101 protein-coding genes and 1 riboswitch (1 of these 102 cut by a window edge) are annotated in these 111,110 nt (G+C 72.0%); of the genes, 51 read left to right on the top strand and 50 right to left on the bottom strand.

What is annotated here, in order from left to right; all coding sequences use genetic code 11:
* Nucleotides 1-176: 176 nt before the first annotated feature.
* Nucleotides 177-914, bottom strand: a complete 738-nt coding sequence (locus ACH4U8_RS40690; RefSeq protein ID WP_395783217.1) for an SDR family oxidoreductase — start codon at nt 912-914, stop codon at nt 177-179.
* 95 nt (nt 915-1,009) lie between these two features.
* Between ACH4U8_RS40690 and ACH4U8_RS40685 the strand changes: the two genes are divergently transcribed.
* Entirely contained in the window at nt 1,010-1,873 is an 864-nt protein-coding gene (locus tag ACH4U8_RS40685) for a LysR family transcriptional regulator (protein WP_395783215.1), read from the top strand.
* A 16-nt stretch (nt 1,874-1,889) separates the two neighbouring features.
* Here the strand turns inward: ACH4U8_RS40685 and ACH4U8_RS40680 are convergent, their stop codons facing one another.
* Nucleotides 1,890-3,491, bottom strand: a complete 1,602-nt coding sequence (locus ACH4U8_RS40680) for a flavin monoamine oxidase family protein (protein WP_395783213.1) — start codon at nt 3,489-3,491, stop codon at nt 1,890-1,892.
* Nucleotides 3,492-3,751: 260 nt separating this feature from the next.
* Here ACH4U8_RS40680 and ACH4U8_RS40675 point away from each other — a divergent pair, with 260 nt between their 5' ends.
* A complete protein-coding gene (locus ACH4U8_RS40675) occupies nt 3,752-4,372 on the top strand; it encodes a GrpB family protein (RefSeq protein WP_395783211.1) in 621 nt (206 codons plus the stop codon).
* A gap of 157 nt (nt 4,373-4,529) precedes the next feature.
* Here ACH4U8_RS40675 and ACH4U8_RS40670 read toward each other — a convergent pair whose 3' ends face one another.
* The 3 genes from ACH4U8_RS40670 to ACH4U8_RS40660 all read right to left on the bottom strand — a co-directional run bounded on the left by ACH4U8_RS40670 (nt 4,530) and on the right by ACH4U8_RS40660 (nt 6,547).
* Nucleotides 4,530-4,730 carry a hypothetical protein gene (locus ACH4U8_RS40670; protein WP_395783209.1) on the bottom strand — a complete coding sequence of 67 codons (201 nt, stop codon included), beginning with the start codon at nt 4,728-4,730 and terminating at the stop codon, nt 4,530-4,532.
* 623 nt (nt 4,731-5,353) lie between these two features.
* Nucleotides 5,354-5,890, bottom strand: coding sequence for a hypothetical protein (locus tag ACH4U8_RS40665; protein ID WP_379991629.1), 537 nt, complete (start codon nt 5,888-5,890; stop codon nt 5,354-5,356).
* A 243-nt stretch (nt 5,891-6,133) separates the two neighbouring features.
* Entirely contained in the window at nt 6,134-6,547 is a 414-nt protein-coding gene (locus ACH4U8_RS40660; RefSeq protein WP_395783207.1) for an SSI family serine proteinase inhibitor, read from the bottom strand.
* A 413-nt stretch (nt 6,548-6,960) separates the two neighbouring features.
* Here ACH4U8_RS40660 and ACH4U8_RS40655 point away from each other — a divergent pair, with 413 nt between their 5' ends.
* The 6 genes from ACH4U8_RS40655 to ACH4U8_RS40630 all read left to right on the top strand — a co-directional run bounded on the left by ACH4U8_RS40655 (nt 6,961) and on the right by ACH4U8_RS40630 (nt 13,898).
* Nucleotides 6,961-8,580, top strand: coding sequence for an ABC transporter substrate-binding protein (locus ACH4U8_RS40655; protein ID WP_395783205.1), 1,620 nt, complete (start codon nt 6,961-6,963; stop codon nt 8,578-8,580).
* A complete protein-coding gene (locus ACH4U8_RS40650) occupies nt 8,580-9,539 on the top strand; it encodes an ABC transporter permease (RefSeq protein WP_360324592.1) in 960 nt (319 codons plus the stop codon). The genes ACH4U8_RS40655 and ACH4U8_RS40650 overlap by 1 nt, the downstream gene beginning before the upstream one ends.
* Nucleotides 9,536-10,435 carry an ABC transporter permease gene (locus tag ACH4U8_RS40645; protein ID WP_395783203.1) on the top strand — a complete coding sequence of 300 codons (900 nt, stop codon included), beginning with the start codon at nt 9,536-9,538 and terminating at the stop codon, nt 10,433-10,435. Before ACH4U8_RS40650 ends, ACH4U8_RS40645 begins: the two co-directional genes overlap by 4 nt.
* On the top strand, nt 10,432-11,502 hold the full coding sequence (locus ACH4U8_RS40640) for an ABC transporter ATP-binding protein (RefSeq protein WP_395783201.1): 1,071 nt from the start codon (nt 10,432-10,434) through the stop codon (nt 11,500-11,502). The genes ACH4U8_RS40645 and ACH4U8_RS40640 overlap by 4 nt, the downstream gene beginning before the upstream one ends.
* Nucleotides 11,499-12,338, top strand: a complete 840-nt coding sequence (locus ACH4U8_RS40635; protein ID WP_395783199.1) for an ABC transporter ATP-binding protein — start codon at nt 11,499-11,501, stop codon at nt 12,336-12,338. Before ACH4U8_RS40640 ends, ACH4U8_RS40635 begins: the two co-directional genes overlap by 4 nt.
* Nucleotides 12,339-12,449: 111 nt before the next feature.
* Nucleotides 12,450-13,898, top strand: a complete 1,449-nt coding sequence (locus ACH4U8_RS40630; protein ID WP_395783197.1) for an amidase — start codon at nt 12,450-12,452, stop codon at nt 13,896-13,898.
* A gap of 48 nt (nt 13,899-13,946) precedes the next feature.
* Here the strand turns inward: ACH4U8_RS40630 and ACH4U8_RS40625 are convergent, their stop codons facing one another.
* The 3 genes from ACH4U8_RS40625 to ACH4U8_RS40615 all read right to left on the bottom strand — a co-directional run bounded on the left by ACH4U8_RS40625 (nt 13,947) and on the right by ACH4U8_RS40615 (nt 16,856).
* Nucleotides 13,947-14,537, bottom strand: a complete 591-nt coding sequence (locus tag ACH4U8_RS40625) for a TetR/AcrR family transcriptional regulator (protein ID WP_395783195.1) — start codon at nt 14,535-14,537, stop codon at nt 13,947-13,949.
* Nucleotides 14,538-14,603: 66 nt separating this feature from the next.
* On the bottom strand, nt 14,604-16,088 hold the full coding sequence (locus tag ACH4U8_RS40620) for an MFS transporter (protein ID WP_395783193.1): 1,485 nt from the start codon (nt 16,086-16,088) through the stop codon (nt 14,604-14,606).
* Nucleotides 16,089-16,229: 141 nt separating this feature from the next.
* On the bottom strand, nt 16,230-16,856 hold the full coding sequence (locus tag ACH4U8_RS40615; protein ID WP_380021195.1) for a maleylpyruvate isomerase N-terminal domain-containing protein: 627 nt from the start codon (nt 16,854-16,856) through the stop codon (nt 16,230-16,232).
* A gap of 153 nt (nt 16,857-17,009) precedes the next feature.
* On the opposite strand from ACH4U8_RS40615, the gene ACH4U8_RS40610 reads away from it, so the two are divergent.
* Entirely contained in the window at nt 17,010-18,434 is a 1,425-nt protein-coding gene (locus ACH4U8_RS40610) for a DUF2252 domain-containing protein (protein WP_395783191.1), read from the top strand.
* 151 nt (nt 18,435-18,585) lie between these two features.
* On the opposite strand, the gene ACH4U8_RS40605 is transcribed toward ACH4U8_RS40610, so the two are convergent.
* From ACH4U8_RS40605 to ACH4U8_RS40595, 3 genes are all read right to left on the bottom strand, one after another.
* Complete coding sequence (locus tag ACH4U8_RS40605) at nt 18,586-21,129, bottom strand: FtsX-like permease family protein (protein ID WP_395783189.1); 2,544 nt, start codon at nt 21,127-21,129, stop codon at nt 18,586-18,588.
* The gene (locus tag ACH4U8_RS40600) at nt 21,129-22,043 is read right to left on the bottom strand and encodes an ABC transporter ATP-binding protein (protein ID WP_360312214.1); all 915 of its coding nucleotides are present in this window, start codon (nt 22,041-22,043) and stop codon (nt 21,129-21,131) included. Before ACH4U8_RS40600 ends, ACH4U8_RS40605 begins: the two co-directional genes overlap by 1 nt.
* A gap of 348 nt (nt 22,044-22,391) precedes the next feature.
* Entirely contained in the window at nt 22,392-23,285 is an 894-nt protein-coding gene (locus ACH4U8_RS40595) for an NAD(P)H-binding protein (protein ID WP_395783187.1), read from the bottom strand.
* Nucleotides 23,286-23,459: 174 nt separating this feature from the next.
* Between ACH4U8_RS40595 and ACH4U8_RS40590 the strand changes: the two genes are divergently transcribed.
* Nucleotides 23,460-24,308, top strand: coding sequence for a LysR family transcriptional regulator (locus ACH4U8_RS40590; protein WP_360312216.1), 849 nt, complete (start codon nt 23,460-23,462; stop codon nt 24,306-24,308).
* A gap of 49 nt (nt 24,309-24,357) precedes the next feature.
* Here the strand turns inward: ACH4U8_RS40590 and ACH4U8_RS40585 are convergent, their stop codons facing one another.
* The 3 genes from ACH4U8_RS40585 to ACH4U8_RS40575 all read right to left on the bottom strand — a co-directional run bounded on the left by ACH4U8_RS40585 (nt 24,358) and on the right by ACH4U8_RS40575 (nt 27,199).
* Nucleotides 24,358-25,197 (bottom strand): DUF4344 domain-containing metallopeptidase, encoded by an 840-nt coding sequence (locus ACH4U8_RS40585; protein ID WP_395783185.1) that lies wholly within the window; start codon nt 25,195-25,197, stop codon nt 24,358-24,360.
* 71 nt (nt 25,198-25,268) lie between these two features.
* Complete coding sequence (locus ACH4U8_RS40580; protein WP_360312220.1) at nt 25,269-25,835, bottom strand: GNAT family N-acetyltransferase; 567 nt, start codon at nt 25,833-25,835, stop codon at nt 25,269-25,271.
* 170 nt (nt 25,836-26,005) lie between these two features.
* Nucleotides 26,006-27,199: a serine hydrolase domain-containing protein gene (locus ACH4U8_RS40575; RefSeq protein ID WP_395783183.1), complete on the bottom strand. Its 1,194-nt coding sequence runs from the start codon at nt 27,197-27,199 to the stop codon at nt 26,006-26,008.
* A gap of 360 nt (nt 27,200-27,559) precedes the next feature.
* On the opposite strand from ACH4U8_RS40575, the gene ACH4U8_RS40570 reads away from it, so the two are divergent.
* Together ACH4U8_RS40570 and ACH4U8_RS40565 are read left to right on the top strand one after the other, a co-directional pair.
* Nucleotides 27,560-28,525, top strand: a complete 966-nt coding sequence (locus ACH4U8_RS40570) for a LysR family transcriptional regulator (protein WP_395783181.1) — start codon at nt 27,560-27,562, stop codon at nt 28,523-28,525.
* 221 nt (nt 28,526-28,746) lie between these two features.
* Nucleotides 28,747-30,252 (top strand): S1 family peptidase, encoded by a 1,506-nt coding sequence (locus ACH4U8_RS40565; protein ID WP_395783179.1) that lies wholly within the window; start codon nt 28,747-28,749, stop codon nt 30,250-30,252.
* A gap of 77 nt (nt 30,253-30,329) precedes the next feature.
* On the opposite strand, the gene ACH4U8_RS40560 is transcribed toward ACH4U8_RS40565, so the two are convergent.
* The 7 genes from ACH4U8_RS40560 to ACH4U8_RS40530 form a co-directional block, all read right to left on the bottom strand.
* On the bottom strand, nt 30,330-30,944 hold the full coding sequence (locus ACH4U8_RS40560; RefSeq protein ID WP_395783177.1) for a dihydrofolate reductase family protein: 615 nt from the start codon (nt 30,942-30,944) through the stop codon (nt 30,330-30,332).
* A gap of 128 nt (nt 30,945-31,072) precedes the next feature.
* Nucleotides 31,073-31,591: a DUF1990 family protein gene (locus ACH4U8_RS40555; protein WP_379989768.1), complete on the bottom strand. Its 519-nt coding sequence runs from the start codon at nt 31,589-31,591 to the stop codon at nt 31,073-31,075.
* A gap of 174 nt (nt 31,592-31,765) precedes the next feature.
* Nucleotides 31,766-34,066: an FG-GAP repeat domain-containing protein gene (locus ACH4U8_RS40550; RefSeq protein ID WP_395783175.1), complete on the bottom strand. Its 2,301-nt coding sequence runs from the start codon at nt 34,064-34,066 to the stop codon at nt 31,766-31,768.
* A gap of 246 nt (nt 34,067-34,312) precedes the next feature.
* Nucleotides 34,313-35,173, bottom strand: a complete 861-nt coding sequence (locus tag ACH4U8_RS40545) for a hypothetical protein (RefSeq protein ID WP_395783173.1) — start codon at nt 35,171-35,173, stop codon at nt 34,313-34,315.
* A gap of 52 nt (nt 35,174-35,225) precedes the next feature.
* Nucleotides 35,226-36,080 carry a class I SAM-dependent methyltransferase gene (locus tag ACH4U8_RS40540; protein WP_395783171.1) on the bottom strand — a complete coding sequence of 285 codons (855 nt, stop codon included), beginning with the start codon at nt 36,078-36,080 and terminating at the stop codon, nt 35,226-35,228.
* 182 nt (nt 36,081-36,262) lie between these two features.
* Nucleotides 36,263-37,078 carry a class I SAM-dependent methyltransferase gene (locus ACH4U8_RS40535; RefSeq protein ID WP_395783169.1) on the bottom strand — a complete coding sequence of 272 codons (816 nt, stop codon included), beginning with the start codon at nt 37,076-37,078 and terminating at the stop codon, nt 36,263-36,265.
* A gap of 64 nt (nt 37,079-37,142) precedes the next feature.
* Nucleotides 37,143-38,150, bottom strand: coding sequence for an EamA family transporter (locus tag ACH4U8_RS40530; protein WP_360312238.1), 1,008 nt, complete (start codon nt 38,148-38,150; stop codon nt 37,143-37,145).
* A 103-nt stretch (nt 38,151-38,253) separates the two neighbouring features.
* Between ACH4U8_RS40530 and ACH4U8_RS40525 the strand changes: the two genes are divergently transcribed.
* Together ACH4U8_RS40525 and ACH4U8_RS40520 are read left to right on the top strand one after the other, a co-directional pair.
* On the top strand, nt 38,254-38,766 hold the full coding sequence (locus tag ACH4U8_RS40525; RefSeq protein WP_395783167.1) for an Lrp/AsnC family transcriptional regulator: 513 nt from the start codon (nt 38,254-38,256) through the stop codon (nt 38,764-38,766).
* 109 nt (nt 38,767-38,875) lie between these two features.
* Complete coding sequence (locus tag ACH4U8_RS40520) at nt 38,876-39,853, top strand: universal stress protein (protein ID WP_360312242.1); 978 nt, start codon at nt 38,876-38,878, stop codon at nt 39,851-39,853.
* 64 nt (nt 39,854-39,917) lie between these two features.
* Here the strand turns inward: ACH4U8_RS40520 and ACH4U8_RS40515 are convergent, their stop codons facing one another.
* Nucleotides 39,918-40,187 (bottom strand): hypothetical protein, encoded by a 270-nt coding sequence (locus tag ACH4U8_RS40515; RefSeq protein WP_360312244.1) that lies wholly within the window; start codon nt 40,185-40,187, stop codon nt 39,918-39,920.
* 451 nt (nt 40,188-40,638) lie between these two features.
* Here ACH4U8_RS40515 and ACH4U8_RS40510 point away from each other — a divergent pair, with 451 nt between their 5' ends.
* The 4 genes from ACH4U8_RS40510 (at nt 40,639) to ACH4U8_RS40495 (ending at nt 45,106) form a co-directional block, all read left to right on the top strand.
* A complete protein-coding gene (locus tag ACH4U8_RS40510) occupies nt 40,639-41,850 on the top strand; it encodes an alpha/beta fold hydrolase (RefSeq protein WP_395783165.1) in 1,212 nt (403 codons plus the stop codon).
* A gap of 171 nt (nt 41,851-42,021) precedes the next feature.
* Nucleotides 42,022-42,804, top strand: a complete 783-nt coding sequence (locus tag ACH4U8_RS40505) for an SAM-dependent methyltransferase (protein ID WP_360312248.1) — start codon at nt 42,022-42,024, stop codon at nt 42,802-42,804.
* Between the two features lie 105 nt (nt 42,805-42,909).
* A complete protein-coding gene (locus ACH4U8_RS40500; RefSeq protein ID WP_395783163.1) occupies nt 42,910-43,686 on the top strand; it encodes a tRNA-dependent cyclodipeptide synthase in 777 nt (258 codons plus the stop codon).
* 313 nt (nt 43,687-43,999) lie between these two features.
* On the top strand, nt 44,000-45,106 hold the full coding sequence (locus ACH4U8_RS40495) for a glycosyltransferase family 4 protein (RefSeq protein WP_395783161.1): 1,107 nt from the start codon (nt 44,000-44,002) through the stop codon (nt 45,104-45,106).
* Nucleotides 45,107-45,146: 40 nt separating this feature from the next.
* On the opposite strand, the gene ACH4U8_RS40490 is transcribed toward ACH4U8_RS40495, so the two are convergent.
* The gene (locus tag ACH4U8_RS40490) at nt 45,147-46,370 is read right to left on the bottom strand and encodes an alpha/beta hydrolase (protein WP_395783159.1); all 1,224 of its coding nucleotides are present in this window, start codon (nt 46,368-46,370) and stop codon (nt 45,147-45,149) included.
* A gap of 379 nt (nt 46,371-46,749) precedes the next feature.
* Between ACH4U8_RS40490 and ACH4U8_RS40485 the strand changes: the two genes are divergently transcribed.
* Nucleotides 46,750-47,391: an NAD(P)H-dependent oxidoreductase gene (locus ACH4U8_RS40485; RefSeq protein ID WP_360312256.1), complete on the top strand. Its 642-nt coding sequence runs from the start codon at nt 46,750-46,752 to the stop codon at nt 47,389-47,391.
* A 142-nt stretch (nt 47,392-47,533) separates the two neighbouring features.
* On the opposite strand, the gene ACH4U8_RS40480 is transcribed toward ACH4U8_RS40485, so the two are convergent.
* Nucleotides 47,534-49,594 carry a transporter substrate-binding domain-containing protein gene (locus tag ACH4U8_RS40480; RefSeq protein WP_395783157.1) on the bottom strand — a complete coding sequence of 687 codons (2,061 nt, stop codon included), beginning with the start codon at nt 49,592-49,594 and terminating at the stop codon, nt 47,534-47,536.
* A gap of 214 nt (nt 49,595-49,808) precedes the next feature.
* Between ACH4U8_RS40480 and ACH4U8_RS40475 the strand changes: the two genes are divergently transcribed.
* The 3 genes from ACH4U8_RS40475 (at nt 49,809) to glpK (ending at nt 53,947) form a co-directional block, all read left to right on the top strand.
* Nucleotides 49,809-51,509 carry a glycerol-3-phosphate dehydrogenase/oxidase gene (locus tag ACH4U8_RS40475; RefSeq protein WP_395783229.1) on the top strand — a complete coding sequence of 567 codons (1,701 nt, stop codon included), beginning with the start codon at nt 49,809-49,811 and terminating at the stop codon, nt 51,507-51,509.
* Nucleotides 51,506-52,369 carry an MIP/aquaporin family protein gene (locus ACH4U8_RS40470; RefSeq protein ID WP_395783155.1) on the top strand — a complete coding sequence of 288 codons (864 nt, stop codon included), beginning with the start codon at nt 51,506-51,508 and terminating at the stop codon, nt 52,367-52,369. The genes ACH4U8_RS40475 and ACH4U8_RS40470 overlap by 4 nt, the downstream gene beginning before the upstream one ends.
* A gap of 63 nt (nt 52,370-52,432) precedes the next feature.
* Nucleotides 52,433-53,947: a glycerol kinase GlpK gene (glpK, locus tag ACH4U8_RS40465; RefSeq protein WP_360312264.1), complete on the top strand. Its 1,515-nt coding sequence runs from the start codon at nt 52,433-52,435 to the stop codon at nt 53,945-53,947.
* A gap of 45 nt (nt 53,948-53,992) precedes the next feature.
* On the opposite strand, the gene ACH4U8_RS40460 is transcribed toward glpK, so the two are convergent.
* The 3 genes from ACH4U8_RS40460 to ACH4U8_RS40450 all read right to left on the bottom strand — a co-directional run bounded on the left by ACH4U8_RS40460 (nt 53,993) and on the right by ACH4U8_RS40450 (nt 57,158).
* Entirely contained in the window at nt 53,993-55,360 is a 1,368-nt protein-coding gene (locus ACH4U8_RS40460) for an NtaA/DmoA family FMN-dependent monooxygenase (protein ID WP_379991170.1), read from the bottom strand.
* Nucleotides 55,361-55,436: 76 nt separating this feature from the next.
* Nucleotides 55,437-56,660, bottom strand: coding sequence for an LLM class flavin-dependent oxidoreductase (locus ACH4U8_RS40455; protein ID WP_395783153.1), 1,224 nt, complete (start codon nt 56,658-56,660; stop codon nt 55,437-55,439).
* Nucleotides 56,661-56,987: 327 nt separating this feature from the next.
* Complete coding sequence (locus ACH4U8_RS40450; protein ID WP_360312270.1) at nt 56,988-57,158, bottom strand: hypothetical protein; 171 nt, start codon at nt 57,156-57,158, stop codon at nt 56,988-56,990.
* A gap of 36 nt (nt 57,159-57,194) precedes the next feature.
* Nucleotides 57,195-57,305, bottom strand: a riboswitch (SAM riboswitch).
* Between the two features lie 219 nt (nt 57,306-57,524).
* Here ACH4U8_RS40450 and ACH4U8_RS40445 point away from each other — a divergent pair.
* Together ACH4U8_RS40445 and ACH4U8_RS40440 are read left to right on the top strand one after the other, a co-directional pair.
* Nucleotides 57,525-57,620, top strand: coding sequence for a putative leader peptide (locus ACH4U8_RS40445; RefSeq protein WP_360312272.1), 96 nt, complete (start codon nt 57,525-57,527; stop codon nt 57,618-57,620).
* 188 nt (nt 57,621-57,808) lie between these two features.
* Nucleotides 57,809-58,525 carry a GNAT family N-acetyltransferase gene (locus ACH4U8_RS40440; protein ID WP_395783151.1) on the top strand — a complete coding sequence of 239 codons (717 nt, stop codon included), beginning with the start codon at nt 57,809-57,811 and terminating at the stop codon, nt 58,523-58,525.
* A 37-nt stretch (nt 58,526-58,562) separates the two neighbouring features.
* Here ACH4U8_RS40440 and ACH4U8_RS40435 read toward each other — a convergent pair whose 3' ends face one another.
* From ACH4U8_RS40435 to ACH4U8_RS40410, 6 genes are all read right to left on the bottom strand, one after another.
* Complete coding sequence (locus ACH4U8_RS40435; RefSeq protein WP_360312276.1) at nt 58,563-58,802, bottom strand: hypothetical protein; 240 nt, start codon at nt 58,800-58,802, stop codon at nt 58,563-58,565.
* Complete coding sequence (locus ACH4U8_RS40430; RefSeq protein WP_360312278.1) at nt 58,799-59,206, bottom strand: hypothetical protein; 408 nt, start codon at nt 59,204-59,206, stop codon at nt 58,799-58,801. Before ACH4U8_RS40430 ends, ACH4U8_RS40435 begins: the two co-directional genes overlap by 4 nt.
* Nucleotides 59,207-59,286: 80 nt before the next feature.
* Nucleotides 59,287-60,822 (bottom strand): sensor histidine kinase, encoded by a 1,536-nt coding sequence (locus tag ACH4U8_RS40425; RefSeq protein WP_395783149.1) that lies wholly within the window; start codon nt 60,820-60,822, stop codon nt 59,287-59,289.
* The gene (locus tag ACH4U8_RS40420) at nt 60,819-61,577 is read right to left on the bottom strand and encodes a response regulator transcription factor (protein ID WP_360312282.1); all 759 of its coding nucleotides are present in this window, start codon (nt 61,575-61,577) and stop codon (nt 60,819-60,821) included. Before ACH4U8_RS40420 ends, ACH4U8_RS40425 begins: the two co-directional genes overlap by 4 nt.
* Before the next feature lie 148 nt (nt 61,578-61,725).
* Nucleotides 61,726-62,238: a peptide-methionine (S)-S-oxide reductase MsrA gene (gene msrA, locus ACH4U8_RS40415; protein ID WP_360312284.1), complete on the bottom strand. Its 513-nt coding sequence runs from the start codon at nt 62,236-62,238 to the stop codon at nt 61,726-61,728.
* 69 nt (nt 62,239-62,307) lie between these two features.
* Entirely contained in the window at nt 62,308-63,924 is a 1,617-nt protein-coding gene (locus tag ACH4U8_RS40410) for an alpha/beta fold hydrolase (protein WP_395783147.1), read from the bottom strand.
* 174 nt (nt 63,925-64,098) lie between these two features.
* Between ACH4U8_RS40410 and ACH4U8_RS40405 the strand changes: the two genes are divergently transcribed.
* The 4 genes from ACH4U8_RS40405 (at nt 64,099) to ACH4U8_RS40390 (ending at nt 68,456) form a co-directional block, all read left to right on the top strand.
* Nucleotides 64,099-64,539: a hypothetical protein gene (locus ACH4U8_RS40405; RefSeq protein WP_395783145.1), complete on the top strand. Its 441-nt coding sequence runs from the start codon at nt 64,099-64,101 to the stop codon at nt 64,537-64,539.
* 120 nt (nt 64,540-64,659) lie between these two features.
* Nucleotides 64,660-65,550: a hypothetical protein gene (locus ACH4U8_RS40400; RefSeq protein ID WP_395783143.1), complete on the top strand. Its 891-nt coding sequence runs from the start codon at nt 64,660-64,662 to the stop codon at nt 65,548-65,550.
* A complete protein-coding gene (locus ACH4U8_RS40395; RefSeq protein WP_395783141.1) occupies nt 65,543-66,217 on the top strand; it encodes a class F sortase in 675 nt (224 codons plus the stop codon). Before ACH4U8_RS40400 ends, ACH4U8_RS40395 begins: the two co-directional genes overlap by 8 nt.
* A 175-nt stretch (nt 66,218-66,392) precedes the next feature.
* On the top strand, nt 66,393-68,456 hold the full coding sequence (locus ACH4U8_RS40390) for a hypothetical protein (RefSeq protein WP_360312294.1): 2,064 nt from the start codon (nt 66,393-66,395) through the stop codon (nt 68,454-68,456).
* Nucleotides 68,457-68,511: 55 nt separating this feature from the next.
* Here the strand turns inward: ACH4U8_RS40390 and ACH4U8_RS40385 are convergent, their stop codons facing one another.
* Complete coding sequence (locus ACH4U8_RS40385; protein WP_395783139.1) at nt 68,512-70,509, bottom strand: hypothetical protein; 1,998 nt, start codon at nt 70,507-70,509, stop codon at nt 68,512-68,514.
* 96 nt (nt 70,510-70,605) lie between these two features.
* Between ACH4U8_RS40385 and ACH4U8_RS40380 the strand changes: the two genes are divergently transcribed.
* Genes ACH4U8_RS40380 through ACH4U8_RS40370 form a run of 3 tightly spaced genes read left to right on the top strand, consistent with a single transcriptional unit; the run spans nt 70,606 to nt 71,812 of the window.
* Entirely contained in the window at nt 70,606-70,830 is a 225-nt protein-coding gene (locus ACH4U8_RS40380; RefSeq protein ID WP_360312298.1) for a helix-turn-helix domain-containing protein, read from the top strand.
* Nucleotides 70,831-70,857: 27 nt separating this feature from the next.
* Complete coding sequence (locus ACH4U8_RS40375; RefSeq protein ID WP_395783137.1) at nt 70,858-71,370, top strand: Clp protease N-terminal domain-containing protein; 513 nt, start codon at nt 70,858-70,860, stop codon at nt 71,368-71,370.
* A gap of 7 nt (nt 71,371-71,377) precedes the next feature.
* Nucleotides 71,378-71,812, top strand: coding sequence for a hypothetical protein (locus ACH4U8_RS40370; RefSeq protein ID WP_360312302.1), 435 nt, complete (start codon nt 71,378-71,380; stop codon nt 71,810-71,812).
* A gap of 82 nt (nt 71,813-71,894) precedes the next feature.
* Here ACH4U8_RS40370 and ACH4U8_RS40365 read toward each other — a convergent pair whose 3' ends face one another.
* Nucleotides 71,895-73,346, bottom strand: a complete 1,452-nt coding sequence (locus ACH4U8_RS40365) for an aminopeptidase P family protein (RefSeq protein ID WP_395783135.1) — start codon at nt 73,344-73,346, stop codon at nt 71,895-71,897.
* Nucleotides 73,347-73,646: 300 nt separating this feature from the next.
* On the opposite strand from ACH4U8_RS40365, the gene ACH4U8_RS40360 reads away from it, so the two are divergent.
* Nucleotides 73,647-74,606, top strand: a complete 960-nt coding sequence (locus ACH4U8_RS40360) for a polysaccharide deacetylase family protein (protein WP_395783227.1) — start codon at nt 73,647-73,649, stop codon at nt 74,604-74,606.
* A gap of 82 nt (nt 74,607-74,688) precedes the next feature.
* Here the strand turns inward: ACH4U8_RS40360 and ACH4U8_RS40355 are convergent, their stop codons facing one another.
* On the bottom strand, nt 74,689-75,447 hold the full coding sequence (locus tag ACH4U8_RS40355; RefSeq protein ID WP_360312306.1) for a DeoR/GlpR family DNA-binding transcription regulator: 759 nt from the start codon (nt 75,445-75,447) through the stop codon (nt 74,689-74,691).
* A 311-nt stretch (nt 75,448-75,758) separates the two neighbouring features.
* On the opposite strand from ACH4U8_RS40355, the gene ACH4U8_RS40350 reads away from it, so the two are divergent.
* From ACH4U8_RS40350 to ACH4U8_RS40320, 7 genes are all read left to right on the top strand, one after another.
* Nucleotides 75,759-76,649 carry an endo alpha-1,4 polygalactosaminidase gene (locus ACH4U8_RS40350; RefSeq protein WP_395783225.1) on the top strand — a complete coding sequence of 297 codons (891 nt, stop codon included), beginning with the start codon at nt 75,759-75,761 and terminating at the stop codon, nt 76,647-76,649.
* Nucleotides 76,650-76,920: 271 nt separating this feature from the next.
* Nucleotides 76,921-78,237: an extracellular solute-binding protein gene (locus tag ACH4U8_RS40345; protein ID WP_395783133.1), complete on the top strand. Its 1,317-nt coding sequence runs from the start codon at nt 76,921-76,923 to the stop codon at nt 78,235-78,237.
* A gap of 10 nt (nt 78,238-78,247) precedes the next feature.
* On the top strand, nt 78,248-79,198 hold the full coding sequence (locus tag ACH4U8_RS40340) for a carbohydrate ABC transporter permease (RefSeq protein WP_395783131.1): 951 nt from the start codon (nt 78,248-78,250) through the stop codon (nt 79,196-79,198).
* Nucleotides 79,195-80,085: a carbohydrate ABC transporter permease gene (locus ACH4U8_RS40335; protein WP_379991597.1), complete on the top strand. Its 891-nt coding sequence runs from the start codon at nt 79,195-79,197 to the stop codon at nt 80,083-80,085. The genes ACH4U8_RS40340 and ACH4U8_RS40335 overlap by 4 nt, the downstream gene beginning before the upstream one ends.
* Before the next feature lie 85 nt (nt 80,086-80,170).
* Entirely contained in the window at nt 80,171-81,139 is a 969-nt protein-coding gene (locus ACH4U8_RS40330; RefSeq protein ID WP_395783129.1) for a carbohydrate kinase family protein, read from the top strand.
* The gene (locus ACH4U8_RS40325) at nt 81,139-82,449 is read left to right on the top strand and encodes an alpha-glucosidase/alpha-galactosidase (RefSeq protein WP_360312316.1); all 1,311 of its coding nucleotides are present in this window, start codon (nt 81,139-81,141) and stop codon (nt 82,447-82,449) included. The genes ACH4U8_RS40330 and ACH4U8_RS40325 overlap by 1 nt, the downstream gene beginning before the upstream one ends.
* A 4-nt stretch (nt 82,450-82,453) precedes the next feature.
* The gene (locus ACH4U8_RS40320) at nt 82,454-83,707 is read left to right on the top strand and encodes a Gfo/Idh/MocA family protein (RefSeq protein WP_395783127.1); all 1,254 of its coding nucleotides are present in this window, start codon (nt 82,454-82,456) and stop codon (nt 83,705-83,707) included.
* Nucleotides 83,708-83,788: 81 nt separating this feature from the next.
* On the opposite strand, the gene ACH4U8_RS40315 is transcribed toward ACH4U8_RS40320, so the two are convergent.
* Complete coding sequence (locus tag ACH4U8_RS40315) at nt 83,789-85,015, bottom strand: GNAT family N-acetyltransferase (RefSeq protein ID WP_395783125.1); 1,227 nt, start codon at nt 85,013-85,015, stop codon at nt 83,789-83,791.
* A 187-nt stretch (nt 85,016-85,202) separates the two neighbouring features.
* Between ACH4U8_RS40315 and ACH4U8_RS40310 the strand changes: the two genes are divergently transcribed.
* From ACH4U8_RS40310 to ACH4U8_RS40280, 7 genes are all read left to right on the top strand, one after another.
* Nucleotides 85,203-85,514, top strand: a complete 312-nt coding sequence (locus ACH4U8_RS40310; protein ID WP_360312321.1) for a chaplin — start codon at nt 85,203-85,205, stop codon at nt 85,512-85,514.
* A gap of 483 nt (nt 85,515-85,997) precedes the next feature.
* A complete protein-coding gene (locus tag ACH4U8_RS40305) occupies nt 85,998-87,506 on the top strand; it encodes a fumarylacetoacetate hydrolase family protein (protein WP_395783123.1) in 1,509 nt (502 codons plus the stop codon).
* Nucleotides 87,503-88,444 (top strand): 4-hydroxy-tetrahydrodipicolinate synthase, encoded by a 942-nt coding sequence (gene dapA / locus ACH4U8_RS40300; protein ID WP_395783121.1) that lies wholly within the window; start codon nt 87,503-87,505, stop codon nt 88,442-88,444. Before ACH4U8_RS40305 ends, dapA begins: the two co-directional genes overlap by 4 nt.
* Complete coding sequence (gene hpaE, locus ACH4U8_RS40295; protein ID WP_395783119.1) at nt 88,441-89,961, top strand: 5-carboxymethyl-2-hydroxymuconate semialdehyde dehydrogenase; 1,521 nt, start codon at nt 88,441-88,443, stop codon at nt 89,959-89,961. Before dapA ends, hpaE begins: the two co-directional genes overlap by 4 nt.
* Before the next feature lie 127 nt (nt 89,962-90,088).
* Nucleotides 90,089-91,210 (top strand): 3,4-dihydroxyphenylacetate 2,3-dioxygenase, encoded by a 1,122-nt coding sequence (gene hpaD / locus ACH4U8_RS40290; RefSeq protein WP_360312329.1) that lies wholly within the window; start codon nt 90,089-90,091, stop codon nt 91,208-91,210.
* A 60-nt stretch (nt 91,211-91,270) separates the two neighbouring features.
* A complete protein-coding gene (locus ACH4U8_RS40285) occupies nt 91,271-92,014 on the top strand; it encodes an alpha/beta fold hydrolase (RefSeq protein WP_360312331.1) in 744 nt (247 codons plus the stop codon).
* A 104-nt stretch (nt 92,015-92,118) separates the two neighbouring features.
* Nucleotides 92,119-92,808 carry a GntR family transcriptional regulator gene (locus ACH4U8_RS40280; protein ID WP_360312334.1) on the top strand — a complete coding sequence of 230 codons (690 nt, stop codon included), beginning with the start codon at nt 92,119-92,121 and terminating at the stop codon, nt 92,806-92,808.
* A gap of 81 nt (nt 92,809-92,889) precedes the next feature.
* Here ACH4U8_RS40280 and ACH4U8_RS40275 read toward each other — a convergent pair whose 3' ends face one another.
* Nucleotides 92,890-93,627 carry an SDR family NAD(P)-dependent oxidoreductase gene (locus ACH4U8_RS40275; RefSeq protein ID WP_360312336.1) on the bottom strand — a complete coding sequence of 246 codons (738 nt, stop codon included), beginning with the start codon at nt 93,625-93,627 and terminating at the stop codon, nt 92,890-92,892.
* Nucleotides 93,624-94,625, bottom strand: coding sequence for a methyltransferase (locus ACH4U8_RS40270; protein ID WP_379992475.1), 1,002 nt, complete (start codon nt 94,623-94,625; stop codon nt 93,624-93,626). The genes ACH4U8_RS40275 and ACH4U8_RS40270 overlap by 4 nt, the downstream gene beginning before the upstream one ends.
* Before the next feature lie 130 nt (nt 94,626-94,755).
* Between ACH4U8_RS40270 and ACH4U8_RS40265 the strand changes: the two genes are divergently transcribed.
* Nucleotides 94,756-95,733 (top strand): aldo/keto reductase, encoded by a 978-nt coding sequence (locus ACH4U8_RS40265; protein WP_395783117.1) that lies wholly within the window; start codon nt 94,756-94,758, stop codon nt 95,731-95,733.
* Nucleotides 95,734-95,930: 197 nt separating this feature from the next.
* On the opposite strand, the gene ACH4U8_RS40260 is transcribed toward ACH4U8_RS40265, so the two are convergent.
* The 7 genes from ACH4U8_RS40260 to ACH4U8_RS40230 form a co-directional block, all read right to left on the bottom strand.
* Complete coding sequence (locus tag ACH4U8_RS40260; RefSeq protein ID WP_395783115.1) at nt 95,931-96,902, bottom strand: aldo/keto reductase; 972 nt, start codon at nt 96,900-96,902, stop codon at nt 95,931-95,933.
* Between the two features lie 63 nt (nt 96,903-96,965).
* A complete protein-coding gene (locus ACH4U8_RS40255) occupies nt 96,966-98,093 on the bottom strand; it encodes a zinc-binding dehydrogenase (protein WP_360312344.1) in 1,128 nt (375 codons plus the stop codon).
* A gap of 20 nt (nt 98,094-98,113) precedes the next feature.
* A complete protein-coding gene (locus tag ACH4U8_RS40250; protein ID WP_360312346.1) occupies nt 98,114-98,986 on the bottom strand; it encodes a branched-chain amino acid ABC transporter permease in 873 nt (290 codons plus the stop codon).
* A 99-nt stretch (nt 98,987-99,085) separates the two neighbouring features.
* Nucleotides 99,086-100,255 carry an ABC transporter substrate-binding protein gene (locus ACH4U8_RS40245; protein ID WP_379991998.1) on the bottom strand — a complete coding sequence of 390 codons (1,170 nt, stop codon included), beginning with the start codon at nt 100,253-100,255 and terminating at the stop codon, nt 99,086-99,088.
* 131 nt (nt 100,256-100,386) lie between these two features.
* Nucleotides 100,387-102,222 carry an ATP-binding cassette domain-containing protein gene (locus ACH4U8_RS40240; RefSeq protein ID WP_395783113.1) on the bottom strand — a complete coding sequence of 612 codons (1,836 nt, stop codon included), beginning with the start codon at nt 102,220-102,222 and terminating at the stop codon, nt 100,387-100,389.
* Entirely contained in the window at nt 102,219-103,019 is an 801-nt protein-coding gene (locus tag ACH4U8_RS40235) for an ABC transporter ATP-binding protein (protein WP_395783111.1), read from the bottom strand. Before ACH4U8_RS40235 ends, ACH4U8_RS40240 begins: the two co-directional genes overlap by 4 nt.
* The gene (locus ACH4U8_RS40230; RefSeq protein WP_360312354.1) at nt 103,016-103,966 is read right to left on the bottom strand and encodes an alpha/beta hydrolase; all 951 of its coding nucleotides are present in this window, start codon (nt 103,964-103,966) and stop codon (nt 103,016-103,018) included. The genes ACH4U8_RS40235 and ACH4U8_RS40230 overlap by 4 nt, the downstream gene beginning before the upstream one ends.
* 91 nt (nt 103,967-104,057) lie before the next feature.
* Between ACH4U8_RS40230 and ACH4U8_RS40225 the strand changes: the two genes are divergently transcribed.
* Both ACH4U8_RS40225 and ACH4U8_RS40220 read left to right on the top strand, forming a co-directional pair.
* Nucleotides 104,058-105,464: an amidohydrolase gene (locus ACH4U8_RS40225; RefSeq protein WP_395783109.1), complete on the top strand. Its 1,407-nt coding sequence runs from the start codon at nt 104,058-104,060 to the stop codon at nt 105,462-105,464.
* 80 nt (nt 105,465-105,544) lie between these two features.
* Nucleotides 105,545-106,114 carry a cupin domain-containing protein gene (locus ACH4U8_RS40220; protein WP_395783107.1) on the top strand — a complete coding sequence of 190 codons (570 nt, stop codon included), beginning with the start codon at nt 105,545-105,547 and terminating at the stop codon, nt 106,112-106,114.
* A gap of 27 nt (nt 106,115-106,141) precedes the next feature.
* On the opposite strand, the gene ACH4U8_RS40215 is transcribed toward ACH4U8_RS40220, so the two are convergent.
* On the bottom strand, nt 106,142-106,693 hold the full coding sequence (locus tag ACH4U8_RS40215; RefSeq protein WP_395783105.1) for an HdeD family acid-resistance protein: 552 nt from the start codon (nt 106,691-106,693) through the stop codon (nt 106,142-106,144).
* A 600-nt stretch (nt 106,694-107,293) separates the two neighbouring features.
* Nucleotides 107,294-107,743, bottom strand: a complete 450-nt coding sequence (locus tag ACH4U8_RS40210; RefSeq protein ID WP_379992001.1) for a phospholipase — start codon at nt 107,741-107,743, stop codon at nt 107,294-107,296.
* A 528-nt stretch (nt 107,744-108,271) separates the two neighbouring features.
* On the opposite strand from ACH4U8_RS40210, the gene ACH4U8_RS40205 reads away from it, so the two are divergent.
* Nucleotides 108,272-108,793: a GNAT family N-acetyltransferase gene (locus tag ACH4U8_RS40205; protein WP_360312362.1), complete on the top strand. Its 522-nt coding sequence runs from the start codon at nt 108,272-108,274 to the stop codon at nt 108,791-108,793.
* Nucleotides 108,794-108,891: 98 nt separating this feature from the next.
* Here the strand turns inward: ACH4U8_RS40205 and ACH4U8_RS40200 are convergent, their stop codons facing one another.
* On the bottom strand, nt 108,892-109,635 hold the full coding sequence (locus ACH4U8_RS40200) for an SDR family oxidoreductase (RefSeq protein WP_395783103.1): 744 nt from the start codon (nt 109,633-109,635) through the stop codon (nt 108,892-108,894).
* Nucleotides 109,636-109,798: 163 nt separating this feature from the next.
* Here ACH4U8_RS40200 and ACH4U8_RS40195 point away from each other — a divergent pair, with 163 nt between their 5' ends.
* Nucleotides 109,799-110,272 (top strand): Rrf2 family transcriptional regulator, encoded by a 474-nt coding sequence (locus ACH4U8_RS40195; RefSeq protein ID WP_360312366.1) that lies wholly within the window; start codon nt 109,799-109,801, stop codon nt 110,270-110,272.
* 84 nt (nt 110,273-110,356) lie between these two features.
* Here the strand turns inward: ACH4U8_RS40195 and ACH4U8_RS40190 are convergent, their stop codons facing one another.
* Nucleotides 110,357-111,110, bottom strand: partial view of a purple acid phosphatase family protein gene (locus ACH4U8_RS40190; RefSeq protein WP_395783101.1) — the end only. It continues 938 nt past the right edge of the window; 754 of the gene's 1,692 nt are visible here — the last part of the coding sequence; the start codon falls outside the window, past its right edge; it ends in the stop codon at nt 110,357-110,359.

The raw sequence follows: 111,110 nt of genomic DNA, 5'->3' as shown, positions 1-111,110 counted from the left end.
GCCCCTCGCTCGTGACTTCGTGTCCCTTCGCTTCGCTACGGGCCACGAAGTCAAAGTTTGCGGCTCCGCCGCTCTCCGCGCTGCGCGCGTCGATCACGGGGGCGGGCTGGGTCGGGGGCGCTGACGCGCCGAGGGGTGGGTGGGGCGGGTTGGGGTGGGTCGGGGGGCGGGTGGGGTTACCAAGGGATGATGCCTTCGTCCTCGGCGAAGGAGCCGGTGGGGCCGTTGTTGGGGAGGGTGGCGAGGTGGATGGCTGTGGCTGCGCCCTGTTGGGGAGTGCGGGGGCCGTGGAAGGCGGTGAAGTCGGTGGCTACCAGGCCGGGGCAGGCGGCGTTGATCAGGATGTTCGTGTCGGCGAGGTGGCGGGCGTACTGGAGGGTGACGGCGTTGAGGAAGGACTTCGACGGCGCGTAGGCGGCCATGATGGGGCCGATCTCGATGTTCGGGTCGGCCTGTCGGGTCAGGGAGGCGACGGCGCTGGAGACGTTGACGATGCGTGGCGACGCCGAGCGCCGCAGCAGCGGCAACATCGCGTTGGTCACCCGGATGACGCCGATGACGTTGGTCTCGACGACCGTGCGGACCAGGTCGAGGTCCAGCGTGCTGGGGTCCTGCACCCACCCCGGCCCCATGTCCCCGGAGATGCCGGCGTTGTTGACCAGGACGTCCAGGCGCCCGGCCTGCCGTTCGATCAGTGCTGCGGCCTCGGTGACGCTCCCGTCGTCGGTCACGTCCAGGGGCACCTCGAATGCGTCCACTCCGGCGGCGCGCAGCTTCTCGACGGCGGACGAACGCCGGGCCTCGTTGCGCGCTCCCACTCCCACGCGGTGTCCGAGGGCACCCAGCCCGGCCGCGATCTCGTATCCGATTCCCTTGTTCGCGCCGGTCACCAGCGCGATCTTCGTTTCGCTCATGGTGTCGATGCTCGCTCCCGGACGAATGGCGCAGCCAACACCGATCCGGTGCCCTGTCATACCCGGTGGGTATCACCGAGGGGTATGTTGTCGGCGTGGACACTTTGGAGACCCGCGAGCTGAGGTACTTCGCAGCCGTCGCGGAGGAGCTGCACTTCGGCCGCGCCGCCGAGCGCCTCGGCATGGCCCAACCGCCGCTGTCCCGGGCGATCCAACAGCTCGAACGGCGCCTCGGCGTCTCCTTGTTGGAACGCAACCGCCGCGGCGTCTCGCTGACCGTCGCGGGAGAGGTGCTGCTGCAGGAGGGCCGTGCCGCCCTGGACGCGACCACCGCCGCCGCTCGCCGCACCCGTCGCGCCGGTGGCGCCGACCGTCGCGGCGGCCCGCACAACCGTCTGGTGCTGGCCGTGAAGGCCGCCGCGTTTCACGAACTGCTCCAGAAGCTCCTGGACACCTACGCAGCCGAACCCGACGCCGTCGAGATCGAGGTGCTGCCGAGCGGTACGTGCGAGCAGGAGGAAATGTTGCGCGACGGCCGCGCCGATGTGGCGCTCATGCACGCGCCGTTCAACTCCCTCGCCGGGTTCGACAGCGAGGAACTGCTGACCGAGGGGCAGGTCGCCATCCTGCCCGTCGGGCACCCCCTCGCCGCGCACGAGACGCTGTCCATGGCCGACGTCGGCAACATCCCGGGCCTTCCGCTCGCCCGCTGGCCGCGCCACGGCAGCTACCCACCCGGCCCGGGCCCCGAGGTCCACGACCAGACGCAACTCGCCCAGCTCATCGCCCTCGGACGCACCGTGGCCGTCATCCCCGAATCCGCCCGCGCCTGGTTGTGGGCCGAACACACCGCCGTCCCGCTGACCGACGCGCCCCCCGTCGTCACCCACATCGCCTGGCCCGCGCACAGCCGCTCCCGTGCCCTCGCCGGGCTGGTCCGCACGGCCACCCGGCTTTGACCGCCGTTTCGGGTCCTCAGCTCGTCAGGGCGCGAGTGTGCACCTTTTCCACGGCCTTGCGGGCCGAGAGCATGGAACCGTGTTGCCAACCGAGCATGTTGCTGAGCCAGTCGCCGGCGTAGAAGACTCGGCCGGTCGGCTCGGTGAGCGGGCGGAATCGGGGACTGTTGACCACGCCGTTGTCCTGTGTGTCGGCCGGTTGCCAACCCCCCTCGACGAACGGTTCGAGACCCCACATGATCGACAACGAACCCGCCAGCTCGGTACGGGCCTTCGCGCCGTGCACCCGAACGCTGCGCTGCACCGCCTCGGCCAGGCGTTGGGCGGGCGGGAGCGACTGGATCGTGGTCTCCGCGCGCTCGAAGTAGGCCACCATCACGCCGCGTTCGCCGCGGTAGTCGGAGGAGGGGTACCACAGCGACCCGTCCTCGCCGTAGGAGGTGAGGCCGCCGTGGATCGCGAAGTCCTCCTCCCACCACCGACTGCGGTACTCCAGGCCGATCTTGCCGGGATACTCCGCCAGGAAGCCGCGCAGTAGTGCGGTCGCGTCGGCGGGCAGTCCGGCGATCCGGGCGGCCACCAGCGGCGGCGCGGTCACGATGCAGTACTCGGCGTCGAGCACGCCGTGCGCGGATCCGCGATACGACACCCGCGTCCCGTGCGGCCCGTCGGTGATCGAGGTGACCTCGATGCCGCAGCGAATCCGCTGCCGGCCGACCCGGTCGGCCAGGGCCTCGACGATCCGATCCATGCCGCCGACCGGCTGGAACAGGGTCGACGCCATGTCGAAACCGGCGTCGAGATACCAGTGCCGGGAGAGCTGCTCGGTGAACACGCGATCCAGCGAACCCCGGGGCGGCAACGGCACACCCGGCGATCCGGCCGCGCCGGGCACGACCGCGAACCCGCGCCGGCGCGGATCACCCCGGTAGCCCAGATCGTCGCCGAGGTCGCCCATCGTCTTCAGGAATCCGAGCAGACGTTCCTTGTCGGCCGCCGTCAACTCGCGATCGAGCGCGCCCTGATCGGTCACCTTCGCCAACAACTCGGCGACCACGCCGTACGCGTCCGCCTGCGCGGTCTGAAACCTCGGCCGGTCGGAGCTCTTCGGGTCGAACACGAACGTGTTCGTGTTCGATATCGCGAACACCTCCAGAGGCACCCCCAGTTCACGGCAGTAGTCGGTGCTGACCGACCACTGCGGCAGCATCGCCGGTCCGGCGTTGAAATACTGGCCGGGCGCGAAACTCGCCTGCTGCGTCACCCCGTTCCGGTCGGTCAGCACGTCACCGCCGCGCACCGTGAGACTGCGCCCGCCGATCCGCGGCCGGGCGTCCAGCACGGTCACATCGTGGCCGGCCTTGCCCAGTTCGTACGCGGCGGTCAGCCCGGCCACACCGGCGCCCACCACCACGACACTCGCCGGCCGGCGCCCGGTGAGCGTGAAGTCGGACGCGCGCGGCGCCCGGAACGGCGGCGTCGCGGCGCTCGCCGCCGACGGCGCGAGACCGAGCGCCCCCATCGCGGACAACGCCGCCCCGGCACCACCCACGGCACCCACGGTCCGGAGGAATCCGCGTCGGCTGGTCGGTCGATCGAACCCTTGGGAATCGTTCATGTCTGTCTCCCGCTCGTCGGGGGCCTGGAATGAAGACGGGGCACGCAAGGCAGGCGGCGGCGATCGCACGATCCGTGGTCCGCGGTCCGTGATTCATAGATCGACCCATCGATCTATTATTAGCGGACCGGTTGGGTTCCGCGTCAACTTTCCTGGGGGCAGGGCGGATGGGTACGGCATACTCCGGTTGCATTCGGTCCCGGCGGAGGAGGGCACCGGATCGGCCCGGGTTGCTCGATGCCCTCGATTACCATCGGTCAATGGCGAACGATGACGGGTGCGGTGCCGGCGATCGGCGGCAGGGCGGGCAACAGGGCGACGCACCCGGGGCGTTGCCGGCGGAGGAGGGCAATCCCTGGGTGCACGGCGCGCCCGCGGTCGAGCGCATCGAGGTGGTCGCGTACGACGAGGCGTGGCCGGGCCGTTATGCGGTGCTCCGGGATCGCATCCGGGAGGTCCTGGTGGACGGGATCCTCGACATCACCCACGTCGGCTCCACCGCCGTGCCGGGCCTCGCGGCCAAGGACGTGATCGACATCGACCTCGTGGTCGCGGACCCGCGTCGGGAGGAGACGTACGTCCCGCAACTCGCCGCGCTCGGCTACGACCTCACCGTGCGCGAACCCTGGTGGCACGAACACCGCATGTTGCGGCTCGCCCAACCGCGCGTGAATCTGCACGTGTTCGGTCCCGGCGCACCCGAACCCGTCCGGCACCTGAGGTTTCGGGACTGGCTGCGCTCGCACCCCGACGACTGCGACCTGTACGCGACCGCGAAGTCCGCCGCCGCGCCCGGCGCCCGCCATGCGATGGAGTACAACGCGCGCAAGGAGGCGGTGGTGCAGCGGATCTACGCTCGGATGCACGCGGCGGAGGGATAGCCGGGACGGAGCCGTCATTCGGGTCGGCGACGCGGGCCGATTCGCGGGGGTGGTGGGAGGTCGGCGTGCCGGTTCGGTTCGGTTCGGTTTTGGATGCCACCGTGTGGTGGTGAACTTCCTTGGTGAACTCCCTTGTGACACACCTGTTAACGGTCCGTCAGTGGGCCTTGGTGGTGCTGACGGCGCGCAGGTGGATCAGTACGTCGTAACTGGACACCAGGCGCGTGTTGTCGAGTTGCGAGTCCGTTGACCTAGCGGGCACCCGCGCCTTCCCGTAGGAACTCCCTTGGTGTTCCGTCCAGTTCGTCTGCACCGCCGAGGCGGCCGTGATGTGCTGATTGGGTGTGGGGAGGAACACGCCCTCACCCGTGTTGCGTTGCCATACGGAATGTTGTCGGCCATCGCCTTGTCCCGGTGCAGCATGGTCGCAGGCAGCCGCGCACCACGTTGTCCCGCATCCGCCGACGGTCGGCCAACGGAAGTCGCTGGTGCGTGTCGACGGTCTCGCCCATCCCGGCCGTGGGTCGCGACTCCCGGTCCCGGTCTCGGTGGAACCGTGCGTAACTTCGCCGACTCCGACGAGGTCGGCGGCGCCGATCATGCGATCGACGGCGCGCAGGTCGGCGTCGGGCGCGCCGGGTTCGGTGGAATGCGGGCGGTCGGGCACCGGCTCGGAGCGCTCGCGCCGGGTCCGGCTCGGGCGTCGCCGCACCGGCGGAGGCCGCCGGGCCGAGCGTGCCCGGACACAGCACGACGGGAGGCAGCAGGCCGAAAAGGGTTCGCCGGGACGGGTATTCGCCACGCGCGACGGTCGGATCCGGGCGAGCACGGGTTGCGCGCGGGGCGGTCGGCCATGTACCCGGGCCCTACGAACCGGCGCGTTACGGTTCGTAGTTCGGGGGAACGAGGACTCCGATACCGGTTCGCGCGGGCACCGATTCCCGGTGATGCCGGTTCATGGCCGGAAACGATCCCCCGAGGTCACGACGCACGACCGGACGACGCGTGGTACGGGCGATCCTGGTACGGGTGATCGCAGGTGCGCTCGACGGCCGCCGCCACACCGCCCGACCGCCCGGGCCCGACGCGGGCCCCGGTCCCCCGCCGGCCGGCGCCGACCGTGCCCAAGGCATAGGTCACCGCTCGGGTGAGTTCTGCGGTGCTTGCCGGGCGGAGCACCACCGCGTCCGGATCGGCGGCGTCGGCGGCGCGTTGGTCGGCGACGTCCAGGGCCAGGTGTTCGGCGAACTCCGCGACCGCCGCGCGCTGCTCGCGGTCCGGGTCGGTGTTGCCGACGGGTTCCTCGAACAGCAGGCCGACCCACGACTCCGGGTCCCGCGTGACCAGGACCTCGCCCACGTGCACCCCGCACCCGGGCAGGTCGTCGATCCCGGGCACCCGCCCCCACATCGGCACACCCCACTCGTCGGTGGGCCCGCCACACGGGTGCGCCGACCGCGCGCCCAGCGGGCAGGGGCCGCCCTCGTCCGGATCCTCGATGTGGCTATCGGATGTCATCACAGCTCCCGCGCGGACCCGTCGCCGATACGTCGACCGGGCCGCGGACGCGTTCGTCCTCGCACCCACAGCCCGGCACGCCCTCGACTCCAGCACGCCCACCCCGTCCGCGCCCCCGGAGCACGCCGAACGAGGGGCCACAATGCCACGAATGCCGCAATCGGTGGGCCGGGTCCTGTCGGCGATCGTCGGCGGTATCGGGGGCGATGCCGCGTGTGGCTCCTTGGGGCCCCGGGAGCCGGATCAGCGCGCTTGGGGCAGGACCGGGACGAGGTTGTCCCAGCGGGCGATCTCGCAGCCGTCGGTGCGCCTGAACTCGGCGTCGACCGAACGGCCCGCCCACGTGCCGGTGATGCGCGCGGTGGCCGGTCCGCCGTGGACCATCGTGCAGTGCGCACCGCCGGGCACCGGTGCGAAGGGGTCCGCGTCGACGGCGGTCGGGGCCTCCAGTCGATCGCAGGCCCGCGCGGGTTCCGGGTGGCTGCCGCCGGCGGGGTGGCATTGCAGGGTGTACGTCCGCACGCCTTCGGGATTGTCGGCCACGGTCACGGTGAGGCGGTCCACCGTCCGGGCGACGGCGGAGGGAATCGGGCCCTGGGTGACGACAACGACGGCGGCGACGGCAAGGAGGTGACGAAACAGCCTGGGGGAACTCATGCCGTCAGCGTAGTAGTTGATTGGGCACGGTGAGTGACCATTCCGTGATGGGTCGGCCTCGACCGCCCCCCACCGACGGCCTCTCGGCACCCACGACACCGCCCGCCCGACCGCCATCCGCCCGTCGGCCGCCGCCGCAGCCGGAATGCATCTCCACCCTCACCCCCACCAGGCAATTCGCCTCCGCTCGCCACTCCCCGTTCCAACCTCGTGACGGGTCGTCAAAAAGCGCGCACACGCTCTCTCGTGACGCATTGGAAACCTTTCCTCCATCCATGAGACACCTGCCCGCAAACCCTTGCGCGGGAACGTTCCCGCATCAATACTCACCGGCACCTGTCCTGACGCGCGCCACGCCGCATCCGCGTCGCTGTGCCTTCTTTGTCCCTCCGAAAGAGGTGGGTTACTTGCGCATGCCCAAAACCGCCGCCCTCGCCGCCGTCGTGGCCCTGACCGCCGTCGGGTGCTCGGGTGGTGGCAGCGACAACTCGTCGGCCTCGGACCCCGGGTACCGCATCACCAAGGACAGCCCCGCCGCCAAGGGACCGCTCGACAAGGTGAAGTGGTCGCTGTACGCCGAACCGCAGACGCTGGACTTCGCGTACGGCTTCGACTACCCGATCAACACCGTGCTCGCGAACGTGTGCGACCAACTCCTGCGCATCAACCCGGATCTGACCATCTCCCCCGGGCTGGCCGCCAAGTTCACCAACCCGGATCCGCTGACCTGGGTCTACTCGCTGCGCGAGAACGTCAAGTTCCACGACGGCACCGTGATGACCGCCAAGGACGTCGTGGCGAGCCTCCAGCGCCAGATGGATCCCGAAGTCGGCTCCGTGTACAGCACCGCCTTCAAGGACGTCGCGTCCATCACCGACACCGGCCCGCTCGAAGTCACCATCAAGCTCACCCGCCCCAACGTGCTGCTCAACGAGCAACTGGGCGCGTCGGCGGGCACCATCGAGAGCGCCGCCTTCCTGGCCAAGGCCGGCAAGGACTACGGCAACCCCCAGGGCGGCGTGAACTGCACCGGTCCCTTCGCCGTCAAGGAGTGGAAGCCCGGTACATCCATCACGCTCAAGCGCAACGACGCCTACTGGGACAGCGCGCTGATGCCCAAGACCGGCGAGGTCGAGTTCGTCTTCATCCAGGACCCGGCCGCGCGCGCCAACGCGTTGCTCACCGGCGAGGTCGACGGCGGCTACCTGCTGCCCACCAACTCGTACGACAAGCTCAAGGCCGGCGACGGCAAGCTGTACTTCGGTGACATCACCGGCAGTTACTCGGCCGCCGTCACCAACCTCAAGGGTGCCCTCGGCGACGTGCGGGTACGACGCGCGCTGTCCATGGCGATCGACCGCGAGGGCATCATCCAGGCGGGCCTGAACGGCTACGGCACCGTCGCCAAGGCGCCCGTTCCCGCCTCCGGTTGGGCCACCATCCCCGCCGAGCAGGCCAAGGCCCAGTACGACGCGCTGCCCCCCGTCACCCGGGACGTGGCCGGGGCCAAGAAGCTCATCGCCGAAGCCGGCGCGGGTGGCAAGAAGGTCGTCGTCGCGACCAGCAACCTGGCCCCGGAGATCACCGTCGCGACCAACGCCATCCAGGCCGCCGGCAAGGAGATCGGCCTCGACGTCGAACTCCGCACCATCGCCCCGGACGCGTACACCGCGCTGTTCACCGACCCGTCCAGCCGCGCGGGCATCGATCTCCTGGTCACCAGCGGCTACGACGTCACGCCGGATCCGTTGGAGTTCTACCAGACCCTGCAGACCGGCGAGTTCGCCAACTACGGGGGCTGGTCCGACCCCGAGTACGACACGATCGCGCAGCAGGCGCTGGGCACCGGCGACCCGGCGACCCGTGCCCAACTGACGGCCAAGCTGCAGGAGATCGCGCTGCGCGAGCTGCCCGCCATCTCGCTGTGGGACTCGCCGCTGTCGCTCTACCAGGGCAAGCGCGTCACCGGCGCCACCCCGAACATCACCCAGCTTTCCTTCCCCTGGGCCGCTACCCTGGGTGCCGCGAACTGATGAACCGTCCCCTGCTCCGATTCCTCCTCGGCCGCCTCGTCGGCCTGGTACTCGTGCTGTTCGCGACCTCGTTCGTGGTCTTCAGCGCCGTGCACCTGGCGCCGGGCGACCCGGTGTCCTTCCTGATGCGCGGGCGTCCGGTCACCCCGGCGGCCCGAGCCGCGCTGACCGCCCAGTATCACCTGGACGAACCCTTCGCCAAGCAGTACTTCCTGTGGCTCGGCGACGTGCTCGGCGGCGACTTCGGTCGCTCCGTGCAATTCCGGCAGGACGTGGCCGAGTTGATCTCGCAGAAGTTGCCGACCACGCTGTTCCTGATCGTCTACGCGATGGTGCTGGTCACCGTCGTCGGACTGATCCTGGGCATCGCCTCGGCCCTTCGGCCCGGTCTGGTCGACAAGCTCGTGCTGGCTTGGACGGGCACCTCGATCGCCATCCCGTCCTACATCGCGGCGACCGTGCTCACCTCGGTCTTCGCCGTCAAACTGGGCTGGTTCCCGCTCTACGGCGCGGGCGAGGGATTCGGCGACCGAGCGTGGCATCTGACCCTGCCGGCCATCGCGCTGGCGCTGACCTTCGCGGGCCTGCTGGCCCGGGTCACCCGCTCCGCGATGCTCGACGAACTCTCCCGCGAACACGTCGAGGTGGCCCGCTCGCGAGGCGTGCCGGAGAGTCTGGTGATCCGCAAGCACGTCCTGCGCAACGCGCTCGGCCCGATCGTCACGGTGGTCGGCACCATGGTCGCGAGCATGCTCGTGGCGACCTCGATCGTGGAAACCGCTTTCAGCGTCAAGGGAGTCGGTTCCCTGCTGATCAACTCGGTGACCGTCAAGGACTTCCCCGTGGTGCAGGCCCTGACCCTGCTGGTGGTCGCCGCGTTCCTGATCGCGAACCTGATCGTCGACCTGCTCCAACCGCTGATCGACCCGCGCGTCGCGCTGGGAGGTGACCCGAAGTGAATGCCTCCGCACCCGCGTCCGCACCGGACGCCACCGCACCGACACCGTCCACCCGGCGCGGCGCACCGGCCCGGATTCGCAAACTCGCGGCCCAGGGACCGCTGTTCACCGCGGCCGTGCTGGTCCTCGTGCTGCTCGTGCTGCTCGCGGTGTTCGCACCGCTGCTCGCGCCCTACGATCCCGACGCCATCGATCTGAAGAACTCGCTGGCCGGTACCGGCCCCGATCACTGGTTGGGCACCGACCAGTCGGGCCGCGACATCTTCAGCCGACTGTTGTACGGAGCCCGTACCGGGCTGCTGGGGCCGCTCGCGGTGGTCGGCGTGTCCACCGTGCTCGGCATCGCGATGGGCGTGGTGGCCGCGTGGCGCGGCGGTTGGGTCGACTCGCTGCTCTCGCGCTCGATGGACCTGCTGTTCGCGTTCCCGGCGATGTTGCTGGCGATCCTGTGCGTGGCGGTGTTCGGCGCGGGACTGACCGCACCGGTCATCGCGATGATGGTCGCCTACACCCCCTACGTCGGCCGCCTGGTGCGCTCGATCGCGCGCCAGGAACAGACCAGGCCCTACATCGAGTCCTATCGGGTCCAGGGCTGGTCCGGCTGGGCGATCTGCACGCGGCATCTGATCCCCAACATCACCCCGACCGTGCTGGCCCAGTCGGCGATCAACTTCGGCTACGCGCTGATGGAACTCGCGGGCCTGTCCTTCCTCGGCTTCGGTGTCCAGGCGCCCACCGCCGACTGGGGCGTCATGGTCAGCGAGGGGCAGAACCCGCTCCTCAAGGACGTGCTGCTGCCCGCCCTCGCGCCCGCGACGGCCATCGTCATCGCGGTCGTCGCATTCGGAATCGTCGGCGAAGGTCTCGCCGACCGTGTCTCCAAGCGGGATAGGTGAGCGCCGTGTTCGACAAGACGACGGCCGACGACCCGGCCACGCGACCCGCGACGACCGAGCCCGATGCCGACACCGCCGTCGCCGCCGACGACGCGCGGGGTGTACCACTGCTCGACATCGCCGGCCTGACTCTGCGACTGCCGGACCACGCTGCCGCGCGCCCGATCCTGAACGGAGTCGACCTGCGGGTCGAACGCGGCGAAACCGTGGGCCTGGTCGGCGAGTCCGGCTCGGGCAAGTCGGTGGCCTGCCGCACCGTGCTCGGCCTGTTGCCCAAGGGGGCGAGCACCGAGGGCACCGTCCGTGTCGAGGGCACCGACGTGCTCGCCCTGCGCGCGGCCGGGCTGCGCGAGGTGCGCCGGCACAAGGTCGCGATGGTGTTCCAGGACCCGCGTGCGTCGGTGAACCCGATGCGCCGAGTCGGTGACTTCCTCACCGAGGGGCTGCGGGTACGCGGCATGCCCAGGAAGCAAGCGTCCGCCCGGGCCGAGGAGTTGCTGACCGAGGTCGGCATCCGCGACCCGCACGGCGCGCTGCGCCGCTTCCCGCACCAGTTCTCCGGCGGCATGCTCCAGCGTGTGGTGATCGCCGCCGCCCTGGCCGGCGACCCCGCGTTGCTGCTCGCCGACGAGCCGACCACCGCGCTCGACGTCACCACCCAGGCGGAGGTCGTCGGCATCCTGCGACGCCTGCAACAGCGGCACGGCACCGGCATGTTGTTCGTGACCCACGACCTGGAGCTCGCGGCGGCGATCTGCGACCGCATCTACGTCATGTACGCGGGGCGCATCGTCGAATCCCAGCCGGTCGCCGAGCTGTTCGCCCGACCCAGGCATCCGTACACGGCCGCGCTGCTGGCCTCGACACCGCGCCTGGAGCCGGACGCGGCGCCGCCGCGCCCGATCCCGGGACGGCCGGTGTCCCTCGCGGAGGCACCCACCGGCTGCGCCTTCGCGGCCCGTTGCGCGTTCGCGATCGAGCGCTGCCGAACCGAGACTCCCGAGCTGGTGCACGACGGCCCGGCGGCCGTCGCGTGCCTGCGGGCGGACGAAGGGATCCTCCAGTGAGCACGTCCACCGACCCGGCCCCGGCCCTGCTCGAAGTCCGCGGCCTGTGCCGCACGTTCGGCGACCACAAGGCGGTGGACGACGTCGGCTTCACGCTGCCGCCCGGCGGCTCGCTGGGCATCGTCGGCGAATCCGGCTCGGGCAAGACCACCACCGCCCGGATGCTCGTCGGTCTGGAGACCCCGGACGCCGGCAGCATCACGGTGGAGGGCCACGAACGGGCCCACCGGCCACGCACCCGTGCGGAACGCCTGGCCCGGGCCCGGGAGATCCAGATGGTCTTCCAGGACCCCTACCTCTCCCTCGACCCGCGGATCACCGTCCAGGACAGCATCGACGAGGTCCTGCGCCTGCACACGCCCGAGGCCGATCGGCCCGGGCGGGCCACCCGGCTGGCCGAACTGCTCGACCAGGTGGGCCTGGGCACCCGCGAGGCCGGCGCCCTGCCCCGCCGGCTCTCCGGCGGTCAGCGCCAACGCGTGGCCATCGCCCGTGCGTTGGCGGCCACCCCTCGGGTGCTGATCCTGGACGAGGCGGTCGCCGCGCTCGACGTGTCCATCCAGGCGCAGATCCTGGACCTGCTGGCCCGTATCCGTCGGGAGCAGGGCATCGGCTACCTCTTCGTCAGCCACGATCTGGCGGTCGTCCGGCACATCACCGACGACGTCGTCGTGCTGCGCCACGGCCGGATCGTCGAGTCGGGTCGCACCGCGGACGTCCTGTCCGCGCCGCAACACCCCTACACCCGCCTGCTGATCGACTCGGTGCCGGGCGTGGGCTGGGACCCGGAACGCATCGCCGAAAGCCGACGCGCACTCGCCGAACAAGAGGCGTGAGCGTCGGCGCGCCGGCGCGGGTCGACGGGGCCGGGGGCCCGCCGACCCGCGCCGGCCGGCGCCGCGCCCGCCGAACACCACCGAACCCCTAGAACTCACAGGGAAGTCGCCATGACCACCACCCCGTCCACCGATCTCGCCTACCTCACCGCGACCGAGGCCCTGGCCGCCTTCCGCACCCGCGAGCTCTCCCCCGTCGAACTGCTCACCGCCGTCCTGGACCGGGCCGCCGCCGCCGAGCCCGTCGTCAACGCGGTCGTGGAGTCCCTGCACGACCAGGCGTTCGCGGCGGCGCGCGAGGCCGAGCAGCGCTACCTCGGCAAGGGTCGCGGCGAGGTTCGCCCGCTGGAGGGCATCCCGGTCGCGGCCAAGGAGGAGCACCCCATCGAGGGGCATTCGATCCGTCAGGGATCGCTGCTGCTCGTCGACGAGGTCGCCACCGAGACGCACCCGGTGATCCAGCGGATCACCGACGCGGGCGGCATCGTGCACATGCGCACCAGCACGCCCGAGTTCTGCGCCGCCGGGTTCACCAGTTCGAAGTTGTGGGGGGTGACCCGGAACCCGTGGAACCCCGAGTACTCGTGCGGCGGTTCGTCGGGTGGTTCGGGTGCCGCGCTGGCCGCCGGATACGCGCCGCTGGCCAGCGGCTCCGACATCGGCGGTTCGATCCGCATCCCGGCCTCGTTCAACGGTGTCGTGGGGTTCAAGCCGCCGTTCGGCCGGGTGCCGGCGATGCCGCCGTACAGCCTCGACCAGTACTGCCACGACGGCCCGATGGCGCGCACGGTCGCCGACTGCGCGCTGCTGGAGAACGTCATCGCGGGGCCGTGGAAGGGCGACGTCGTGTCGCTGCGTCCGAAGCTGGTACTGCCCGAGCAGTTCGCCGGCGCGCGCGGCGCGGAGGGCCTGCGGATCGCGCTGAGCGTCACCCTCGGCGACCACCCGATCGACCCCGAGGTGGCCGCCAACACGCGCGCCACCGCCGAGGCCCTGCGCGCCGCGGGTGCGGTGGTCGAGGAGGTCGAGCTGAGCTGGACCCGCGAGTTGGTCAACCGGGCCCTGATGGCCCACTTCGCCGCGATCATGGGCGCCGAGGCGGGCGAGGCGATCAATGCCGCGCCGGACCTGGTCAACCCGTACCTGCGGGCGTTCCACGAGAAGGCCGCGGCCTGCCGGACCTCGTTCGCCGAGGGGCTCGCCCTGGAAGGCGCCATCTACGCCGAACTGGGCGAACTGCTCGACGGGTTCGACGCGTTGATCTGCCCCACCACGGCCATCCCGGCGTTCGTCGCGGACGACGACTACACCGAGACCAAGGTCGTGGTGGACGGCGTCGAGCTGGACTTCTACCTGGACGCGGCGCTGACCCCGCCGTTCAACATCTGCAGCCGGGTCCCCGTCCTGGCCGTGCCGTCGGGCTTCGCGTCCAATGGTGTGCCCACCGGTGTGCAGATCGTCGGCAAGACGTACGACGACGAGATGGTCTTCCGCGTCGGCGCGGCCCTCGAAGCGGTCCGTCCCTGGGCCTACACCCCGAACAGCCGCCCGACCCTCTGACGGGATCCCCGGTGCCCGCCCGGCCACACCGGGCGGGCACCGGCGGGCTCACCCGGGTGCGGCCAGGACCGAGCGCAGGGTCGCGGCGATGGTGTCCCCGGCCGCGGCGGGATCCAGGCGGCCGGCGTCGACCTCGTCCGCGGCGGTGTGGATCACCCCGTAGTAGGTCGCGGTCAGCCACGCGGCCGGGAGGTCGGTGCGGACGGCACCCTCGTTCCGACCGCGCGCGACGAGTTCGTCGACCCGGGTCAGGACCCGGGCGTGGTGTCGGCGCAGGCTCGCCTCGCCCAGTGCCTTGAGGGCCGCCCGACGCAGGCCGCGGGTGCGGTCCAGCACCTGCCAGCCCTCGCGGGCGAGTCGCACCAGTGCCTCGTCGGCCGACCCGGCGGTGCCCTCGACGTCGTCGAGCAGCGCGTGCATCTCGCCCAGCACCTGCCCGATCGTGGCTTCCAGGAGCACGTCCCGGGAGCCGAAGTGCCCGTACAGGGTCACCCGTCCGACGCCGGCGGCGCGTGCGATGTCCGTCATCGTGGCGTCCGGGTCGCGCCCGAAGGCGCCGAGCGCGGCGGCGAGGATGGCGGCGATGTTGCGTTCGGCGTCGGCTCGTCGCCGTACGGCCGGTGGTGATGTCGCACCCATGGTGGTCAACCCTACTGTCGAAGTCGTCCCGCCCGCGTGGCCGCGGTGCCGGCCCGGTGGCGAGGGTCAGTGCACGTGCCTCGGGCCGTCGGAGGCGGGCGGCCTGCCCGCAGGCACGAGTACCCATGCCACGAGCGCCGCGACCGCGGCCGTGCCCGCGCAGCCGAGGAACGCGTCGGTGTACCCGCCGACTCCACCGGCATCGCCGCCCGCGAGGCTGGGTGCGGCGATCGCCGAGACCAGGGCGACGCCCAGCGCGCCGCCGAGTTCGTGGAAGGTGTTGACGACGCCCGAGGTGATGCCCGCCTCGTCGTGCCGCACCCGGGACATCGCCGTGGTGGTCGCCGCGACGAAGGCGGGTCCCAGGCCCGCCGCCGCCAGGGCCAACCCGGGGACCACGTCGGACGGTCCGCCGTGCTCGGGCAGCCGGCTCAGCCACAGGGCCCCGGCCGCGGCGATCGTCAGACCGCCCGCTCCCACCGGCCGGGCACCGACCCGACCGACCAGCAGGCTCCCGACATGGGCACCGACGGCCACCGCGACGGCCACCGGCAGGAAGACCGCCCCGGTCCGCAACGGGCCGAAGCCCAGGGCGTGTTGCAGGTAGAGCGAGCCGAGGAAGAACAGCGGGATCAACAGTCCGCTCGCCACGAGCATCACGAACGCGCCGGAGACCACCGGTCGGCGGGTCAGCAGGGCCAGAGGCACCAGGGGGTCGGTGCGCGTGCGCTCGACGAGGACGAAGAGCGCGTAGCCGACCGCGGCCCCGGCCAGTGACGCCAACGTCCACGGCGACGTCCAACCGAGATCGCCCGCCCGCGTCACACCCAGGATCAACGCCGCCGTTCCCGCCGTGGCCGCGAGCGCTCCCGCCAGGTCCGGGCGGGTTCGCGCGGCGACGGGCGGCGCGACCGGGATCACCGACCCGGCCAGGGCCAGCACGAGCGCGCCGATCGGCACGTTGGCGAAGAAGATCCATTGCCAACCCGGGCCGGCCGTCAACAGCCCGCCGACCAGGACGCCGGCCGCCGCCCCGCTCCCGCCGATCGCCGCCCAGACGCCGAGTGCGCGGTTGCGTTCCGGGCCGTGGAAGGTGACCGTCACCAGCGCGAGCGCCGCCGGCGACAACAGCGCGGCCGCAGCGCCCTGCGCGACGCGGGCGCCGAGCAGCACCGCGCCGTTCGGGGCGAATCCGGCGGCCAGCGACGCGGCGGTGAAGACGGCCAGGCCCAGCAGGAATCCGGTCCGCCGGCCCAGCGTGTCCGCGATCCGCCCACCCAGGATCATCAGGCCGCCGAACGCGAGGGCGTAGGCGGTGACCACCCAGGTCAGCGGCTCCCGCCCGAGTCCCAGGTCCGCGCCGATGCTCGGCAGCGCGACGTTCACCACCGTGACGTCCAGGATCAGCATGAACTGTGCGACGCACACCAGGACCAGCACGAACCAACGCCGGCGCACCGGCGGGTCCTGCGCCTCGACCCGCGGATGCGCGTGGGTGTGCGGGTCGGGCACGTGGTGCGCGCCGACCGTGGACGGGCTGTCGTGGGACATCGTTTCGCTCCTCGAAGTGCCGGCCCGAGCGGGCGGACCGGCGACCGGGTCCGGCCGCCGACACCCGCCGGACATCTCGTACAGGCGTGTTCGAGTAAGCGAAGCGCATCCAGGAAAGCGGTACAACCGTGTTCGAGTTACCTACGCCGAGCGCGTCTCGGGGCGGGGCGGATCGTGCGGGATCGTGCCGTCCCACTCGTCCAGCGGGGCACAGTGCCATCGCCAACCGGTCTGCCGGGCGCAGCCGGGCAGGTCCCGCCGGCCGTTCGCCCACAACAGCGTCTCCCAGGGGTCCGGGTGCGCCGGGGCCCACGGGAACAGCCGTGCCGCGGTGGCCCGCGCGAGGTCGCCGGCCGGCGTGAACTCCACCTCCAGGCCGCGCAGGGCGTCGTACGTGTGCACGAGCATCTCGTCGCAGGCCATCGCCGCGAAGCCGGAGGCGTCGGCCGCGCCGAAGGGGTGAAAACCGCGCGCGTCGGCGGTGGAGCCCTCGATCACGCGGCCCAGCACGGTCGCGAACGTGTCCAGCGTGCGCACCAGGTCGGCGGGCGGCGTGGCGGGCCGGACCCCGAGGTCCATGGTGCTCAATTCCCGGGCCCCGCCCGCCAGATCCGTGGCATACCAGAGCAGGGTGTCGCCGACGTGCGCGACGGCCTGGGCAACCGTCCACGTCATGCCGGGGACCGGCCGATCCCAATCCCGCCCGACCTGACCTTCGAGGGCTGTCCGGCAGGTTTCCGTCACGACCGAGAGCGTCTTCGCATCCATGGCGTGATTATCTCGACACGGCGCGCGATTTCGGCGCGAAGCCCTTCCCGCGTCGGCATCACTCGTTGGAGGCACTCGGCTCGCGAGGGGTGCGGGACTCGGGTCTGCTGTGGGGTGGGCCGGGTGTCGTCCTCGGTTCCGGAAGGGCATGTGATGACGCCGAAGGCGGATACCAGGGTGCGCGATGCGGCGGGAGCGTCGCCTCGGGAGCGGGCCGAGCGGGGGCGGGCGGCGCGGGCGAAGGCGCCCCGCTCCAGTCATGGCGAGTACGCGCCGGTTCGGCGGCGGCCGGATCCGATCGACGTGATCGAGGCGCAGTCGGCGTCGCGGGTGCCGGAGTTGGTGCCGATTCGCTATGGGCGCATGTCGGAGTCGCCGTTTCGGTTCTATCGGGGTGCCGCCGCGATCATGGCCGGGGATCTCGCGGGTACGCCCGCCTCGGGGCTTCGGGCGCAGTTGTGCGGTGACGCGCACCTGATGAATTTCCGCTTGTTGGCCTCGCCCGAACGGCAGCTGCTGTTCGATCTCAACGACTTCGACGAGACCCTGCCCGGTCCGTGGGAGTGGGACGTGAAGCGGTTGGCCACGAGTCTGGTCATCGCGGGGCGGGAGAACGGCTACACCGATGAAGAGCGTGCGCACGTGGTCGCCGCGACCGTTCGCACCTATCGGGAACAGATGCGCCGGTTCGCCGGGATGCGCAATCTCGACGTGTGGTACGCCAAGGCCGACGCGGACCTGCTCCAGGCCCTGGCATCGGGACGGTTGCACAAGCGCGGGCGCAAGCGGATGTCCCGGGCACTGGCCAAGGCGCGCACCCGGGACAGCCTCCAGGCGTTCGGCAAGCTCACCCACGAGGTCGACGGCCGGCCCCGGATCGTCTCGTCGCCGCCGCTGATCACTCCGGTCTCCGAACTCCTCCTCCCCGATGGCATGCACAACGCGTTGCGCGAGCGGCTCGACGAACTGATCGACCGCTATCGACGCACGCTGCGCTCGGACCTTCGGCGCCTGCTCGACCAGTACACCGTGGTGGACATGGCCCGCAAGGTGGTCGGGGTGGGCAGCGTGGGCACCCGTTGTTGGATCATCCTGCTGATGGGGCGGGACGGCCGGGATCCGTTGTTCCTCCAGGCCAAGGAGGCCGACACCTCCGTGCTGGCGGCGCATGCGGGCGCGAGCGCGTATCCGATGCAGGGCGAGCGCGTGGTCGCGGGTCAGCGCCTGATGCAGGCCGCGGGTGACATGATGTTGGGCTGGATCCGCCTGGATGGCATCGATGGTCGCGAACGCGATTTCTACGTACGGCAGTTGCGCGACTGGAAGGGCATCGCCGAGCCGTCCCTGATGGTACCGCGCGGCATGCGCGCGTTCGGCGAGCTGTGTGGCGCGACGCTCGCCCGCGCGCATGCCAGGTCCGGGGACCGGATCGCGATCGCGGCCTACCTGGGCGGTGGCGACGTGTTCGACCGGGCCCTGACCACCTTCGCCGAGGCGTACGCCGACCAGAACGAACACGACCACGCGGCCCTGTTGGCGGCGGTGAAATCGGGACGGGTGAGCGCCGAGGACGCGTAGGGCGTCCGGCCGGACGCGAATCGGGGCCGCTGCCCGGCCGGCACCCGATGCCATCGGTCGAACGTCGACGTGCCGCCGCCCCCTGTCGCCCCGTGGTGGGGGCGACAGGGGGCGGCGGGTGAAGGGGGTGGTTACTCCTTCGAAGGGGTGGTCACTCCTTTGCGCCGACCGCGTCGATGGGTTCGATGCGCAGCAGGCGTCGGGTGACCGGGGCCACCGAGAGCGGCGCCAGGAGCAGGGCTGCGGCGCTGATGCCGAGGAGCAGCGGGATCGGGATGTAGGGGGTGCTCTCGCCGAAGGCGCCCTTGCCGAACGGGACGAGCGTGATCATCGCGATGGTCAGGCCCAGGGCCAGGCCGATGACGCCGACCAGGACCGCCTCGCCGCGCATCACCGCGCGCACCTGGGCGTGGGTGCTGCCGATCATCCGCATCAGGCCGAGTTCGCGGCGGCGGGCGGCGGTGGAGACGATCATCGTGTTGACGGCGGCGATGGTGGCGAAGCCGGCCAGGATGATCAGCATCACCTGGTTGGTCCACTTGTTGGTTTCCCGGGCCTGGTCGCGCTCGGCGGCGTAGCCGGCGCGGTCGGAGACCTTGGCGGCGGGGTGTTGCCCGGCGACCTTGCTCAGTGCGGCGTCGGCGGCGGCGGTGTCCGCACCGTCGGCGAAGCGTACGAGCAGGCGGCCGTCCATGGCGGCGTCGACGTGGTGTTCCACGGTGGCGCGCGGGAGGGTGACCGCCGCGGTGCCCAGGCCGCGGTCGTAGGTGGCCACCAGGGTCGGCTTGATCTTGGTGCCGTCGCCGAGGCGCATCTCGATGGGCTTGCCGACCCGTGCCTTGACGACGTCGGCGGTGAGCCGGTCCATCGCGACCGCGCCGCCGGGGGGCTGGGCCGCGCCGGGGCGCAGGGCGGCCAGGTCTCCGTTGCGGACGCCGAGGTCGAGGACCTTGGCGAGGTCGCCGCCGGTGCCGCCGACGGCCTGGGTGGGGTACTTCTCCAGCGCGTCGGAGGTGGACATGACCACGCTGGTGGTCATGATCGAGGCGACCGCGTCGACGCCGGGGATGTGTGCGATGTCGCCGGCCGTGCGGGCCGGGAAGCCGGGGCCGGTGACCACCCGGTCGGCGGTCAGGGCGGCCTTGGACTGCTTTTCGCTGTAGTGGTCCTGCGCGGCGAACATGAACATGAGCGTGGTCGCGAAGGCGACGGTGAGCGTGATCGGGGTGATCGCGGAGGCCAGGCGGCGCGAGTTCGTGCGGGCGTTGTCGAAGGCGAGTTGCCCGGGGGCGCCGAACAGGCGCAGGACGACGCCGGTGAGCAGGACGAACAGGTGCGCGATGAGCGGGCCGAGCAGGCCGACGCCGAGCATGAACAGCATGATCACGCCACTGGCCGCCGCGACCGCCTGATCGCCGCTGACCTTCATCGCGAGGCCGGAGAGGACCGCCGCGCCCGCGAGCGCGACCAGGCCCAGGCCCAGGCGGAACCAGCCGACTCGGGCCCGCTCGATACCGGCTTCGCCGAGTGCCTCGGTGGGCTTGGTCCGGGCGCTTGCCCGGGCGGCCAGGAGCCCGGCGAGGACCGCGGACAGGATGCCGGCGCCGACCGCGGCGAGCATCGGGAACGGGCTGATCGACAGGCTCACGCCGTGCTCGACCATGCCCCGGTCGACCATCCGGTCGAACCACAACCGGGCGAGCAGGGTCCCGGGCAGCACCCCGACCAGGCCGGCGGCCAGGGCCACGCAGCCCGCCTCGGTGGCGATCATGCGGCGGATCTGCCAGGGGGTGGCGCCCACGGCGCGCAACAGGGCGAAGTCGCGGCGGCGCTGGGCCACGGACAGCGAGGTGGCACCGGCGACGACGAAGATCGAGACCATCGCGACGACGCCGCCGAAGGACCCGCCGACGGCGGTGAGCATGACCTTGGTGTCGCCCAGTGCGGGGTGGTCGACCTCGCCGCGCCCGTCCCCGGTGCGGACCTTGACGTCGGCGTCTTTGAGGGTCTTGCGCAGGTCGCCGGCGACCTTCCCGGTGGAGGCGCCGTCGGCGAGCAGGACGCCGAACGCGGTCACCTTGCCGGGATTCCCGGCGAGTCCGGCCGCCGCGGAGTCGGCGACGTACAGGTGGGCGCCCCGGCCCGGGACCACGGTCGCGACCTTGAGGGTGGTCTCGCCCGAGGGGGTGGTCACCCGCAGCGTGCTGCCGGGGACGATGCCGGTGTCGGCCCGGGCGGCGGCGTCGGTGGTCAGCACCGCCTCGCCGGCCCCGGGGGCGATGCCGACCTGGGTGGTGCCCGCCAGGCGGGCGGCGGACCAGGGGTGGGCGTCGAGGACCGCGGCGGGAGTCTGCGCGGGGAAGGTGAGGTCGGGCAGGACGGTGGCGACACCGGGTACGGCCGCGATGCGCGCGGCCAGCCCGGCGTCGATCCGGGAGCGCTCGGGCAGGGCGACGGTGGCTTCCTCCTTGTCCTCGCCGCTGCCGAAGGTCTTGTGCACGCTGTTCTGGCCGGCGACCACGATCGGCGTGTCCGCGTAACGACCGGGCGGTACGTGGGCGCGCAGGCCGCTTTCCAGGAAGATCCCGCACATCGTCACCAGCGTGGCGGCGAACAGCAGGGCGATGAAGGATCCGGCGAATGACGCGGGTCGAAAGCGCACGGAGGTACGGGCGAGCCCGTTGCTGCGGAACATCAGGCGGCCCGCCCCTGCGCTCGGGCCGGCTGCGACAGGGCGACCATCCGGGCGGCGACCGCTTCGGGGGTGGGTGCGTGCAGGTGGCCGGCCAGGTGACCGGCGGCGAGGAAGACGACCCGATCGGCGTAGGAGGCGGCGACCGGGTCGTGGGTGACCATGACGATGGTGGCGCCGCTCTCGTCGACGGCCCGGCGCAGCAGCCCGAGCACGTCCGCGGCCGTGGTGGTGTCCAGCGCCCCGGTGGGCTCGTCGGCGAACAGCACGTCGGGCCGGGTGACCAGGGCGCGGGCGATCGCGACGCGTTGTTGTTGGCCGCCGGAGAGCTGCGCGGGGCGACGGTTCGCGTGCTCGTGCAGACCGACCATGGCGAGCACCTCGGCGGCGCGGCGGCGGTCGGCGCGTTCGCCGGCCAGGCGCAGCGGGAGCAGCACGTTCTTCTCGACGGTGAGCGAGGGCAGCAGGTTGAACGCCTGGAAGACGAAGCCCAGGCGGGTGCGGCGCAGCCGGGTGAGTTGGTTCTCGTTCATCGCGGTGAGGTCGTCGTCGCCCAGCAGCACACGACCCGAGCCGGGCTTGTCGAGTCCGGCGGCGCAGTGCAGGAAGGTGCTCTTGCCGGAGCCGGAGGGGCCCATCACGGCGGTGAAGGTGCCCTGGGGGATCTGCAGATCGACACCGCGCAATGCGTGCACCGTCTCCGCGCCGCTCCCGTAGGTCTTGACGACCCCTTCGAGTCGTACGGCGGGCGGGCCGGCGGGGGCGGGTGCCGGCGCCTGAGCGGCGGGTGCGTACGGGAAGGCGGCGGGCTCGCCGTGGTGCGGGGGGAGCCGGTGCGGTACGGACCGGTCCGGGCGGGGGGACGCGGCGGGCCCCGGATTCGCCCGTCGGTCGCCTCGTTTGCCTCGCCCGAACATGGTGCCTCCCGTAAAGATTTCGACCGTCGAGTGATTCGGCGACCACGACGCCATGGGTGTGCGGCGGCGGATGTCCGGGCCGGCCCGGGTGCGGGGTGATCCCGCACCCGGCAGTGCGTTGGGCACTGGTGGCTCGTCGTGGGTCCGGCCGCGCCGAGACGGCGCGTCGGAAGCCGAATTCGGGGACTCGATCGGTGCCCCGAACCGCCCCCGTGCCTTGTGCTCACAACTGTGCCAGGGCATTCGGGGGCGGCCGTCGTACGGCGGGACGAGAATTTCGGGCGGGGGCGGTACCCGAGTACCGGTACCCGGACCGTGACTCCTTCGGGTCCGTGCCGCGCGCCGCGGTCAGGCCCGGACGGCCGGCCTGAGGACGTCGGCGCACCAGCGGCGGAAGTCGGTCGGCGCGGATTCGGGGGTGCCGGGCACATCGGCGCCGTAGCAGCCCGTCGCGTCCAGGGCCTGCACCATGTCGGCAAGTCCCCGAGCCCATGCCTCACTTGCCCCGTACCGCACCATGGTGGCCCGGTACTCCGCGGCGTCGGTGTGCCGGACGCGGACCGCGGCTTCGAGCACCTCGGAAACCACCTGCGCCATGCCCTCCGGGGACAGTGCGTCGGGTCCGACCACCGGGACGTCCTCCTGGCCGGCCCAGGTGTCGTCGAGCAGCAACCGGGCCGCGGTGTCGGCGACGTCACCGGTGCTGCAGGTGCGCAGGACCCGGTCCGGTGCCAGGGCCAGGAAGAACATGCCCGCGTCGCGGATCGACTGCACCTGGCCCAGCAGGTTCTCCATCAGGAACGGGGCGCACAACGCCCGGTAGGGCACGCCGGTGGCCTCGATCGCCTCGTCCATGGCGAGCGACGCCGAGATCTGCCCGGCGTTCTCGGCCACGCCGCGGCCCAGGGTGGAGACGGCGACGACCCGCCGGATGCGCCCGTGTGCGATCTCGGCGCACAGCGGCTCGGTGAAGGCGCGGAAGTGGCCCTGCACGCTGTCCGCCCGCGGGCTCGGCGGCACCAGCCAGAAGACGCTGTCCGCGTCCGCGCACGCCTTCGTCAGCACGGCGGGGTCGGCATGCGAGCCCTGGACGACCTCGACGTGCTCGCGTACCCGCGGAGACAGCCGGGCCGGGTCGCGGACGATCACCCGGATTCCCGCGGTGGCGTGCTCGGGGGCGTCGAGAAGACGGTCGAGGACCTGCCGGCCGATCTGTCCGGTCGGGGTGGTGACGACGATCATGAACAACTCCAAGGAGGGAAGGTCGGGGCAGGCCGTGCCGCGCCGGAAGCGGTGCGGGCCGCCCGGGATGTCGTCGAGCCTGCCGCGCCCGGTGCCGGAACTGAAGGATCGTCCGGCTCTCGCTTGTTACCCTCAGGGCAATACCGTGAGGCGATCCGAACGGAGGGCCAAGCCATGGAATCCCGCCCGCTGCGCTACTTCGTCGCCGTCGCCGAGGAGCTCAACTTCACCCGCGCCGCCGAGCGATTGGGCATCTCCGCACCGCCGTTGTCCCGCGCCATCCGCGGCCTGGAGAGCGACCTGGGCGTCGTCCTCTTCGAACGAACCACCCACCGGGTGACGCTGACCCCGGCCGGAACGGTGCTCCTCGCGGAGGCCCGAATCGCCCTGGAAGCCCTCCAGGCCGCCGGTCGCCGGGCCCGGCGCGCGGCGGACCCGGAGCCGAAGCTGGTCCTGGCCGTCAAGGCCGACGGCGACGCGGGACTGCTCGAACCGATCCTGGACCGCTACGCCCGCGAGCCCGGCGCCGTTCCGGTCGCCGTCCGGCTGTGCGGGTGGCACGAGCAACCTCGGCTGCTGCGCTGCGGCGAGGCCGATCTGGCGCTGGTCCACGAGCCGTTCGACCGCACCGGTCTGGACGTCGAAACGCTGATCGCCGAATCGCGCGTCGTCGCGCTCGCCGCCGGCCACCCCTACGCCGACCGCGACCACCTCTCCCTCGCCGACCTCGGCCTGGAGGCCGGCGACCTGGATCGTTTCCTCGACGAGATCCGCCACGAGACCCGCGACCTGGCCCAACTCCTCGCCCTGGTCGGCCTGAACCGGGTCACTCCGCTGCTGCCCGCCTCCGTCGCGGCCCGATACCCGCGCCCCGGCGTGGTCTACCGCCCGGTCCCGGACGCCCCACCGGTGGTCCTCGCCATCGCCTGGCCGCAACAATCGCGCTCCACCGCCACCGCGGCCCTCATCCGCACCGCCGGCACCGTCGCCGCGGGCACGCGCGACCGCGCAGCGGGGCGGTAGCGGTAGCGGTAGCGGTAGCCGACTGCGAAAACGCCGCGGCTCCGCTTCGTCACGGCTTTCGCAGGATCGGAGCCAGGTCCTTCAGCCAGGCGTCGCGTGCCCGCGCCCACTCGGTCGCGCATCCCTCGGCCCGTGCTCGGGGCAGCAGGCGGGCGCTCGCCGGATCGAGTTCTCGGCCGGGCGCGGATCCGTGCAGGTAGCACAGGTGATTGGCGGCGCGGACAAGATCCGGGGAGTGTTCGTCCTTCCCGTCGTCTCCGCCGCCTCCGGCGTCGGCGGCCGCGGCGAGTTCGTACTCCCGGGCGGCCATCCGCAACTGCCGTTCCCCGTCCGCGCCTTGGCGCAGCAGCAGCAGGGCGGCGAAGCGATCCGCGGCATCCTCCTCGGCCCGCTCGGTCACCGAGAGCCGCAGGACGTCGACGAGGTGGTGGGCGGCCTCGTGGTAGAGGGTCTCCACCAGGACGGCGACCACCTCGTCGTCGGCCGGGCGGTGTCCGGCGCGCTCGAAGAGTTCGCGTTCCTCGGCGATCTGGTCGTAACAGATCACGATGCGCTCGGCTTCCGGATCGTATTCGGATCCTTCTCCCGCGCACGATCGGCCGACGACGAGTACCTGATGATCGAGGTCGACGAAGGCGTCGAGGCGTCCGGCGGCCACCTCCAGCACCTTGCGGTCGCGCAGAAAGGCGGCATTGCCTCGATCCGCGTCGGCGGGTTGTTCGAAGCGGATCACGAAGCCGTGCCGGTTCGGGGGTCCGCTGACGTCCGCGTCGGTGCCGTCGGTCCTCTCGCCCGACGCGGTGCAACCGGCGAGCAGCAGGAGCACAAGCACCCCCACCAGGGCTCGGCCGCGCCCCGGTCCACGATCGCGCTCCGGCGAAATCCGCACCGGCAACACCCTCCCCGCCTGCCGACGGCGACGAACCACCCGACGCCATCGGCGTGTACGGGCCATCCGGCTCAGTGGCCGACGGCGGGGCCCTCGCCGATGTACACCGCGACCTCGCCGTCTTCCGGGTCGTAGCGGTCGGACAATCCCTCGAAGCGCATTCCCGCCTTCTCGGCGACGCGCAACGACGCGGTGTTGGCCGGGTCGATCAACGCGACCAGTCGTGGCAGGCGGTGGGCGTGCGCGTAGGAGATCGCCGCCTTGGCGATCTCGGTCGCGTAGCCCTTGCGCCAATGGGCGGCCGCCAGGTGCCAGCCGATCTCGTACTCGTCGACCCGATCGCGAAACGGTCGGACGAACACGTCCCCGACGAAGGTCTCCGCCCCGGCTTCACCCGTCTCGACGAGAACCGCCCAGAAACCGCACCCGACGCCGTGCCCGCTCACCGCGCGCCAGCGCGGGATGTCCTGCGCTATCACCGCGAGGTCGGCGGGCGACTCGTCCCCGGTGAAGCGCGTCACCGCCGGGTCGGCCCACATCGCGAACGCCGCCGGCGCGTCGCCTTCCTCGAACTGCCTTGCGTACAACCGGGTGCTGCGAAACACCACGGGCCCTCGGGGTGCCCTCACCGCGACCATGCGGGCAGTGTAGTGCCGCACCGGGAACGTGCGCGGAGACGTTCGTCGACACGCCGCCCGCGACGGCCGGCCGGGCCACATCGCCCATCGCTCGATCGAAGGCCGGCCGTCGACGGCCCGCGGCGCGAACCGCCCCTGCCTCGGGGCGAGGGCCCGAGCGCCCGCACCCGTCACCCCGCGCGCGCGGCCCCGACCTCGTCCTCGGGCGGCAAAGCGGCGGCGGTCGACACACGCGGCTTGGACGCCGTGCCGCAGAACGCCGATTCCAGGGTGTCGCCCAGGACCGTGTTCACGGTGCCGTTGTTGCTGGCGTTGGCCATCGAGGTGACGCTGCGGCGGCCGTCCCGCGTGGTGAACGCGTAGGTGTAGTAGCCCTGCATGGTGCCGGTGTGCCCATAGACCGAGATGCCGCAGGAGAGGTCCCGTCGGCGCAGGCCCAATCCGTAGAAGCGGACGCCCGAGGAGTCGCTGGGCGTCATCTCCAGCATCCGGTCCAGCAGGTCGGCGCGCAGCAGTCGACCCCCGAGCAGCGCGGACACGAATCGGTCCAGGTCGGCCGGGCTGGAGATCATCGCCCCGGCCGACTGGGCCCAGGAGACGGTCTGTTCGGTCGAGTCGACCAACGGCGCCCCCGCCTCGTCCGGGGTGAGGTAGCCGTGGATGCTCTTCCCGGGGATGGTGGTCTCCGGGTGTACGTACATGGTGTCCCGCAGGTGCAGGGGACGGATGATGCGTCGTTCGTACTCCTGCCGCACCGAGCGTCCGGTCACCTTTTCGATCAGGGCGCCGACGACGACGAAGTTGGTGTTGGAGTACTGGTAGGTGGTTCCGGGCACCGCCGTCGCGGGATGTGCGGTGGACAGGTCGATCAGTTCGCGCAGGCCGAACACCTTGTTGCGGACCGCCTCGAACCCGGGGACGGTCCGGGCGAACATGTCGTTCGAGTAGTCCCACAGCCCGCTCTTGTGCGTCAGCAGATGGCGCACGGTGATCCGAGCGTCCGGCAACACGCCCGGCAGGTACCGATCCACGGGCGCGTCCAGGTCGACCGCGCCCGAGCCGACCAGTTGCATGAGCACCACGGTCGAGAAGGTCTTGGTCACGCTGCCGATGCGGAAGCGGGCGTTCGTGTCCATGCCCGCGCCGGAGGTGGTGTCGCGCACGCCGGCCGTCTGGCGGTGGACGGTGCGGCCGTCGTCGATCCGGGTCATCGCCCCGGGAGCGCCCGCGGCGAGCGTACGGGTCAACACCTCGCGCAGTCCCGCCAGATCCGGCTCGGGCAGCGTCGTCGCACTGCCCGATCGGGTGGTCGCGGCGGTCTCGGCGGCCGACACCCCGGTCGCGGGTCCGACGGTAACGACCAATGTCAGTAAGGCGGTTGCTGCGGCAGCACGTGTCACCAGGATGCGTCGCAAGGCATTTCTCCCATGATTTCAGGACGTTCACGGCCGGGACTGCCATGCCCACCGAGCGTGCCTCGACCCGAGGCAACCCGAAGTACACCCGGGCACTCGCTCGGGCCGGCGAAATCCCGTCGCTCCGACGGTAGTCGATCTCCATCGGCCCGCCGACCACACGACACGCCGGACCCCGTCCACCCCCCGACCGACGGTCGGCCGCAACGAACGCGCGAGAGGTCCCGGCCGACGAACTCCCCGAGCCACCCCGGGGAACTGCGGGCCGGCACCTTGTAGCCGCCCCCGCTCGCCCGTACCTTGCCGGGCATGGACATGGAATTACGCCATCTGCGCACCATTCGGGCGATCGCGGATGCGGGCAGTCTGACCCGCGCCTCCGCCGTGCTGGGCCTGGCTCAGCCCGCGCTCAGTACCCAGCTCAAACGCATCGAAAAGGCTTTGGGCGGCGCCCTGTTCGAGCGCGGCCGGGAGGGTGTGACGTTGACTCCGCTGGGCGAGTTGGTCCTGGATCGGGCCCGGGTGCTGTTGCCCGCGGCACGACAACTCCAGGAGGAGGCGGTCCGGTTCGCCAATCGGGGCGAGGTGTCCCCCAGGTTCCGGCTCGGCGGCACGCACGGGCCGCTGCTCGGCGGCCTGGTCGACCGCCTCGCCGAGGAACACAGCGCCGATGCGGTCACCACGCACATCTCTTGGTCCAACCGGGAGTTGGCCGCCATGGTGGCGACCGGGCGGCTGGATTTCGTACTGCTGGGCGCGTGCGGCGAGAGCCGCCCGGCGTCCGACGGCGGCCTCGCGTGGCGTGAGGTCGGCACGGATCCGGTCTTCCTGATGCTGGCGCACGATCACCCGCTCGCCGGCGAGCCGGAGGTGGACCTCGCCGCGCTGGCCGGTGAGACGTGGGCGGTGGTGCCCGGCGAAGGTTGCTTCGGCGACTGCTTCTCCACCGCGTGTGCCCGGGCGGGCTTCGCGCCGAAGGCGATCTACGAGACGGACGTGGCCTCGTGCGTGTATCTCGCCCAGGTCGGCCGGGCGGTCGGCCTGTGCCGGGCGACGATGCCGCCGACGCCGGGCATCGTCCGCACCCCGCTGGCCGGCGTACCGCTGTCGTGGCGACATCTGATCGGCTGGCACCCGCACGCGCCCGCCGCGCACACGGCGGCCCTGGTGACCGCCCAGGTGCGCGCGGCACACGCGGCGGCGGTACGGAACGCGCCGCGCTACTCGGACTGGCTCGCCCGGCACGACGGCCGCGGCTACGGTACGGCGAACTGACACCATGTCATCCACCCCGCCGACGCTCGCCCCGCGCGCACCTGACGTGGCGTCAATCCCCTTTGCCGACACGGCAGTCGACCTCTCGACGGCGTCGCGTACGAGCACCGCGCCGAACCGCCGCACGCCCGGCCATAACACGGCGACAGGGGGTTGTTGACAGGTACCTCGTCTGATCGCTCGAAGATACGTTTCTGTCGTCCCCACCGACAGGAGTCCCCATGCGCCTCAAGCGTGTCGCGGCCGCGTCCTGTGCCGCCGTGCTCACTGTCCTGACCCTCGCCGGCACCGCCTCCGCCTCCGGAACCGACCCCACTCCCCCACCCGCCGACGACGCCCTCGTCGTTCCCGTCGACCCCGCCCCCGCCGTCCCCGAGGGCCTCGTCGAAGCACTGCAACGCGACCTCGGCCTCACCGCCGACACGGCCAAGACCCGTCTGGCCAACGAATATCGGGCCGCGATCCGGGAGCCGGTGCTGCGCGCACGCCTCGGCGCACACTGGGCCGGCGCCTGGCTCAGCGGCGACAGCGCGCAGTTCGTCATCGCCACCACCGACCGGCGCGACGTCCGAGCCATCGAGGCGAACGGCGCCATCGCCCGCGTGGTCCCGCACTCGCTGGCCGACCTCGACCGGATCCGCGAGGCGCTCGACCGCTCCGCGCTGCGTCGAAGCCCGGTGGACACCCCGCTGTGGTACGTCGACGTCGCCACCAACAAGGTCGTTCTCCAGTCCCACGACACCGCCCGTACCCGGGCGTTCGTCGTGTCCAGTGGAGTCGACGCGGCCGGCGTCGAGATCGTGCCCTCCACCGTGCAACCGCGCGCGCTGGCCGACCTGCGCGGTGGCGACGCCTACAACATCAACGGCAACACCCGCTGCTCGATCGGCTTCCCGATCACCCGCGGCACCCAGGGCGGCTTCGTCACCGCCGGCCACTGCGGCCGGGCCGGCGCCACGACCACCGGGAACGGCGCGGCGCAGGGTACGTTCCAGGGGTCGTCCTTCCCCGGCAACGACTACGCGTGGGTCGCCACCAATGCCAACTGGACCCCGCGCGGGCTGGTCAACCGCTACCCGGGCACGGTACCGGTCGCCGGATCCACCCAGGCCCCGGCCGGTTCCTCGATCTGCCGCTCCGGCTCCACGACGGGGTGGCACTGCGGCACGATCCAACAGCACAACACGTCCGTGACCTACCCGCAGGGAACCGTCACCGGCGTCACCCGCACCACCGTGTGCGCCGAACCGGGCGACTCGGGCGGGTCGTTCATCTCGGGCAGCCAGGCCCAGGGGGTCACCTCGGGCGGCTCCGGGAACTGCTCCTCCGGCGGTGAGACCTACCACCAGCCGGTCACCGAGATCCTGCAGACCTACGGTCTGACCCTGGTCACCGACGGCGGCACGCCGCCCACCGGTTGCGCGGGCGCCCAGAACACCTACTCCGGCACGCTCGGCTCGGGCGCGCAGGCAATCCAGCCGAACAACTCGTACTACGAGACCACCGCGTCCGGCACACACACCGGTTGCCTGACCGGCCCGGCCGGCGCGGACTTCGACCTCACCCTGCAGAAGTGGAACGGCTCCGCCTGGACCAAGGTGGCCGAAGGCACCACTCCCGAGGCCGACGAGACGATCTCCTACAACGGCACCGCTGGGCGATACCGCTACATCGTGCTCGCCTACAGCGGCTCCGGCAGCTACACCCTGGGGGTAAGCAAGCCCTGACCGCGACCAGCGGCAGCTCCCGCATCCGACCGCACGGGTACAGGCGTCGACCCGACGCCTGTACCCGTGCTCGCGTACTACTGCGCGGGTCGGGCGATATGCGGCTTGGCGTCGTCGTAGTCGGCGCTGCCCGGCGCCTGGGTCGGGCCGTAGACCAGGTGCAGCACCCCGGTCGGGAACGCCTCGGACGAGATCAGCCGCAGCGGGATCGAGGCGTCGCCCTCGTCGAACAGGCGCATACCCTTGCGCACCGCGATCGGGTGGACCAGCAGGTGCAACTCGTCCAGGAGACCGGTGGCCAGCAGTCGGCGCACGATCGAGACCGAGCCGCTCACCGTGATGTCCGCGCCCGGCTCGTTCTTCAGCGCGGTGACGGCCGCCACCAGGTCGCCGTCGAGTTGCTCCGAGTTGCGCCACGTGAAGGCGAGTCGCTGCCGCGAGACGACCACCTTGCGGACGTCGCCGAGCGCCTTCGCGAAGCCCGCGTCCTCGCCGCCGGCCGCCTCGCGCTCCGGCCACGCGCCCGCGAAGCTGTCGTAGGTCTTGCGGCCGAGCAACACGGTGTCGGCCGCGTCGAACATCGCGCCGACGGCCGCGCCCATCGCGTCGTCGAAGTACGGGAAATGCCACTGGTCGGGCGCCTCCACGACGCCGTCCAGGGAGACGAACAGGCCGGCGGTGATCTTCCTCATGACGCTCTCCAGGTGAATCTTGCGGTGGCCGAACCCCCGCGGGGAACCGCGGGGGTGAACCCGTCACCGCATTAGACGCCGGCCACGTCCGGAACTCATCGGTGACGCGACGAGCAATCCCGACAAGCTCACGCCCCGTCCGCGAGCCGGCGGCCGGCGGCGAGGTAGCGGGTGGTCACCCGGTGCTGGATCGCGCGGGTGACCGGGCCGCCCAGGTACGACCACCACGTGCCGGGCCGGCTGAACGCGCGGATGGTGAACCACACGACGTCGTCGGGGCCGCGCTCGACCACGAACGCCTCCTCGCCCGACTCGGGGTGCCCCCGCAGCGTGCCGTAGGCAAAGCCGGCCCGGTCGGCTTCGTCGAGTACCCCGACCACCCGACACGGCGCGGCGAACCGCACCGGCCCCAGCCGCAACGTCGACGTCACCTCGACCCCCACCGCGGCCCGGACCGCGTCCGCCCGCACATCCAGACCCGCCCCACGCGACACCTCCCACCCCAGCACGCCGTCCGCCACCCGCCGAAAGACCTCCGCCCCCTCGCCCACCCGCACCCGCCGCTCGACATGGTGATATCCGGACGGCAACGACACGCCATCACGCAAAGTCGCACCGACATCGGAATAAGTCAGAACCTCGGACATACGCCCCATCCTCCGCCCCCGCCACACTCCGGGAAGCCCCGGCCCCACCCACGACAGCCGCCACCGCCGCAACGCCGGACGTTGACGGCCGCCCGAAACCGTGCCACCTGGCCGGGCCGACCGGTGACCGGGCCGCGCACCCCCGTGGTCGTGGGGCGCGCGGCCCGGGATGGATCAGCCGGTCCAGCCTCGGTAGGCATAGGTGAGGTCGGCGTCGGGTTCACCCAAGGTGGTGTAGGTGGTGTCGACCTGGGTGTTGTCGGGGTGTAGCGCGAACACGTCCGCGCGGTGGTCGCCGTTGACGTCGCCCGCGGCGAATCCGGCGTTCGCGAAGCCCGAGCCGCCCGGGAGGGAGTAGGTCCGCCTCGGTGCGGTGAAGCGCCCATTGGCGCCCGGGGTGAACGTGTGCACGTCGGAGGACGAGCCGTAGTCGTACATCGCCGCCACGTCCGCCCGCCCGTCGCCGTCGAAGTCCCCGCTGGTCAACCGCACTCGGTTGAACTCCCACGCGCCCGGACCCGCCGACCAGCCTTCCGCCGGCTGCTCGAAGCCGGTGCCGGTGGAGAACGCCGTGTGCCACTGCACTCCGCCGTTGGAGTAGCCGTAGAACCCGGCGATGTCCGCCTTCCCGTCGCCGTTGAAGTCACCGGCCACGTACTTCGCGCTGTTGAACCACCAGCCACCCGGTGCGGCCATCCAGCCGAGTTGCGGTGCCGCGAAGTCGCCGGCGGCGTTCGCCGTGAAGGTGAACAGCCCGATCCGGCCGTCGTCGTAGCCGTAGACCGCGCCGACGTCGGTGCGACCGTCGCCGTTGAAGTCGCCGCTCAGCAGGACCACCTTGTTGTAGTCCCAGTTGCCCGCCGGGACACCCCAACTCTCGTGCGGCTGGGCGAATCCCGCCCCCGTGGACAACGCCGTGTGCAGTTGCACGCTGCCGTCCGCGTAGCCGTAGAAGCCGGCGATGTCCGCCTTCCCGTCGCCGTTGAAGTCGCCGGACACGTACTTGGCGCTGCCGAACCACCAACCGCCCGGCCCCGATTCCCAGCCGAGCACCGGCCGGTCGAAGCTGCCGTCGGGTCGCCCCGAGGAGCGGTACAGGCCGATCCGGCCGCCCGGGAAGCTCTGCACGACGCCCATGTCGGCGCAGCCGTCCCCGTCGAAGTCGCCCCCGAGCACCGCCCGCGCCCCGTCCGGAAGGCCGTTGGCACCGCCGGGGTAGGTGCGCCCGGCGCCGTCGCAGTAGGGCGTCGGGAAGGGCACGTGGTAGACCACCCGACCGGTCATCCGGGGCTGCGCCTCGCCGGCTCGGTAGGGCGATTCGTTCGCGATCCACAGTTGTCCGGTGGACGGGTCGAAGGAGACGTTCTCGATCCCCGCCGGGGTCTGTGCCCAGAGCGACAGGGGCCGGCCCACGCTGCCCCGGTAGATGCAGTTCGGTTCACCGAAGGCGTCGGCCTCGTTCGGGCAACCGCCGGTGACCACGAACTGTCCCGCGCGCATCGCGACGCCGGCCGATTTGCCGAACGGCACGTTGTAGGCGGCCTCGGCCCGGACCGCGCCGGACGCGTCCTGCTTGAACAGCGACGTCACCGGATCCAGCGGCCAGCGCACCGCGCGGCTTTGCACATCGAGGGTGCGCTCCAGGGTGACCAACGCCGGTGTCGCGCCGCTGTGATCGATGGAACCACTCGCGAAGCACGGCGTCTGGTCGGCGTTCTCGCCGCAGGTCCCGCCCCGATAGGTGTATCGGGCGACCTGGGGCAACACGCCTTCCTGCAGGTCGGCGGAGACCGATCCGTTCGCGGCGACCCCGACGGCCGTGCCGCGCACGGTGGTGGACCACAGGTGGTTCAGGTCGAAGACGCGCACCTCGCTCTGCGCGAAGACGAGCAGATTGCCCCCGTACCAGGCGAGCGTGTCGGCGTGGCCCTCCATCGGCTGGAAGCCGCCGCCGGCGCCGGTGGGGGTCGCCAACAACGCGCTGCGGTAGGTCGGGTGCGCGGGATCCGTGACGTCGGTGAAGGAGACCCGCATCCGCGAGTTCGGCTGGGTCGGGTGATCGTAGGAGGCCGCCCAGGCGACCGCGACGATGCGGCGCCCGTTCCACAGTCCGGTCGCGGGCGAACTCTCGCCCGACGTGGCCAGCCCCTGGGGTACGTAGCGCCACGACGTCTCGTCCGAGCTGCCCGGGGTCCAACAGAAGCCGTCCGCACCGGACATGGGCACCGCGGTCTTGCAATCGGCCAGCCGGGCACCGACGTTCGGGGTGCGCCCGAGCCACGTGGTCAGGGCGACCGGCGCGAGTTGGGCGTAGCTCTGCTCGGCCGCGACCACCTGCTGTCGGGCGGAGCCGTCGAAGGCGAGCCCGAAGGTGCTCGCGTCCGTCACCGTGATCGGCGCGTCGGGATCGGTGATCAGCGCCTGGGCCGATCCGGGTAACACGACCGCCGCGGTCGCCCCCAGCAGGAGGCTCACCGCCGCAGCCACGAACCCGCGTCTTGTTCTGCCGGTACTCCGCATCGAATCCGCCTTTTCGCGTTCTCCAGGCGGAGCAAGGGACTCGATCCGCCTGCTGCTACGGCGAACAACCTACCGGTCGGACGGCGCCCGGCGCCGCGACGAACTTGCGAATCGCATGGGAATTCCCTTGCGCCCAAAGCCCGTTCACCCTGATCGAAAACCCACAAAGCACCGACAACACCGACGAACCCCACAACCGGCTCACCGAACCGGCACGTCGTACACCACCAGCATCGTCGCGGCCGACCGGCACGCAGCGGCGCCCCGAGGCGGCTCGGACAGGGTCGGCGCCGGCACGCCGTCCGGGCCGACGTCGACCCGCGTCCCGACCTCGACCGCCGCGGCGGGCGTGCGGCAGTACGGCACCGCGAACGCGAAGCGCCGGTCCCGGGTGCGCGGCGGCAGCACCGGCACCGCGTCCCGAGGCAGACCCAACTCCGCGCTCCAGCGCGACAGTTCCGCCGCATCGGCCAGCTCCCGCGAGCGCACCCCCGGGGGCGGCGACTGCGTCGGTGTGTCGAAGACCCGCTGGGCGACCAGCAGTCCGGTCCCCGGATCGCGCGGCTTCCGGCCCTGGAAGTGCGGTTGGGCCGGCAGCTTGTCGCGCGGCACCTCGAAGCGCGCCACCAGCGGCATCTCGTCGAAACACTCGCGCTGCTCCGGACCGGTTTCCAGGTCCAGGGCCAACGCGGAGCCGTCCAGATACAGTCGCGCGCTCTTCGTCTCGGCACACCTGGTGCCCATCGAAATGCTCACCACGGCGCTGCGGGCGAAGTCCACCCCGGGCTCCGCGGCGGCCGGGCGGCCCGGCGTGAGGTGGGACAGGATCACCCGGTCCTCCTGGGGGGTGCGCGCGACATACAGGCCGTGCACGGCCGAAACGGAACCCACGGTCAGGGTCCGCACGTCGATCCGCACCCCGGGCACCGGCGCGACAACCGCCCGGGCCGGCGTGTCCCGAGCCTCGATCACCCCGACGGCGATCCCGATCGCGACCACCATCGCGACCACGACCCACCAGGCCCGCCGCCGCCTCGTCCTTGCCGCACCCGTCTCGATCATGCCGATGCGACGCACGCTCCCCCGCCCCGGTTCCCCGCTCCGCTCGGATCGTTCACCGCACCCGGGTGGGCGGCGCCTTCCGCCAGACGAGGACCTCGGTGCTCGGCTGCCGTTCGGAGAACCGCCCCGACGCGGACGCCTGCCGCAGGAGCCGACGCAGGTCCGCCTCGAAGTCGTCGCGCCGGGCACCGAACAGGTGCGGGGCCGAGAACGACATCGAGAACACCCGGGCGACCACATCCGCACAGGTGCGTTCGAGTTCCTGCCCGCCGGGAACGACCAGGCGCCGATCCGGGACGAAGCCCGCGCGGGCGAACACCTGCGCCTCACCGCCGGGTGTTCCCTCCCGCAGCAATCCGCGGCCGGCCCGCCGGATCGGCCCCAGGTAGTGCTCGACCAGCTCGTCCACCGCCGCCCGGGGCACCGCCGGATGCGGCAGGCCGTCGACGGTGCGTGGTTCGGACTTCAGGTCGCAGATGTGCACCAGCGCCCCGCCCGGCGTGAGCATCTCCCGGATCGCGGCCGCCACCCGGTCGCGCTCCATCCAGTGGAACGACTGCGCGAAGGTCGCGACCGTGAACACGCCGAGTCCGGCGGGCAGTTCCTCGGCCCGCGCTCGCACCCAGCGGGTCTTCCCGGCGACGCCCCGCGCGGCGGCACCGCAGCCGGCCCGGGCGATCATCCCGCTGTCCGGATCCACGCCGACGATCTCGCCGAACACGTGTGCCAGACCCAGGGCGACCGTGCCGGGACCACATCCCACGTCGATCAGCCGCCCACGCCCGTCGAGCGTCAACGCCTCGGTGAGGGCGTCGGCCAGGCCGGGCGCGTACGGAAGGCGCCCACGTTCGTAGTACTCGGCCGTGCCCGCGAACAGGCTCTCGTCCCACTCCCAACCGGCTTCCACGCGGCCCTTTGTACCTCGAAGCGGGCCGCCCGCGCCGAGTCGGCGTGACCGGGTGGGCCCCGAGGCGGTTGATGGGGCATGGGTGGCAGGAGCCGGGTGCGGGGCGGGCGGGTCGCGGTGCCGAGCGGGCGGGCGGGGTGTCGGCGTTCACCGCGCCGCCACCGACCCCGATCCGCGCCGACCTACGCCTTGGTCGCGCGCAACGAGTAGATCAGCGGCACCCGCGGGTGACCTGCGGGGAAGCGATGGATCCCGTGCTCCTGCTCCAGGATCGGAAAACGAGCGAAGAGGGAGAAGGCGTGTTCGTGCAGGAACTCCAGGCGCAGCCCGGCCGCCGTCAGCGCGCTGACCACGTCGCCGATGCCGTGTTGCCACTCGACCGTGACGTTCGCGGAGGTCGGCGCGGCCAGGTCGGCATAGGTGCCCGGCTCGTCCCACACCAGCGCGTCGCGGCGGAAGTAGTCCAGTTCGACGGTGCGGCCGTCCTCGGCCAGGACGTCGGCGAACGGGTGGAACTCGGCCAGGTACATGAAGCCGCCCGGGGCCACCAGCGCGGCCACCGTACGGGCCCAGCGTTCCACGTCCGGGAGCCAACACAGCGCGCCCAGACCGGTGTAGACGATGTCGAAGGTCCGGCCTTCGAGAGTGTCGACGGCGTCGTACACGTCGGAGGTGACGAATCGGGCCGTGTCGACCCCGATCCGCGCGGCGAGGTCGCTCGCGGCGGCCACGGCCGGCTCGGAGAAGTCCAGGCCGGTGACGGTGGCGCCGCGGCGGGCCCAGGACAGGGTGTCCAGACCGATGTGGCACTGGAGGTGGAGCAGTGTCCGACCCGCGACGTCGCCCACCTCGGCGAGTTCGAAGTCGCGCAGGGCGTCCTTGCCGGCAACGAAACCGGCCACGTCGTAGAACTCGCTCGCGGTGTGGATCGGGACCCGCTCGTCCCAATTGGCCTGATTGAACGCGCGCCAGTCCGCCGTGTCGGGGGTCTTCGTCATGACCGGCCACGCTAATCGGCCGCCCGGCCGGTCTCAACCGAAATTCCGCCGGTGCCCGCCCCGCCTACCTGGCCGGCTCGGCCTTCGGAGTCCCCTCGGCCGGTTTCGGGATGTCGACCACAGGCGCATCGCCCTCCCGGCTCTCCCGGCCCTCCCCGCCCACGGCCGGCCGCGACGTCGGTTCGGCGGCGCGGGAGCGGGTGGCGACGATCAGGGCCACCGACCCGACGATGATCAGGCCGCCGAGGTAGACGTTCGGGCCCACCGACTCGCCCGCGATCGCGGCGCCGAGCAACACCGCGATCACCGGGTTGACGTACGCGTAGGTCGCCACCGTGTCGTTGGGCAACACGGTGTTGACGTAGAGGTACGCGCTGAACGCGACGATCGAACCCGCGAACACCAGCCAGGTCAGGCCGAGCCACGAGGCGGTCGAGATCTCGGCCACGTGCAGCCGGCCGAACTCGCCGCGCAGCGCGGCCAGGACGAGCAGGGCCACGCCGGCGGTGATCATCTCCAGCGAGGCGACCACGAGCGGGTGCCTGGGCAGCGGCGCGGTCCGCGCGTACACCGAGCCGGCCGCCCACAACACGCACGCGATCAGGACCATCACGGTGCCGCCCGCGTGTACGTCGCCGCCCGGGCCGCCGACCAGGACACCGATCCCGACGGTGCCCAGGAGCAGTGCGAGCAGGACCGCGCCCGACACGCGGGTCCGGGTCACCAGCGCGTTGATCAGCACCATCCACACCGGCACCGTGGCCACGATCAGCGCGGCGAACCCCGAGTCGAGGTGTTGTTCGCCCAGGCTCACCAGGCCGTTGCCGCCGACCAGGAGCAGACCGCCGATGATCGCCGCCGAGCGCAGGTGCGGCCAGGTCGGTCGCTGGGCACCTCGCGCGTGCCGGGGGCCGACGACCGCGAACATCAGCAGCCCCGCGATCAGGAACCTGGCGCCGGCCGCGAGCAGCGGCGGGATCGTCTCGATCGCGTACCGAATGCCCAGATACGTCGAACCCCACAGGATCCAGACGGTCACGAGCGCGGCCCACGGCAACAGTCGATCCCTCATTAGAGGAGACAAGGCGATCCCCATACCTCAGTAAGTTAAGTAGAAGCGGCTGATAGCCTTTTTTAGAGTAGGTCCCACTCATTCGCAGAAACAAGGGGATTCGATGACACGGCCACTGGACGACATCGACCGGACGCTGCTTCGCGCGCTGAGCAACGACGGACGGCGCACGGTGCGCGCGCTCGCCAAGTCGGTGGACCTGTCCGAACCGGCGGTCCGCGATCGTCTCCAGCGGCTGGAGCGGGACGGGGTGATCACCGGCTACCACGCGGCCTTCGCGCCCGAGGCGGTCGAGGCCGGCACCGCCGCGTTCATCGCCTTGCGCTTCGATGCCGGAAAGGTGGCCCGAGACCAGGTGGAGGCGGCGATCCGACGCGAGCCGGCCGTACTGGAGGCACACGAGGTCGCGGGCGAGGACTGCTTCTGGATCAAGGTCCGGGTGGCCTCCACGGCCGACCTGGCGGAAACCCTCGACCGCATCCGGTCGGTCCCGGTGATCCGCGGCACCGGCACCACGATCGTGTTGCGTACCGTCTTCGAACGGCCGCTGCTGTCCGCCGAGATCGACGCCTCGGCACCGTTCACCGCGCGGCCCGAGGAGGATCCGGGGTCCTGAGCGAGCGCGGTCACGGTGCCCGCCGTGCCGGCACGCGGGCGCGCACGGAGGGACAGTGGAAGGCAGCACCGCATTCGAGGCGGGTTCCCCAGGGTGATCGGGAGCTGTCATGACAACCGGACGCCGGCCCGTGGTGGTCGGAGTGGAGAATTCGGCGGCGGGCCTGCTCGCCGTCGACTGGGCCGCGGACGAGGCCGTACGACACGGGTTGGCGCTGCGGCTGGTACACGCGTCGGAATGGCCGGCCGAGCCGGCCGGAGTGGAGGCCACGTATCAGGCCGCCCGGCACGACGGTCGATTGAACACCGCACACGCCTTCGACTGGTCGGTCGACACCTATCACGAGGCCGGCGCCGGGGCCACCGTCCCGCGCCTGAGTTGGGCCGAGCGGCGCCGGGAGGCCCACGACGCGCTGTTGGAGCGGGCCAGGACCGTGGCGGTCACCGGCCGACCGGGGTTGTCGGTGAGCATGGCGACGGTCGAGGGCCGCCCGGTGGACGTCCTGCGTGCCCAGGCCCCCGAAGCCGCCATGCTCGTGCTCGGCTCGCGCCGGTTGTCGGCGCTGACCGAACTGTTCACCACGGGCAGCATCGCGATTCCGGTGAGTGCGCACGCGCCGTGCCCGGTGGCGGTGGTGCGCGGACCCGAACCCGCCGCGGGTGTGCCGCCGACGGTGGTGGTCGGGGTCGACGGATCGGCCGGCTCCGAGCCCGCCGTCGGCTACGCGTTCGAGACCGCCTCGTTGCGCGGCGCGGGCCTGCGGGCCGTTCTGGTACGCCCGCCGACGCCGAACATGGTCGCCGCGTTCGGCAGCGAGTCCGAGGTCGACGAGGCGCTGATCCGCCTGGGCGAGACGCTCGCCGGGTGGGGCGAGAAGTACCCGGACGTACCGGTGGAGCGGGTGACGATCCTCGGCCACCGGGTCCGCGGCCTGGCCGACGCCGCCCAGGACGCGCTGTGCCTGGTGGTCGGCTCGCGCGGGGTGGGCGGCTTCCGCGGCATGCTCCTCGGCTCGGTCACCCACGGTCTGATCCACCACGCGCCCGGGCCGCTGGTGATCGTGCCGCGATCGGGGGACCCGCGGTGACCGTGCGCGGGCCGGCGACGCGGCTGCGGGCCGGGCGGGCGGTGGGCGAGCAAACCGGCCCGCCTCACGCCGCGGCGTATGCGCAGGCCCGTTCGGCGATGGTGACGGGCACGCCCTCGGTGCCGGTGAGCAGGGTTCGGCAGGCCGATACGCCGGCCGGACCGTTGCCGCCGTAGCCGCAGGCGGTGCCGCCGATCATCGAGTCGTATCCCGCCACGGCGAGGTAGGCCACGCACGCGGATGGAGTGGCGTGGGCGGTGGGGGCGGTGGCGAAACCGGCCAGGATCACGGCCGACGTGCCGAGGGTTGCGGCGATGCGACGGGAAGTGCGCACGAGTCACCTGCTTCTTTCGGTCGCGGACACGAACAAAGCGGCTTCGCCCACGTGTTCGGGCGGCGGACCCGGGCCGACCCCACACCGGCCCGCCCGTCACCGTAGGGCGATCCCCGGGTCCGGACAAGCCCTGCAATCACGCCTGTTGTCGGCCGAAACCCGCTCTTTCCATGCCCACTTCGCGTGCTCGCGGCGCCTCCTGCACGCGCTTCGCCCCCATCGCCCGCATCGCCACCACCGCCTCGCTCGCCTCCATCGCTTGCTTCGTGTACTTCCCGGGAAGCATGCGTGCGCAGTCGTCCTGCCTCCCGTGGAGGCTGCGGAAAGCCTCCTCGGGTCGGACGCGGGGACGATGGCCTGCGGGCGAGAGTTGTCCGGGTAAGGAATCGACCACGCGGGGTGCCCGATCCGGAGAGGGCGGGCGCTTCCCTCCACCGACGGGGCGCACGCTGTGGACCACGCGGCAACGCACGACAAGACCGGCAACGACCGCAGCAGGGGCGAGGATGCGAGTGGCGACGGCCATGCGGAAGCCGGCCGTGCCGCCGAGGCCGGGGCCGATGTCGACGCAGGGGCCGGAGCCGCCGACACCGGCGTCGCGGTCGCCGACGAAGGCGGGGGCGGCGACGCCGGCGCGGGCCGGGAAGCCGCGACGCCCGTCCCCGACCGGCCGCCCCGGTCCCGGTTGCGCCGCTGGACCCGCCGGATCGCGTTGACCTGTGCCGTCACGCTGGTTGCCGTGACCGTCGCGTCGTTCGGCTACAACGCCTTCACCGACGACCGCGCCGATCCCCCGGCGGGGCTGACCTACGTACAGGCGGCCGACGTCCGCACCCGCTACCAGACCTGGGGCACCTCCGGATCGCCGGTGGTCCTGGTGCACGGGGCCTTCGAGTCGGTCGACACGTGGTCGCGGCTGGCTCCGTTGCTGGCGCGCAATCATCGGGTCTACGCCCTCGACCTCACCGGCTACGGATACAGCCAACGGCGCGGGCCGTACACGGTCGACCACCTGACCCGCCAACTCCTGGGCTTCCTCGACGCCATGCACCTGGGCGGCCCCGACGAACGACCATTGCTGGTGGGGCATTCCAGCGGCGCGGCGATGGTCGCCGAGGCCACGCTGCGCGCGCCGGAGCGCATCGGCGGCGTCATGCTCCTGGACGGTGACGCACTCGACACCGGCGCCGGGCCCCCGGCCGCGTTGAGGTACCTGCTGATCGATCCGTTTCGCACCAGCCTGCTGCGGATCGGGCTCGGCACCGACTGGTTGATCCGCAAGGTGTACGGCGCGCAGTGCGGCCCCGAGTGTCCCCGACTCGACCGGGCCGGTGTCGAGGAATGGCGGCGGCCCTTTCGGGTGGCGGGCGCCGAGGGCGCGTTGTGGGACATGCTCGGCGAGGGCGTACTCGGCATCTCCGCCCGGCGGTTGGCCCTGTTGCACGACCTGCGGTTGCCCAAGTCGGTGGTCTTCGGCGCGAACGACGACGTCTTCGACGACGACACCCCCGTCGCCACCGCGACCCGGATCGGCGCACCGCCACCGACCCTGATCCCCAAGTCCCGCCATCTGCCGATGATTTCCGCCCCCGAAGCGGTCGCCTCCGCAATCGACGCCCTGATACCCCCACCACCCGCCGCAGCAGCCGCCCCGGCCGGCTGAGCCCCGGGCCCACGTCCCCGCTCCCGCCCGCGATCGCATGGCACGGGCAAAGAGGACGAATGTGCCCGCCCGGTTGTCCGATCCCGAACCCGCTTATACGTTCCATGGATGCAGGCCAGGACGCGAACCGATCCCAGCGCGTCACCGGCGGGAAGACAGGAGTGACCGACGATGGTTCAGGTGGACACGACGGTTCCACACTCGGCTCGGATGTACGACTACGTCCTGGGCGGCAAGGACAACTACCTCGCCGACCGCGAGGCGGCCGAGGAAGCCCTGAAGGTGTGGCCCGAGTTGTGGACGAGCATGCGGGTCAACCGGGCGGTGATGCGGCGGATGGCGCACTGGCTGGTCACCGAGGGCGGCATCCGCCAGTTCCTCGACATCGGTACCGGCATCCCCACCTCGCCGAATCTGCACGAGGTCGTGCAGGACACCGCGCCCGAGTCGCACGTGGTGTACGTCGACAACGACCCGATCGTGCTGGTCCACGCCCGCGCCCTGCTCTCCAGTGCGCCGCAGGGCCGCACCGCCTATGTCGAGGCCGACATGCGCGACGCCGACCGGTTGTTCTCGACGCCCGAGTTGCGCGAGACCCTGGACCTCGATCGGCCGGTGGGGGTGACGGTGATCGCGATGCTGCAGTTCGTCGAGGATGCCGCCGGGCTGATCGACAAGCTGACGGCACCTCTCGCCCCGGGCAGCTACCTGGCGATCACGGCGGCGACGGCGGACCTGGCGGTCGGCTCCACCGCGTTGGCCGAGGTGTACACCCGCCGGGGCATACCGATGTACCTGCGCACCCGCGACGAACTGGCCGCCCTGTTCGCCGAGCGCTGCGATCTCGTCGAGCCGGGCGTGGTACCGATGCAGCACTGGCGCCCGGCCGACGGCGAGCAGCCGGTCGGCGTCGAACAGACCAACATGTTCGCCGCCGTCGGCCGGATTCGCTGACCCGCCCACGGCCTGCCGCCCACCGCCGACCGGGTCCGGAATGTCCCGGTTCGGAAGTGTGTTCCGACGATGGAATCATGGAGGGAACGCTAAGGAGTCGATCGCATGGGATTCATGGTGTGGCCGTGCACGCTCGGTAGCCGAAGCGTTCTCGAACGTGCGGAACACGTGCTGATCGGGCTCAGTCCCTGGAACAGCTATTACAAGCCACGCAGAGTCGAGGCCCTGGTGCGGTGGGGGTGTGCGAACTTCGTGCGGGTCGACGTCTTCGTCCCCGGCGACGAGGCGGCGCACACCCTGACCGCCGCCGGCGTCCAGCCCGCGGAGGCCGCCCGGCGCGCCCGGTATGCCGTCGGCCGGCTGCGCAGCCCCGCGCGGCGCGGCCTGCGCAACGCGGGCGTGGCCGAACCGGAGCACCACCTGCACACCTGGACGCAGTTGTCCGAACGACCCGCGTATCAACATTCGCTGAAGCGGGTCCGCGACGCCTACGACATGGACGAGGCGGTGCGTGCGGCCTGTCGACACACCGCGCGCGGAGCGGTCCGGCGGGTCGCCGGGCAAGAGCCGACCGAGGAACAGATAGACCACGCCGTGAGCTACGCGCTCGCCGAGTTGCCGCTGGTCCTGGACGGGCCGGCGATATTCGGGACCACGACGTCGCTGTTCGTCTACCACCGCGAAATGGATCTCCTGGCGCCGTTCATCAACGGCGAGTCGACCGACCTTCGTCCTGCACCCGGTCAGGGATACGCCGTGGTACGGCCGCCCGACCAGGACGCGACGCCCGCCTGGCTCTCCCAGCACTCGCCCGAGAGCCGAGCAACCCCACCCGCGGCCGGCGCCACCGAGTCGACCCCGAATCCGCTGCCCCGTCCCTGACACCCGACACCGGACCGTTCCTCCCGACACCCGCCCGACCCCGACCCGGACACCGCCGGACACCGCCCGCACCATGATCCGGGCCTTGTTTTCCACGCGCGTCGACAATAGATTCCGGCCCCCGCAGACAATCAGGCCCGAGCCTGCGCGAGGCCGGGCCGATATCGGTTCCGCCTGCCCCGGCGCCCGAGAAGGGAGATCCTCGTAGGACGGGGGCGCGACACTGCGGCGGCCGTGCAGCAGGGGGGCGACGATCGGGGTCAGGGGGACGCCGCGCGGGCAGGGGGGCGCGGAGGGGCGCGGGCCACTACGGGTGTTGCTGGTGGTGGACGACCTGCGCATCGGCGGCGCACAGCGGCAAGTCGCGGGATTGGCAGGCGCGTTGGCGTCGTGCGGGCACACGGTGGTGCTGGCGTGCACCGAGGACGGGCCGGCCGGTGCCGAACTCGCCGCCGCGGGCGTGTCGATCGTCGTGCTGGGCCGGCACCGGGTGGCCCGCCTGGTCAGTCCGATGCTGGCGCTGCGGATCGCGCGCTTGGCCAGGGTGGGCCGCTTCGACGTGGTCCATGCGCACGTGCATGCCGCCACGATGGCCGCGGCCCTCGCCGGCCGGCTCGCCCGGGTCCCGGTGGTGGTGACCGAGCACAGCATGGCGTCCTGGCGCGGGCCTCTGGCCCGCGCGTACAGCCGCCCGTTGTACCGCCGATGTGCCCTGGTCCTGGCCGTCTCCGAGCAGATCGCGGACCGGCTGCGCCGGCTCGACCGGGTGCCCACCACACGTGTCCGAGTGGTGGGCACCGCGGTGTTCGGCGCCACACCGGCGGCCCTCCCGGACCGACACGATGCGCCGGTGACGGTCGGGGTGGTCGGCCGGCTGGAGCCGGAGAAGGGCGTGGAGTTCTTCCTGCGCGCCGCCGCGTGCCTCGCGGATCGACACCCTCGGGTGCGCTTCACCGTCGTGGGCGACGGCCGACTGCGCGGGGAACTGCACGCGCTGACACGGCATTTGCGACTGGGCGACCGGGTGCACTTCGGCGGCATGTGCACCGACGGCCCGGCGGCGGTGGCCGCCCTGGACATCCTGTGCGTCCCGTCCCTGACCGAGGGCGCCCCACTGGTCGTCCTGGAGGCGATGGCCGCGGGCGTACCCGTGATCGCCACCACCGTCGGCGCCATCCCGCACCAACTCGGCCACGGCCACGCGGGCATCCTGGTCGAACCCACCGACGTGGCCGCCCTGGCCCGGGCCCTGGACACGCTGCTGACCCACCCGCACGAGCGCCGACGCCTGGGCCGAGCCGGCCGACACCGCCTGTCCGGCCTCGCGAACGCCGACGCGGTGACCGCCGCCGTCTGCACGGCCTACCGCGACGCACTCCACCCCGCAGACGACGGCGGCAGGCCCGACCGGCACGGGTGAGCGTGCCGGCCGGGCCCGCCGCGCCGCGCGTGGCCCACGGCTACCCGGCAACCCACGGGACGTTGCCCGTGTTGCCCGCCCGACCGTTCTCGGTGCAGTGTGCGGGCGGCGTGCTCCCGTACACGTACTGGACGAAGTCGCGCAGGTCGTTGCGCCAGTAGTCCCAGGTGTGTTCGCCGGGACCCGTGCAGTAGCGGGGCGTGAACGAGCCGCCGATGACCGTGCGCAGTCCATCGTTCCACGTCTTGATGTCGGACTCCCCCTGACCGCTGGGCACGCCCTGGCCGTTGGCGCCGCCGGAGTACATCGCGAACTTGCCCGCGTAGCCCGCGTACTTGCCCGCCGCGGCCATGCCCACCGGGGTGATCGCCGTCCAGTTCGCCTGCGGCCCGTAGACCGCTTCGGCGCGCTCCAACGGGGTACCGAACACCCGGTAGTTCGGATCGACCAGACCGTTCCAGGAGGTGGCCGCACCGTAGCCGAGCATCGAATCGGCCACCCGGTTCAACGCACGATCGTCGGCCAGCGTGGTACCTCCCGAGAACGCCCCCACGGCGGAGAACTCGTCCCGCAGGTCGGCGGCGTAGCGCAGCGCGCCGAGCCCGCCCATCGACACACCCGCGATCGCACGTCCCGCACGGTTGTCGACGGTGTTGAAGTTCGCGTCGATCCAGGGCACCAACTGCCGCAGGTGGAAGGTCTCCCACTGCGGCGCGAAGTTGCCCCGGGTCTGTCCCGCCCAATCCGTGTACCAACCGGCCTTGCCGCCCTCGGGCATGACCACGATGCCCTTGAACGTGCGCCGATCGATCGTGTTCAGGATGTCGCCCGCGTCGGACTTGGACCACTGCTCGAAGTCGCCGAACCCGCCGTGCAACAGGTAGAGCACCGGATACGCCTCGGCCGGATCGTTCACGTAGTCGTCGGGCAGCCAGATCCGCACCTTGACCGGCACCTCGACCGGGTCGATCGAGGGCGTACCGCCGCGCGGCCGCATGATCGCCGAGGTGGTCATCGTCGCGTCGAACATCCTGCGGTCGCTGAGCAGATTCGAGTTCGTCCACTGGGTGAGTGTGATGCCGTGCGAGTTCGCCGCCGGCAACGGCGGTGCAGGCGGCGGCGGAAATGCCTGCGCCCGGGTCGGCAGGCCCGGTACGGCCGCCACCAGCGCCACCGCGACCGCGAACACCGTCGCGACGCGGCGGGCCGGTCGACCGGCTTGCCCCGGTCCCTGCGCTCGCTTCGTGCCGACCGTTCGGTCCATGCCGACCGTTCCGTCCGTGCCGACTGTTGCGTTCGTGCCGATGGTTCCGTCCGTGCCGTCCACGACCACCCCCGACGGCTGTTCGCCGTATCGATGTGCCCCACGCGGGCCCGACCTGGCGCAACCCTGGCCGAGCCGACCCCGGCTGTCCTCCCGCACACGGTGGACATCCCGGGTAAACCTGGGCGGTAGCCCCGGTGCCGGCTGCACCGACCGCGGTACGGCAACGACCCACCGCACCCGAACGCGGCGTTGCCCTCACGCCCGCGTCAATGTCTACGGTCGTACGAACGCAGCCCCCGGGTCCGCGCCCGCCCACACCCGCGCACCCCTGAGCCGCCGCACCCCCGCACCCTCATCCGACGATTCGAGGACGCCCATGCCTTTCCTCCTGCACCTGGACGCCAGCATCCGCCACACCGGCTCGGTGTCCCGCGAACTCTCCGCCCACTTCGCCGCACGCTGGCGGGCCACCCACCCCGACGGCGGCTACACCCACCGCGATCTGGCCGCCGAACCCGTCCCGCACCTCACCCACGAGGTCCGCGAAGCCCTGCTCGACCCCAGCCGAGGCCACGGCGAACCACCGCACGAACGAGCCCTGACCGAGGCATTGAACGCCGAGCTGCGCGCGGCGGACACCATCGTCCTGGGCGTGCCCATGTACAACTACTCGATCCCGTCGACGGTCAAGTCCTGGTTCGACCGCATCGTCACACCGGCCAACATGGTCCCGCCCGACGGCACTCCCGGCCCACTGGCGGGCACCTCGGTCGTGGTGGTCACCGCGAAGGGCGGCTCCTACGCACCCGGCACGCCACGCGAGGGCTGGGATCACCAGGAGCCGTACCTGCGGGCGGTGCTGCGCTCGATCGGCCTCGCGGACGACCTGGAGTTCGTGCACGCCGAGCTGACCCTGGCCGCGGTCGTCCCGGCGATGTCCGCACTCGAGCCGCTGGCCGAGGAGTCGCTGAGCCGGGCCTACGCGACCCTCGAAACACTGGCCGCTCGCACGGGCTGACCGGGATCGGCGGGTAGGTGCCGAGGGCGAACCACCACACCGGGCCTCGACGACCGCGCCCCCGCGATCCGATCCCGGCAGGCAGCGGGTCGGGCACCCGGCACCGGTTGGACGCACGCGACGTCGATCGGTTCCCGGCGGATCAGCCGCCGTTCACCGTCACCTTCGAGACGGCGCCTTCCGAGAGTTGCCACCGGTCCATGATCCGCCGGTACTCGCCGGCGGCGATCAGCCGCTCCAATGCCTGCCGGACCGCGTCGCGCAGTTGCGGATCGGTGTTGCGGAAGGCGATGCCGTACGGCTCGGCCTCGATCTGTCCCTGCGCGACCCGGAGGCCGTCGGCCGAGTTCCGGGCGGCATACACGGCGACGGGGTAGTCGAACAGGCCCGCGTCGGCTTCGCCCTGCCGGATCCGTGTGGTCGCTTCGACCATGGTGGCGACACCGACCTTGGTCACCCCGCCGCCGGATCCGCACTTGCCGCCCGCCTCGGTGGCGAGATCGTCCTGGAACGCGCCCTTGAGGATCACCACCCGGCACCCGCACAGGTCGGAAAGGCCCTGGATGCGCCGAGGATTGTCCTTGGCGACCAGGATCGCGGTGCCGGCCCGGAAGTAGTCGACGAAGTCGATTCCGTCCGCCCGCCGCGCCGGTGTGTCCACCATCGAGGACATGATCAGGTCGATGCGGCCCGACTTGAGCGCGGGCACCAGCGCATCGAAGGTCGAGGGCCGCAACTCCAGGGCGACCCCGAGTTGTTCCCCGATCGCCTTGGCCAGATCGGCGGTCATCCCGATCACCGTCCGGCCGTCGGCGTCGAGGAACTCGTTGGGCGGATAGGCGGCGTCCACCCCGACGGCGAGCGGTTGCCCGTTCCGGTACTTCTCCGGCAGCAGCCCCGCCGACGGAGCACCGGTGTTCACACCGGAACCCACCGGCGGCTGCGAGCCGTTCGCGCCCGGCGCGCCCCCCGATACCTTGTTTCCCGGCGAACTCGCACCCGGCGACTCCTTGTTCGCCACCGCGCCGGTACGCCCGCCCTCGTCGCGGGTGAACAGGTACGCGCTCCCGCCCGCGAGCGCCGCGGCCACCACCGAGCCGCCGATCAACAACCGACGGCGCGGCATGCCGGAATCCTTCGTGACCGGCGCGAACGGCACGGCCGGCGCCTGGTCCGGAACCGGCGACCATCCGGGAACCGGCGCCCGCGCGGGTCGGGGCGGCGGCGGCACCGGCCCGGCCGGCGCAGTCGGCGCGCCGGCCACGGCCTCCGGCGGCTGCCTCGGGTACGTCGGCGGCGCACCCCCCGCCCCCGCCTCCGTCGGCCCCGTCTCCCCCGGCCGGCTCCGCACCAGCGCCGAATGCGCCGCCGGCAGCCAGTCGTCGGCCGCCGGCCGCGCCGACTCGCCCAGCAGTTCGAGGAGCCGTTCCGGCGTCGGCCGCTCCGCCGGATCCTTGCGCAGACAGGCCGCGACCAGGGGCCGCAGCCCCGCCGGCACCGCGTCGAGCCGAGGCTCCTCGTAGACCACCCGGAACAGCAGTTGGGCCGGGTCCCCCGTCCCGAACGCCGGCACGCCCGCCGTGGCGTAGGTCAACACCAAGCCGACCGCGAACACGTCGCTCGCGGGCCCGACCTCGTCGCCCCTGGCCTGTTCCGGCGACAGGAAGCCCGGCGAGCCGACCAGATGCCCGGTCCGGGTCAGCTCGCTCGTCCCGTGCACCTGTCGGGCGATGCCGAAGTCGATCACCCGGGGGCCGTCGGCGGTGAGCAGCACGTTGGACGGCTTGAGGTCGCGATGCACCAGGCCGACCGCGTGGATCGCGGTCAGCGACTCGGCCAACCCGGCGGCCAGCAGCCGCGCGCTCGACTCGGGCAGCGGCCCGTGTGCGGTCACCGCCTGGGTCAGCGAGGGTCCGGTGAGGTATTCGGTGGCCAGCCACGGTGTCTCGGCCTCGGCGTCCGCATCCACGAACGCGGCCGTCCAGAAGCCGCCGATCCGCCGCATCGCCGCGATCTCGGCCGCGAACCGCCGCCGGAAGTGCGGATCGGCGGCCAGTTCGGCATGCACGGTCTTGACCGCCACCAGCCGCCCGCCGGGCGATCGGGCCAGGAACACCCGCCCCATGCCGCCGGCCCCCAACCGGCCCAGTACCGCGAACGAACCGATCCGCTGCGGATCCTGTGCCTCGACCGCGTCCACCACGTGCCCCGACTCCCACCTGTCGATACGTCGAAGGCATCACCGTACGGGATCGCCGATCACCCGACGGATCGCCCCGATCGGGTCGGGCGGCCCCTCCGCGTTACTCCGCCCGGCCCACCGTCGGCGCGGTTCGACGTGCAGGGGGGCATCGCAGGCCATCGAATGTAGGGGCCAGCTTTTCCCTGCCGAGGAGTTCGACGTGAAGCCCGTCGCCCTGTCGCCGAAGGCCCGCGAAGATGCCCTGACCGCCCTGGGATCCGGCCGCGAGCTGGACATCCTGGTCGTCGGCGGAGGTGTCGTCGGCGCCGGATGCGCGCTGGACGCCGTCACCCGGGGCCTGAGCGTGGGCCTGGTCGAGGGTCGGGACTGGGCCAGTGGTACCTCCAGTCGCTCCAGCAAACTCATCCACGGCGGGCTGCGCTATCTGGAGATGCTGGACTTCCGGCTCGTCCAGGAGGCGCTGCGCGAGCGCGGTCTGCTGCTGCAACGGTTGGCCCCGCACCTGGTGCGCCCGGTGAAGTTCCTGTATCCGCTGACCCATCGCGGGTGGGAGCGGTTGTACGTGGGCGCCGGGGTGCTCCTGTACGACACGATGGGGATGACCTCCGGCAATTCCCGGGGCCTGCCGCATCACCGGCATCTGAGCAGACACCGGGCCCTGGAGGAGGTGCCCGCCCTCAAGTCGGACGCGCTGATCGGCGCGGTGCAGTACTGGGACGCGCAGGTCGACGACGCCCGGCACACCATGACCATCACCCGGACGGCCGCCGCGTACGGCGCGCAGGTGGCCAACCGGACCCGGGTCACCGGCTTCCTCCGCCAGGGCGAGCGGGTCACCGGCGCGACCGTCGTCGACGTCGAGTCGGGCCGGGTGTTCGAAGTGCACGCCAAGCAGGTGATCAACGCGACCGGCGTGTGGACCGACGACACCCAGGCGATGGCCGACACCCGGGGCCAGTTCCATGTGCGCGCGTCCAAGGGCGTGCACATCCTGGTGCCCCGGGATCGGGTGAACTCGCGGTCCGGGTTGATCCTGCGCACCGAGGCCAGCGTGTTGTTCGTGATCCCGTGGGGCCGGCACTGGCTGATCGGCACCACGGACACCCCGTGGGACCTGGACAAGCAACATCCGGCGGCGAGTTCACGCGACATCGACTACCTGCTGGAGCACGTCAACCGGGTGCTGGCCACGCCGCTGTCCCGGGACGACGTGGAGGGCGTGTACGCGGGGCTGCGACCGTTGCTGGCCGGCGACGCGGCCGAGACCAGCAAGTTGTCCCGGGAACACCTGGTCGGCCATCCCGTGCCGGGCCTGGTGGTGATCGCCGGCGGCAAGTACACCACGTATCGGGTGATGGCCAAGGACGCCGTCGACGAGGCGGTACGCACCCTGGACGGCGCGCGTCCGGGCCCGTCGGTGACCCACGACGTGCCGCTGCTGGGCGCCGACGGATACCAGGCGCTGCGCAATCGCCGGCACAGCCTGGCCCGGGCGTCCGGGCTGCACGTGGTGCGCATCGAGCATCTGCTTGCCCGGTACGGCTCGATGATCGGCGAGGTGCTCGAACTCATCGAAAGGGACCCGGAGTTGGCCACACCATTGCCCGGCGCGGACGACTATCTGCGGGCCGAGGTGATGTACGCGGTCACCCACGAGGGCGCGCATCACCTGGACGACGTGCTCACCCGGCGCACCCGGGCCTCGATCGAGTCGTGGGATCGTGGCGTGGAGGCCGCCGAGATCGCCGCGCGGCTGATGGCCGGGCCGCTGGGCTGGGACGAGCAACAGATCCGCAACGAGGTCACGCACTACGGAAAACGGGTCGAGGCCGAACGCGACGCCCAGCGACAGCCGGACGACCTCACCGCCGACGCGGCCCGGCTCGGCGCCCCCGACATCGTCCCGGCGCCGTGAGCGCGGGCGCGGGCGCGGTCCCGAAGACCGGCGCCCGACGGGCGCAGCCGGCCCCGCCGCCGAGCGAACGATGGGCGCTCGGCGGCGAGATGGTCGCCGAGTTCGTCGGCACCATGGTGCTCATCCTGTTCGGCGTCGGCGTGGTGGCCCAGGTCGTCGCGGCCGACCTGGGCAACCACGACAGCATCGCGTGGGCCTGGGGCTTCGGGGTGACGTTCGGGGTGTACATCGCCGCGCGCACCTCGGGCGCCCATCTGAATCCGGCGGTTTCGGTGGCGCTCGCGGCCTTCCGCGGCTTCCCGTGGCACAAGGTGGCGCCGTACGTGCTCGCGCAGACCGCCGGAGCGTTCGTCGCGGCCCTGCTGGTGCGCTGGAACTACACCGAGGTACTGGCCAAGGCCGATCCCGGGCACACGATCAAGACCCAGAGCGTCTTCTCGACACTGCCGGGCAACGGCACGTTCCCGGTCAGCGAGTGGGGGGCGCTGCGCGACCAGATCATCGGCACCGCGATCCTGCTGCTGGTGATCATGGCGTTGACGGACGTGCTCAACACGGCGCCCAAGGCCAACCTCGGCGGGTTGCTGACCGGCCTGTTGGTGGTCGCGATCGGGATGGCGTTCGGCACCGACGCCGGTTACGCGATCAACCCGGCCCGGGACTTCGGCCCTCGGCTGGCCAGCTTCCTGACCGGTTACGACGGGGCGTGGCGCGACCAGTACGGCAATCTGTACTTCTGGGTCCCGATCGTCGGACCGTTGATCGGCGGCCTGATCGGCGCGGCGCTGTACCGCGTGCTGATCGCGCCGTTCCTGCCCCTCGGGGAACAACCGGCGGGCAGGGTGGTCGAGACCGACTGACGCCGTACGGCACATCCGATGCGGCGCGGACAGGTTCGGGCGTCGCCACAGTGGAGGTTCGAGATGGCGGATTTCGTCGCGGCAATCGATCAGGGCACCAGCAGCACCCGGTTCATGGTCTTCGATCACGCCGGCGGGGTGGTCGGGCGCCAGCAGTTGGAGCATCGGCAGATCATGCCGAGGGCGGGGTGGGTGGAACACAGCCCGGTGGAGATCTGGGAGCGCACCCGCTCGGTGGTCGCCAGTGGGCTCAACCACTACAACCTCACGCCCGCCGACTTCGCCGCGCTGGGCATCACCAACCAGCGCGAGACCACGGTGGTGTGGAATCGGCACACCGGCCGGCCGTACTACAACGCGATCGTCTGGCAGGACACCCGTACCGACCGGATCGCCCGCGCGTTGGACCGGGATCATCGGGGCGAGGTGATCCGGGCCAGGGCGGGTCTGCCGCCGTCGACGTACTTCGCGGCGGGCAAGGTGCAGTGGATCCTGGAGAACGTCGACGGGGCGCGCCGGGACGCCGAGCGCGGCGACGCGATCTTCGGCACCATCGACACCTGGTTGTTGTGGAATCTGACCGGTGGGGTGCGCGGTGGTGTGCATGTCACCGACGTCACCAACGCCTCGCGCACGATGCTGATGGACCTGCGCACGCTGGACTGGGACGACGAGTTGTTGTCGTTCTTCGACATCCCGCGCGAGATGTTGCCGACGATCCGCCCGTCGAGTTGTCCGGACGGCTACGGTCGATCGCCCGACGAGAGTCCGCTGGTGGGTATCCCGCTGACCGGCACGCTGGGAGACCAGCACGCGGCCACGGTGGGCCAGGTGTGCTTCGCCGAGGGCGAGGCGAAGAACACCTACGGCACCGGCAACTTCATGCTCCTCAACACCGGCAATCGCATCGTGCGCTCCGAGCACGGTCTGCTCACCACGGTCGCCTACCACTTCGAGGGCCAGGACCCGGTGTACGCGCTGGAGGGGTCGATCGCGGTGACCGGGTCGGCGGTGCAGTGGCTGCGCGACCAGTTGCACATCATCAAGACGGCTCCGGACAGCGAGACGCTGGCCCGGCAGGTCGAGGACACCGCCGGGGTGTACTTCGTGCCGGCCTTCTCCGGCCTGTTCGCGCCGTACTGGCGCAGCGACGCGCGCGGCGCGATCGTCGGGCTCGCCCGCTATCACCACGTGGGCCACATCGCCCGGGCCACGCTGGAGGCGATCTGCTACCAGAGCCGGGACGTGGTGGACGCGATGGCCAAGGACTCCGGTGTGCAACTGAGCGTGTTGAAGGTGGACGGCGGGGTCACCGACAACAGCCTGTGCATGCAGATCCAGGCCGATGTGCTGGGTGTTCCGGTGATCCGGCCGACGGTCCCCGAGACCACCGCGCTGGGCGCGGCGTACGCCGCCGGTCTCGCGGTCGGTTTCTGGCGGGACACCGACGAGTTGCGGGCCAATTGGAATCAGGACGCCCGCTGGGAGCCGGAGTGGGATCGCGAGCGCCGGGAGAGCGGCTACGCCGACTGGAAGCGGGCGGTGCACCGCACGTTGGACTGGGTGCCCAACGGGTGACCCGGTCGGGCCGGGGACGGCTCGTGCCCGCCCCCGGCCCGGGGGTCAGGCCACGCGGGCGCCGCCGGCGGGCTGCCCGGTCGGGGTGATGCCCAGGTTCTCACGCAGGGTGGCGCCGGTGTAGTCGGTGCGCAGCGAGCCGCGCTCCTGGAGCAGTGGGACGACCTTGTCGACGAATTCGTCCAGGCCGGTGGGGGTCAGGTGGGAGCCCACGATGAAGCCGTCCGAGCCGTCCTGCTGGACGAACGTGTCGATGCGTTCGGCCACCTGCTCGGGGGTTCCGACGAACTCGGTGCGGCCGAACACGTGGATGGCCAGGTCGCGCAGCGAGAACGCGTTGGCCTCGGCCAACGCGCGCCACTCGGCGACCCGGCGGTGCGCGTCCTCGCCGATCCGGGCCCGCCCCTGGACCAGCGGCGGCCCGTCGGGATCGGGGTCCACGTCGGGCAGCGGGCCGTCCGGGTCGTAGCCGGACAGGTCGCGGTTCCAGACCGTCTCCAGCAGGATCTGCGCGGTGCGTCCGCCGATCTGGCGCCGGGTGATGTCGCGGTGTCGCTCGGCCGCGTCGGCCTCGCTGGTACCGAGCACGAAGGACGCGTGCGGCAGCAGCTTGACCGAACCGGGGGGCCTGCCCTGGCGGCCGGCGCGGGCCTGGATGTCCCGGTAGAACGCCTGTGCCTCGTCGAGGTGGTGGTAGGGCGAGAAGATCGCGTCGGCACCGCCGGCGGCGAAGTCGCGGCCCTGTGGCGATACGCCGGCCTGCAGGATCACCGGCCGGCCCTGCGGGCTGCGTGGGGTGTCGAATCGCCCCGAGATGTCGAACTGCTCGCCGGTGAACGCGAATTCACCGGCCTTGGCGTCGCGCAGGAAGATCCCGGTGTCCCGGTCGGCGGCCACCGCGTCCGCCGCCCAGGAGTCCCACAGTTCGCGGGCGGCGGCCAGGAACTCGCCGGCCCGGGTGTAGCGGTCCTTGCGGTCCAGGAAGCCGCCCCGGCGGAAGTTCGCGCCGGTGAACGCGTCGAAGGAGGTGACCACGTTCCAGCCCGCCCGACCGCCGGACAGGTGGTCCAGGGTGCTCAACTGGCGGGCCAGTTCGTAGGGTTCGTTGAAGGTCGCGTTGACCGTGCCGATCAGGCCCAGGTGTTCGGTGACGGCGGCCAGCGCGCTGAGCACGGGCAGTGTGTCCGGGCGTCCGACCACGTCCTGATCGAAGATCAGGCCCAGGCGTTCGCGCAGGGCCAGGCCCTCGGCGAGGAAGAAGAAGTCGAATCGGCCGCGTTCGGCGGTGCGGGCGACGTGTTCGAAGGTGCTGAAGTCGATCTGGCTGCCGGCCGCGGGATCGGACCACACGGTGTGATGGTTCACGCCTCCCACGTAGGCGCCGAGAATGATCTGCTTGCGCGATGTGCTCATCGGGATGGGTCCCTTCGGACGGTGGCCGGGACGACGGTGGGGCGGGCGGCGGTCGGGTGGGCGGTGGCGGGGCGGGTCACGAGGCCGCCGCCGCGGGCGTGGCGTAGCGGCTGTCCGGGCGCGGCAGGCCGAGTCGGGTGCGCAGCGAGCCGGCCGGGTAGCCGGTGCGGAAGGCGCCTCGGCGTTGCAGTTCGGGGACCAGTTCGCGGGTGATGGCGTGCAGGTCGTGCGGCAACGCGGCCGGGCGCAGCCGGAATCCGGTCAGTCCGGCGCGTTGCCAGTCCTGGAGGGTGTCCGCGAGGTCGGCGGCGGTGCCGGTGAACACGAGTGCGTCAGCGGCGTATTCGGCGCCGTCGAGTTCGTCCAGTCGGGCCTTGCGGTCGCGGGCCGCGGCGGTGCTCTCGGCGAGCAGCACGACCAGGTCGCCGAAGACGTGCACCGTCTCCGATTCCCGTCCTGCGGCGAGCTGTTCGGCGCGGATCTCGGTGACGATGGCGCGTGCGTCGTCGTGGTCGCGCGGTGTCACGTACACCACGTCCGCGGTGCGCGCGCCGAGCCGGTACGGCACCGTGGCGTGGGCCAGTACGGTGACCAGCGGTTGGCCCTGTGGCGGGCGCGGCACGATCGAGGGGCCGCGGACCTTGAACCCGGGCCCGACGAAGTCGATGTAGTGCAGCTTGTCCCGGTCGATGAACCGGTCGGTGGCGGCGTCGCGGATCTCCGCGCCGTCCTCCCAACTGTCCCACAGCCGGCGCACCACCTCGACGAAGTCCTGTGCCTCGGCGAAGCTTTCCCCGACCGCGGCCACCACGTCCGGCCGGTCCAGGTCCTCGACGGTGAACGGCACCTGCTCGCGCCGGCCGAAGTGTGCGTTCTCGACCGGCCGCGACACCCGGGCGCGCCAGCCGGCGCGGCCGAGGCTGATGTGGTCGAGCGTGGCGATCGCCTTGGAGACGTGGAACGGCTCGGTGTGGGTGACGGTGGCGGTCGGGATCAGGCCGATGTGTCGGGTCAGCGGTGCGACCCGCGAGGCGATCAGCACCGCGTCCAGGCGGCCGCGGACCTGGTCGGTGCGGGTGTCGTCGGCGTCGAATCGGGAGGATTGCAGCGCGAGTGCGTCCTCGATGGTGACGAAGTCGAGCAGGCCCGCCTCCGCCTCGGCGACCAGGTCGCTCCAGTAGCGGGCGGTGAACAACTCGCCCGGGCGGGCGTCGGGTTCGCGCCAGGCGGCGGGATGCCAACCGGCGCCGTCCAGGGCGACGGCCAGGTGCAGCGGGCCGGGGGTGTGCGGGGTGGTCATGGGTGGGTCTCGCTTTCCGGTTCGGTGGGCGCGGGTGATCGCGGCCGGGCGTCACGGCACGACCCGGCCCGCGGACGGTGGTCCGTCGGCGGGTTCGAGGCGGCGGTGGGCCCGGGGCGGGTGTCGGTGCCGGTGATCGGCGCGCGGTGTCGGTGGTCGGGCACGCCTCGGACGGCGAACTCGGGCCGCTTTGCGCCGGGTTCACCCGGGGCGACGGAATCGGCGCGTGCTCGAACGCCGAGCGCGGCCCGCCGGTGGACCCGGCACACGACGCGCGACGGCGGGCGCGCGGCTAGCGCGGATTACGCGCGGGACGGTGTCGGTGGGTCAGTGACAGAGCGAGCCGGCGGAGCGGCGCAGATCGATGAACAGGCGCCGGGTCAGTCGGGTGCGGGGTGAACTCTCGCGGTGATCAAGGGAGTTCACCCGGTGGGTGGCCGGGGTCGGCACGGCGGACGTGGCAGCACGGTGTTGCGCCGCGTTCACCCACCCGCTCATGACATCGTCCCCTTGCCCCTGGGCCCGTCGAGGCGGGCCCCGCGTTGCCACGCGAAAGACGCGCGACCGTGTCCTCACCCGGGGCACCCCGTCGCGAAGGAGGGTTGCCGACCAACAAGCCGGGGCTGAACGTTGGCACTCGTGACACGTACTGCGGCGACGACCGATCCCGGCCGTCATCGCGACGCTAACGCAGCCTGCGGGTCTTGTCCATCGACCTTCGGCGCGGTAACAACCGGTCGGAGCAGGCGTCTTGCCGCCGCCGGGGCCGACGCCCCGAAGGGGCGGGGCCGACCGGCCGGCGTCGACGCGTCGCACTCCGGACACCCTTTGACGGGGCGCGATCAAGCTCGTAACCTGCCGATCATGCAGGCTCGGATCCGGTTGGCGACCCGCAGGCACATCGACCTGCTGCGGGTGAGCAGTGCCGCGTGTCGATCCGCGCTGCCCGGCTCGCCCTGAGCCGTCCGGGAAGACCGACCGTTCGCCCGTCGGCCGCTGCCGGGACGAGCCCTGTGGCCGGGCCCCGGAAGTGCGATGTGTCGCCGCCGGGTTCGGCGCGTCGGCGTTCGCCCGGCGACCCTGCTTCAGTCGACGCGAGAGCGGAGTGGATCGACGATGTCCCCATCCCGAGTGAGGATCGGCACGGCATGAACGACGTGCGTGTGTTGGACAACGTGGCCTATGCGTCCCTGACCGGCGCACACGCCGGCCTGGCCGAACGCCGGGGCCGGGTGGTGCGCTACCTCGCCGAGGTGGCGCCGTTCGCGGCCCTGCCCGACGATCCCGGCCCGGCGGACTGGGCGGATCTGGCCGCGCTGGCGACTCCGGGCGCGGTCCTGCCGCTCGCGGACGGCGACGGGTTGCGCCCGCCGCCGCCGTGGGAGGTGGTGATGCGGATCGGCGCGGTGCAGTTGGTGGGCGACGCGGTCGTCGGCCGCCCCGACGATTCGCTCGTCCGGCTGGCCGCTGCGGACGTGCCCGAGATGCTCGACCTGGTCGGGCGTACCCGACCGGGTCCGTTCCTGCCCCGGACCATCGAACTGGGCACCTATCTGGGCGTTCGTCGCGACGGTGCGCTGATCGCGATGGCCGGGGAACGGTTGCGCCCGCCCGGCTGGACCGAGATCAGCGCGGTGTGCACGGATCCGGCGTGGCGCGGGCACGGTCTGGCGAGTCGCCTGGTCCTGGCCTTGGTGGCCGGGATCACCGCCCGGGGCGAGACGCCGTTCCTGCACGCTTCGGCCGACAACGTGAACGCGATCCGGCTGTACGAGTCGTTGGGCTTCCGGTTGCGGCGCACGCCGTCCTTCGTCGCGGTGCGGGTTCCGGCCGGCGAGCCCGTCGAACCGGCGGTCGCCGGGTAGGCGAGCCGCCCGCTCCGGGTGCGGCTCGCCGGTCCGGTCAGCCCGGCGGGGTCTCGGGCGCCTCGGCGTCCCGGTCCGCGCGGTCGGCCGCCTGCTCCGCCTCGTCGACGATGGACGCGAGGCTCGACGGCGGGTCGGTGGGCGTGGCCCGGCTGCCCGCGGGCGCCGAGCCGCCGCCGCGGTCGTCGTTCGATCCGCCGCACGCGTTGAGCGTGGGGCCGAGCACGAGCACCGCGAGCAGCACCGCGGCGGCCCGCCGGCGCGGTGTGCCGATCACTTGCCCGCGGCGGGCTGCTGCGTGTCGCACCAGGTCTTCACGTTCGCCAGGTCGGTGCGCCGCTGCTGCAGTTCGGGCAGCAGACGCTGACGAGTGGTCAGCTTGTCGTTCAGGTAGGTCTTGACCGCCGGGCGGTTCAGCTTGTCGGCGGTGGCGATCCGCGCCTGGAGGTGGGCGATGGAGCCCTTCGCGTCGGCGCCGCCGTTCAGCCGGTCGATCGCCTTGCCCAATCGGGTGTCGATGGCGGGGACGCGCTTGCAGATGCCCGGCTTGTGCTTGTCGGCGCCGGGCATGGCGCCGGCCTGCGCGGCGGGTGCCGCGGCCAGGGCCGCGATGGTGGTCAGGGCCGCGAAGGCGCCGAGTGTCGCGAATCGTCCGGGTGCGGTCGTGCTACGGCGAGGCATGGTGGTTCTCCCGAGTTTCACGGTTCACCGCCCCGCTGCGGGGTGGCGTGCCGGGACGGTAGGACCCTGTTCTGTGGGCATCATGTGGGCTGTCTGTGGGGTTCTTGTGGGCCCGCCCCGGACTCCGTCGGTTCGCGGGTCAGCCAGTCGCGTCGGATCTGTCCGGGTGCGCCCGTCGGCTCGTCCGCGCGCCGTCCAGGCAGCAGCACCTCGACGCGGGTACCGGATCCGGGCGGCACGGTACCGATCGCGACGTGCCCCCGGTGCAGCGCCACCTGCTGGGCGACCAGGGTCAGGCCCAGGCCGGCCCCCGGGCTGTCCGGGCCGCGACGGAACCGCTCGAACACCTGGTCGCGCCGCTCGATCGGTATCCCCGGTCCGTCGTCGTCCACCCGAATCCGGGCGGCCCCACCGGCGTCGGCGTGCACCCCGATCCGGATCGAGGCCGCGCCGTCCGGTCCGCGTCCGTGCACGAGCGCGTTGCCGATCAGGTTGTCCAGAAGCAACCGCAGCCCCGGCCGCAGCCCGTGCACCCGGATCTCCTGCGGGGCGGACACCAGCACGTCCGCGCCGGGATGCCGCGTCCGCGCGTCCCGGGCCGCCTCGTGCGCCAGTTCGCCCAGGTCCACCCGTTCGAACGCCTGCTCGTCGGCCAGGTCCCCCTGGGCGAGCGCGCGCAGCGACGCGAGCAACGACAGGATGCGCTCCTGCCCGGCCGTGAGGTCGCCCAGGATCTCGCCGCGCTCGGCCGGCGTCAGGCCGGGATAGGCCGCGAGCACGTCCAGGTCGGTGCGGATGCCGGTGAGCGGCCCACGCAGTTCGTGGTCCACCGTCGCGGCGAACGCGCGGGCCGTCTCCAGTGCTTCGCGGGTGCGGGCGGTCTGCGTGTCGTAGCGACCGAGCACCACCGCGAGCGTGCGGCCGAGGTCGTCCACCTCGGCGACGCCGGACGGCACGTGCACGTCCGGGCGCGCGTCGTCGTCCGGTTCGATCGCCGCCGCGCGCCGCCGCAGCGCCCCCAGCGATCGGGTCGCGCCGGCGCCGACGACCAGGCCGGCCAGCGCGGAGATCGGTACCGCGAACGCGGCCACGACGAGCACGCGCCGACGCAGCAACGCGGACCGCGCGTCGGTCTCGGTGGTCGGCTGGAACACCCGCAGGGTGCCCGCGCCGCCTCGGGCCGCGCCGAGCGGGCGGGAGACCACGCGCCATGCCTTGCCGTCGGCGCGGACCGTGACCGGGCCGCGATGCCGGGCGTCCGGCAGCGGCACGTTCGCGGGCGGTTGCGGTCCCGCGGACACCGGTCCGCCGGGCAGTTCGACCCGCACGCCCAGGTCGAGCGCGCCGTCGAGCAGCTTGTTCTCCCGGGCGCGGACCGCGTTCTCCCGCTCGTTCTCCACGGCGCGCAGCAGCGCTCGCGCATCCGGTGCCAGGTGCTCGGCACGTTGCCGCAGGGCAATGTCCTGACGGCGGGTCACATCGGCGGTGACCCAACGCACGACCAGGATTCCGGCGGCGATCACCAGCAGCGGCACGAGCACACCCACCGCCAGCGCGATCCGGGTGGACAGCCGCATGGTCGGCCGGCGACGCGCCCGCTCCCGGGGGAGGTTCATCTGCGGCCGTCCGGCACCCGCAGCACGAAGCCGACCCCGCGCACCGTGTGCAGCAGGCGCGGCCGGCCGCCGGCCTCCAGCTTGCGGCGCAGGTAGCTGACGAAGGTGTCCACCACGTCGGTGCGGACCTCGAAGTCGTATCCCCAGACCCGGGCCAGCAGTTGATCACGGGTCAGCACCTGGCCGGCGTTGCGCACGAACACGTCCAGCAGGGCGAACTCGCGCCTGGTCAGGTTCACCGGCTCGCCCTCGTGGGTGGCCAGATGCGCGCCGGCGTCCAGGACCAGCGGGCCCGCCCGGAGCACCGCGTCGTCCGGGGTGGTCGGGGGTCGGCGGCGCAGCAGCGCACCCAGCCGAAGTTCGAGTTCGCGCAGGTCGAACGGCTTCACCAGGTAGTCGTCCGCGCCCGATTCCAAGCCGGTGATCCGGTCGGCCGTCTCGTCCCGGGCGGACAACATCAGCACCGGGGTCTCGATGCCCCGGGCCCGCAGCGTGGCGCACACCTCGATGCCGGAGCACCCGGGCATGGCCACGTCCAGCACGATCACGTGCGGTGCGCGGGGGTCGGGTTGCTCGGCGGTGCCGGTCACGGCGAGCGCCGCGGCGCCGTCGGAGGCGAGCAGCACCCGGTAGCCGGCCAGCCGCAGGCCGCGTTCGAGGGCGCGGCGGATCGCCGGGTCGTCGTCGACGACGAGGATGCGCGGCGGCTCCCCGCCGTCCCGGCCCTCGTCGTCGATTCCTGGAGTCGTGGTCATCGTGTGCCGTCCCGCGTTCGCCGGCCCCCCAAGCTTGGGAGACTCTACGTCGATCCGCGGTGGGGGACGCGGCCGGCCGACCGACAGTTCCACCCGGACACGGCGACGCCCCGCACCGGGGTCCGGTACGGGGCGCGGTCACCCACGATCAGGCGTCGGCGCGCCGCGGCAGCTTCCAGCCGGGTCGCGGGAAGTGGCACGTATAGCCGTGCGGGTAGCGCTCCAGGTAGTCCTGGTGCTCGGGCTCGGCCTGCCAGAAGTCGCCCACCGGCTCCACCTCGGTCACCACCTCGCCCGGCCACAGCCCGCTGGCCTGCACGTCCGCGATGGTCTCGACGGCCGTGGCCCGCTGCTGCTCGTCGGCGTAGTAGATCGCCGAGCGATAGCTCCGCCCGATGTCGTTGCCCTGGCGGTCGCGGGTGGTCGGGTCGTGGATCTGGAAGAAGAACTCCAGGATGTCGCGGTAGGTCGTCACCGACGGATCGAAAACGATCTCGATCGCCTCGGCGTGGTCCCCGTGGTTGCGATACGTGGCGTTCGGCACGTCACCACCCGAGTAGCCGACCCGGGTCGCCGTCACACCCGGTTGCTTGCGGATCAGGTCCTGCATTCCCCAGAAACATCCGCCGGCCAGAACCGCCTTCTGCACCTGAGCACTCATCTCACAACTCCTGACTGATTCGCCTACTCACCCGCGAAGAGAACAAACGACGCCGCATGGGTGTTCCCGTCAGCCGATCCGCTCGTATCCCTCGTCGAAGCCGGGGCCGGCCACACCCGCCGAGCGCGCCCCACCGGGTGTGGTCGTCGGATCCACCTCGTCCGCGCAGACGCTGCCCCGCGGCGGCAGACGCAGCACGCTCAGGTAGGCCGTCGCCGCCGCCTTGGCACACGCGCTGCGCCCGAACGCGGTGTGCCCCTCGGCGCGGAAGGTGAGCAGCCGACCGTTGTCCAGGCGTTCGGCCAGCGCGACCGCGTCCCGGTACGGGGTGTCCGGGTCGCCGGTGGTGCCCAGCACCAGGATGGGCGCCGAACCACGCGCCCGGTACGACCCCTGATGCCGGCTGACCCGCTCGCCGCTCCACTGCACACAGGCCGGCGCGTGGTTGTGGTCGTAGGTGGGCGGCCCGAACCCGATGGCCGGACCGAGCAGGGGCGCGTCGCGCACATTGGCCCGTACGTTGCGCTCCAACTCGGCCGGGTCCCGCGGATAGACCCGGTCGACGCACTCGACCGCGACGTTGGCGGTGAGGAAGTCGAAGCTCGCCGCCGACGGCGGCCGGAGCACGAACGCGGTGCCGTCACGCAGTTCCGCCTGCCGCAGCGCCGCGCCGAACGCGGGCCAGATCGCCTTGCCCTCGTTGATGTTGAACATCAGCCGATAGACCAGCGTGTAGCCGTTGGCGAGCGCTCCGGAAGGGGTGGCCACCGGGTGTGCGTCCAGTTCGTCGATCAGCCGGGCGAACGCACCGCGCGCATCGCCGGCGCCGAATCCACAACCGGCCGGATCGCTCGTGCACCAGTCGAGGAAGCGGCCCATCGCGGCGTCCAGCGCCAGATATTGCGGCCGGTCGTACGCGTAGGGTCGGCTCGCGTAGCGCACCGGATCGTAGGCGCCGTCGAGCACCATGGCGCGCACCCGACGCGGATATCGGTCCGCGTAGACGGTGCCGACGAAGCTGCCGAACGAGCGTCCGTAGAACGAGAGCCGGCGCTCCCCCAGGGCCTGACGCAGCAGGTCCAGGTCCCGAGCGACATAGTCGGTACCCATGAACGGCAGCACGTCACCGGCCTTGGCCGCACAGGCGGCGTCGAAGTCCCGCGCGGTGGCAACCGCCCGTTCGAACCCGGCCGCCCCCGGGTGCCCCGGCGACCGACCGACCTCTTCGGCATACCGGGCGTCGTCCCAGCATTCGTACGGCGCGCTCCGCCCGATCCCGCGCGCATCGAAGCCGAACACATCGAACCGCTCCCGCAGTTCCGCAGGCAGCGCGGCGTAGTTGCCGCGCACGAAGTCCACCCCGGAGTTCCCCGGCCCACCCGGCTGCATGACCAGCACACCCAGTCGCCGCTGCGAATCCACCGCCCGGTGACGAATCACCGCAAGCGTCAACGTACGCCCACCCGGCTCGCGATAGTCCAGCGGCACCACGACATTCGCACACTCGAACGCCGCATCCTGAACACAGGCCGCCCAGTCCGGCACCGGCACCACCGGCCCACCCGGCTCACCCGCCGAGGCCGGCACCACCCCGACCCCGGCCACCGACAACCCCGCCGCGACGACCCCGACCACCCGCACCCACAACGCACGCCGCCGACCACGCCCCCGGCCGGCACCGACCATACGGCGATCAGACCTCATGCTCACCAATCCCCTTCCGGGTATGGGCAATCGACCTCGTCCGCAATATCCCGGACCGATCCACCCCCCGCAACCATCCCGAGGGACAAGCCCCAGTACCCGCACGCACGTTCGCGCTACCTTTCACCCGTCTCGACAACCGTGGGGGGAACCACAATGGCCGGCATCGCAACGAATCCCGCTTCCGGGCGAAGACCAATCGCCCGCGCACTGTCCGGTATCGCGCCGGCCCTGGCCGCCCTGACGGTCGCCGCCTGCTCCGTGACGCCGAACATGTTCGACGGCCCGGTCCACGACGTCACCCGCGACTACCTGCGCGCCGTCGCGGCCGGCACGTCGCCCGTGCCCTTCTACGGCGACTGCGGCGGCACACACGGTGGCAACGCCGAGCGGGTACTGGCAGGCGAGGGTGCCGGGTTCACCTTCTCGATGGACAGCTCGATCCGGGAGGACGACTCGGCGACGGTGAATGTGAACGTCACGGGACAGGACCATTCGGCCTCTCCCTATGCCGTTGAGCTGCGGCGCGAGGGTGGGAAGTGGTTCGTCTGCGGGGTCGATGGCCGGCATCTGCAGATCCCAATGGATCACCCATAAGTGTTACTTAATGCTACTTAGGGTGATTTTCGCACCCCAAGAGGCAACTTTCCGTTTTGCCGCCGCGTCCTCCATCGGACCACCGATCACGCGTCGGCTGCAAAGGAGAGATTGTCCCTGATGCGTACCACTCGTGTCTTTTGCAGCACCGTAGCCGCCGGCCTGTTGGCCGTTGCCATGGGCGGCACCGCCGCCGCCTCCGAAGGCCCCGGGGCGCAGACCAAGGACATCAAGGCCGAGGCGTCAGGCGCCACCAACGGATCCGCCGACGAGCCGGGCGCCAAGCGGGGCGAAGGCGCCCCGACTTGCCCCCGTCCGGCGCACGACTGCTCGACCAAGCCGGCGCACAAGCCTGCCGAGAAGCCCGCCCACAAGCCCGCCGAAAAGCCCATGGACGACAAGCCCATGGACAAGCCGGCTCACAAGCCGGCCGAAAAGCCCAAGGACGAGAAGCCGAAGGACGACAAGCCCATGGACAAGCCGGCCCACAAGCCGGCCGAAAAGCCCAAGGACGACAAGTCGGAGCACAAGTCGGACCACAAGTCGGACGACAAGTCCGACCACAAGTCGGACCACAAGCCCGGCCACAAGCCGGGTCACAAGCCGGGTCACAAGTCGGACGACACACCGACCGTGATCATCGGTGACGTCACCAACACCGTCGTCACGAACAACCACGTCACCAACAACCACATCCACACGACCAACGTGGTGAACAACCACAAGACCGTCGTGGTCGACCACAAGCCCGGCAAGAAGCCCGAGTGGAAGCCCGCACCGCACAAGGCCAAGCACGTGACGCCCAACCGTCACCACGAGGCCCGCCCGGTGGCGGCCACCCACACCACCCACACCACGCAGACCAGGACCGTCCCGGTCGGCTCCGTCGCCGGCGGCGCCGGTGGCACCTCCGGGGCCGACGACAACCTGATCGGTCTCGGCGCCGCCCTCGCCGTCACCGGTGCCGGTGTCGGCGCGTTCGTGCTGCGTCGGGGCAGCCTGCGTGGCTGACACACCTCCCGTCCACCGTGCCGGCCGCCGCCTCCTCCTGGCGGCGGCCGTCGCGGTGCTGATCTGTGGCATCGTGCTGGCCGTCATGGGATACCGGGCGCAACGACCACCGGCCGCGGCCACCGCCGCCCCCAAGGTCATGTCCACGGCAGCCCCCTCACCGACCGACACCGCGCCGGCCGCACCCGCGGTCGAGGGTCCGCTCCTGGCCCGCTCGGAGCCGGCCGCGATCGACATCGCGGAGATCGGCCTGCACGCTCCCCTGACCGCCGTCGGCCTCGACGCCGCCGGCGCCGTTCAGGTACCGCCCCCCGACCCGGAGCGGCGAGCCGGCTGGTACGACCAGGGACCGACCCCGGGCGAACTGGGCCCCGCCGTGCTGGTCGGCCACCTCGACTCCACGACCGGCCCCGCCGTCTTCTACGACGTGGGCACCGTGCGCGTCGGCGGCACCGTCGAGATCCGCCGCGCCGACCGGAGCATCGCGGTGTTCACCGTCGACACCGTCGAACGTTTCGCCAAATCCGACTTCCCCACACAGCGCGTGTACGGCGACCTGAACCGGGCCGAACTGCGCGTGATCACCTGTGGCGGCGACTACGACCCCGAGCAGGGCGGCTACCAGGACAACACGGTGTTGTTCGCCCACCTGACCGGCTCCCGCTGACCCCCGCGGCTCGGCCCACCCTCGCGCGGCCGAGCCGCAACCGGGGCCGTGGCACGGCGAGTTCGGGTGGCCGGGCGGTTGGTCGAATCGTTGCGCTGCCACACTGATCGGATGGGCGGCGGCAGGTCGGCGCCCGCGCGCCGGGGGTCGGCGCGGACGGAAGGGGCGAAGGACCGTGCTGAGCAGGGCCATCTCGACGCTGTGGCGGCACGCCGATCCGAACCTGGTCACCCGACTCGCGGCCCGCTGCGACCCGGGCGGACGCGGTCGGTTGCTGGCCGAATTGTCGGATGTCCCGGCCGTGGTCGACTACGCGCTGACGCACGGCGAGCGCAGCGACCATCTCGCGCTCGCCCGGCACGATCGGCTGCGGCGCGCGGTGCTGGAGCAACTGGTGGCGCTCGACGATCCCGAGGTGGATCGGCACGTCTTCGTCAATCCGCGCGCCGACACCCGTCTCCGGCGCCGGATCCTGAGCCGCGATCGCGCCCCGGATCCCGCGCTGTACGAGCTGTTGTCGACCACCCGGACCCGGATATACGCGATGGCCCTGGCCCATGCGCGCGACGCGCGACTGCTCCGGCACGGGCTGAGCGTGCTGGGTCGGCTGCCGGATCTGCCCCATGTCGAGCAGGCCCGCCTCCGGGCCCTGGCCGGGTTGTGGCGGGCCGAGGGACCGGCGGCGGTGTTCGCCGCGTTGTCCGTCGGGCGATACCGCACCCGGGTGATCGCCCCGGTCGTGCGCGCGGCCCTCGACGCGCCCGAGGGCCTGATGTTGCTGGAGGTCGGAGCCTGCGCCGAACCGGACGGCGACGAGCTGATCGCCCTGTTGCGGGCCCGCGGCATCCGGCGGGCCGAGGCCCGACACGTGCTCTCGACCATGGACGGGCCGCCGGACTGGGACGCGTTGTTGCGTGCGCATCGGCAGACCCCGTTCACTCCCGCGGTGGCCGCCGCGCTGGCCGGCACCGAGGGCTGCCCGCCGGAGGCGGTGGTCGAGTTGGACTTCACGGTCGACCACAACCACCGCCCGTTGGAGCGGGCGCTGTTGGAGCAGGTGGTGACTCCGGAGCGTTTCCTGCACACGGCCCGCCCCGCGTGGCATGTGCTGCGCTCGGTCGACGACTTCGCCCCGCGCTCCGCGCAGACCGCCACGTTCGGCCCCTTGTTGACCGCGCTCGGCCCCCTGCTGCCCGAGGACGTGGCCGGCTGGTTGCGCCTGGCCCGGCTGGGACCGGGATATCCCGGCACGGTCCCCGAACTGCTGGGCCACGTGGCCCGGCCGACCGGCCCACCCGAACCGGGGGCCGACGCGGCGGAATCCCGCGCACCGGCGCCGCCGATCGACGTGCCCGCCGGCACCGGCGATCCGCTGCGCGGCGCCGCGAGTCCGTTGTCGCTGTTGCTGAGCCGGGCCGCGCCGGAGTTGGCGGCCGAGGTGGTGGCCGCGCTGGATCCGGCGGACCTGCGCGCGTTCGCCGCCGGCCGGCACACCCCGGCGCCGGCCGTCGCGGTCGCGCTCGCCCGCCGGTGGCCCGGCATGCTGCCGCACCGGCTGGCCCGGCGGATCACCGCACGGCACGACGCCGTTCGGGCCCTGGAGGCGATGGGCGACGAGCTCACCCCCGAGGTGGTCAAGACCCTCTCGGACGCGGACGAGGGCATCTGGTTCTTCGATCCCCGGTACGGCCGGATCCACTACCGGGTCGAGGGTTGCGCGTCGGCGGCGGACGTGGCGACGACCTGGCCGGCCCCGGGACCGCTGCGCGCGCTGCCGCCCCGGGTGCCCCCGGCGTTGTGGACGCGCCTGGCCGAGGAACCCGATCCCACGCCCGCCCCCACCCGGGACCCGGCCGTCGCCATCGCGGCGTATCACCCGGACTGCCCCGAAGCGCTGATCTCCACCCTGGTCCGGCGCCAACCGGGCTTCTTCTCCTCCGGGTCGATCCGATCACCCGCGGTGGCACGCACCCTGGTCACCGACCCGCCCGTGCGCGACCTGCTCATCTGGGAGGTGGGCGACCTGCTGCGCGACGGCCTGCTGACCCCGGCGGAGATCCTCTCCGGGGCCCGGCCGGCCGCACACGCCCTGCTCGTCTGCGGCGACTACGCCGGCGACCTGGTGCGCGGGCACCTGCGCGAGGACGTCGACGCCTGGATCGTGGCGTCCCACCTGCTGCCCGACTTCACCGGCACACCCGACGAACTCCTGGCCACCGCGGCGGCCGTGACCCACTGACGCGACCCGAACTCCGAAAGCGCCCACCGCCCGGGCGCGCTCCGGGCGCCACAGGTCATCGCGGCCCGTCCCCCCGTTCGACCAAGGCCCAGGCGTCGGTGAACAGTTCGGGCAGCGTGCGCTCCGGCACGACATGGCGCAGGATCTCGCCGGTGTGCCGGGAGACCTCGACGTCGAGGAAGGCGGCCTTCCAGGTCTCCATCGGCCGGTACGGCTTGTCCGCGGGCGCCCACGGGCCCGGCAGGAAGGTGCCGCGCCCGGCTCGGGAGCGCTTGTCGGCGACCGCCAGGCCCGCGTCCACGAGCGCCGCGGCGGCTCTGCGGTGCCGCGTCGGCGTCCAGCCGTTCCAGGTCCGCACGCCGCGGTCGGTGGGCGCCTCCAGCGCGAGCAGTTGCAGATGGAGGGCGGCCGAATCCGGGGTCAGGTCGAGCGCCTTCGCGACGCGTTCGACCAGATCGGGCACACTCGCGGCGGGGTTCGCCTCGTAGGCGCCCACCGGCAACGCGTCCGACTCCACCCGGGCGACGATCCGGGTGAAGTGCTCTCCGCGCAGCCGTCGCACGGACGCGATCACGCCCTGGCCGCTGTGGCCGAGCGTGTCCTGGAGCCGCTGCGCGCGGGCGTCGTCGCCGAGCAGCGCGGGCCGGAAGAACAGGCGGGGGTGGTGTCGGTGTCGACCGAAGTAGGACGGCGGCGCGGCTTCGACGGCCACGGTCAGCCCGTCGTCGAACGCGGGCACCGACAGCGGCTCCGGGCCGTGGTACGGGTGCGGCCCGAACCACTCGCGCAGGTCGTCGATCGTGACCCGATCGAAGAGGTACCCGCAGCCGAGCAGCAGCCCGGGGTGGTCCAGCCGGGCACGGACGTTCCGCACCAGGGCGGGTAGGCCCGCGCGGATCGGGTCGCCTGCGGGCAGTTCGGCGTACACGGTCGGTACGAGTGCGGCCAGGTCCGCCAGCAACGCCACCATCCGATACGGCGCGGTGACCGAGCCGGTGGCGTCGACGAGCCCGATGCCACCGTCGTGCGGGGCGTTCGGCCAGGTGTCGAGGTTCTCGGCGAGCAGCGGGTGGGCGGCGGAGTCGGCCATCGCCTCGCATAGTTCGGCCACGGGCGACTCCGGCTGCCGCTCGGCGATCAGCGCGCGCGAGGTATCCGGGATCGGGAGCTGTCGGCCGTGGCGTTCGTGCCACGCGGCGGCGATCCGCTCGGCCAGCAGGCGCGGGGCGTCCGGCGCCCACAGGTCGGCGGGGTCCGCCGGGAGCACCTGTGCGAGCAGGCCGAGCCAGCCCGCGGGGCCCAGCCGGGCCGACTCGACCCGGGCCGGATCGACCTCGCCGGCCTTCAGGCCCAGCACCCGACGCTCGTCGGGGTCCAGGAACGGCTTGCGGAACATGCCCGTCCCGGGCGTGCCGGCCAGCGCGAGCGCGGCGGCGGCGCGGGACATCCCGGTGTCGGCGGCGAGTCGCGCCACCGCGTCCGGATCCCACGGCATCGGCCCCCGCTCGCGCACCAGGGCGACCAGTTCGCGCAGTTGCCGGGCGCTGCCCCAACCGCCGTGCGGCAGGTCGGTGGGTTCCTCGATCGGGCCCAGCGCGGGTGGTTCGGCGTCCCCGGTGCGCACTTCGAGCACGTTGGCGCCGTCCCGGACGTGGCCGACCAGGAGAGTGGCGCCGCGCTCGTCCCGGACGGCGCCGCGCTGCGGCTCGCGCACCGTGCCGACGCGCATCCGCACCGTCGGGTCGACGAATACGCCGTCCGCCCAGATCTCCAGCAGCGCGAGCAGCCGTTCGCGGCGTTCGGGCCGGGTCGACGGCGCCGCCGCGCGCAGCGCGAGCGCGCCGGTTCGACCGATGAACCCGGTCCACTGGCCGCCGCCGACCCGCGCCGGGGCGTCCCGCCCGGCGGGCGGGTCCGCGCGGCCGGCCAGGTAGGCGCCGATGTGTTCGAGCCCGGCGAGCGCGCCGGGCTCCCAGTAGAGGAAGTGCTCGATGAATCCGCAGAGGGCGGGCGGGACATCCCGGTCGTCGAGCGCGTCGAACCTTGCTGTCATGTGCTCTTCGTATCGCCCCGCGACGACATCACGACGACCGCCCCCCGTCATCAACTTTTGTTGACGAGCCGATCCGCCATCAACTAAAGTTGATACGTGATCGAGGCCAAAGACGTTCCCTCGCCCGAGCATCCCGAGGATGCGTTCGCGGCCGTGGTCGCACTGCGCAACCTCGCGGCCGCGCTGGAGCGATCCGCAGTGGACCACGCACTCGCCCAGGGCTGGACCTGGAACCACATCGGTCAGGCCCTGGGCATGAGCGCCCAGGCCGCCCACAAGCGACTGTCACCGAACCGACGAGCCCCGGAACAGGACCGGTAACCCACCGGACCGGCAAGGAGAACCCACGTGGGCATTCGAAGCGCGATACACGACATGGGTGCGATGAAGCGCCTGCTCACCGGCGCCGAGGAGGAGGCCCGCACCCTGGGCGAGGAATCCCCCGGCCCCGAACACCTGCTGATCGCCGCCCTCACCGTGCCGGACGACTCCGCCCGCACCGCGCTGGCCGGCATCGGCGCCGGCGTCGAGGACGTGCGCCGCGCGCTCGCCGAGTGCCATGCCGCGGCGCTGCGTTCGGTCGGCATCGACGCCGACGCGCTCCCCGCCGCCCCACCCGCCCCCACCCCGCGCGGGCCCTACCGCGCCACCGGCAGCGCGAACGAGGTGTTCCGGCGCGCCGTTTCCCTCGCCAAGGCCGAACACCCCGGGAAACTGCGCACCGCACACGTGCTGATCGCCGTCGCCGAACTCGAACACGGCACGGCCGCCCGGGTGTTGCGCAACCTGGCGATCGACCGTCCGACGCTGATCGAGGCCGCCCGCGCGAGCGTTCGCGACGCCGGCCGCACCGGCCGGTGAGCCCCCGATGACCACCGTGCATCGCGAGACCTTCCGCCTCGTCCCCAAGCCGTGGGACTCCATGGCGTGGGTGCGAATCCCCGACGGACTGGAATTCACCCTGTACGCGATCACCCGACTCGAAGGACGTCATCCCGTCCTCCCCGCCGATCCCGACGAGGAGGCCCGTTGGTGGTGGGCCCACGACGGCTTCGAGAAGGAACTGAAGGCCGCCCAGTCCGAGGTCCGCCTGGCCCACGGGATCCGCACCAGGCCCGGCTTCATGGTCGACGTCCGCACCGTACGGTTGCGCCGCTACGACCTGATCCCCGGCCGCGGCCGACGCTCCCGACGCGCCTGGGAGCACTGTGCGGCCCGGATGCACGCCGCCGACGCCGCCTATCGCCCGGTCCGCGAGGAGATCGAGGCCCGCCTGGCCCGCGTCGCCGGCCGCGAGCCCTGAGCCGCTCCGGCCCACACGCCGAAGGCCGCCCTCTCTCCGGGTCGGGGAGGGCGGCCTTCGGCCTTCGGTGCGAGCATCCGGGTCAGCCGCGCAGGCGGGCCATCCAGGACTCGATCTCGTCGGCCGCGCGCGGCAGACCGGCCGACAGGTTCCGGTTGCCGTCCTCGGTGACCAGGATGTCGTCCTCGATCCGCACGCCGATGCCGCGGTACTCCTCGGGCACCGTCAGGTCGTCGGCCTGGAAGTAGAGCCCGGGCTCAACGGTCAGGCACATGCCCGGCTCCAGCGCACCGTCCACGTACGACTCGGTCCGCGCCACCGCGCAGTCGTGCACGTCCAGACCGAGCATGTGGCCGGTGCCGTGCAGCGTCCAGCGGCGCTGCAGGCCCAGTTCGAGCACCCGCTCCACCGGCCCCTCGACGATGCCCCAGGCCACCAGGTGCTCGGCGAGCACCCGCTGCGCCTCGTCGTGGAACTCGCGGTACTTGGCGCCGGGGCGCACGGCGGCGATACCCGCCTCCTGCGCGGCGAACACCGCGTCGTAGATGCGCCGCTGGATCTCGGTGAACCGGCCCGTGATCGGCAACGTCCGGGTCACGTCCGCCGTGTAGAGGGTGTGCGTCTCCACGCCCGCGTCCAGCAGCAGCAGGTCGCCGGCGCGCACCGGGCCGTCGTTGCGGACCCAGTGCAGCGTGGTCGCGTGCGGTCCGGCCGCGCAGATCGAGCCGTAGCCCACGTCGTTGCCCTCGACCCGCGCCCGCAGGAAGAAGGTGCCCTCGATGTAGCGCTCGGAGGTCGCCTCGGCCCGGTCCAGCACCCGTACGACGTCCTCGAAGCCGCGCACCGTGGAGTCCACCGCGGCCTGGAGCCGGCCGATCTCGAACTCGTCCTTGACCAGCCGCGCGTCAGCCAGGAAGACCCGCAGTTCCTCGTCCCGCTCGACGTTCGACCGCTCGCCGAGCGCACGCTCCAACCCGGCGTCGTGCCCGCGCACGATGCGCACGTTCGCGCCGTCCCGCGCCACCTCGGTCGCGGCCTCGCGCACGTCGCGACACGGCAGCCCGTACAGCGCCTCGCCCTCGCGCAGCCCCGGCCGCCGGCCGACCCACAACTCGCCCTGGCCGTCCAGCCAGAACTCGCCGTTCTCCCGGTTCGACCGCGGCAGCAGGTACAACACCGCCTCGTGTCCGTCGGCGACCGGTTCCAGGACCAGGACCCCGTCCTGGGTCAGGTCGCCGGTCAGGTAGGCGTACTCGCTCGACGCCCGGAAGGAGTATTCGGTGTCGTTGGATCGGGTCTTGAGGTTGCCTGCCGGGATCACCAGGCGCTCGCCCGGGAAGCGGGCCGACAGCGCGGCCCGGCGGCGGGCGGTGTTCGGGGCCTGTTCGATCGGCGCGAGGTCGTCGCGCGCGGTGTCGGCCCAGCCGGCGCGCATGTTCGCGGCCAGTTCCTCCGAGACACCTTGGTACAGGCCGTTCTTGCGCTGCTTGATCGGCTGCGCCTGCTCTGCGGACTGCCCGTTCTCGGCACCCACGCCTGCCTCCTCGGCTCGACTCTCGGCTACGTTGCGATCGTGCGTGCGTCGTGTGCACTTCGATCGTGTGTACGCGCCCATTCTTGCCGACCCGGGTTCGGCGGCGGGCACGGCGGGGCGAACGATCACGCCGCGGTCGGCTCGGCGGCGGCAACTCCCGGTACCGACCGACCCGATCGGAGCACCCGCGCGCCGCCGGCACGCGGTCGACCGGCCCCGCCGAACCGAATCGAACGAATGTCCTGGTTCGGATCGGGCCGGGAATGGGCACCAGACGCCGCCATGGGCTGTGTGGAATCGATGACGTCGCGCTCGCGTCGAGTGCTCACCCGCTGCGGTATCGCGCTGGGCCTGTGTCTGTGCCTGGCCACCGCCGGATGCGCCGACTCGGCGACTCCGGTCGAGGCGGCGCGGCCGGCCCCGCAGCGACCGCAGGCGGCGGGTGGCATGGCGCCGGAACGGGCGGCGGCCGAGTTGCCGGCGCAGGAAGGCGCACAGGGCCGGGGCACACGTCCGGACCTGGCCCAACGCGAGGCGGCCGCCCGCCGCGAACGGGCCGGCGTGGTCGCCGCCGCGCGCAGGTGGGGCCTGGCCGAAGCCCCGATCGCCGCGCCCGCGCCGCCCGCCACCCGGCCGGTGTTGCGGCCCGGCCCCGGGGTGAGGTTCCACGGCGACCTGCCGGCCGTGGTCCATCGGGTGCCCACCGACGAACGGGTGGTCTTCCTCACCATCGACGACGGCGCGGAGAAGGACCCGGACTTCGCCCGGATGGTCCGCGAACTCAAGGTGCCGTTCAGCGCGTTCGTCAGCGGCTACCTGGCGCGCCAGGACTACGGCTACTTTCGCGGGCTGCACGAGCAGGGCGTGTCGGTGAACAACCACACGCTCAACCACCCGGATCTGCGCACGCTCGGCTACGCCCGCCAGCAGCAGGAGATCTGCCGCCAACAGGACGAGCTGACCCGCGAGATCGGCGAGACGCCCCGCCTGTTCCGGCCGCCGTACGGCGAGTTCAACGAGGACACCCTGCGCGCCGCGCGGTCCTGCGGGATCGTCGCCTTCCCGATCTGGAACCAGGAAGCCTTCCCGGATCACCTGGAGTATCGCTACGACCACGTCTTCAAGCCGGGCGACATCATCCTCACCCACTTCCGCGGCCCCGGGCAGTGGAAGGGCGACATGACCCAGATGCTCCGCCGGGTCCTGGACGCGGTCACCCGCGAGGGCTTCGCCCTCGCCCGCCTGGACGACTACCTGTAGTCGACGACCGCGTGGCCTCGGCGCGGCTCCGGGCCGGATCCGCCCTCGGGGGCACCGTCGAAGCGGTTCATCGCGCCGGTGCTCACACCGCGGTCACCACGACGCCCGCCTGTTCGATCGCGGCCAGTTCCTCCGGTGCGGCGTCCCGGTCGGTGACCAGGTGGCCGATCCGGCTCAGCGGGCAGATCCTGGCCAGCGTCACCTTGCCGATCTTGGAGTTGTCCGCCACCACGACGGTGTGGCTGCTGCGGTCGGTGAAGACCCGGTCGGTGGCGGCTTCGAGCTGGTCGTGGGTGGTGCAGCCGTGCGCGGCGCTGATGCCGTCCACGCCCAGGAAGGTCACGTCGGTGAAGTAGTCCGCGAGGGTCTTCTCGGCGATCGGGCCGACCAGCTCGTAGCTTTCGTTGCGCGCGGTGCCGCCGATGACGACCAGGGTGACGTCCTTGTGCAGGACCATCTCGGCCGCGATGTTCACCGCGTTGGTGACGATGGTGACGGGACCCCGGTCGGCGAGGATGCGGGCGATCTCGGTCGCGGTGGACCCGCCGGTCAGTCCGACCACGGCCTTGTCCGGCACCAACGCGGCGGCGGCTCGGGCGATGGCCAGCTTCTCCGGTCGGCGGCGCTCGCTGCGGTACTGCATCGGCGTCTCCAGGCCGATGTTGCCCACGGAGGCACCGCCGTGGGTGCGGCGCAGCAGGTTCATCGCGTCCAGGTGCTGGAGGTCGCGCCGCACGGTGGCTCCCGAGACCGCCAGGGTCTCGGCCAACTCCTCGACGCTCACGCTGCCTTTCGCACAGACGTGTTCGAGAATGCGCGCATGACGCTCGGTTCTCAACATGTGCGCAGCATATCCGTGCGCATTCGCGCAGTCACGGGTTCGCGAAACGGGTTCGCAAAACAGGTTCGACAGCCGCTATTTCGGCGTCGGAGCGGACATCTCCGGTGCGCACCCCGCGCACGGATGGTCTCTTGACATGACGAAAGTTGCTCGATTTACTGCTGCGACGCCGAGGGCAGTGCAATCGGCGTCAAAGGTACGCCCAGCCGGTAGGCGGCGGAAGCCGCAAGCCCGGACAATGTCGCCAGGACGCCCGCGAACCCCGCGGACCTCCGAGGCGGGGACGTATCCTCCGCATCTGGAGTTCGATGATGAACACCTTCCTCCCGCGCAGATCGGCCCGACGCCTCGCCGCGCTCACGGCGACCACCGCGGCGATCGCGGGCACCCTGTTCCTCTCGACGTCCGCCGACGCGAGCAACGACCCGGGCGCCGGCACCCGGGTGGCCGGCGCGGCGAGCACGACCACCGCCGCGAACGCGAACGCCGGCGCGATCACCCTGCCGCCGACACACGCCGGCTTCGACTACCAGATCGGCGGCGCCTACGCCCCGCCGACCGGGGTCCGGGTGGTCACCCGCGACCACGGCGCCACGCCGGCCCCCGGGCTCTACAACATCTGTTACGTCAACGCCTTCCAGGCCCAGCCCAAGGCGGAGGGCGACTGGCCGGCCGACCTGTTGCTGCGCCGCTCGGACGGCTCGATCGTCTACGACGGCAAATGGAAGGAAGCCCTGCTCGACCTGCGCACCCCCGACAAGCGCACCGCGGTCGCCGCGAAGGTGAACGCCCTGGTCGACGAATGCGCGAGCAAGGGCTTCCAGGCCGTCGAGCCGGACAACTACGACAGCTACACCCGCTCCGAGGGCCTGCTCACCGACGACAACGCCCGCGACTACATCGCACTGCTCTCCGCCCACGCGCACCGACGCGGCCTGGCGATCGCGCAGAAGAACACCTCCGACCTGGCCGAGCACCGCACGGCCCTGGGGCTCGACTTCGCCGTCGCCGAGGAATGCGGCGAGTGGAAAGAGTGCAACGACTACACGAAATACTTCGGCAACAACGTGATCGTGATCGAGTACACCGCCAAGGGCATGGCCAACGCCTGCTCGAAGTGGGGCGGGCAACTGAGCATCGTGCGCCGTGACCTCGACGTCAGTCCGATCGGGGCCGGCAAGTACCTGCGCAAGACCTGCTGACCCCGCACCGCCCGCGGCCCGGCGCGCCGTTCGTTCGCCTTCGGCGCCGGGCCCGCGGGTCCGGTCCGCCGCGCGCACCCGTCGCGAGTGCGCCCCGCCCGTCCGGTGTCGGCGACCCGCGTCCCGGGGCCGGCCGTGCCCGCCGCTTCCCCACGCGGCCCCGCCTCCATCCGTATCCGCCCCGGCGTGAGTGCCCCCTTCCCTCACCCGGTGCGCGCCCGCGCGCACCGCGGGGTCCGCCTCGCACGTTTCGAAGTCTCCTGGAGGTCCAGTGGTTTTCGGCCGACACCATCCCGCGGGTCTCTCCCGCCGCAGCGTGCTGCGCGTCGGCGCCGGTGCCGCGGCCGCCGCGGCGCTGTCCGCGTGCGCCGGCACGAACGACGGTGTGGGTGCCGACGGGCGCGTCACCATCGAGATGTGGCACGGCCAGACCGACACCGGCCTCGCGGCCTTGAAGACCCTGGTGGACAGGTTCCACCTCGCCCAGTCGGGCATCCGGGTCGACCTCGGCGGCGGGGTGCCGGCCGACGCGATGTTGCAGAAGATCACCGCCGCGCTCGCCGCCGGTTCCTACCCGGACATCGCCTACATCTTCGGTTCCGACCTGGCCGGGGTCGCCCGCAGTCCCAAGGTGGTCGACCTGAGCGAGAGCGTGCACTCCTCCCCCACGCCGTGGGACGACTACTGGGAACCGGCCCGGGCGGCCGTGACGATCAACGGCAAGGTGCGCGCGGCCCCGGCCGTGATGGACGCGCTCGCGATCATCTGCAACAAACGCCTGTTCCGTGACGCCGGCCTCCCGCTGCCGCAACCGGGCTGGACCTGGAACGACTTCCTGGCCACGGCGCAGCGGCTGACCGACGCGCGGCGCGGCGTGTTCGGCACCGGCTGGCCGGGCGTGGGCGACGAGGACACCGTGTGGCGGTTGTGGCCGATGGTGTGGGACCTGGGCGGCGACGTGGTCGCCGCGGACGGGCGCAACATCGGCTTCAAGGACGTCGGGGTGCGCGCGCTGGAGACCGTGGAGGCGCTGGCCCGGAGCAAGAGCGTCTACCTCGACCCCAAGCCCGGCAGCGAGCAGATGTACCAGGTCTTCGCGTCCGGTCGGATGGGCATGGTGGCGACCGGCCCGTGGCAGATCCCGGACATCACCCAGGCGGAGATCGACTACCACGTGGTGCCGCTGCCCAGCTACAGCGGACGGCCGATGACCATCTGCGCGCCGGACACCTGGACGGTCTTCGACAACGGCAGCGCCCGGGTGCGGGCGGCTCGCACGTTCGTGTCCTGGTTGGCCCAGCCGGATCAGGACGTGATCTGGGACGCCGAGGTCGGCAGCCTGCCGCTGAGTCGGACCGCCGAGGCGCGGCCCGAGTGGCGCGAGCACTCCGCGGGGACCGAGGGCCTGGCCGTGTTCACCACCGCCCTGGAGACCGCCCGCGTGCGTCCCGCGCATCCCGCCTACCCACAGATCTCGATGGCGCTGGGCGAGGCCATCGTCTCCGTGCTGCTCGGCAAGAGCAGTCCGACCCGGGCATTGAACCGCTGCGCCGCCGCGGCCAGGGCCGCCCTCGTGATCCCGCGTTGAGGAGCCTTCCATGTCATCACTGCCCGCTCCACTCACGCTCTCGGACCAGGACCGACAACGGCGCACGCTGCGCCGCAGACGCCGGCGCGAGTCGGCGACCGCCTGGACGTACATCCTTCCGGCCGTCGTGGTCATCCTGGGTCTGAGCGTGGTGCCCTTCGTCTGGTCGCTGCTGCTCTCCTTCCGGGCCGACGACCTGGTCACGCCCAGCCGCTGGGTCGGTCTGGACAACTACGACGCGCTGACCCAGGATCCGAACTTCGGCCAGGCCGTGCGCAACACGCTGCTGTACACGGTGTTGTACGTACCGCTGAGCATGGCCCTCGGGCTGTTCCTGGCCCAGGTGCTGAACCGGCGGATCCGGCTGGTGGGCGTGTATCGCACGCTGATCTTCGTGCCGTTCGTCATCTCGGCCACGGCCCAGGGGGTGCTGTTCTCCTTCATCCTGGATCCGGAGTTCGGCGCGGCCAACTCGGTCCTGCACGAGTTGGGGATCGGCCGGCAGGGCTTCCTCACCGACCCCGGGCAGGCCCTGTTGGTGCTGGTGGCGATCTCGGTGTGGAGCGGTACCGGATTCTGCGTGGTTATCTACCTCGCGGCGCTCCAGGACGTGCCGCCGTCACTGCTGGAGGCGGCCCGTCTCGACGGCGCCGGGCGATGGCAACTGCTGCGCCACGTGGTGCTGCCCACGCTCACCCCGGTCACCGTCTTCCTGTTGTTGTGGCAGACCATCCAGGCGCTCCAGGTCTTCGACCTGGTCTATGTGACCACCAAGGGCGGGCCGTTGGGCTCGACCACCGTCATCGTCTACTTCATCTGGGAGCAGGCGTTCAAGAACTTCACCGCCGGCTACGGCGCGGCGGCGGCCTACGTGCTCGCCGTCGCCCTGTTGGTGATCGGGGTGGGCATGCGGTTCGTGCGCGGCCGCAAGCCCGTCACCGTCGAGGGGGCGACACGATGACCGCAACGACCACCGCACCCGTGGAGGCGACCCGGGCGCGCGACACCGCGCGGCCCACGCCGGGCCGGCGCCGACTGTTGCCGTTCAGCCCGTGGCATCTGCTGCTCGCGCCGTTGTCCCTGCTGTTCGCGTTGCCGCTGGTGTGGCTCGCGCTCAGTTCGGTGATGACCAACGCGGAGATCAACCGGTTCCCACCGGCGTTGTGGCCCTCCGGGATCCATCTGGGCGGCTACCGCTACGTCCTGGGCAACGCGATGTTCCCGCGCTGGTTCATGAATTCGCTGATCGTCTCGGCGGTCGCGGTGGCCTCGAACCTGGTCTTCGGGGCGTTGGGCGGCTACGCGTTCGCCAGGATGCGGTTCGCGGGTTCGCGCACCCTGATGGTGGCGATGCTGGCCACGATGGCGATCCCGTTCCAGCTCACCATGATCCCGACCTTTTTGATCATGAAGCGGCTCGGGTTGATCGACACCCTCGGCGCGCTGATCATCCCGTCCCTGGTGACGCCGTTCGCGGTGTTCATGCTGCGGCAGTTCTTCCTGTCGCTGCCCCGGGAGTTGGAGGAGGCCGCCTGGATCGACGGCTGTTCCCGGTTGCGGGTGCTGATCCTGATCGTATTGCCGCTGTCCCGGCCCGCGTTGAGCACCGTCGCCGTGCTCACCTTCCTGACCACCTGGAACGACCTGACCTGGCCGCTGATCGCGATCAACCACGACACCCAATACACCCTGCAACTGGGCCTGACCACCTTCCAGGGCCAGCACCACACCCAGTGGGCGGCGGTGATGGCGGGCAACGTGATCACGGTGCTCCCGGTCCTGCTGGCCTTCCTGGGCGCGCAGAAGGCGTTCATCCAGTCGATCACCTCCAGCGGGCTCAAGGGCTGACGCCGTCACGGGAGTTCGACCCTCCCGGGGACAGCCGCCGCCCGCCTGCGGATCGACCCACCCCGCTCCACCGACAGGAAGCCCGATGTCGCACACCTTCGACCTGCTGGTCATCGGCGACGCCAATCCCGACGTCGTCCTCGGTCCCCTCGACGAGCCGTTGGCCTTCGGGCAACGCGAACAACTCGTGCCCACCGGCCTGCTCACCCTCGGCGGATCCGCCGCGATCACCGCGTGCGGCGCGGCGCGGCTCGGGTTGCGCGTGGCCATCGCCGGCCGGGTCGGCGACGACGACGCGGGCCGTTTCGTGCGCGCCGCGCTGACCGCCCGGGGCGTGCACACCGACGCGCTGCGCACCGACCCGCACCTGGCGACGCCGTTGACCGCGGTGCTCACCCGCGGCGACGGCGACCGCGCCATCCTCACCGCCGCCGGCACCCTGGCCGACACCGGACCCGAGGACGTACCCGAGGAGTTGCTCGCCCACAGCAGACACGTACACGCCGCGTCCTACTTCCTGATGCCCCGACTCGCGGCGGCACTGCCCGAGTTGCTGGGCATCGCCCGCGCCCACGGCGCCGGCACCTCGCTGGACACCAACGACGACCCGACCGGTCGCTGGGACCCCACCGGGCTCGCCGCCGTCCTGCCCGTCGTCGACATCCTGCTGCCCAACGCCCAGGAGGCGAGGGCGCTGGCCCGACTCGGCACCGACACCGGCCCCGACGCCACCGAGGAGGCCGCCGCGCGACTGGCCGCGCACGGAGCGTCGGTGGTGGTCAAGGACGGCGGCGCGGGCGCCTTCGTGCACGACGGTCGCCGCGTGCTGCGCACCGCGGGCATCGCGGCCCGGCCGCTGGACACCGTCGGCGCCGGCGACAGCTTCGACGCCGGCTACCTGGCCGCCCTGCTCGCCGGCGAACCGCCCGCCCGAGCCCTCGAATTCGCCGCCGCGTGCGGCGCCCTGTCCACCCGGGCGCACGGCGGCACCCCGGCCCAACCCACCTGGGACGAGGCTGTCGCAGCCCTCGCCCGCAACGGAAAGAACCAGTGATGACCCGCACCAAGATCGTTTTCGTCGGCGCCGGCAGCGTCGTGTTCACCCAGGGGCTGCTCGCCGACCTGTTCGCCTTCCCCGAGTTGCGGCAGGCACACATCGCGCTGCACGACATCGACCCGGAGCGGCTGGCCACCGCGCAGGGCGCGGCCCGGCTGATCGCCGTCGAGCGCGGCGCGGACCCGCGGATCAGCACCCACCTCGACCGCCGCGAGGCGCTCGCCGGCGCCGACTTCGTGATCAACATCATCCAGGTCGGCATGCGCGAGGCCACCCGCACCGACTTCGAGGTGCCCGCCCGCTACGGACTGCGCCAGACCATCGGCGACACCCTCGGCATCGGCGGCATCTTCCGCGCCCTGCGCACCTTCCCGGTACTCCGGGCGCTCGGCGAGGACATCGCCGAGATCTGCCCGAACGCCTGGCTGCTGAACTACACCAACCCGATGGCGATGAACGTCGGTTACCTCACCCGCGCCACCGGCCTGACCCGCGTGGTGGGCCTGTGCCACTCGGTCTACTGGACCATGCAGGGCCTCGCGGACCTGGTCGGGATCCCCTACGAGGAGATCGACTACCGCGCCGCCGGCGTCAACCACCAGGCATGGGTCCTGCGCTTCGAACACGACGGCACGGACCTGTACCCGAAGCTGGACGAGTTGATCGCCCGGGACGGCGAACTGCGGCGCCGGGTACGGGTGGACATGTACCGCCGGCTGGGCTACTACCCGACCGAGACGAGCGAGCACTCCAGCGAGTACGTGCCCTGGTACCTGGGTCACGACAGCGAGATCACCCGACTGCGGCTGCCGGTGGGCGCCTATCTCGGCATCGTGGACGAGAACATGGCCGCCTACGAGGAGACCCGCCGGGCGCTGGCGGCCGGCGACCCGGTCCCGGTCGAATCCACCATGGAGTACGCACCGCAGATCATCCACAGCATCGTCACCGGCACCCCGCGCACGGTCTACGGCAACGTGCCCAACCACGGCCTGATCGACAACCTGCCCACCGACGGCGTGGTCGAAGTCCCGTGCCTGGTCGACGCGTTGGGGGTACAGCCGACCCGGGTCGGCGCGCTGCCGGCGCAGTGCGCCGCACTCAACCGCGCCTACCTGAGCATGAACGACCTGGTCGTGCGCGCCGCCCTCGAGGACGATCCGCGGCACATCCGGCACGCCGCGATGGCCGACCCGGCCACCGCCGCCGCGCTGCCGGTCGAGCGCATCTGGGACCTGTGCGACGACATGGCCCGCGCCCACGGCGACCTGCTCCAGCCCGCGCTGCGCGCCACGCTCGGGAACTGATCCGATGAGCGAACTGCGCGTGGGCGTGGTCGGGGTCGGGCAGCGGGCCGCCCTGGCCGTCGAAGCGCATCGGCCGGGTCGGTCGCGGGTGGTCTCCTGCGCCGACCCCGCCGCGCGCGGTCGGGCGTACGCCGTGGACCTGTTCGGGCCGGACGTCGCCGTGCACACCGACTTTCGACGGATGCTCGACGATCGACTCGACGCGGTCTTCGTGCTGACCCCGGACGATCGGCACGTCGAGCCCGCCCTGTTCTTCCTCGCCGCCGGCGTACCGGTGTTCGTGGAGAAGCCGCTGGCCATCACGCTGTCCGACTGCGACCGACTGCTGCGCGCCGCCCGCGCGTCGCGGACCCGGTTGTACGTCGGGCACAACCTGCGCCATCTGCCGATGTTGCGGCGGATGCGCGAGTTGATCGACGAGGGCGCGATCGGCCGGGTCCGGTCGGTGTGGTGCCGGCACTTCGTCGGGCACGGCGGCGACTTCTACTTCAAGGACTGGCACGCCGAACGCGCGCGCACCACCGGCCTGTTGCTGCAAAAGGGCGCGCACGACCTGGACGCGATCCACTGGTTGGCCGGCGGCTGGTCCCGGGACGTGGTCGCGATGGGCGACCTGGCGGTGTACGGCGGCAACCCCCGGCGCGAGCCGGTGTTCGCCGGCGCCGGCCCGGACGCGGGCGGCCGGGCCGAGGAGGAGGTCCGGGCCCAGGACGGGTTCGCGCCCGAGGTGTGGCCGCCGACGGCGATGACCGGGCTCAATCCGATCGTCGATGTCGAGGACATCAGCATGATGCTCACCCGGCTCGACAACGGCGTCCTGGCCAGCTACCAGCAATGCCACTTCACGCCCGACTACTGGCGCAACTACACGGTGATCGGCGACGAGGGCCGGCTGGAGAACTTCGGCGACGGCCTGGAGGACGACCATCCCTCGATCAAGTTGTGGAACCGGCGCCGTTCCGGCTACCGGGCGGACGCCGACCGCAGCGAGTCGGTGCGCGGCGGCGGCCTGCACGGCGGCGCGGACCGGGCCCTGGTGGAGGAGTTCCTGCGCTTCGCGGTCGAGGGCGGGCCCACCCGCACGTCGCCGATCGCCGCCCGCGAGGCGGTGGCCGCGGGTGTCGCCGCCACCGCCTCGCTGCGGGCGGGGGGTGTGCGCACCGTGGTCCCGCCGTTGGATCCGGACCTGGTGCGCTACTTCACCGCGCATCAGAGCGAACCGCCCGGCCCGCCCTCGGGGGTGGCGGCGGCCCCCTGACCGGGGGCGTCGCCGCCGGTCCGCCCGGCCGATCCACGCGGGCGGGCGGACCGGGAACCGACGGCATCGCCGCGCGTGGGCTCAGTAGTCCTCGTGGGCGAACGGCAGCAGGTCCGTGCGCAGCGCCGCGTCCAGCCGGGCCGCCGCACCCGGGACGTGTTCCGCCACCAGTCCGGCCGCCACCAGCCGGGCCACCGGGGTGCCGCCGAGGTAGCCGGCCGAGAGTTCGCGTACGTCCAGGGTGAGTTCGGCCGGGTCCTCGGTCGGCGTGCAGGTCGCGCCGTCGGGGCCGGCGGTGAGGCGGAACCTGCCGTCGTTGCCGGGCACCGCCCCGTCGCGGACCTCCAGGACCAGATCGACCGGCGCCGCCCACGATCGTGCCGTCAGCGCGCCGCGCACGTCCACCAGCCGGATCCACAACGCCGGGAACTGCCTGGTCACCCGCACCTGGTCCCGATCCGCGGCGAACAGCAACAGCGGATCGTCCGGCGGTCGAACCCAGGCCGCCACCTTGCCGGTCAGGTCGATCGAGGCGAGGTAGTGCCACAGCGCGGCGGCCACCGGGGCGCTGTCCGCCTCCAGTTCCTGTACCTGGACCATACGCGGCGCATCGGTCGCGGCGTTGCCGGACTCGACGTGGTAGATGGCGTATCCGGCCGGGACGGCGCCGTCCTCGCCGAGCACCACGATCCGCACCGGCGAGTCGTCGTCGTCCTCGTCCCAGGCCAGTACGTTCTCGGCCCACCACTGTTCGGTCCGGGCGAAGCGACCCGGGCGCAGCGCGCGCGCCGCGTCGTACACGGGACCCAGCAGGGCCGGTCCCTGTGCCGCGTCGACCAGCCGCAGCGGGCGCGGATCCGGGGCGATCCGCAGCGCGAGCGGGCGTCGGCTGTCGATCTCGACGGAGTAGCCCTCCGTCCCGGGCGCGTAGCCGAAGCGGCCGTAGATCGCGTTCTCGGAGGCCCACAGACAGGACAGCACCTGGCCGGCCTCGGCGCACCGGCGCCACTGCTCGGCCATCATCCGCGCGAGCAGCCCGCGCCGGCGGTGGGTCGGCGCGACGGCGACGAAGTCCAGCCCGGCGCAGGCCAGATCGCCGCCGGGCACGGACAGCTCGAAGCGATGTGCGGCGATCTGGCCGACCAGGGTGGCGCCGTCGTACGCACCGATGCGGTCGCAATCGGTGAGCACCTTGCGGTAGTGCTCGCGTTTGTCGGCCGACTCCTTCTCGTGGAAGGCCAGATCGGCCAGATCCAGTATCCGGTCCAGGTGCTCTTCGGGGATCTCCCGGATGTCGAGGCTCACCATCGTGACGCTAATGCGGTCGTGGGCGCATGGCCATCGAGTTTCGGAGCGCCCGCTCGCCCGGCGACCGGGACCGACCCGCGTTCGGGTGAACGTCGACACCGACCGGTTGCCCGCGCCGGTTCGCCTCGTTGCACCACGAGAACGCGCCGCATCCGGGCGGCGCGAGGTTCGATACGGAGATACCCAAGTGAGCTCGTTCAAGAAGGCAACCGTGCTGGCCGCCGGCACCGCCGCCCTGGTGATGGCCGGCGCCGGTGCCGCGAGTGCCGCCGCCGACGCCGACGGCGCCGCGGTGGGCTCGCCCGGTGTGGCGTCCGGCCTAAACGTGCAGATCCCGGTCCACGTGCCGGTCAACATCTGCGGCAACACCCTCGACATCGTCGGCATCCTCAACCCGACGTTCGGCAACTTCTGCGGCAACTTCGACGGCGACCACGGCCACGACCACGCCAAGGGCGGCCACCACGGCGCGGACCCGGCCGGCGGCCACCACGGCTGACCCGTCATACCCCGGTTCGGCCTCCTCCCCGACCGGGACCCGGGGGCTCCGCGTGTGTGTCCGCGGAGCCCCTGTCCGCTGTCCGAGCCCGGTCCGCCGTCCGAAACCGCCGGCGAGCGCATGGCCGCCGAGCGCACCACCGGATCACCGCGTCGGGCGAAGAGCGTGACCATCACCACACCCCGACGAGCGGCAGCGGCCGACCGACCCGCGCCGAGCCCGGCACGGCGCTGCGGCGCAAGCCCTCGGCCGCCCCCTCTCCGGCCCCTCACCCGGCCGCCCTCCCCGTGCCGGCACCGCAACACCGCTCCGCCGGACGGGCGTTCGTCCGCAGGCCACCGGGCCGGCCGAACAAGCGTGCCCGTCGCAACGGTTGACAGTGGAACCGAGATCACCTCTATTATTCTATCCGGAATCATATACGTTCCGAGATGGCATCGCTGATCCAAGGCGCAAAGGGGTGGCGGAGTGACGCATGACGCGGTGACCGCATCGACGGGACGGCGACCCGGCAAAGTGCTGGCCGTACACCTCAACTATCCCTCCCGCGCCCGGCAGCGCGGGCGGGTCCCCGACCACGCCTCGTACTTCCTCAAACCGAGCAGCTCGCTCACCGGATCCGGCCCGGTCGAGCGGCCGACCGGGGTCGAACTGCTGGGCTTCGAGGGCGAGATAGCCCTCGTGATCGGCCGCGCCGCACATCGCGTGTCCCCCGCCCGGGCCTGGGCGCACGTCGGCTGGGTGACCGCGGCGAACGACCTGGGGCTGTACGACCTGCGCTACGCGGACCTCGGCTCCAACGTCCGGGCCAAGGGCGGCGACGGGTTCACCCCGCTCGGGCCGACCCTGCTGCCGGCGGCCGACCTGCGCCCCGAGGCGCTGCGCGTGCGCACCTGGCTGGACGGGGCCCTGGTCCAGGAGGACACCACCGCGACGCTGCTGTTCGGCTTCGCCGAGTTGATCGCGGACCTGTCCCGGCTGCTCACCCTGGAGGTCGGCGACGTCATCCTGACCGGCACCCCCGCCGGTGCCTCGGTGGCCGAGGTGGGCCAGCGGATCGAGGTCGAGGTGGACAGCCTGGACCACCCCGACCACAACACCGGCCGGCTGCGCACCGACGTGGTCGCCGGCCCCGTACTCCCCGCCTGGGGCTCCCCACCCAAGGTCGACCCGGCCACCCGCGCGGACGCCACCGGCATCCGCCCGGAACCGGCCGACGCCGCCGGGACCACCGCCCCCGGCGTACTCACGGACGACCTGCGCGCCCGCCTCGCACGCGTCGCCGTGGCCACGCTCAGCGTGCAACTGCGCGCCCGCGGCTTCGACACCGTCAGCATCGACGGCGTGCGCGCGCTGACCCCGGGCACCCGCCTGGTCGGCACCGCCCGCACGTTGCGCTTCGTCCCGTTCCGCAAGGACCTGTTCGCCACCCACGGCGGCGGCTTCAACGCGCAAAAACGTGCCGTCGACTCGCTCGAACCCGGCCAGGTCCTGGTGATGGAGGCCCGCGGCCGGACCGTCGCCGGCACGCTGGGCGACATCCTCGCGCTGCGCGCCAAGACCCTGGGCGCCGCGGGCATCATCACCGACGGCGCCGTGCGCGACAGCGCCGCCGTGGCCGCACTGGGCCTGCCCGTGCTGGCCGCCGGCACCCATCCCGCCGTGCTCGGCCGCCGGCACGTGCCCTGGGACACCGACGTCACGATCGCCTGCGGCGGCGCCACCGTCCAGGTCGGCGACGTCGTGGTCGCCGACGACGACGGCGCCGTGGTCATCCCGCCCGCGCTGGTCGCCGAGGTGGTCCGAGACGCCGAGGAGCAGGAGTCCCGCGAGCGGTTCATCGCCGAACAGGTCGCGGCCGGCGCCGGGTTGGCCGGCCTGTACCCGCTGGGTCCGGACTGGGAACCCGCCTACCGCGCGTGGGCCGCGACCGACCCCGAGCCCGTCTCCGCATCCATCGCCCCGACCACCCCTCGCGAGGAGCACCGATGAAGTACCGCGCCGACCCGTCCCTGATCTGCGGCTCGATCGCCCCGCTGGTCACCCCCTTCACCGCGACGGGCGCGGTCGACCACGCCGCGCTGCGCCGCCTGGTCCGCTGGCAGCTCGCGGCGGGCTCGCACGGCATCTCGCTCGGCGGCTCCACCGGCGAGCCGTCCGCACAGACCCTGGCCGAGCGCGCCGAGGCGATCCGGGTGGTCGCCGCCGAGATCGACGACCGGGTGCCGTTCCTGCCGGGCACCGGATCGACCAAGTTGGACGAGACCCTGGAGCTGACCGGGATCGCCCGGGACGCGGGCGCCGACGCGGTGCTGATCATCACGCCGTACTACGCGCGCCCCACCCAGGAGGCGCTGTTCACGTGGTACTCGACGGTCGCCCGCGAGTATCCGGACCTGCCCGTGGTGATCTACAACGTGCCGAGTCGAACCGCCGTGGAGATCGATCCGCAGACCGTGGCCCGACTCTTCCGGGCACACGAGAACATCGTCGGCATCAAGGAGACCACCAAGGACTTCGAGCACTTCTCCCGGGTGATCGAGGCGGCCGGTCCCGAGTTGCTGGTGTGGTCCGGCATCGAGCTGTTGTGTCTGCCGGTACTCACCCTGGGCGGCGCGGGCTTCGTCTCCGCACTCGCCAACATCGCCCCGCGCGCGGTCGCGGGGATGTACGAGGCCTACCAGGCGGGTGACCTGGGCCGGGCCCGCGAACTGCACTACGCGGTACAGCCGTTGGTGGACCTGCTGTTCGTCGAGACCAACCCGGCGCCGGCCAAGTGGTTGATGCACCGACGCGGCCTGATCGGCTCCGACTTCGTCCGGCCGCCGCTGCTGCCGCTGTCCGAAAGCGGCCGGGCGCGGGTGACCGCCCTGGCCGAGAGCCGACTCGACCTGCTGACCGACCCCGCCCTTGGAGAAGAAGCCATATGAGCACCACCACGACGACGCCCGTCGAGCACTCCGGGGTGCCCACCGCGCTGCCGACCCGGTTGCGCCACTTCATCGACGGCCGGCACGTCGACTCGTTGGACGGCGCCACCTTCGAGGTCTGCGCGCCCGCGTCCAACCTGCCCTACGCCACCGCCGCGGCGGGCAAGGCCGCCGATGTGGACGCCGCCGTCGCCGCCGCCCGCCGTGCGTTCACCGCGGGGCCGTGGCCGCACCTGCCCGCCAAGGACCGGGCCCGGGTGCTGAACCGCATCGCCGACGAGGTCGAGCGCCGGGACGCGCGACTGGCCGAGTTGGAGACCTTCGACACCGGCCTGCCGATCACCCAGGCACTGGGCCAGGCGCAGCGCGCGGCGGAGAACTTCCGCTTCTTCGCGGACCTGATCGTCGGTCAGACCGACGAGGCGTACCAGGTGCCCGGTCGCCAGCTCAACTACGTCAATCGCCGGCCGATCGGCGTCGCCGGGCTGATCACGCCGTGGAACACGCCGTTCATGCTGGAGTCGTGGAAGCTCGCGCCGGCGCTCGCGGCCGGCTGCACGGTGGTGCTCAAGCCGGCCGAATTCACCCCGTTGTCCGCGTCCTTGTGGGCGGACATCCTGACCGAGGCGGGCCTGCCGCAGGGCGTGTTCAACCTGGTCGGCGGGATCGGCGAGGAGGCGGGCGCGGCCCTGGTCGAGCACCCGGGCGTGCCACTGATCTCGTTCACCGGCGAGACCACCACCGGCCGGACCATCTTCGGCTCCGCCGCCCGGCACCTCAAGGGCCTGTCGATGGAACTCGGCGGCAAGTCCCCGGTGATCGTGTTCGCCGACGCCGACCTGGACGAGGCGATCGATGCCGCGCTGTTCGGCGTGTTCTCGCTCAACGGCGAGCGCTGCACCGCCGGTTCGCGGATCCTGGTGCAACGCGCCGTCTACGACGAGTTCGTCGAGCGGTTCGCCGCCCGGGCCGAGCGCATCGTGGTGGGCCCGCCGCAGGATCCGGCCACCGAGGTGGGCGCACTGGTGCACCCGGAGCACTACGAACGGGTCCTCGCCTACGTCGAGACGGGCCGACGCGAGGCGCGGCTGGTCGCGGGCGGCACCCGGCCCGCGCACCTGCCGGTCGGCAACTACCTGGCGCCGACCGTCTTTTGCGATGTGCCGGCCGACGCGCGGATCTTCCAGGAGGAGATCTTCGGACCGGTGGTGGCGCTGACCCCGTTCACGGACGAGGCCGAGGCGATCGAACTGGCCAACGCCGTCCCCTACGGCCTGGCCGGCTACGTATGGACCAACGATCTGCGCCGGGCGCACCGGGTGGCGCACAGCGTCGAGTCCGGCATGGTGTGGATCAACTCGCACAACGTGCGCGATCTGCGCACCCCGTTCGGCGGGATCAAGGCTTCGGGGCTGGGTCACGAGGGCGGCTACCGCTCGATCGACTTCTACACGTCCCAGCAGGCGGTGCACGTGGCCATGGCACCGCTGCACACCGCCCGGTTCGGTGCCGCGTGACGTGGCACCCCGCGCGCTCGAACCATAGCCCCGGCCCGGGGCCGGGCACTAGTTTCCGAATCGGACCCGGGTGACCGGGCCCGCCCGCGCCGGCCGGATCCGGTGCCTCGAACAGGAGGAGAGTCCGATGCCCACTCCGTCCGTTCCGCCCCTGCCGCCGCTGCCCACCACCCGCCCCGGCGGGTCCGCCCCCGAACCCGGACCGTTGCCGTGCCCGGACATCGTGCGCGCCGCGTACGCCGAGCTGGTGGTCACCGACCTGGCCGCGTCCCGGGAGTTCTACGTCGACCTGCTGGGGTTGGTGGTCACCCACGAGGACGAGGACGCGGTGTATCTGCGCGCCTTCGAGGAGTACCTGCACCATTCGTTGGTGCTCCGGCGCGGCGCGTCCGGCGCCCTGGCCGCGCTGGCGTACCGGGTGCGCGCACCGGGGGAGGTCGACGTCGCCGAGCGCTACTACCGGGCGCTGGGCGTGCCGGTGGAGCGCCGGGCGGCGGGCGCCACCCGGGGCATCGGGCCGGCCGTACGGGTGCTGGACCCGCTGGGGTTCCCGCTGGAGTTCTTCTACGAGGCCGAGCACGTGCCGCGCCTGCATCAGCGCTACGACCTGCACGGCGCGGGCGCGATCGCCCGGCTGGACCACTTCAACATCGTGGTGCCGGACGTGGCGCGGGCCGAACGCTACTACCGCGACCTGGGTTTTCGGGTGACCGAGGACATCCGCGGCGAGGACGAGACGTTGTACGCGTCCTGGCTGCATCGCAAGGACACCGTGCACGACATCGCGCTGACCGGCGGCGACGGGCCGCGGCTCCACCACATCGCGTTCAGCACGCACGAACGCGGCCAGGTGCTGCACGTGTGCGACCTGCTCGGCGCGCGCCGCCGGTCCGCGCACATCGAGCGCGGACCGGGACGGCACGGGGTCTCCAACGCGTTCTACGTCTACGTGCGCGATCCCGACCTGCATCGGGTGGAGATCTACACGACCGACTACTACACGGGAGACCCCGACCACCCGGTGTTGTCCTGGGACGTGCGGGACAACCAGCGCCGGGACTGGTGGGGCAACCCGGTGGTGCCCTCCTGGTACGCCGAGGCGTCCCCCGTCCTGGACCTGGCCGGGAGCCCGCAACCGGTGCTGGCCCGGCAGGAGAACCACGAGGCGGACGTGACCGTCGGCGCCGACGGTTTCTCCTTCGCGCGGGACGCGGCCGGCGACGGATTCCGGATCGGGTCGCAGCTCTGAGTATTCACCCCTGGTGTACGATCTGAAATCGTATCCGAAATAGCTGAGTGGAGAAGTAGGATGCGCCTGCGGCAGCCCCTCGCCGTCACCACCTATCCGAGCGCCGAGCGCTCCGAGCAGCCCCCCGTGCTGCTCGTGCACGGATTCTGTTCCAGCGCGCGCCGCACCTGGCTGGAAACCGGCCTCGTCCAGGCCCTGCTCGATGCCGGCCACACCCTGCTCGCGCCGGATCTGCGCGGCCACGGCGCCAGCCCGGCACCGACGAGCGCCGCGGAGGTGGACGCGGTCGCCTCCGCGCAGGACCTGTTGGCCGTGGTCGACGCGTACGGCGCGGACCGGTTCGACGTCCTGGCGTACTCGCTCGGCGCCCGCCTGGTCTGGGAGCTGGCCGAGCTGGCTCCGGACCGGATCGGCCGGGTGGTGCTCGGCGGGTTGAGCCCGACCGAGCCGTTCGCCGCCGTGGACGTGCCGGAGCTGCGCCGGGCGGTGCACGACGAGGCCCACCCGCCCGCCGATCCGCTCACCGGGATGATCGCGGGCCTGATCCGGGCCGAGGGTGCGCGTGCGGACGGGTTGGTGACCTGTGTCGAGGGTCTGCGCAGCACCCCGTTCGCGCCGAAGGCGTGGGCCGGCGGCACGCCGCCGTGGTTCCTGGTCGGCGCGGACGACCTGATGGTCCACGGCTCCGAGGAACTGGTCGCGCTGGTCCCGGGAGCGCAACTCGTCTGCATGGCCGGCGACCACCACGGCGTGCTGGTCAACCCGTACTTCGGCGAAGTCGCCCTACGGGTCCTCCACCGCTGACCCACCGCGGCGCACCATGCCCACCGAACACGCCGGACCACGCCGGGCCGGGACGCCTCGTCCCGGCCCGCGACCGTGTCCGGTCCAGACTGAGGAGACCGTAGTTGAGTCCCGCAAAGGCAACCACCGCCGCGAGCAAGGCCGCCAAGGCGTCGAAGTCGGAGATGTGTTACGAGCTGCTGCGCAGCCGCATTCTCGACGGCACCTACGGGCCCGGGTATCGGCTGGTGTTCGACCAGCTCGCCCGGGAGGCGGGGGTCAGCACCATCCCGCTGCGCGAGGCGGTGCGCCGACTCCAGTCCGACGGCCTGGTGGAGATCGTGCGCAACGTCGGCGCCCGGGTGGCGGTCTTCGACCGGTCGCAGGTCGAGCACTCGCTGAACGTGCTGGCCCGTCTGGAGGGTTACGCGACGGCGATCTCGGCGCCGCTGATGAGCGCCGCGAACATCGCCGAGGCCCGGGCGATCAACGACCGCATGGTCGAGGCGCTGGCCGACTTCGATCCCACCGCGTTCACCGCGCTCAACCGGAAGTTTCACTTCTCGCTCTACGCGCATTGCCCCGACAAGCACCTGAACGCGCTGCTCGAATCGGAGTGGGCCCGGCTGGACCACATGCGCCGGTCGACCTTCACCTACGTGCCGGGGCGGGCCCGCACCTCGGTGCGCGAACACGAGAACCTGCTCGACCTGATCGGTGCGGGCGCCGACCCGCAGCTGATCGAGAAGGCCGCGTGCGCACACAAGATCGCCACGGCCGCCGCGCTGCACCAGGCCAAGGCGGGGACGCCGTAGCGACGACGGCGGCACACGGGGAAGGGCGGGCTCGGTCGAGCCCGCCCTTCCGTGTCCGCGCCGGTCACCCTCCGGCGCCGCTCAGCCCAGCAGTTGGCCGCCGTCCACCGGTACCACCGTCCCGGTGATGTGTGCCGCGGCCGGCGAGGCCAGGAACACCGCGAGCGGCGCGACGTCCTCGGGCACCGCGATCCGGCCCAGCGGGATCCGCGCCTCCCAGACCTGCCGGGCCTGCGGGTCGGACATCAGGCCGGCGGTCATCGGCGTGTGCACCGGTCCGGGCGCGACGCCGTTGACCCGGATCCGGTGCGGGGCCAGTTCGATCGCGCCGGTGCGGGTGAGCGCGTCCACCGCCGCCTTGGTGGCCTCGTAGTGCCCCAGGCCCGCGGTGGGTTGGCGGGCGCCGATCGAGCTGATGTTGACGATGGCGCCACCCGCCCCCTCGGCGATCATCCGCCGGGCGGCGGCCGCCGTGACGGTGAAGGTGCCGCGCAGGTTGACCGCGACCACGGTGTCGAAGACCTCGATGGGGAGTTCGACGAGCAGGCCGCCGCCCGCGACCAGGCCGGCGTTGTTGACCAGCACCGCGAGCGGGCCGAGTTCGGCGACGACCCGGTCCAGGGCCGAGGCCACCGACGCGGGGTCGGTGATGTCCATCGCGACCGGGGTGCCGTCGAGTTCGCGGGCGACCTTCGCGGCCGCGTCGGCGTCCACGTCGGCGATCACCACCCGGTCGCCGTTCTCGGCGAAGGCTCGGGCGACGGCCGCGCCGATGCCGCTCGCGCCGCCGGTGACCACCACGACCCGGCCGGTGCTCATCGGGCCTCCGCCACGATCACCCGGGGGCTGCCCGGGAGTTCGAGCAGGTCCACCGGGTGCCAACCGGCCTCGACCAGCCACTCCTCGACCTCGCCGCGCGGGTAGACCGTGGTGCCGTCGATGACCAGGTACTCCCCCGCGTGCAGGCTGTCGATCAGCCGCGGTGTGCCGTCCGGCTCCAGGAAGAAGTCGAGCAGCAGCAGCCGGGCCCCGGGGGCGGCGGCCTTGCGCGCCGCCGCCACGATCCGCCGGTTGTGCTCGGCGTCGAAGCGGTGCACGACATGCTCCAGGAGCACCAGGTCGAAGCCGGTGGGCACCTCGTCGGTCAGCGGGTCGCCGGTGACCACCTCGACTCGTTCCTCGACTCCGGCTCCGGCCAGGGTCTGCTCGGCGTGGCCGACCAGATCGCCGCCGGACAGGAAGGTGGCCCGCAACTCGGGGTGCAGACGCAGCGCTTCGGCCAGGAAGGACCCGGACAGCCCGCCCAGATCCAGCACGCGTCGATGCGCGCCGAAGTCGTAGGCGTGGGCCAACTGCCGTGCGTGCAGGGCGTTGTAGGTCATCACGCCACCGAGGAAGACGCCGAGCCGGTCGCCGCCGAGGTCGAGCGGGGCCGGCCGCGCGGTGCGCGAGGTCTCGGCGAAGCCGAGCCAGTGCGGGTAGCTGACGGTGTCCAGGAAGCTCAGGAACGGGCGCAGGTCCACATCCGATCCGCACCCGCCGAGGTGGCGCAGGGTGGCGGGCGAGTTGGCGTAGCCGTCCGCGTCGCGCTCCAGCAACCCCAGGGCGACCATCGTGTCGGCCAGGATCAGCGTGGTCCGGGTGGGCAGTGCGATCCGGGTCGCGAGTTCTTCCAACGGGGTGCGGCCGTCGGCCAGCGCGGCGAACAGGCCCGCCTCGTTGGCCGCGAACAACTGCTTGGCGGCCATGTAGCCGATCGCGACATCGACGATGGGATCGGGGCCGACCTCGGCCTGGGCGTCCGAGGGAAGTGACATCGGATCTCCTCGCGGGACAGGAAGTTGGTATCTGGAATGCTATATGATTACCGATGCCGTCAACAATGGCGATCGATGGGGATCCGCCGATCCCGCCGATCAGGTCGACCCCCGCTTCCCAGGAGGACCCGTGGTGCACTCCCCCGCCGGCAGTCCGGTGCCCCGTCGTCGACTCGGCGCGCACGGTCCCGAGGTGCCCGTGCTGGGCCTCGGTTCGTGGAACACGTGGGACAGGATGAGCATGGCGGACGCCGTCGCGCTGATCCGCGACGCGCTCGCGCACGGCGTCGAACTCTTCGACGTGGCGCACTACGACATGGGCCCGCACGCGGAGAACGCGCGCACCGATCTGATCTTCGGGCGGGCGATCCGCGAGGCGGGCGTGGCCCGCGACCAGTACCTGCTGTGCGGCAAGTTGTGGTTGTGGGAGTACCCGAAGAAGGGCTTCGCCGAGCAGATGGCCGTCTCGCTCGACCGGATCGGCACCGACCGGGCCGACCTGGTCGTGGTCGGCGACTTCTTCGGCGAACTGGACGTCCCCGCCGTGGTCGGCGACGTCGCCGAGCAGATCGCGGCCGGCCGGTTCACCGCGTGGGGCGTCAACAACTGGTCCGCCGCGGACGTGTGGCGGGCCCGGCGATTCGCCGCGGAGCAGGGGCTGACGCCGCCCACCTTCGCCCAACTCAAGTACAGCCCGGCCCGGCGGACCGTGCCCGAGGGCGAACCCTTCGCCGAACTGTTCGCCGACGGGCTGGTCATGCAGGCGTCCGACGTCCTGGAGGGCGGCATCCTGGCCGGCAACCTCCACCCGCAACGCAAGATCGGCGCCGACCCCGGCAACATCCGCGACCGCATCCGCGCCGCGTATCCCCTCGTCGCCAAGGTCGCCGCCGACTTCGACGCCACACCCGCCCAGGTGGCCATCGCCTTCTGCCTGGCCAATCCCACCGTCGCCACGGTCCTCTTCGGCGCCAGCCGCATGAGCCAATGGCAGGACAACCTGAAGGCCCTGGCCCTACTCACCCATCACGGAAGCGCCCTCCGCACGGCCCTGACCGACGCCTGGGCCGACAAGGACGTCATGGACCCGGCGGCCTCGGGAGCCTGATCGACACGGCCGCCTCGGCCCGGCCGGCGCCGGAGAGCACCCCGGCCCGGCCGGCGTTCGAGGCCACATGTCGGCCCGGCCGGCGTTCGAGACCCACCCCGGCCCGGCCGGCGCCGGAGGCCACCCTCCGCCCCGGCCGGGCGCCATGAGGCCGAATCGGCCCGGCCGGCCTTCGAGGTCACCGCACTGAGGCCCCCTCAAGGACCCGCGGGGTCCACCACACCCCCGTCCGCGAAGAACGGCACCAACCGCGCCCGCAACACGCTCGCCCCGACCCGGTCCAGCAGTCGCAACCCCCCGATGTTGTCCATCAGTTGCTCCCGCCGCGTCGCCCCGAACAACACGCTCGCGGTAGCCGGATGCGACAGCGCGAACGCCACACACACCTGCGCGGCACTCGCGTCCAGTTCGGCAGCCACCGCCGCCAGGCCCGGCACGGACGCGATGATCCGCTCCCGCACCCCACCCGGATCCCGCCCGACCTCCCGCGCCGGTGCGACCTTGCCGGCCAGGATGCCGCCCTCCAGGACGTCGGACGCCTGCATCGACAACCCGGCCGAGAACAACTCGGCGAACGGCGCCCCGTCCGCGATCGCCCGCCGACAGGGGCTGTACTTGAGCTGCGCGACCTGCGGCCCCGGCGATCCCGCGATCAGCGCGTGCGCACGAATCGTGGTGATCGCCTGCGCCGACCAGTTGTTGACCCCCCAGTGCCCGATCAGCCCGTCCTTCTCCAACTCGGCCAGGTCGCCCGCGAGTTGTTCGAGATCCAGGTCGGCACTGCGAATGTCGCCCAGGATCGCCAGATCCGCGTACTCCGTCCCGGCCCGGAACATCGCCCGCTCCACCTGCTCGCGCAACGGCTGCGCCGGATAGCCCTCCAGCCACACCTTGGTCGACAACAGGTATTGCTCCCGCGCCAACCCCGCCGCCCGCACGATCGCCGAGAACAACACGTCGGTGTACACCGGCTTCTGTCCCGGAATCCCGTACACCGCCACGTCGAAGAGGTTAATCCCCGCCTCGACCGCGCAGGTCACCAGGTCGACCGCGTCGTGGAAGTCCATCCGGTCGTAGGTGTGCCACGAGCCCAGGGACAGCGCGGACACGGACGGGCCCTCGATCCCCAACCGGCGTCGCGGAACGATATTGCTGTCGATGTCACCCATCGAAGGTCCTCTCGGCATCGGGTATTACGGATGGATCCGGCGCTGGAAAAGCAACCCGCGGGCTCACGGAAGCCATGGGTGCACGACGGCCTTGACCTGCTCCTGCCGCCCCATCGCGGCCAACGCCTCGCTCGCCCCCGACAGTCCGACCGGCTCGGCGAACAGCCGGTCCCAGTCGAAGCGTTGCCGGAAGTCGCGGAGAAACTCGACGGCCCGGTGATAGTCGCCCACATCACCGTTGAGCGAGCCGACGACATTGAGTTCCTTACCCATCACGGTCCCCAGCGGCAGCCGCTCCGGGGTCGGTCCGGTACTGCCCACGATCACGAACGTGCCGCCGAACGCCGCGAGTTCGACCGCCTCGGCGCCCACCCCGGGCGCCCCGGCCAGGTCCAGGACCAGGTCCGCGCCGCGCCCTCGGGTGGCCGCCAGCACCTCCTCGCGCCGGGCGGCCGGGTCGCCGTCCAGCCCGATGGCGACGTCCGCGCCGAACTCCTCGGCCAGGGCCAGCCGGCCCTCGGGCCCGCCGATGGTGATCACCGTCCGCGCGCCGCTCGCCTTGGCCATCGCACCGGCCACCAGGCCCAGTGCCCCGGCGCCCTGCACCACCACCTCGGCGCCGGGCCGGACCCCGCCCGCCCGGTCGAAGGCGTGCAGCACGGTCTTGACCGCGCACCCCGCGCACGCGGCCCAGGTGTCGGGCACGTCGTCCGGCACGAGCACCTTCTCCGCCCGCGGCCCCACGTAGGCGAATTCGGCCAACCCGGCCGTGGCGTACGGCCATTGATCCGAGCGCTGCCGGAAGCCGTAGCCCCGGTCCGCGCACCCCACCGGCCGCCGCAACACCGTGCAGGCGTAACACGTGCCGCACGTCGACTCGGACCAGCCGATCCGGTCGCCGACCCGCAGCGTGCGGCCCAGCGCGTCGATCGCACCCACCCCCACCGCCTCGATCACGCCGGTCATCTCGTGGCCGAGCACCATCGGCAACATGCCGGGAAAGCTCATCGCGCCGCGCCACAGGTGCACGTCGGTGGCGCACAGCGTGGCGCAGCCGATCCGGACCAACACGGCGCCGGGCTCGCACCGTTCGGGCAGCGCGATGTCCTCCAGGGTGAGCGGCTGGTCGTGCGCGCGCAGCACGGCGGCGCGGGTGGAGCCGTCCGGGGTGGAGCGGGTTCCCATGATCATCTGCGAACTCCGGTTCGTTGTCATCGACTGTGCGCGGTGTCCCAGATCTCGTGCCGGCTGCGCCACCACAGCAGCACCAGGATCACCAGGAACGGGATCACGCCGCGGTACTCGCGCACCGAATCCAGCGCGGCGGACATGCCTTCGAGGCAGCCGAGCAGCAGGCCGCCGGCCAACGTCAGCGGCAGGTTGCGGAACCCACCGACCATGGCCACCGCGAGCGCGGTGACGATCAGCTTGCCCAGGGTGGAGAAGTCGCCGCCCAGGCGCGGCGCGACCAGGATGATCACCAGCGCGGTGAGCGCGCCGATCGCCACCCATACCGCGGTGGCCAGGCGCGGCGCGGAGATGCCCACCACCTGTGCGGTGCCCGGGCGTTCGGACAGTGCCTGGAGCCGCAGCCCGACCAGGGTCTTGCGCAACATCAGTTCGACGCCGACGGTGATCAGCACCGCGAAGGCGATGGACACCAGCACGGCCTGGGAGACCACCACGTCGCCGATGCGGAACAGCGCCCCGTCGAAGGGCGCCGGGAAACGCCGCGCGCCGGTGGAGGTGGCGCCGAACAGCCGCAGCCCCACCGCCATCACCGCGACGTAGATGGCCACCGTGACGGCGGCCTTGGTGCGTTCGTTGTGCTCCCCGAACCAGCGGATCAGCACCGCGCCCAGGATGCCGGACAGGGCCGCGCTGACCGCGACACCGAGCACCAGCGCGGGCCATACGTTCAGACCGTCGTCGGTCAGGGACACCATCGTGAAGGCGCCCATCGCGCCGATCGCCGCCATCGCGAAGTTCACCACGGCCACCAGCCGATAGGTCAACACCACGCACAGGCCCAGCAGCGCGTAGCCCCCACCGCTGCTCAGGCCCGCGATCACCGAGTTCAACATGCTTGTCGAGCACCTCCTGCTCCGGGGCGCCGACCGCGCCGACCGCGTGGGCGGTCGGCGACGGTCGGGCCGGGGTGGATCGGTCGCACCGCGGCCGGGCTACTTCCTGCCGGGCACGATGAAGCCCTCGGGCAACACCTGCCACTTGCCGTCGACGGCCTTGACGAAACGGCTGCCCTGGACCGGGTTGTGCTTGTCGTCGGGGCCGAACACCCAGGGCGAACCCACCATCGGGTAGTCGATCGGGCTCATCTTCTTGAACGCCTCGGTGACCGACTTGCGGGTGATGTCGCCCTTCATGCCCTTGAGCACCTGGACGAACACGTCGGCGGACATCACCGCACCCTGGCTGAACGCGGTGCGCTGGATGCCGTGCTTGTCCATCAGCTGCGCCCAGCGCTCGTTGCCGGGCAGCGTCACGTCGGTGTACGGCTGCCACTCGGTGCCGACGTAGGCCCGCATGCCCGCGGGCACCAGCTTGGCGTTCGCGTCGGTGTAGCTGTTGGCGCCCATGATGAAGTCGACGTTCTGCATGCCCTGCGTCTGCGCCTGGGCGAACCAGGGCCCGACCTGGGCGTTGTAGAGCACGGCCTGACAGCCGGCCTGCTTGGCGGCGATCAGGTGCGGCGTGGGGTCGCCCTCGCCGACGGCGGTGTCCTTGGCGGCGAGTTGCTTGCCGGTGAGGTCGCTCCACTCCTTGATCGCGTCGCTGATCCCGCCGCCGCTGCCGGGCAGGGTGGTGTAGTACAGACAGACCTTGTCGTGGTGCAGCGTCTCGGACGCGTAGTACAGCATCGCGGTGAGCAGCTTGAACGGGCCGGGGTTGACCGGCGCGATGTCGGGGCTGTTGAAGCACGCGGGGTCGACGCCGACGGCCGGGATGGAGACGATCTTCGCGCTCTTGTACGCGGCCCGGTTGACCCCGCAGTCGACCGCGCTGGAGGAGCCGACCAGGGCGACCACGCCCTTGGACTGCACGAGTTCCACCTCGTTCTCGGTGGAACGCTGCGGGTTCATCGCGTCGTCCTTGCTGATCAATTCGAGCTTGCGGCCGTTGATCCCGCCGGCCGCGTTGACCTCGTCGAAGACGGCCTTGACCGCCTGTGGGACCTCCGGGGTCTGGAACAGCCCGGTGATTCCGTTGATCGAGCCGACCTTGATGGCGCCGCTGGTGGAGCCGCCGTCGCTGCCGTCGCCGGCGCACGCCGTCGCGGACAGGGCGAGCGCGATGACGGCGACGGCCGTCCGGCTCACGAGGGAACGCTTCATGGGAACGTCCTTGTCATGGTGGATCGGTACGCAGTCGATCCGATCGAAGGCATGCCGGGGGAACCCGGGTCGGCGTCGAGGCACACGCGCGACGCGGGGGCGGTACGGGTGGATCGGGCCCGGGCGGGCGGTCAGCCGGTGGGGGTGACGATCGCGGTCGGGGGGACCGCGCCGTCGGGGGTGTCGGCGCCGCCGAGGTAGGCGGCGGACACCGCGGGATCGCGCAGGACGTCCTCGGTGGGGCCGGCGGCGATCACCTTGCCGAAGTCCAGCACGGTGACCTCGCGGCAGGCCACCCGCACCAGTTCCATGTCGTGTTCGACCAGCAGGATGGCCACTCCGTAGCGTTGCGGCACCTGGGCGAGTCGAGCTCCCAGGCGCAGCGATTCGGCGGCGGATTGGCCGGCGGCGGGTTCGTCGAGCAGGGCCACCGCGGGTCGCGCGGCGATCGCTGCGGCCACGTCGAGCAACCGGCGGGTGCCGGCGTCGACGATCGAGATGGGCAGGTCGCCCACCGGACAGCCGAAGAATTCCAGGAGTTCGTCGGCCTCGTCCCGTCCGAGCCGCCGACCCGCGCCGATGTCGAGGTATTCGTACTGGGTCAACTCGGGGGCGATCAGGGTGGTTTGGAAGGTGCGCCGCAGTCCCCGGGCCGCGCGGACCTGCGGAGCCAGGCGATCGATGGGTACGCCGTCCAGCCGGACCGAACCGGGGAGCCGACCCAGGAAGCCGCCGACGGCGGAGATGAAGGTGGACTTGCCCGCGCCGTTGGGGCCGATCAGGCCGACCACGGTGCCGGCGGGCACGATCAGGTCGACCGCGTCCAGTGCGGTGACCGGGCCGTACTGCACCGTCAATCCGGTGACGGCCAGGGCCGGTTCGGTGCCCACTGGGCGGGCGGGAGCGCCCACGGTGCGCTCGGTCGGCGGTCCGGCGTCGGCGCGTTCGCGTTCGTCGTCGGCGGTGGTGGCGGCGGCCTCCTTGCGGGCCTTGGCCAGGCGTTTGCGGTTGCGGGTGAAGTCGGTCTGGCTCATCCCGCTGCGCAGCGCGAAGATCGGTACGACGCCGAAGATGATGCCGCCCAGGTCCTGGGGCAGCTTGACCTTTTCCAGGATGGTCGCCGTCGCGGCACCGAACACCCCGCTCATCACCGCGCCTTCGGGGTGGTGCGGGCCGATCAGGATGGCGATCGCGAACAGCGTGACGGACTGGCCCATGGCGAAGTTGCCGGAGACCACCAGGCCGAGTTGGCCGGCCATCAGTCCGCCGCCGATGCCGGCGATGAACGCGCTGATCGCGAAGGCGGCGAGTTTGCTGCGGGCCACCGAGATGCCGTGTGAGGCGGCGAGCCTTTCGGAGTGCCGCAGTTCGAGCCAGGAGCGGCCGAGCCGGGTCTTGTCCAGGGCGGCCAGGCCCAGCGCGATCACGGTGAAGACGATGACGACCAGGACGAAGTAGTCGGCGTTGCTGGTGAACGCGGCCGGTCGGGCCACGGTCACCAGTTCCTCGGTGCCGGGGAACTGCTTGGCGTTGAGCACGATGTCGGTGGACACCGCCGCGCCGAAGGTGATCACGGCGAGGTTGACACCGCGAACGCGCAGTGCGGGCAGGCCGATCAGCACGCCCACGGGTGCGGCGGCCAGCCCGCCGAGGACCAGCCACACGAGCAGGCCGCCGGGGGCGTCGGCGAGGTTGAGCCGCATCACCACCCAGGCGCCGATGGCGGCGAAGGAGAGTTGGCACAGCGACATGACGCCGGCGCGGCCGACGATCACACCGTAGCTCTGCATGATCACGGCGCCGATCACGCTGGTGATGGCGAGGTAGAGCCAGTAGGGCGAGAGGATGTTGGGGATCGCGACGCAGGCCACGATCGCGAAGGCGATCATGCCGGTCGCGGAGCGCTTGTCGATCAGGTCCATGGCGGTGGATTTCCGGCCGGCGGGGGTTTTGGTGGTGGAAGTCATCGGCTGCCACCGCCGATTCGGGCGGGCTCGGCGGCGGGGCCGGGTGGGTCGGTGGGTCGCGGTGCGGTGATCGAGCCGAAGTAGTACTCGTGCAGAAGTTCGGGTTTGCCGCGCAGTTCGGCGCACGGTCCGTCGTGCACGATGCGACCCTTGCGCAGGACGTAGGCGTGCGTGCCGACGCCGAGGGCGAGGTTGGCGAACTGTTCGATGAGCAGGATGGCCAGTCCCTCGGCGGCGAGTTCGCCGACCACGCGCATCAGCCGATGGACCACCATGGGGGCCAGGCCGAGCGACATCTCGTCGACCAGGACCACCTTGGGGTCGGTGACCAGGGCGCGGCCGAGCACGAGCATCTGCTGTTCGCCGCCGGAGAGATGGCCGGCCTGGAGGGTGCGGCGGCGGGCCAGTTCCGGGAAGAGTCGGTAGACGGTGTCCGGATCGCCGGCGCCGGCGCGGGCGACCAGCAGGTTCTGTTCGACGGTGAGGGTGCGGAAGGTGGTGCGGGCCTGTTCGACGTAGCCGACGCCGGCCCGGGCGCGCTTGTGCACGGGCAGCTTGTGCACCGGGCGGTCGCCGAGTTCGATGGTGCCGGCCGTGGTGCGTACCAGGCCCGCGATGCCGTCCATCAGGGTGGTCTTGCCCGCGCCGTTGGCGCCCAGGAGCACGGTGACCGCGCCGGGGGCCACGTCCAGCGAGACATCGTGCACCACCGGGATCTCGTCCCGGGCGATGGCCACGCCCCGCAGCCGCAGCACGGCCGCGGTGTCCGCCTCGCGCGCCGGGCTCGCCGCGCTCATCCCGTCTTCCCGGCGAATGCGTCCCGCAGCGCCCCGACGACCAGTTCGTGCGCCCGCGCGGCATCGGTGAGATCGGTGGCGAGCAGCCCGAAGAAGCCGTGGATGAGCCCGTCGAAGCGCACCGTCCGGGCCGGGGTGCCGGCCGCGTTCAACGCCTTCGCGTAGTCCTCGCCCTCGTCGCGGAGCACGTCGTATTCGGCGCCCAGGACGAGTGCGGGCGGCAGCGCGGAGAGGTCGTCGGCGCGACTGGGCAGCAGGTACGGATCGGCCAGGTCGGCGGCGTCGCGCGGGTATTGGGTGAAGAACCAGTCCATGCTCGCCTTGGACAGGAAGTAGCCGTCGGCGAACTCCCGGTAGGAGGACCGCCCGTCGTCGGGATGGCCGACCACGGGCGACACGAGCACCTGGAGGGCGATCGGCGGGCCGCCCAGATCGCGGCTCTTGAGCGCGACCACGGCGGCCAGGTTGCCGCCCGCGCTCTCCCCGCCGACCGCGATCCGGGTGCCGTCCAGGCCCCACCGGTCGCCGTGTTCGTGCAGCCACCCCGGCACGGCGTAGCAGTCGTCGGCGGCGGCCGGGTACGGGTTCTCCGGCGCGAGGCGATAGTCGACCGAGACCACTGCGGTCTCGGCGCCGGCGCACACGACGCGACAGGCGTACTCGTTCTCGTCGAGACAGCCGATGGTCCAGCCGCCGCCGTGGAACCAGACCAGGACCGGGAACGGCCCGGGACCCTCGGGGGTGTAGAGGCGGACCGGGATGTCGCCGGCCGGTCCGGGGATCGTGGTGTCGCGGACCGAGCCCACGCTCGGCAGTCGCTCCGGCATCGACCAGGCGAGGGCGAACCCGTCCCGCATGGCCTGGGCGTCCAGGGCGACGGGAGCGGGTCCGGAGGCGCCGATCCGAGTGCGCTCGATGATGTCCTGGGCTTCCGGATGCAGGGGCACCGTTGCCTCCCAATCGACTCGCAAATCGTATCTGATTGCGTGTACGGTATGGGCTTCCGGTGGGCCTGTCCAGATCCCAGGAGGAAATTAAGTGCGCGACCACGAATCGCCGAACACCACCCGCCCGGCCGACCTGGTGCTCACCGGAGGTCGCGTGCACACCTTCGACGCCCGGGACCGAACCGCGAGTGCGATCGCCGTCACCGAGGGCCGCATCACCCACGTGGGCGAGGACGCCGACACCACCCCGCTGATCGGCCCCGACACGCGCGTGATCCCCCTGCACGGCGGCGCGGTGCTGCCCGGGATCAACGACTCCCACCTGCACGGGGTGTGGCTCGGCGCGATGTGGCCGCACCTGCTGATGGACCGACTGAGCGGCGACGGACACCCGGATCCGGCGGAGGCGCCCCCGGAGCCGGCGCTGCGTACGACGGCCGACCGGCAGGCCGCGATCCTGCGCACCCACGAACTGCTGGCCTCGCTCGGCGTGACCAGCTACACCGAACCGGGCCTGGGTCCCGGCGAGGACGACGGCGCGAGCGGCTGTTTCGGCTCCGCCGCACTCCGGGACTACGCCGCGTTGGCCGCGCAGGGTCGGCTCACCGCACGGGTCACCGCCCTGCTGCTCTTCGGCGAGCTGGACGGACCCAGCTCGGCGGACGCGTTCGCCGCCGGACTGCGCGGGTTCGCCGCGCCGGCCGACGTGGCGGGCTGGTTCCGGGTGGCCGGGGTGAAGATCTTCGCGGACGGCATCCCGCCGATGCGCAGCGCCTGGGTGTGCGAGCCCTACCCGGACGGGTCACACGGCTCGCTGCTGATCGACGGCGACACGGCCGAGCGACGCCGGCAACGGCTGGCCGGGATGATCCGCGCCGCGCACGCCGCCGGGCACCAGATCGGCGTGCACTCCACCGGCGACCGCACCTCCGCCGCGGTGGTCGCCGCACTGCGCGCCGCCCTGGACGAGCACCCGCGCCCCGACGCCCGGCACTACCTCATCCACGGCGACCTGCTGCATCCGGACACGCTGGCCGAGATGGCCGCGGCCGGCATCGGCCTGAACACCCAGCCCGGCATCGCGGTGGCCACCCGACACCTGCTCCACGACACGCTCGGCCCGCAGACCCTGGCCCGGATGTGTCCCACCCGCGAGGCACTCGACGCCGGCATCGACGTGTGCCTGAGTTCGGACGCCCCCGTCCTCACCCCCGACTGGCGCCGCGGCGTGGTCGCCGCCGTGACCCGCACCGGCGTCGACGGCACCGTGTGCGGCCCCGAGCAGCGCCTGGCCCTGCGCGAGGCGTTGCGCGCCTACACCGGCACACCCGCCCGCCAGGACGGCGCCGAATCGTGGAAGGGCTCGCTGGCACCCGGCATGGCGGCGGACCTGTGTGTCCTGGCCACCGACCCCTTCGCCACCGAACCCACCGCGCTCCCGGAAATCCCGATCACCCACACCGTGGTCGCCGGCCGGGTGGTGTATGAAAAGTCCTGAAGCCCCGCACCACCCCGACCGCCCGGCGCCGCCCCTCCCGGAACGACCCGGCCGGGCCCCACCCTCGCCAAGGACCCGTGATGACCCCAGGCCCCACCCCGCCGCCGTCCTCCCCACCTCCCGACGGGCGCGCCGAGGACCCGGTGCCGGGCCCGCACGGCACGATCGCCGGGACCGGCTTCCACCCGCACCTGCCCGACCCGGCCGGCGCCGGCTCGCCGCGACTGCGTCTGCACCACGTCCGCGCCGACGCCCTCGACACCGACACGACCCAGACGAGCGGCATGCGCCGCTTCGCCGCCGTCAGCAGGCACACGGTCGGATCCGAAAAGTTGTTCATGGGTCAGACCCACGTGGCCCCGGCCACCTCGTCCGGCGATCACCACCACGGCGACTCCGAGACCGCGATCCACGTGATCAGCGGGCATCCGGTCTTCGTCTTCGCCGACGACTCCTCCGGCGAGGTCCGCGAGGTCCGCCTCCGGGCGAGCCCCGGCGACTACATCTTCGTCCCGCCGTTCGTCCCGCACCGCGAGGAGAACCCGGACCCCGACACCGAAGCGGTGGTCGTGATCGCCCGCAGCACCCAGGAGGCCATCGTGGTCAACCTCCCCGGCCTGTACGCCCTGCACGACGACCCGCCGAGGTAACACCACCCGTCGGGGCCGGGGTCGCGGTCAGGGCAGCCGCGAGGACCGCGAGGCCGAACCCGCCTGCCAGGTCGCGTCCGAGCGACCCCGGCCCACGCCGATCGCCGCAGCGGCGCCGATCAGGCCCAGCACGATCAGCACGATGCCGGCCAACACGGCCAACACCTTGGTGCTCGTCACCGGAGCGGCCATCAGCACGATGCCGGCGACGATGTCCACGAGCCCGAAGAACACCATCCAGCCCCGACCGGGCAAACCCGCGTTGGCCAGCGCGCCCACCAGTTCGGCGATGCCGCGAACGAGCCAGCAGATACCGATCCACACGGCCAACACGGTGACCGAGCGCGAGCCACCGCCCAGACACAGGATGCCCAGCACCACGGACAACAGGCCGCTGACGATCAGCACCGCCCGCACCCCGCCCGCGAACAGCGCGCCCGCCCCCAGCACGAGCTGGATCACGCCGCTGACCAGCAGATACAGCCCGAACAAAACGGCCACCACCTGCACCGTCTGGGTCGGCCAGGCCAGTACGACCACACCCAGGACCACCGAGGCGAACGCGAGCACGAGCAGCATCCGCGACACCTCCGCCGGTCCCCATGCGGCTCCCGCCGACCGGTTCCCGACGCCACGAGAGATCGGGGACATGTTTCCTCCCGGTGATCGACGCTCGCGCCCACCCGGATCCGGCGAGCCGCTCGCGCGTACTCCCATCCACCGTCGCACGCACGCCGGCGGGACGCCGGCGCGCCCGCGCCCGCGATCCCGACCCGGCCTACGGAGCCGGCGGATGCGAGAGGCGACAGGAGTCGCAGCTGTACCTGGGTGCCGCCTGGGGCAGCTCGCGAGTGGTCCGAGCCCATTCCCGCACCAACGAATCGAACACCGGTGTCGCGCCCACCCCGATCGACCACATCTGCCGCGGCGCCCCGGGAGCACAGCCGAACGCTCCCGCACCCGGCCCGCACCAGCGCGTCACCGTCGAACTCGACTCGTCGTTCATGCCCTCCTTGATAGTTCCGAGGCAGGCCCCACTCGGTGCATCGGCGTGCGTTCCACTCGATCGGGTGACATATTGCGCCCCGGAGCGTGTGCATACGACGGGACCCGACCGAAGCCTCCGGCCGGGTCCCGCCGTACCGCGCCGGGCGGCGGGGAGGCCGCCGACCGTCCGGGTCAGCCCAGCAGCTTGACCGCCTGGTAGTAGGTCCAGGCCGTGGCGTTGCAGGTGCCGCGCGGCACGTCGCCGTACCCGGCACACACGCGCTTGAGGTCCTCGTACAGCGCACTGTCCAGCCGCGCCTTGTTCGCCGGGAAGGTGCCCGCGGCCTTGTAGTTGCGGTATCCGAAGTCGTGCCGGGCACAGGAGGTCTGGAACGGGAAGCCGAAGGGATTGTCGGGCGAGCCGGAGCAGTAGTCGGTGGACCAGTCGAAGCCGTAGGCGGCCCAGGAACCCTGGTTCTGCCGCGCCGAGTTCCAGGCGTTGTAGCTGTTGGCGCTGGTCTGGGTCCAACCGGACAACACCTGGGGCTTGTCCGAGGGGGCGGCCTGGGCCGGCGTGGTCGCGCCGAGTCCGGCGGCGACCGCCATCGAGGTACCGGCGAGAATTGTGGTCAGTCGACGCATCGAGAACCTCCAGGATGCCGGCGTTCCCGTCCGGGACGCCGGGAGCAGGGGTGAGCAGCCGAACTCGCCCGTCGAACTCCCCCGGCACGAACCGGCGATGCGGATTCGTGGTGGGGGGCGGCGAAGGGCGGAATCCATCTCACCGGATGGACCGACCGCGCGTCCATGACCCGACGTCATCACGTGACCGGTCCCGGCGCCCCGGAACCCGCCGGCGAAGCGAGGTGTCCGGTCGGCGGGACGCCCGAACCCGCCGACGACGCACGCCACTTCCCGGCCGTCGCCGGCGCGGTGCGACCGTGATCCCGGCGGCCTGCCACCGCCGCGAGAGTGGGTGCCCCTCCCGCCTGGCCACCCTCGTTTGGTAGGTTCCGTCGACACGTGATCACGCGTGCTCGCCGCCGCGACAAGGGAGGTTGATGAATATGGCCCGCGCCGGGTTCCACCGTCATGCCCTTGTCCGGGTCGTGCGCGCGTAATTCACCGCGTCGCCACCGACCCGGTCGTCTCGAACGACTGGAGTTTCGCGTGTCCTTCCCTGCTCTTCCCGTCGGTACGGACCTGACCACCGAGCGCCTGGTGCTACGGCCGTGGTCCGCCGACGACATCGCCGCCGTGCTCGCCGACGTGCGATCGCCGCACTGGGCGGCCGACTTCCCCGCCGAGGGCGACCGCGTCATCGCCGGTGTCATCGCCGACTCGTGCGACGACCCGACGGCGTCCGGCCACCGGCTGATCATCGAGCGGGAGACCGGGCTGGTGATCGGCAGCATCGGCCTGATGTGGCCGCCGACCGAAGGTGACCTGGAGTTCGGCTACGGCGTCGTCGCGTCCCGGCGCGGCCGCGGCTACGCCACCGAGGCCACCCGCGCCCTGGTCGCCTACGCGCTGACCCTCCCCCCGGTGCACACCGTGTACGCCGAGGTGGAGTCGACCAACCCGGCCTCGGTCCGGGTCCTGGAAAAGGCCGGCCTACGACGCCGAAACGGTGACTCGGCCGGCACCCGCTTCGACACCGCGGGCATGGACCCGGGTCCGGATCGGGCGTAGCCCGGCAGGGCCGGCGGCGGTGCGTCGCCGCCGGCCCGTTCCGGCTCCCGCCCCGGTGCGCCGACTCCCGGGCGGCGGGGGCGACTTGCCGGGTTCCGCTAGTGCTGTTCCGTGAGCCACTGGTCGAAGGTGGTCGGGGTGATGAGGGCGTCCTCGGCCGGGAGCAGGACGTCGCCGGCCATCGACGGGCCGAACAGGGACGACCAGGTCGGTACCAGCTTCACCGTGCGGCCGCGGGCCTGGTTCGTGCGGCGGGCCATGTCGACCAGGTCCTGGGTCTCGGGGCCGGCGATGCCGACATGGCGGCCTCGTGGCTCGCCGGTGGCGACGTCGGCGAGTACGTCGGCCACGTCGGCGGGGGCGATCGGCTGCACCAGCAGCGGCGCGATCGGGGCGACCCCGTCCTGCTCGGTCCAACTCACCACCGTGGCCGCGAAGTCGTGGAACTGCGTCGCCGGCACGATCGTCCACGGCACCGCGCCCTCGACGATCAAGCGCTCCTGCTCGCGCTTGCCGGCGTAGTGCGCGTTGCCCTCGACCCGGTCGATCCCGACGATCGACAGCAGCACGTGGTGGCGGACCCCGGCCCGCTCCTCGGCGGCCAGCAGGTTCCGGGTGGACGTGCCGAAGTAGGTCACCGTCCCGTCCCGGTCGGTCGCCGGTGCGCTGGTCGCGTCGACCACCGCCTCGACGCCGGCCAGGGCCTGGTCGAGGCCGTCGCCGGTGAGCAGGTCCACGCCCAGCGAACGGCTGATCCGCACCACGTCGTGGCCGTCCCGCTCCAGGGCGGCGACGGTGAGCGCGCCGATGTTTCCGGTCGCGCCGGCGATTGCGATCCGCATGATGATCTCTCCCTGTTCCGGTTCCACGCAGCCTTTTCCACGCAGCCTGTTCCACTCGGTCGCAGGCTCGATGCACCGCACGCTCGGTGCACTCGGGCTCGGTGCATCGCAGACACTATCACGGACTAAACAGGTCCATGATCTCTACGATAGACTGAGCCTCATGAAGTTGCCCGGGAGCACCGAATGGGTCCTGCACTGTGCCGCGTCGCTGGGCCAACTCGCCCCCGGGGCAAGTGCGTCGACCAACCAGCTCGCCGAGTACTACGACCTTCCGGCGCCCTATCTGGCCAAGCAACTGAAGGCCCTGGTCCGGGCCGGCCTGCTGGCGGCGACCACCGGCCCCAAGGGCGGATTCCGGCTCGCCCGACCCGCCGCGCGGATCACCCTGCTCCAGGTCGTCGAGGCCGTCGACGGCACGTCATCGCCCTACGAGTGCCGGGAGATCCGGCAGCAGGGCCGCGGCGCGCTGCCCCCCGAGGATTGCCAGGAGACCTGCATCCTGGCGGCGAAGATGGCCGAGGCGTACGAGGCTTGGCGCAGCAGCCTCGCCGGGGTCACCCTCGCCGACATCATCGCTTCGTTGCCGCCGACGGCACCGGCCCGCACCCGCGCGCGGCTGACCGGGGCGACCTGACGCACGGTATGCGCGGCCGGGCGCGGCCGGCGGGCGGCCTCGGTCGAACCGCTGTGCGATTCCCACCCGAGGCCGCCCGCGCGCTCAGCCGCTCGCGCGTGTCCCCCGCTCGCCCGCGCTCGCGGACGGGATCGGCGTACCCGCCTCCCGGACCAGCGTGATCGTGTCGATCTGCGCGCCCGTGGCGCTGAGCGTGCGGATCGTCATCGTGGTCTCCCGCCCGGCGGCGGCCGGTCGTACGTCGACGGCGATGAACGCGTTGCCACGAAAGCGCACCCGCGACCACTCCACGGTCTCGTCCAGCTTGCCCGCCTTGGTGTAGAAGCCGCCCTTGACCGCGTCGGTGACATCGGCGGGGCCGCCCGCGTAGGTCTCCGGCGCGGAGAACTCGTAGCCGCTCTTCCCGCCGCTGCCCACGGTCAGATAGGTGGTGCCGTCCGTCGCCGGCCGGATCCGGTCGCCGATGTCGGCCCGCCGGGTGCGCACCCCGCCGCGCATCGGATCGGCCCGCTCGTAGACGTGGTTGTGCCCGTTGATCACCAGGTCGACCTGGTAGCGGTCGAACAGCGGGATCCATTCCTCCCGGATCGCGCCGTCCGAGACGTGGTCGGTCGCCGTGCAGTAGGCGCAGTGGTGGAAGAAGGCCACCACGAAGTCGATCCCGGGCGTGCGCCGTAGCTGGGCCAGATGCCCGGCCAGCCAGGTCGTCTGCGCGCCGGAGGTGTAGCCGCGGTTGTGCGGGATCTCGTGCGAGACGTCGTTGGCGTCCAGGCTGACCACCGCGACGTTGCCGTAGCGGAAGCCGTACGTGGCATGCGCGTTGCGCGGCCCGTTGCCG

This window comes from Embleya sp. NPDC020886 (assembly GCF_044333915.1).
Lineage (GTDB): Bacteria > Actinomycetota > Actinomycetes > Streptomycetales > Streptomycetaceae > Embleya.
Note: the sequence above shows the minus strand (reverse complement) of the source record. Positions and strands in the feature narration are given on the sequence as shown.

What these genes read in the sequence shown, in the direction of transcription:
- ACH4U8_RS40690 (WP_395783217.1), bottom strand. Translation starts at nt 914, where the DNA reads ATGAGCGAAACGAAGATCGCGCTGGTGACCGGCGCGAACAAGGGAATC.
- ACH4U8_RS40680 (WP_395783213.1), bottom strand. Translation starts at nt 3,491, where the DNA reads ATGAACGATTCCCAAGGGTTCGATCGACCGACCAGCCGACGCGGATTC.
- ACH4U8_RS40675 (WP_395783211.1), top strand. Translation starts at nt 3,752, where the DNA reads ATGGCGAACGATGACGGGTGCGGTGCCGGCGATCGGCGGCAGGGCGGG.
- ACH4U8_RS40665 (WP_379991629.1), bottom strand. Translation starts at nt 5,890, where the DNA reads ATGACATCCGATAGCCACATCGAGGATCCGGACGAGGGCGGCCCCTGC.
- ACH4U8_RS40660 (WP_395783207.1), bottom strand. Translation starts at nt 6,547, where the DNA reads ATGAGTTCCCCCAGGCTGTTTCGTCACCTCCTTGCCGTCGCCGCCGTC.
- ACH4U8_RS40655 (WP_395783205.1), top strand. Translation starts at nt 6,961, where the DNA reads ATGCCCAAAACCGCCGCCCTCGCCGCCGTCGTGGCCCTGACCGCCGTC.
- ACH4U8_RS40650 (WP_360324592.1), top strand. Translation starts at nt 8,580, where the DNA reads ATGAACCGTCCCCTGCTCCGATTCCTCCTCGGCCGCCTCGTCGGCCTG.
- ACH4U8_RS40630 (WP_395783197.1), top strand. Translation starts at nt 12,450, where the DNA reads ATGACCACCACCCCGTCCACCGATCTCGCCTACCTCACCGCGACCGAG.
- ACH4U8_RS40625 (WP_395783195.1), bottom strand. Translation starts at nt 14,537, where the DNA reads ATGGGTGCGACATCACCACCGGCCGTACGGCGACGAGCCGACGCCGAA.
- ACH4U8_RS40620 (WP_395783193.1), bottom strand. Translation starts at nt 16,088, where the DNA reads ATGTCCCACGACAGCCCGTCCACGGTCGGCGCGCACCACGTGCCCGAC.
- ACH4U8_RS40615 (WP_380021195.1), bottom strand. Translation starts at nt 16,856, where the DNA reads ATGGATGCGAAGACGCTCTCGGTCGTGACGGAAACCTGCCGGACAGCC.
- ACH4U8_RS40610 (WP_395783191.1), top strand. Translation starts at nt 17,010, where the DNA reads ATGACGCCGAAGGCGGATACCAGGGTGCGCGATGCGGCGGGAGCGTCG.
- ACH4U8_RS40605 (WP_395783189.1), bottom strand. Translation starts at nt 21,129, where the DNA reads ATGTTCCGCAGCAACGGGCTCGCCCGTACCTCCGTGCGCTTTCGACCC.
- ACH4U8_RS40600 (WP_360312214.1), bottom strand. Translation starts at nt 22,043, where the DNA reads ATGTTCGGGCGAGGCAAACGAGGCGACCGACGGGCGAATCCGGGGCCC.
- ACH4U8_RS40595 (WP_395783187.1), bottom strand. Translation starts at nt 23,285, where the DNA reads ATGATCGTCGTCACCACCCCGACCGGACAGATCGGCCGGCAGGTCCTC.
- ACH4U8_RS40590 (WP_360312216.1), top strand. Translation starts at nt 23,460, where the DNA reads ATGGAATCCCGCCCGCTGCGCTACTTCGTCGCCGTCGCCGAGGAGCTC.
- ACH4U8_RS40580 (WP_360312220.1), bottom strand. Translation starts at nt 25,835, where the DNA reads ATGGTCGCGGTGAGGGCACCCCGAGGGCCCGTGGTGTTTCGCAGCACC.
- ACH4U8_RS40570 (WP_395783181.1), top strand. Translation starts at nt 27,560, where the DNA reads ATGGACATGGAATTACGCCATCTGCGCACCATTCGGGCGATCGCGGAT.
- ACH4U8_RS40565 (WP_395783179.1), top strand. Translation starts at nt 28,747, where the DNA reads ATGCGCCTCAAGCGTGTCGCGGCCGCGTCCTGTGCCGCCGTGCTCACT.
- ACH4U8_RS40560 (WP_395783177.1), bottom strand. Translation starts at nt 30,944, where the DNA reads ATGAGGAAGATCACCGCCGGCCTGTTCGTCTCCCTGGACGGCGTCGTG.
- ACH4U8_RS40555 (WP_379989768.1), bottom strand. Translation starts at nt 31,591, where the DNA reads ATGTCCGAGGTTCTGACTTATTCCGATGTCGGTGCGACTTTGCGTGAT.
- ACH4U8_RS40545 (WP_395783173.1), bottom strand. Translation starts at nt 35,173, where the DNA reads ATGATCGAGACGGGTGCGGCAAGGACGAGGCGGCGGCGGGCCTGGTGG.
- ACH4U8_RS40535 (WP_395783169.1), bottom strand. Translation starts at nt 37,078, where the DNA reads ATGACGAAGACCCCCGACACGGCGGACTGGCGCGCGTTCAATCAGGCC.
- ACH4U8_RS40530 (WP_360312238.1), bottom strand. Translation starts at nt 38,150, where the DNA reads ATGAGGGATCGACTGTTGCCGTGGGCCGCGCTCGTGACCGTCTGGATC.
- ACH4U8_RS40525 (WP_395783167.1), top strand. Translation starts at nt 38,254, where the DNA reads ATGACACGGCCACTGGACGACATCGACCGGACGCTGCTTCGCGCGCTG.
- ACH4U8_RS40520 (WP_360312242.1), top strand. Translation starts at nt 38,876, where the DNA reads ATGACAACCGGACGCCGGCCCGTGGTGGTCGGAGTGGAGAATTCGGCG.
- ACH4U8_RS40505 (WP_360312248.1), top strand. Translation starts at nt 42,022, where the DNA reads ATGGTTCAGGTGGACACGACGGTTCCACACTCGGCTCGGATGTACGAC.
- ACH4U8_RS40500 (WP_395783163.1), top strand. Translation starts at nt 42,910, where the DNA reads ATGGGATTCATGGTGTGGCCGTGCACGCTCGGTAGCCGAAGCGTTCTC.
- ACH4U8_RS40490 (WP_395783159.1), bottom strand. Translation starts at nt 46,370, where the DNA reads ATGGACCGAACGGTCGGCACGAAGCGAGCGCAGGGACCGGGGCAAGCC.
- ACH4U8_RS40485 (WP_360312256.1), top strand. Translation starts at nt 46,750, where the DNA reads ATGCCTTTCCTCCTGCACCTGGACGCCAGCATCCGCCACACCGGCTCG.
- glpK (WP_360312264.1), top strand. Translation starts at nt 52,433, where the DNA reads ATGGCGGATTTCGTCGCGGCAATCGATCAGGGCACCAGCAGCACCCGG.
- ACH4U8_RS40460 (WP_379991170.1), bottom strand. Translation starts at nt 55,360, where the DNA reads ATGAGCACATCGCGCAAGCAGATCATTCTCGGCGCCTACGTGGGAGGC.
- ACH4U8_RS40455 (WP_395783153.1), bottom strand. Translation starts at nt 56,660, where the DNA reads ATGACCACCCCGCACACCCCCGGCCCGCTGCACCTGGCCGTCGCCCTG.
- ACH4U8_RS40450 (WP_360312270.1), bottom strand. Translation starts at nt 57,158, where the DNA reads ATGAGCGGGTGGGTGAACGCGGCGCAACACCGTGCTGCCACGTCCGCC.
- ACH4U8_RS40445 (WP_360312272.1), top strand. Translation starts at nt 57,525, where the DNA reads ATGCAGGCTCGGATCCGGTTGGCGACCCGCAGGCACATCGACCTGCTG.
- ACH4U8_RS40440 (WP_395783151.1), top strand. Translation starts at nt 57,809, where the DNA reads ATGAACGACGTGCGTGTGTTGGACAACGTGGCCTATGCGTCCCTGACC.
- ACH4U8_RS40430 (WP_360312278.1), bottom strand. Translation starts at nt 59,206, where the DNA reads ATGCCTCGCCGTAGCACGACCGCACCCGGACGATTCGCGACACTCGGC.
- ACH4U8_RS40425 (WP_395783149.1), bottom strand. Translation starts at nt 60,822, where the DNA reads ATGAACCTCCCCCGGGAGCGGGCGCGTCGCCGGCCGACCATGCGGCTG.
- ACH4U8_RS40420 (WP_360312282.1), bottom strand. Translation starts at nt 61,577, where the DNA reads ATGACCACGACTCCAGGAATCGACGACGAGGGCCGGGACGGCGGGGAG.
- msrA (WP_360312284.1), bottom strand. Translation starts at nt 62,238, where the DNA reads ATGAGTGCTCAGGTGCAGAAGGCGGTTCTGGCCGGCGGATGTTTCTGG.
- ACH4U8_RS40410 (WP_395783147.1), bottom strand. Translation starts at nt 63,924, where the DNA reads ATGGTCGGTGCCGGCCGGGGGCGTGGTCGGCGGCGTGCGTTGTGGGTG.
- ACH4U8_RS40405 (WP_395783145.1), top strand. Translation starts at nt 64,099, where the DNA reads ATGGCCGGCATCGCAACGAATCCCGCTTCCGGGCGAAGACCAATCGCC.
- ACH4U8_RS40400 (WP_395783143.1), top strand. Translation starts at nt 64,660, where the DNA reads ATGCGTACCACTCGTGTCTTTTGCAGCACCGTAGCCGCCGGCCTGTTG.
- ACH4U8_RS40385 (WP_395783139.1), bottom strand. Translation starts at nt 70,509, where the DNA reads ATGACAGCAAGGTTCGACGCGCTCGACGACCGGGATGTCCCGCCCGCC.
- ACH4U8_RS40370 (WP_360312302.1), top strand. Translation starts at nt 71,378, where the DNA reads ATGACCACCGTGCATCGCGAGACCTTCCGCCTCGTCCCCAAGCCGTGG.
- ACH4U8_RS40360 (WP_395783227.1), top strand. Translation starts at nt 73,647, where the DNA reads ATGACGTCGCGCTCGCGTCGAGTGCTCACCCGCTGCGGTATCGCGCTG.
- ACH4U8_RS40355 (WP_360312306.1), bottom strand. Translation starts at nt 75,447, where the DNA reads ATGTTGAGAACCGAGCGTCATGCGCGCATTCTCGAACACGTCTGTGCG.
- ACH4U8_RS40350 (WP_395783225.1), top strand. Translation starts at nt 75,759, where the DNA reads ATGAACACCTTCCTCCCGCGCAGATCGGCCCGACGCCTCGCCGCGCTC.
- ACH4U8_RS40340 (WP_395783131.1), top strand. Translation starts at nt 78,248, where the DNA reads ATGTCATCACTGCCCGCTCCACTCACGCTCTCGGACCAGGACCGACAA.
- ACH4U8_RS40335 (WP_379991597.1), top strand. Translation starts at nt 79,195, where the DNA reads ATGACCGCAACGACCACCGCACCCGTGGAGGCGACCCGGGCGCGCGAC.
- ACH4U8_RS40330 (WP_395783129.1), top strand. Translation starts at nt 80,171, where the DNA reads ATGTCGCACACCTTCGACCTGCTGGTCATCGGCGACGCCAATCCCGAC.
- ACH4U8_RS40325 (WP_360312316.1), top strand. Translation starts at nt 81,139, where the DNA reads ATGACCCGCACCAAGATCGTTTTCGTCGGCGCCGGCAGCGTCGTGTTC.
- ACH4U8_RS40320 (WP_395783127.1), top strand. Translation starts at nt 82,454, where the DNA reads ATGAGCGAACTGCGCGTGGGCGTGGTCGGGGTCGGGCAGCGGGCCGCC.
- ACH4U8_RS40315 (WP_395783125.1), bottom strand. Translation starts at nt 85,015, where the DNA reads ATGGTGAGCCTCGACATCCGGGAGATCCCCGAAGAGCACCTGGACCGG.
- dapA (WP_395783121.1), top strand. Translation starts at nt 87,503, where the DNA reads ATGAAGTACCGCGCCGACCCGTCCCTGATCTGCGGCTCGATCGCCCCG.
- hpaE (WP_395783119.1), top strand. Translation starts at nt 88,441, where the DNA reads ATGAGCACCACCACGACGACGCCCGTCGAGCACTCCGGGGTGCCCACC.
- hpaD (WP_360312329.1), top strand. Translation starts at nt 90,089, where the DNA reads ATGCCCACTCCGTCCGTTCCGCCCCTGCCGCCGCTGCCCACCACCCGC.
- ACH4U8_RS40285 (WP_360312331.1), top strand. Translation starts at nt 91,271, where the DNA reads ATGCGCCTGCGGCAGCCCCTCGCCGTCACCACCTATCCGAGCGCCGAG.
- ACH4U8_RS40275 (WP_360312336.1), bottom strand. Translation starts at nt 93,627, where the DNA reads ATGAGCACCGGCCGGGTCGTGGTGGTCACCGGCGGCGCGAGCGGCATC.
- ACH4U8_RS40270 (WP_379992475.1), bottom strand. Translation starts at nt 94,625, where the DNA reads ATGTCACTTCCCTCGGACGCCCAGGCCGAGGTCGGCCCCGATCCCATC.
- ACH4U8_RS40260 (WP_395783115.1), bottom strand. Translation starts at nt 96,902, where the DNA reads ATGGGTGACATCGACAGCAATATCGTTCCGCGACGCCGGTTGGGGATC.
- ACH4U8_RS40255 (WP_360312344.1), bottom strand. Translation starts at nt 98,093, where the DNA reads ATGATCATGGGAACCCGCTCCACCCCGGACGGCTCCACCCGCGCCGCC.
- ACH4U8_RS40250 (WP_360312346.1), bottom strand. Translation starts at nt 98,986, where the DNA reads ATGTTGAACTCGGTGATCGCGGGCCTGAGCAGCGGTGGGGGCTACGCG.
- ACH4U8_RS40245 (WP_379991998.1), bottom strand. Translation starts at nt 100,255, where the DNA reads ATGAAGCGTTCCCTCGTGAGCCGGACGGCCGTCGCCGTCATCGCGCTC.
- ACH4U8_RS40240 (WP_395783113.1), bottom strand. Translation starts at nt 102,222, where the DNA reads ATGACTTCCACCACCAAAACCCCCGCCGGCCGGAAATCCACCGCCATG.
- ACH4U8_RS40235 (WP_395783111.1), bottom strand. Translation starts at nt 103,019, where the DNA reads ATGAGCGCGGCGAGCCCGGCGCGCGAGGCGGACACCGCGGCCGTGCTG.
- ACH4U8_RS40220 (WP_395783107.1), top strand. Translation starts at nt 105,545, where the DNA reads ATGACCCCAGGCCCCACCCCGCCGCCGTCCTCCCCACCTCCCGACGGG.
- ACH4U8_RS40215 (WP_395783105.1), bottom strand. Translation starts at nt 106,693, where the DNA reads ATGCTGCTCGTGCTCGCGTTCGCCTCGGTGGTCCTGGGTGTGGTCGTA.
- ACH4U8_RS40210 (WP_379992001.1), bottom strand. Translation starts at nt 107,743, where the DNA reads ATGCGTCGACTGACCACAATTCTCGCCGGTACCTCGATGGCGGTCGCC.
- ACH4U8_RS40200 (WP_395783103.1), bottom strand. Translation starts at nt 109,635, where the DNA reads ATGCGGATCGCAATCGCCGGCGCGACCGGAAACATCGGCGCGCTCACC.
- ACH4U8_RS40195 (WP_360312366.1), top strand. Translation starts at nt 109,799, where the DNA reads ATGAAGTTGCCCGGGAGCACCGAATGGGTCCTGCACTGTGCCGCGTCG.